The organism is Clostridiisalibacter paucivorans DSM 22131, assembly GCF_000620125.1.
Lineage (GTDB): Bacteria > Bacillota > Clostridia > Tissierellales > Clostridiisalibacteraceae > Clostridiisalibacter > Clostridiisalibacter paucivorans.
The window spans coordinates 1-115,343 of sequence record NZ_JHVL01000004.1; the positions used below are offsets into that span (position 1 = coordinate 1).

The following is a 115,343-nucleotide window of genomic DNA, read 5'->3' on the forward strand; positions in this document are numbered from 1 at the left end:
CTTTTTACTTTCTTTAGGCTCTTTACTTTACCACTAAGCGATTCACTCCAAATCATAATAAAGATTTGGGTTCTCTGCTTATTCCATCAACTACTAACCACTAACTAATATCTACTAACTTCCTTTTTACTTTCTTTAGACTCTTTACTTTACCAACATTCATCTATATTATAAGATAAGTCTTCCATTTCATGGGTCTTGTCTCGTAACATAAGGTTTATAACCGATTGTTTAACATCCTTATTTTCATAAAGCACCCCAAATATTTCTTCGGTTATAGGCATTTTTACTTTGTATTTTTTTGAGAGCATATATGCTGATTTAGTAGTCTTTATGCCTTCCACTACCATGCCGATATCATTTATGGCCTCATTCATACTCATTCCTTGGCCAATTTTTATACCTGCCCTTCTATTTCTACTATGCATACTTGTACAAGTAACAATCAAATCACCTATACCTGAAAGTCCACCAAATGTTCTTATATTTGCTCCCATCTTTATACCCAATCGAGAAATTTCATGAATCCCTCTATTCATCAAAGCTGCTTTAGTATTATCTCCATATCCTAATCCATCAGATATACCTGCCCCTAAAGCAATTACATTTTTTAGTGAACCACCTAATTCTACCCCTATAACATCAGGGTTAGTATATACTCTAAATTTAGGAGTCATAAATATATCTTGAACATATTCAGCTACTTCTTTTTTTTCAGAAGCTACTACTATAGTAGTAGGCATATCTCTAGCCACTTCCTCAGCGTGAGACGGTCCTGATAATACAGCATATTTTGCATCTGGAACAATTTCTTTTGCTATTTGAGATACCGTATCTAAAGTATCATTTTCTATACCTTTTGCTACATTAACCAAAACTTGGTCTTTATTAATATTTTCTTTTATCGTATCTAAAATTGACCTTACTCCATGGCTTGGTACAGCTAAAACTATTACGGACTTATTAGTTGTAGCTTCTAATAAATCATCTGTTATTCCTACATTTTCAGGTATAACTACTCCCGGTAGATAATTTACATTTTCCCTAGTTTTTATTATATTTTCACACTTCTTTTTATCTCTCAACCACATATCAACTGAATATCCTTTTTTAGCCAAAGAAATAGCTAGAGCCGTTCCCCAACTACCTCCGCCTAATATACCGATTTCTTCTTTCATCTCTAATCACGCCCCCAATTATTTGATGTTATTTGGCCTTCTGTCCAAGTTTTGACTCCTTACCATGGGTTAATCTATATATATTAGTTCTATGTCTAAAAATAGCTAAAACAGACACTATTATAGAAAATATCAAAAAATTAATATCAAAGGGTCTCATAGTCAATAGACCAACAAAGGGAAGTATTCCTACTCCTGTCACAGATCCTAGAGATACATACTTGGTTTTTATAACTAATGCTAATCCTACTAAGATACAAATTAAAGCAGTTATAGGACTAATAACCATTACTGAACCTATACTAGTAGCTATGCCCTTTCCACCCTTAAATTTTAACACCACAGGCCAATCATGACCTATTATAACAAAAACTGCTGCAATAAGAGCTCCATAATATCCGTATATACCTCTACCTATAGCTACAGCTAACACACCTTTCAAAGCATCAACTAAAAATGTCATCCCTGCTACCTTAGCCCCTAAAACTCTTAAAGTATTTGTTGCTCCTGCATTACCACTTCCATGCTTTCTTATATCTATTTTACCAAAAACCTTACCAAATATATAAGATGGTGATATATTACCTATAAAATAAGAAATAAGGACAACCAAAAATACTTTTTCCACGCTAGTCTCTCCTCTCTCTAAATTCGAATCGAATAGGAGTACCTTCAAAACCAAAAGAATCTCTAATTTTATTTTCTAAATACCTCTGATATGAAAAATGCATAAGTTCCTTATCATTGATAAAAATAACAAATTTGGGAGGCTTAACCCCTGCTTGAGTACCATAATATATTTTCAATCTCCTCCCTTTGTCTGAAGGTGGTTGATTTAGTAATACGGCTTCTCCAATTATATCGTTAAGTACACCAGTGGTTATTCTCATAGAGTTATTATTATTTACTGTTTTTATCAATTCTATTATCCTATTAACCCTTTTACCCGTCAATGCCGATATAAACAATACAGGTGCATAAAGCATAAAGGACAATCCATTTCTAACATCTTTTTCAAAATCTAAATAAGTTCTATTATTTTTTTTAACTAAGTCCCATTTATTTACAAGTACAATAGATGCCTTACCATTTTCATGGGCAAATCCTGCTATTTTTTTATCTTGCTCTGTAAGTCCCTTAGTAGCATCTATAACTATTAGGCATACATCTGCCCTTTCTATAGCGGTCAATGCCCTTATAACACTATATTTTTCTACATTTTCACTTACCTTACTTTTCCTTCTTATACCAGCTGTATCAATAAATACAAACCTATCTTCTCCCACATCAAAAGCCGTGTCAATGGCATCTCTTGTAGTGCCTGGTATATCACTTACTATTACTCTATCTTCACCTAAAATAGTATTTATCAATGAAGATTTACCTGCATTGGGTTTGCCAATCACAGCTACTTTTATAATATCTTCATCATAATCAGTATCCTTGTCTTCTGGAAAATATTTTATTACTATATCGAGTAAATCTCCTATACCATATCCATGACTAGCAGATATATTTACTGGCTCTCCCAATCCCAATTCGTAAAAATCATAATAAGAATCTGGTATTTTATTGGAATCCAATTTATTACATACCAATATAACATTTTTCCCAGATTTTCTCAACATGTTTCCTACCTCTATATCTGTTGAAGTAAGCCCTTCTAGCCCATCAACTAAGAACAATATAACATCTGATGTTTCTATGGCCATTTCCGCCTGTCTTTTCATCTGAGAAAGTATAATGTCGTCATTATCTGGCTCAATACCCCCTGTATCTATTAGTGTATAATAATTATTTAACCATTCTCCCTCTGCATAAATCCTATCTCTAGTAACCCCAGGTTTATCCTCTACTATTGCTATTCTTTTACCTGCTAATCTATTAAATAATGTTGACTTACCTACATTTGGTCTTCCAACTATAGCAACTACAGGTCTGCTCATACCATCACCTCTTTCATTTAAATAACACCATCTTAATATTTACTTAATCAAATCTTTTACAAATAGATCTACAAATTTTTCACCATTGACCTCTGCAATTATTACATTAGTTTGTAACTTTTCTTCTAACTCTTTAACAGTAATATCATCTAAAAATATATCTTCTCCACTCTTTAACATTGAACGAGGAATAATTATGCCATCCTTAAGATCATAATCCTTAACTTGCATAAAAATATCCTTTCCCGTGACAAGGCCGGATACAGTTACAGAATGTCCAAAAAAATCGTTTTTTATAGCTTTAACATCTAAAGAAAGACCTGAAAAGCTATTTTCCATCTTTACAGCAATTTTTTTAATAAATTCAAATGCAGATACTCCAGTAATCAATAGATAACTTTTAGCTTTGTTCAAATTAATCTTTTCATCCTTTAATACCTTTTTAATTTCCATATCAAAATTTCTAATAAGACCTACTCCATTTTCTATCTGAGGAAACCCTTCATATTGTTCTACTTTAGGTAATTCTACTCCTGCCAGTATATAAAACTCATCCGAAGCGTATATAAACCTTGTACCTTTTTTAGTAAAAAAATATCTTTGGTATTCATGTATTTCATCTAATAATTTACTTGCTAATTGCTTATTATATCCATCTATGGGATATAATCCTTCCCTATATTTAGTAAGTCCCACAGGGACAACTGCCACCGAATGTATAGATGGATATAAATGGGATAAATCTTCCACTGTTTTTTTCAAGCTCTCTCCATCGTTTATCCCTGGACATAATACGATTTGACAGTTCATTTCTATATTTGCAGCACTAAAACGCTTCAGTATATCGTATAAATTTCCAGCATTTTTATTGTTCAACATAAATGTTCTAAGTTTAGGATCTGTAGTATGAACAGATATATTTATAGGACTTATCCTATATTCTATAATCCTTTTAATATCATCTTCTGATATATTAGTTAATGTAATAAAATTACCTTGAAGGAATGAAAGTCTAGAGTCATCATCCTTAAAATAAAGGGTTTTTCTCATACCCTTAGGCAATTGGTCAATAAAACAAAATATACATTTGTTATTACAGCTTTTGGCTTTATCTATAAGTGGATTAGAAAAAGCTATCCCTACATCCTCATCATATTCCTTCTCAATCTCCAACTCCCAAATTTGGCCATATTCTTTCTTTATAACCATAACTATATAATCATCAGATATATGATATTTATAGTCTATTATATCTTTTATTTCATGTCCATTTATAGATATAAGTAGATCTCCCTCTTCCACTCCTAGTTCTTCTGCTATACTTCCCTTAGTAACTGTCTCTATAATATTTTCATGTTTATCATAATTTTTAAGTTCCATAGTAATCCCTTTCTAATAATTAGTACCTAGTATTAATATTATATCATAATTTTTTCATTATTTATATTACATTTAATCATAATACCATTATAATCCTTTTAAATCAATGTTTTTATAATTAAATGTATATCATGATAATGACAAGAATATAGAAATAGTCACTAATCTTGTAAAGACAGTTAGTAGCTTATGGTGGAAATCCTATGGATTTCATCATTAAACTACTAACTATTTACTACTAACTACTATTTTATACTTTGTCGTTTGTTAACAATCTCATTATATCAATTATTATTATGTATTAAAACTAATAGCTTTAATGTCTTACTATAATATATGCTCCATTTTCCAAGTCATGAACCATCCCTAATGTTATTTTGGCAATTAAAAGAGCAATTTTTTCTCTCTCTTCTTCATTTTTAGCATAAAAAACAGGTACACTTCCTCCACTTACACATTCTTTATTCACTGTTATTATTGCAAGTATGCTTTCTTTAATACCTATATCCATCAAAACTCCTCCTAATCAGCAGCTTTCCTTCCAATTCTAGATGCTAAAGGCTTTCTTTTGGAACTTTCTAAAACTATAGTATCTTTTACAGCTTTCACTAGAGCATCTACATCTGGCTCCATGGCTACTATGGCCATTACTACATTTCCATTTTCTAGATTTCGTCGAGCTATGGGAGTAAAGTCAGGCTCATCAAGATCCTTCCTTATCCCTAATAATGTAGCTGCATTATGTTGTATAGCTTGGCGTTGCCCCGCACTAGAAAGTATTGCAATACTATTTTCATTTTTAGGTATTATTTCTACTGCAATCCCCTTTTCCATATATATCTTTTGTGATGCTTTAAGTCCCACATTCATAATTATTACATCATTAACTTTAAGCAATGGACCTTCAAAAGATATCTTAGCTGGTTTAACATCTGCTATTTCATATATCTTTTGCCTTGCTATAACTTTATTTAAATATATTACAATTATCGTTCCAAGCACTGCACCTATTACAACTGAAACCCTATTATCAAATACCTGATTTACAATAGTTATTATTGTACTGACTAATAATGAAGTCAACATAGCTACATAATTTCTGGCCTCAAATGCTTTAGCAATATCCTCTATGTAAGCTGTACCTCGAGAAACCATTTCTGTAGGTTCTATATTATCTAAACTCTGTCTTTCCAAATTTCTTACATCTCTAAATTGTTGAGCAGCCAACGCTAAAAAAGTTACAGCACTATATTCCATCTCAAATATAGCTGGAATAGCTAAACTTCCCAAGCTAGAAGCTATCAAGCCCAAAGCTAAATGAGAAAAAAAACCTTGAGGATAACTGGGGTACTGTCTATAATCTATTCGCAATAATGATATCCTAGATGCCAACCCCAATATTATAGATGTAATTATTATATGACCATATTTAAACAATTAACCACCTTCTAACCTTACTTTACTATATAAGATTATTATTTCTATATTGTGGCTTTTAATTCATAGAAAAAACAAAACAATTTATTATTAAATATAATAAAAAAGCTATCAGCCAGTTTAAACTAGCTGATAGCTTTTTTATTCATATAAAGGATATTTTTTACAGAGCTTTGATACCATGTCTTTTATATTATCCCTATCATTATTTTCATCTAGTGTTAATGCTATAATCTCAGCTATAACTTTCATATCTTCTTCGTTCATACCTCTCGTAGTCACAGCTGGAGTACCTATTCTGATTCCACTAGTTACAAATGGGCTTTCAGTATCAAAAGGCACAGTATTTTTATTAGTAGTTACTCCAATATCATCTAAAAGTTTTTCAGCCTTTTTGCCTGTAATGCCCTTACTTCTTAAGTTTATTAAAATTAGATGGTTATCTGTACCACCAGATACTAAATTAAATCCATAAGATATCAACCCTTCAGCTAATGCCTTACTATTTTTTAATACCTGTTGTTGATAGATCTTAAATTCGTCAGTTAAGGCCTCTTTAAAACTAACTGCCTTTGAAGCAATAACATGCATTAATGGACCACCTTGTATGCCTGGAAATATGGCTTTATCAATCTTTTTAGCATATTTTTCTTTACAAAGAATAACTCCTCCTCTAGGTCCTCTCAATGTCTTATGAGTTGTAGTAGTAACAAAATCCGCATAAGGTACTGGGCTAGGGTGTAATCCTGTTGCAACTAGTCCAGCTATATGAGCCATATCTACCATTAGATATGCACCTACTTCATCTGCTATATCTTTAAATCTTTTAAAATCTATAATTCTAGGATAAGCACTTGCTCCTGCCACTATCATTTTTGGTTTCTCCTGTAGTGCTATCTCCCTTACCTTATCATAGTCAATAGTTTCAGTATCTTTATCTACACCATAGGATACAAATTTAAAGTATGTACCAGAAATATTCACAGGGCTTCCATGGGTTAAATGTCCTCCATGTGAAAGGTTCATACCCATTACTTTGTCTCCAGGCTCTAATACTGCAAAATAGACTCCTAAATTAGCATTGGCACCTGAATGCGGCTGTACATTAGCATGATCTGCCCCAAACAACTCCTTTAACCTATCTCTAGCCAAATCTTCTGCTATATCTACATACTCACATCCTCCATAATATCTTTTATGAGGATATCCTTCAGCATATTTATTAGTCATATAGCTACCCATAGCTTCCATAACAGCTTTAGAAACAAAGTTTTCAGAGGCTATAAGTTCTATCTTATCTTTCTGTCTACCAAGTTCTAAATCTATTGCCTTCATTATCTCCAAATCTACTTCTTTCAAATTATCAAAATTCATCCTTCAACCTCCTTGTTTTTTTATAAATACATTTTCTATATATAGTTTACTATATTTTTACTATTTTCCCTTGAATATTTTTTTTGCTAATATATAATATAGCCATGTCAATATCTTATTTTCTATGCAACGAGTATATTATAACATTTTTTTAATATTTCATACAATAATTTTTCGTTATTTGCTATCTGGAGGTGTTAACATGAATAAAAAAGATATCAAAAATTTACTAATCTTGTCTATATTAGCAGGAAAAATTATGCTAAAAAGTGGTGCGGAAACCTATAGGGTAGAAGACACTATTTCTAGAATATGTAGGTCTAGAAAGATTAAATTTGTTCAATCCTTCGTAACTCCAACAGGTATATTTTTATCCGTTGAGCACGAAGATGAAATATTCTCTTATATTAAAAGAGTAAAATCTATTGAAATAGATTTAGAAAAAATTACTCTGGTGAATAACTTTTCTAGAGACTTTGTAAATTCAAATATGTCAGTATCTGAAGGTATGAAGATACTGGATAAAATAAATGAAAAACAACCTATATCCAATAAAATAAAATATTTTTCTGGAGGATTAGTTGGTGCTTTTTCCTCTGCGCTATTTGGAGGTAATTTATTTGACTTTATTGCTGCATTCTTTACTAGTTTTATAGTAGTATTTGTAGTTAAATATATGTCAAAATTAAATATAACTTATTTCTTATCAAATGTTATAGGAAGTATAGTAGCAACCCTATTTGCAATTGTTTTTTCACATATACATTACTCCACAAACATTGATATGATAATTATTGGATCAATAATGCCGCTAGTACCTGGAGTTGCCATTACTAACGCAATAAGAGATTCCATCTCCTCTGAGTTTTTATCTGGAGTTTCAAGAACCATGGAGGCCATAATAACAGCTTTAGCCATCGCCTTTGGAGTAGGTATTACGTTAAATATATATTTGAATTTTTTTGGAGGGATATAATATGATCTATAATTTTATAAAACATTTTATCTTAGCTTTTTTCTCTTCTGCAGGCTTTTCAGTAATATTTAACGCCCCCAGAAATTGTATAATTAAATCAGGATTGAGCGGTGCCTTTGGTTGGCTAGTTTATAAAATAATAAATAGTTTATTCTTTTCTTCTGTAGCTGGATCTTTTCTTGGTGCTATAACTGTAGGATTTTTAGGAGAAGTATTTGCTAGATTTTTCAAAAAACCTGCCACTGTATTTATAATACCAGGTATAGTTCCATTAGTTCCTGGAGCAGGTATGTATTATACTATGTTAGCTATTATAGAAAAAAGATTTATAGATGCAGCCAATAAAGGAAGTGAAGTCCTATTTATTGCAGCGGCTATAGCTAGTGGTATCATAATCTCTTCTTCCATTAGTCAAATATTATCTACAAAAAAGAAAAAAAGAAAGAAAATATAAAAATAGCTATTGACCATTAACTAATAACTATTTTTATATTTCTAAATCCCATATTTATTTTGTATATTTCAATATAGTGTCGATTAACTTATCTAGTTCCTGATCGTTATCCTCTAATTCTACACTATTCTTTATACAATCCTTCATATGATTTTCTAATATTATGCCTCCAACTTTGTTTAGTGCAGCTCTGGCTGCAGCAACTTGTACTAATATATCAGGACAACATTTATTTTGTGAAACCATACGTTGAATACCTTTTATTTGTCCCTCTATACGCCTCAATCTTTTAATGACATTATCCGTTTTATTTATATTTTCCATACTGCTAATCCTCCTGCACTATTTTATTATCTTTACCATTTCTAATTTTAAACTCTGATTCTTTTGTATGCTTTTATCTATAAATCTTAAAATAGTAAAAGAAACAGCTAAGGATAAAATTCCTATACCAAATCCCATTACTTCATAGTTATCGTATCCCATCCCTTGAAATATACTATTTCCAATTACAATTCCCAACACTAATAAGAGTAGAGGTATCCCATATAATATCATTGAACCCTTAAGTATTGTCTTCGCCTCCATCTCGATCTCTACATAATCTCCTATACTGGCATTTAATTTGTTCTCTATATTTACCCTTATAGAAGGTACTGAACATCCTCCACCACAATGGGCACAATTTTCTCCACATGAACTAGTTCTTCTCACATCTACTTCTGCAAATCTACCATCTACAGATATTACATGACCTATTTGGTCCATTATAATCACTCCTCTTCTAATCTAATTAAATCCTTTACTACTTCTGATGCAATAATAAGTCCCACAACTGAAGGAACAAATGCAATACTACCAGGTACTCTTTTTCTTTGATTATTTTCAGCATCAAAAATATTAATAGGCTTTTCCTTAGAATAAACTACCTTTAAACTATCTATATTTCTCTTCTTTAACTCCCTTCTCATAACTCTAGCTAAGGGACAAATAGATGTTTCATAGATATCTGATACCTCAAACATTGTAGGATTCAATTTATTACCCGCCCCCATACTACTTATGATAGGCACATCTTTTTCTTTACACTGTTCTACCAATAATAGCTTAGAGGAAACCATGTCTATGGCATCTACAACATAATCACATTTGCTAATTACTATATTATCCTTACTTTCATTATTATATAACTCTTTATATATATCTACTTTAATTTCAGGGTTTATCTGTAATATTCTATCTCTCATTACTTCAACCTTAGACATACCTACAGTCTGCCTATTAGCATGTATTTGTCTATTTATATTTGATATAGATATATCATCAAAATCTATAATTGCTATTCTTCCTATACCGGTTCTTGCCAACGCCTCTACCACAAAACTTCCCACTCCACCTATACCAAATACAGCTATATAAGCCTTTTCAAGCCTTTCTAGACCTTCTTTACCAATTAACATTTCAGTTCTCGAAAATTCATACTCCATATATTTTATCCCACCTATCTATTTACCCCTGGGTAGTATCTCTTTATATAATAGCACAATTCCTCACCTTTCTTCAATAAAAATAAGGTATAAAAAAAGTTAGTAGTTAATAGTTAAATGATGAGAACCATAGGCTCTCTACCATCAACTACTAACCACTAGCTACGAATTACTAACTCTTTTAAAAAATAAATGCCCTATATATTTAATCCAAATCCACATCTATATGCAATTCTTTAAGTTGATCTTCACTTACATCTGAAGGTGCCTTTGTAAATAGACATGTTGCATTTTGCGTCTTAGGAAATGCTATCACATCACGAATATTCTCGGTATCTGTAAGTAACATTACAAGTCTATCAAACCCATATGCTATACCACCATGAGGAGGTGCACCATATTTAAATGCTTCCAATAAGAATCCAAATTTGTCCAATGCATCTTCATCACTTATGCCCAATGCTTTAAACATCTTTTTTTGGAGTTCAGAGTTACTTATTCTTATGCTTCCTCCTCCAATTTCATCTCCATTTATTACTATATCATACGCTTTTGCCCTAACTCTTTGAGGTTCTGTCTCAAGATATTCTATATCTTCTTCTACAGGATGAGTAAAGGGATGATGTTTTGCTACATATCTGTCTTCCTCTTCATCATATTCTAAAAGTGGGAACTCTGTAATCCATACTGCTGCTATTTTATCTTTATCAATTATGTCTAAAGTCTTAGCCACTTCTATCCTCAAATGTCCTAATGCATCAAATACTACTGAAGGCTTATCTGCAACAATTAATAATAAATCTCCCTTTTCACCACCCATTTTTTCAATAATCCCTTTAAGTTCTTCTTCAGATAAGAATTTAGCTATAGGAGAATTTATACCTTCTTCTGTAATCTTAACCCATGCTAAACCTTTAGCACCATAAGTTTTTACATATTTCTCTAATTTAGATATGCCTTTTCTACTAAATTTACCCTCATATCCTTTAACATTTATACCTCTTACTTCTCCTCCATTCTTTACCGTGCCACTAAATACCTTAAAATCACTATCTGAAACAATATCAGTTATATTTACAAGCTCAAATCCAAACCTCAAGTCTGGCTTATCCGAACCAAATCTCTTCATTGCTTCATCATAGCTCATCCTGTTAATTGGTAAATTTAATTCTATCCCCTTTATCTCTTTAAATATTTTATAAATCAACTTTTCATTTAACGAAATTATATCATCTATATCTACAAAAGACATCTCCATATCTATCTGTGTAAATTCAGGCTGTCTATTTGCCCTTAAATCCTCATCTCTAAAGCACTTTACAATCTGATAATACCTATCCATTCCCGATACCATCAAAAGTTGCTTCATCAATTGAGGAGACTGAGGTAACGCATAAAATTTACCAGGATTCACTCTACTAGGTACTAAATAGTCCCTAGCACCTTCTGGAGTAGGCTTATTTAACATTGGTGTCTCAATCTCAAAAAATCCTTCTTCATCAAGAAAATCCCTAACTATTTTTGCAGCTTTATGTCTAATTTTTAAATTTCTCTGCATATAAGGCTTTCTCAAGTCTAAGAATCTATATTTTAATCTCATAGCTTCAGAAACATCATCATCATCCTTTATATATATGGGAGGTGTTTCTGATTTATCTAATATTCTCAATTCTTCTGCAAATATCTCTATATCACCCGTTGGCAATTCACTATTTTTCGATTGTCTCTCGTATACCTTTCCTCTAACTGCTATAACATATTCACCTCTTATGGCATCAGCCTTTTCAAAAGATTCTTTAGAAATATCCTCATCAAAAACTATCTGTGATATCCCTGTAGTATCCCTCAAATCTACAAAGATAAGTCCTCCTAGATTTCTTCTTTTTTGAACCCATCCCATAAGTACAACTTCTTCATTTATATTTTCTTTTCTCAAAACTCCACACATATGAGTCCTTTTCAAATCTCCCATAGTTTCTATCATCGATTTTTACCTCCCTAATTCTTGTTTTAACTCTTTTGTAAGACTGCTCAGTTTAATCTCCCTCTGATCACCTGTTTTCATATTCTTTAGTGTTATTACATCTCTATCTAATTCGTCATCTCCTATTACTATGGTAAAATTAGCATCTATTTTATTAGCATATTTGAATTGTGCCCTAATACTCCTATTTAAATGATCTTTATCGGCTGATATTCCCAATTTCCTCAACTTATATAATATACTAAAAGACTCTATATCCGCCCTTTCACCTATTGTTACTATAAATATATCTATACCCCTTGGCTCTGGAAAAGGAATGTTTAAACTCTCAAGGGTCAAAAGTAGTCGTTCTACACCCATACCAAAACCTATTCCTGCTGTCTCTGGACCTCCTATCTCTTTTACAAGACCATTATATCTGCCTCCGCCACAGACAGTTCCTTGAGCTCCTATATCTTTAGATATAAACTCAAATGCTGTTTTAGTATAATAATCTAATCCTCTAACTATTTTGGGATTTATTATATAATCTATTTCAATCGCATCTAAATATTCTTTGACTTTATCAAAATGTTCTCTACAATCATCACATAGATGGTCTATCATAAGAGGAGCATCCTTTAGTTCTTCTTGACATGATGGATTCTTGCAATCTAATATTCTCAGTGGATTCTTTTCATATCTAGAGTTACAAGTATTGCAAAGTTTATCTAATTTTGGAGCAATATATTCCTTTAATATATGATTATATTCTGCCCTACATTTTGGACAACCTACACTATTAATATTTAATTCTATATTGTTTAGTCCTAATCTCTCAAATACTGTATATGCTATACTCATTACTTCTACATCTACCGAGGGACTATCACTGCCAAAAACTTCAACTCCAAATTGATGAAATGCCCTTAATCTTCCAGCCTGAGGTCTCTCATATCTAAAACAAGGAGTATTGTAAAAAACCTTGGTTGGTTGAACTCCACCGTATAATTTATTTTCTACAAAAGACCTTACTATGGAAGAAGTACCTTCAGGCTTTAATGTTATACTCCTGCCCCCTTTATCTTTAAATGTATACATTTCTTTTTGTACAACATCTGTCGTTTCTCCTACACCCCTTTCAAAAAGGTTTGTATGTTCAAATACAGGTGTTCTAATCTCTTTATATCCAAAATTTTCACATACTTCCTTATATATGCTTTCTATATAATGCCATTTATATGATTCTTCAGGTATTACGTCCTTTGTACCCTTTGCCCCTTTAGTTAACATATTCTACCTCCTCCTTATATAAAACAAAAAACTCCCATCCTCGTCAATAGCATATATCGACAGGGACGAGAGTATATCCCGCGGTACCACCCTTATTTGGAAAAATCCCACTTTTACTATATGTAACGGTATAGCCCCGTATGACTTTACTATATATTCAAGTCATATGCTCAAAGACGTCTTCATTAAGCCACTACATCGGATCCCACCATTACCGACTCTCTATTGTTAGCGGTTATTAATTACTATTTCTTATCATCGCAGATATCGCCAATATTGTCTAATATTATAATTCAATGATTTAACTGTGTCAATATTTCTGTAACGCATTTTTCTTTCTATCTATCATTTCCTCTATTCTAGATATATATTCAATTATATCCTTTACATTGGGAACTCTATGCAACCTATCTTTATTTCCATCATATACCTTCGATACAGCTCCAGCACCTAATGCCATTATTGTCTGTCGTTCTTCCATTATCGCCATATTATAAATACATTCTTTACCTTTCTGGGTATATCCTATATTCTCTAAATTTCCCAATATATTCTTCTGTCTATATAAATAGTAAGGATATAAACCCATCAACTTAGTATATTTTTTACTTATTTGTAGCATCATACTTGTTTGATTTTCGCTATCAAAAGCATACTCCTTCTCTTTACCTTTTAATTTTGATGCCCTTTTAATTGCTAAGGTATGAACAGTAAGATTTTCTGGTCGCAACTTTTCTATACATTTAAGTGTATATTCTACTTCCTTTAATCCCTCTCCAGGTAGTCCCAATATCATGTCCATATTTATAAAATCAAATCCCACTTTTCTAGCCATTTCAAAGGATTTAATTATGTCTTCACTATTATGTCTTCTTCCTATAATCTTTAATGTTTCATCACACATAGTTTGAGGATTTATACTAATTCTTCCCACATTTTTCTCTTTTAAGCTCAAAAGCATGTCCTCAGATATAGTATCTGGTCTTCCCGCCTCTACTGTAAATTCTCTTATACTATCACCATCAAATGAATCATATATAGCATCTATTATATTTATAAGTTTTTCCTTAGGTATGGATGTAGGTGTACCTCCACCAATATAAACTGTCTGTATATCATAATCTTTAAGTACTTTTCCCATTGATTTTATTTCATAAATAATACTATCTATATATTTATTTACTAAATGCCCCCTCTTTCTTATATCATTAGAGGGAAATGAACAATATACACATCTTCCAGGACAAAATGGTATACTCAAATACAAACTAAATTTTTTATTGTTTAAGGGATATAAAAATCTTCTTTCCCTTTTTGCTATATCCAATATGAGATATGCCTTGTCCTTTGATATCATATACTCATCTGTCAATGTTTCATATATATATCTTTCATCTATAGATAGATCCATTAATTTATGTACTATCTTCACAGGCCGAATCCCTGTTAAAATTCCCCATGGAGCTTTTTTATTATTTATTTTGCACATGGTTTTATATAAGCTTTTCTTAATAGCAACCCTAATAATCTTATTAAAATCATCTTCATGTATTGTTATATTATCTACATCATCAATAAAGTCTTTTGCTATTATGGTATTATTTTCATATATTTTAGTATAGACACTATATGTACCATTATTATTCAGTAGTTTACTTTCTATGTAAAGGCCTTGGTCATAAACCAAAGCCCTTTCATCAACTATCTCTATTTTTTTATTCTTATAAAAAACCTTTATCAATTCTCGTAATTCATGTGCTAATTCATGTCCATCTAAAAATAAATAAATCATAATGTTTCCCCTCATCAATTAATAACTAATTCTTTCAATATATTTTGTATAGTATTTCTATCACAGCCTATTTCCTTAAGTACATCATCATATGCTAATCCCATATAATTAAATTCTTTTAAGTCATCATAGTCAATATCTATGTCTTTGGAAAACTTAGATTTTTTATATTTCATCCCCATACCTCCCAAAATTTTTTGCTTCATCATATACTATTATCTCTATAAACTTTGGAATTTATAAGGCTATTTCTTTTTTCCATTAATTGATAAACGGATTAGACACTCTTTCAGCTCCTATTGTACTATGAGGACCATGTCCTGGATATACCCTAATATTATCATCAAATTTTAATAATTTTGTCTTAATAGATTTTATTATCTCTTCAAAAGACCCACCAGGAAAATCTGTTCTGCCGATAGAACCTGCAAATAATGTATCTCCCGTCAATAAAATATCTTCTATACTTAAACAAATACCTCCTTTAGTATGCCCTGGGGTATGTATTACTTCTGCTTTCATATTGCCAAATTCTATTATATCTCCATCTTTCAAAGTTTTATGGGGAGTCATTTCAACTTTTTTATTATTCATAACCCCTGTAAAGTTTTCAGATGAATTTTTAAGCATATACTCATCTTCACCATGGATCAATATTGGTACATCTAATTCATTATGTACATCTTCTAAAGCGCCTATATGATCACCATGCCCATGAGTTAATACTATATATTTTATATCTAGACCCAATGCGTTAATCTCTGCAAGAATAGTCTTTGCATCGGCTCCAGGATCAACTATTATACCTTCTTTAGTATTTTCACAACCTATTATGTAACAATTAGCAGCATACAAGCCAACAGGAATTCTTTTAAATATCATTACAACATTCCTCCTTATTAAAATTGTTTTTTACTATCTACTAATATTGTAACAGGTCCATCATTTGTTAAGGATACATCCATATCCGCCCCAAATATACCTGTTTCAACTTTTATCCCATAATCTTTACACTTCTGAACAAAATCCAAATACATCTTTTCTGCTTTATCTGGAGATGCAGCCATCATAAAATTAGGTCTCCTGCCCTTTTTGCAATCTCCATAAAGAGTAAACTGTGAAACTACTAACAACTCTCCTTTTATATCTAATAAAGACAGATTCATTTTTTCACTTTCATCTTCAAATATTCTTAAATTAAGCAACTTTTCACATAAATAATTATTATCATTATTATCGTCTTCTTGACCTACTCCCAATAAGACTAAAAGTCCTTTTTTAATACTACCTGTTTTTTCACCTTCCACTAATACTGAGGCCTCTTTCACTCTTTGTACTACTGCTCGCATAAAACCATCCTCTCTAAGTTATTACTCTATATACATCTAAAACACCTTTAACTATCCTCAATTTCTTCATAAGATCATTTAATTGATTTACATCTTTTATTTCTAAAATCATATTGACTATAGCTATTCTCTCTTTGCTAGTTCTAGCATTTAAAGATGATACTAGCATATTTGCATCAGACAAAAGCTTAGTCACCTCTGTCAATAGTCCAGGTCTGTCTGTTGCCTTTAATTGTATTTCTGCTTGATATGAAACTTTTTTCTGTGTATTCCATTCCACATCTATTAACCTTGCTTCATTTCCCATTTCTCCTAGATTGGGACAGTCACTTCTATGAACAGACACACCCCGTCCTCTGGTAATATATCCAATAATATCGTCCCCTGGAACAGGATTACAACATTTAGCAAATCTAACCTTTATATTCTCAACACCCTTTATCTTTATTCCTTGGGTGGGTTCTCTATTTTTTTTCCCTTTATTTTTTAAATTTAAAGATTCCTCTTCAATTTTTTTGTCTTTATAATACTCACTATAATATTCTTTAAGTTTTGTTATTATTTGAGATAATGTAACACTTCCATAACCTAGAGCTGCGTATAAATCATTTATTTCATTAAAGCTTAGTTTTTCTGCTACCTTTTTCAGCCATTCCTCTTTTAATATTTCTGTAAGCTTAAATCCTTGTTTCTTGACTTCCTTCTCCAGTCTATCTTTCCCTTTATTTATATTCTGAGTTTTTTCTTCCTTCTTAAACCACTGTTTTATTTTGCTTTTTGCCTGGCTACTTTTAACCACCTTTAGCCAGTCTCTACTAGGACCACTGCTATTAGCTGAAGTCAAAACACTTACAATATTTCCATTTTTTAATTTATAATCTAAAGGAACTATCCTTCCATCTACTTTAGCTCCTACACAATTATTGCCTACTGCAGTATGTACCCTGTAAGCAAAGTCAATAGGCGTTGAGCCTGTAGGCAAATTTATAACATCTCCTTTAGGAGTAAAAACAAATACCTCATTTGTAAATAAATCAATCTTTAGTGATTCCATAAACTCTTTTGGATCTTTAGTTTCTTTTTGCCATTCCAACATCTGCCTAAGCCATGCAAGTTTTTTATCAAAATCATCACTTTTTGTAACGCCCTCTTTATATTTCCAATGAGCAGCGATACCATATTCAGCTGTTCTGTGCATATCATAGGTCCTTATTTGTATTTCAAATATTTCCCCTTCTGGGCCTATTACTGTAGTGTGTAAAGATTGATACATATTAGGCTTGGGCATAGCTATATAATCTTTAAATCTACCAGGAATGGGTTTCCATAAGGTATGTACTATACCTAACACCCCATAACATTCTTTAACTGTATTTACTATAACCCTAATTGCAGTTAAATCAAATATCTGTTCAAATGTTTTATTTTGATAGACCATTTTTTTATATATACTATAGAAGTGCTTAGGTCGCCCATTTATTTCATGTTCTATATCCATCTCTTGTAACTTTTCCTCAAGTTTATCTACAACTAGACGAATATAAGCCTCTCTTTCCTTCCTCTTTTTAGATACCTTTTCCACAAGATCATAATACCCTTCAGGATCTATATATCTTAATGCTAAATCTTCAAGTTCCCACTTTATTTTAAAAATCCCTAATCTATTCGCTATTGGTGCATAAATTTCTAAAGTCTCTAATGCCTTTTCCTTCTTTTTCTCTTCAGACATATATTCTAATGTCCTCATATTATGAAGTCTATCAGCAAGTTTAATTATAATGACCCTTATATCTTTAGACATGGCAATAACCATTTTTCTTAAATTCTCTGCTTTTCTTTCTTCCTTCGTTCTATATTTTATCTTCTTTAGTTTTGTTACGCCATCTACTAAATTTGCTATTTCTTCATTAAAATATTTTTTTATTTTCTCTAAGGAAACATCGGTATCTTCCACAACATCATGCAATAATCCTGCAACTATAGTTGCTATATCCATATTTATATCCGCTAGTATCATAGCCACATCATAGGGATGGACAAAAAATCTATCACCAGAATTTCTCGCCTGTCCTTCATGGGCACGTTCTGCAAAATTATATGCTTTTATAATTAACTGAATATCTCCTTGTGGATTATATTGCTCTATTTTAGCTATGAGATTTTCTAGTAACAATAGACTCACCCTTCTCTTGACCGTTTCAATATATGATAAAAAGAGCCTTGGCCCATTTTATATGATTATAGTATACCATATAGATTAACAACTACAAAGATAAATATACATATATTTAAAAAATGCACATATGTGCATTTTTAAATGTCTATTTATCTAATATTTAATCAATGCGTCAATATCATATCCTTTTAACATATCTCGTCCCTTTAAAAACTCTAACTCGATAAGAAATCTTACAGCTACAACCTCTCCTCCTAATTCTTCTACCATCTTTATAGTAGAATATACAGTACCTCCTGTAGCCAGTAAATCGTCTAAAATTACTACTTTTTGTCCTGGTTCTATAGCATCTTTATGCATCTCTAATTTATCTGTTCCATATTCCAACTCATATTCGTGACTTATGGTATCATAAGGTAACTTTCCTGGTTTTCTAACAGGCACAAACCCAGTGTTAGTTTCATATGCAAGAGGAGCACCCACTAAAAAACCCCTTGCTTCTGGTCCAACTACCAAATCAAACTCTATATCATTTAATGTCTTTGCTAATTCCTTTATAGAATATCTAAAACCCTCTTTATCTCTAAGTAAAGGTGTTATATCCTTAAAATTAATGCCTTCTGTAGGAAACCCCTCAATATTTCTTATTAAATCTTTAATTTCCATTATGTTACCTCCTATATTTATAAAATTATTTAATACATATCATCTAATATTCAATTTTTATATTATTCATATTAATAATTGCATTCTTTAAACCCTTATAAGTAGGCATTTCTTTAATATTTACCTTATTTCTATTTCTCAAGTTCTTTATATACACATATCCATCTATTTCTTTGAAGTCAAATATTTCACTTTCTTTAAATATTTCAAGGGCCAGTGTGAATTTCTCATCATTTAAATTCATATTCAAATCTCTCATACCCATGATATATTTTTCCTTGTCTATCTTATATGCTTTATATTCATTTATTAATGTCTTATACATATATCTTAGTTCATCTAATGTAGGGGCCACTTTATCTAAAAATGCCTTATTATACTGTAAATCATTGGAATCAACTAGATCATAAATATCTTTCTCATGCGGATTATTTATGAACCGATTTATAATATCTAGATTGAAACATATATCTAAAAATATAATGCTCTGAAAGTCTTCATATTTTGATGGTAACTCCATTATAGGATTTATTATTATATTGTTCTCAAAATTTTTATCTATATAATTATATGATATCTTGGTTTTTCTTACAACATCCCTTCCTGAAAACTCCAACTCCCGTAGCAACTTCAAAACATTTGTTTTATTATTCACAAACACTAGGGTTTTATTATTATCCTTGATTTTATCTATAGCAAATCTAAATTTATTTTTTATATCTTTCCATTTATTTTTTTCATTTTCATTAACACTTGCATCACTTTTATCAAGATTTAATATGCTATTTCGAAAAGACCTGTAATATTCCCCATCATCCATAAAAATGCTTCTATTTTGATTTTTTATATCTTTTACAAGCAATTGTATTCTCTCTTCTCCTAGATATTTATTTATATCTAATGCCGCTACAATATCTACCCTATTTCCAGTTTCTAAATCGTCATATATTTCACCTTGATTAAAAGCTATGCCATCTATATTTATTTCATTTTTAGACAGTAATAACTTTAAATGATCGCTTTCCTTACCAACCAATCGTTTTGACTTCAATAATAAGTTCCTGCAAAAAAACACAGGACTGGGATTCCCCATTCCAAAGGGCTCTAACTTTTTTATTTCTTTGATAGTTTTTATAGATACATCTTCTAATTCTATCAGACTTTCCACTTTTATTTCTGGAATTAAATCAGATTCAGTTAATGCCTGCTTAGTGATAGTATTAATTTTTTCCTTGAATTTTTCTATATTATCTCTATTTATAGATAATCCTGCCGCTTGCTTATGTCCTCCAAACTTATCAAATAACTCTTCACATGCCTTTAAACTTTCAAAAATATCAAAAGTTGGGATGCTTCTAGCAGAACCCCTGCCCTCTTCACCATCTATAGATATCAATATAGATGGTCTATAATACTTTTCAGTGATTTTAGAGCTCACTATCCCTATAACACCATGGTGCCAATGTTCTGAACTAAGAACAATAAATTTATCATTCTCTAAATCTATATTATTCTCTATATATTCCTCAGCTTCTTTTAAAATCTTGCTCTGTATCTCCTGTCTCTTTTTATTTTCTTCATCTAATAGTTTAGCTATTTTAATAGCCTCTTCCATCTTTTCACTTGTCAAAAGTTCAACACCATAATCTGCTGAACCTATTCTTCCAGCAGCATTAAGTCTAGGACCAATTACAAATCCAATATGTCCACTCGTTATTTTTTTGTCACGTAATCCAGTTATCTCCATCAATGCTTTTATGCCTTTATTATTTGTGCTAGTTATATATTCAAGTCCTAATTTAGATATAATTCTATTTTCGCCTACTAATGGAACAATATCAGCTATAGTCCCTATAGCTACTATTGGCAGATATTCTTTATAATCTAATGGGACATCTAATTTCTCTGTCAATCCTTGTATTATCTTAAATACTACTCCCGCACCACAAAGACTTTTAAAGGGGTATTCATCATCTAATCTGTTTGGATTTATAACTGCAAAGGCATCTGGTATATCCCCTTGACATTGATGGTGGTCAGTTATTATTATATCTATCTCTCTTCCATTACAATACTCAACCACATCATTAGATGTAATACCACAATCTACCGTTATTATAAGTTGTCCCCCTCTATCAACTATGTAATCAATAGCTTTATGATTTAATCCATATCCTTCTTCAGCCCTATCTGGAATATAATACTCCACATCTATATCAAGAGTTTTAAAAAAGATTTTAAATAGAGATATACTAGTTACTCCATCCACATCATAATCTCCATATATCCATACATTTTCTTTTTCATTTATAGCCTTAATTATTCTATCTATTGCCTTCTCAACATCCTTAAGTAGAAATGGATCATACATATCTTCTATTTTAGGATTTAAAAAAAGATTCATTTCATCCACATCATTTATTCCTCTATTTATCATAGATTTAATTAATAGGGGACTTACATCTAATTTTTTAGATATTGATGTGACTTTAGAATAATCACCTTGTGCTAATTTAACTATTTTGTCTTTTATTTTCACATTTATCACCTATTGATTGTTTTCTTTAATCTCTGTATTTTTTTCTTCTCCATTAGTTTTTATTGCATCGCCTTTAAGTGTAGCTTCTTTTTCTATAATATCTTTATTATATTGTTCAACTTCTAATTTTAGCTTATCTTTTTCAGTCTCTAATTCTTCAACTTTAAATTCTAGATCACCCTTTTCAGTCTCCAAATTATTTACTTTTTTATTTAATTCCTTAACCTTCATAGAAAGTTTGAATTGTCTAATCATCCCTAAAAAGGTTACAATTATTGCCCCTATAGCAGCCGATATAAATATAACCAAAGCTTGAGAGACTTTGACCTTTGTAAATAAAAAGTTAATCATAACACTATCGGCATTTTGAACTGCAAAAATAGTTACCCCAATAGCTAGAATAAGAGAAAATATAAATCCTATTTGCATAAAAACACCCCCAAATCTATTTTCTATATCTTAAAATATCCATTAATATAGATATTGTAAGAATCATACCTAATATTCCCGCAAAAGAAAATCCAATGAACCCCATAGCATTCATGCCTAATAATGTTGGACCAGTCTTAGACTGTATAACTATAGATGATCCCACTACTAAAGCCGACACCATTAGACTCAATGATACCTTATTTGTCATAATATTTATTTCTCTTTTTAACTCATTAAATCCTTCAATCTTTAATGTGATTTTTAATTTATTTTTTTCTATCCTATGGAATGCTTGCTTTAAAAGCCTAGGCAAATCTTTCAAATCTTTCAAAGTGTCCAGTGACATCTCCGCTCCCTCGGATAGTATTCTGTTAAAATTAAATTTCTGTTTTTTTAATTCTATTAATAATTCATCTGATAACTGTATTAAACTAAAATCAGGATTTAGCTTTTTAGAAACTCCTTCAATAGTTACTACCGATTTTATTAATAAAACTAATTGAGATGGTATCTTTATATTATGTCTATATGAGATTCTTAATAGATCATTTAATGCATCGCTAAAGTTTAATTTATCAAATGGTACATTGTAGTAATAATTTAATAAGACATTTAATTCTCTTTTTAAATTCATTTCATCAGTCTCAACAGGTATAGCATTCATCTTTTCTAATGCTTCCACTATTTTAGTAGCATCTTTTTTCGAACCAGCTTTCAACATAGTCACTATAAAGCTAAGGGTCTCTTTATCTAAATATCCCACTATACCAAAATCTACAAACCCTATTTTATTATTATTTATTACGAATATATTGCCAGGATGAGGGTCACCATGAAAGAAACCATGTATGAATATCTGTTCCATAAAAATTTGAGCCCCTAAATGAGCAATTTTACTTTTATCTATAGCCATATCTTCTAGTTTTTTAAAATCACTCAATTTGACCCCATGAATCATCTCAGTTACAAGTATCTTTTTTGTTGTATATTCCCAATAGACCTTGGGAATAAAGATTCTATCATCGTCTTTAAACTTTTCTCTGAAATTTTCACAGTTTTGAGCCTCATATGTATAATCCAATTCTTTCTTTAATAGATAAGAGAATTCTTCTACCACATCTACATATTTCACAGGATTTTTTTTATTAAAATGTTCATCTACCAGCTTTGCTATAGAAAATAATATATTTAGATCCTTAAAAATTATTTTTCGAATATTAGGCCTTTGAATCTTTATTACTACATTTCTTCCATCCTTAAGTCTTCCTTTATATACTTGACCAATAGAGGCTGCAGCAATAGGTGTTTCGTTAAAATTACTAAAGACTTCATCTATATCTTTGTTTAATTCCTTTTTAAATATTTTCTTTGCTTTTTCTACAGGGTATTCATTCACATTATCTTGTAATCGAGATAATTCATCTACTATATCCTCAGGTAAAATATCATACCTGGTACTTAATATCTGCCCCAATTTTATAAATGTAGGTCCTAATTCCTCCAATGCCATCCTAATTCTCTGGGCTCTATTATACTTGTTACTTATGTCATTAGATTTTTTTAAGAAATGAGTCTTTATAAAACTTTTATTATGCAACTTATCAGCCATTATGCTAAACCCATATTTAGCTAAGACTTGAGATATTTCCTTATATCTTTTTATATTTTTATATTTGTTATTTAAAATAAAATCTATCACAGTGCACCCCTCATCATTTATATATTTTGTAATAGATTACAATATGTGTTAATTTTTTTGATTATTAGTTACAATACTATATTACCCATATTTTATCTAATAACAACTGTTTTCTTAAAAAGAAAAGCCCTCCATAATTATATAGAGGGCAAATATCTTAAACTCTTTTAGGTTTGTAATTTTTCCCTGAAGATCTTTTTTTCAATAAATACCATACAGGACTGGCTATAAATATAGAGGAATAAGTTCCCACAAGCACGCCTACTATTAATGGCAATGCAAAGTCTTTTATAGCTTCAACTCCAAATATATATAGACAGGCTATAGCCAATAGAGTAGTAAATGAAGTATTTATAGATCTTACAATAGTCTGTGAAATACTAGTATTTACAAGTTCTGCATATTTACCTCTTTTAATTAACTTAGTATTCTCCCTAATTCTATCAAATACAACTATGGTATCATTTATAGAATATCCCACTATGGTAAGAATAGCAGCTACAAAAGAACTATTAACTGGTACTCTCAATAGTGCATATACAGCCAATGCAACCAATACATCATGCATTAATGCCACAACAGCAGCTACTCCAAATTTAAACTCAAATCTAAAAGTTATATATATAAGCATACCTATAGTAGCAATCAAAATAGACAATATAGCCTTGTTTTGAATTTCGTCACCTATCGCAGGCTGAAAAGTCTGAGATTGCTCAGGAGTTTCTTGTTTAAGACCATACTTTTCCTTGAATTCATTAAATAAATCCATTCTTTCATTATTATCTAAATCAAGTTTTGTCTTTATCATAATTTCATTTTTCTGATCTCCTACATGTATTATATCTGCATCTTTATCTATCTTATCTACTATTTCTCTTATTTCATTTACAGAAACTTCTTTTCCTAAATCTATCTGTAACATTGTACCACCAGTAAAATCTATACCATAATTTAACCCCCTTGAAACCATTGTAAATAAACCTATAACAATGACTACAAAAGATAATATGAAAAATTTATTTTTATGTTTAATAATATCCATTGTAACTCTCCCTTCTTTAAGCACCGTACATCTTTATATTTTTAGTTATATTCATTCCGATAACTAACCTTAACAAGTATTTAGTTATGAATACTGCTGTTACCATAGATGCAACTATACCTATAATCAGTGTTACAGCAAACCCTTTTATTGGACCCGTTCCAAAATTAAATAATACAATACCAGCTATAAGAGTAGTTACATTAGCGTCTAAAACTGTAGATAATGCCCTTTTAAATCCTGAATCAACTGCAGATCTCAAAGTCTTACCTACCCTCAACTCTTCCTTTACTCTTTCAAAAATAACTACATTTGCATCTACTGCCATACCTACTGAAAGTATTAAACCGGCTATACCTGGTAATGTAAGAGTGGCATTAATACCTATCATAGTAACCATAACTAAAAGGATATATATAGTCAATGCTATATCTGCAACAAGTCCAGGAATTCTATAAAATATAATCATAAATACAAAAATCAATAGTAGCCCTATCATACCTGCATATACACTTTTATCTAAAGATTTAAGTCCTAAAGTAGGGCCTATTACCGATGACTGTACTTCCTTCATCTCTACTGGTAATGCTCCAGCCTGTATTAATGTAGCTAGGTCACTAGCCTCTTCTATAGTAAAACTACCACTAATAGATGCATTCCCATCGGTTATAGCGCTTGATACTGATGGAGCTGATATAATATCACCATCTAGTACTATATAAATGATTTTATCTTCAATATTAGGTTTAGATACTAATTCTTTAGTAGCTTTTGCAAATTTTTCTGCTCCAACACTATCAAGTTCCAAAGATACTGCAGGTCTTTTACCTCCTGTTACAGGATCTGTTTCATACATTGGCTGCGATTTTTTTACATTTTCGCCAGTCAAAACCACATTCCCTAAAGGATCCATAAATTGTAATTCTGCTGTTTTACCAATCATATCCAATGCCTCTTGGGTATTTTTAAGTCCTGGTAATTCGACCCTAATTCTGTCTTCTCCTTCTATTACAATTGTAGGCTCCGTTACTCCAAGTCCATTTACCCTTTGATCTATTATAGACTTGGCTTCTTTCATCTTTTGAGCAAGTTCTTCCCCTGTTGCACCAGTCTGCGCTTCTAATACTACGAACACTCCACCTTCTAAATCAAGACCTAAGTTCATTTCTTCTCTAGCTGAATTTAATCTGTATTTTCCTAAATCTAGTCCAGTTATAGAACTATATCCTAAAAAAGCCACCACAGCAACTATTAATAGGAAAATAACTGTGTTTTTGAATTTCATTTATTATTCCTCCTCCACATTTCCATAATGAATATTATATCACAAAAATTATTTGCTTAAAGTGTAAAAAATATCTAAAGTTTGTGTTTTTCTGTATAATTTACATAATTTAATGCAGACTTTTTCAATTCTTTTATTTCCTCTTCTGTTAACTTTCTCACTATTTTACCAGGAGAACCTAAAACTAAAGAGCCAGAAGGTATCCTAGTTTCAGAAGTTATTAAAGTACCAGCTCCCACAATAACATTATCTTCTATAATGGCTCCATCAAGAATTATTGAACCCATACCTATTAAAACATTATTCCCAATATTGCAGGCATGTATAATAGCATTATGCCCTATTGTTACATAATCTCCAATAATAGTCTTATATTTCTTGCTTATATGAACAGCAGTACCATCTTGTATGCTTGTACACTCTCCAACTATTATTTCATTTCCATCTCCTCTAAGAACTGCATTATACCATATGCTGGATTTTCTTCCTATATGGACTTTTCCTATTACATCGGCACTTTCTGCTATAAAACAGCTTTCATGGACATTAGGAGATATGCCTTCATATGCTTTAATCATAAAAAACCTCCTATTAATCTAAATTAGCTACGACAGATATAGCACATTCTATCCTTTTTTTCTCCATTTCACAAGCTATATTATCGGGTTTTAATATATTGCCATTAGAATTATATGCATTAGCATGACATCCACCACTGCAATAAAATCTAGCCCAACATCCTTTACATTCTTCTTTAGTATATATATTGGCTCTTTTGAACTCTTCTCTTACCTCATCATTAATTACTCCTTTAAATACATCTCCCATCTTAAATTCTTCATGGTCTACAAATTGATGACATGGATATAGATCTCCCTTTGGAGTTACTGCCATATAGTAAGAACCTGCTCCACAACCAGATACTCTTCTTAATATACATGAACCTTGAGTTAGATCTATAACAAAATGATAAAAACTAAAATTCTCACCTTTTTTCTTTATATCTATATATTCTTTAGACAATTTTTCATACTCTTTGAAAATCGTATCTAAATGCTCTTCCTTTATACTATAACTATATTTGGGATCAGCTACAACTGGTTCCATACTAGTAACTTCAAACCCCAAATCCCTATAATGGAGTACATCTTTGGAAAACTCTAAATTTTCACTAGTAAAAGTTCCCCTAACAAAATAATCCTTGTCTCCCCTTTTTTTAATAAACTTCTTAAATTTAGGCACTATTATATCGTAACTTCCCTTATTATCTAATGTTTTTCTCATATTATCATTTACTTCTTTTCTACCATCCAAACTCAAAACTACATTATGCATATGTTCATTTATAAAATCCATCTTGTCATCATCCAATAATACACCATTAGTAGTTAAAGTAAATCTAAAATTTTTATCATATTTCTTTTCTAATTCCCTTCCATATTTCACTAACTTTTTAACTACATCAAAATTCATCAATGGCTCTCCACCAAAAAAGTCTACTTCAAGATTTCTTCTAGAACCAGAATTCTCTATCAAAAACTCTAAAGATCTCTTTCCCACCTCAAAGGACATTAATTCACTCTTCCCTTTATAATTCCCTTGAGAAGCAAAGCAATACTTGCACTGTAAATTACAATCATGAGCTATATGTAAACACAATGCTTTAACAATATTTTGTGCATTTGGATCCACATACTTTTCATATATATCCTCAGTATACAATAATCCGTTATTAGCCAAATCTTTTATTTCTTCATATGCATCCTTTAAATCCTCTGTAGAATATCTTCCCGTTAATGTATCTACTATATCTTCCAATGTCATATTTTTATAAAGATCTACCATGTCCCAGATTATGTCATCCACCACATGCACTGCTCCACTGTTTACATCTAAAATAATATTTTTATCATTTAGTTGAAATTTGTGTATATTATTCATATCATAGCCTCCCATATTTAATGCCATGTATTATTCTATAGCAAAATATTAACTTATTCAACAAAAATTCAAAAAAGTAGTGGATATCCACTACTTTTTAATGTTATTACTGTTTTCGCAACTCTGATTTCCTACTGTACAGGAAGTCTTACAAGCTGACTGACATGATGTTTGACACTCTCCACATCCACCATTGGCTATAGTATTTGCAAAACTTTTACCACTGATTGTCTTAATATGTTTCATAATATATACCTCCTAATTATGCCATTTTCTTCTCCTAGATTATATCATATCTCTTACTTTTAGATAAAGTATTATTTTATGTTTACTCCTATCATACCACCAACGGCACCACTAATCAATCCAATTCCTAGTTTGGAAAACATATATATGTTGGGATTAAATGATTTGAATATTATACTCCCACATATAACGAAAATAAATACATATAGAAGTCCAAGGATTGCTCCATTTAACCAACCTTTATTCATAATATTAGATGAGATTACTATTCCTCCAACTGCAATAGATACTACCATAATGATAGAATTTACTATAGGTATATATCCTTCAGACAGATCAGTATAAGTCAATAGCAGTGCAAAAATAATAAAGAAAATCATAGTCAATAAAAAACTGAATAAAAGCCCCTTTATTAGAGACATTACTACCCCATTTTTCCTAACTCCTATATTTCTACTCATATAACCCCCCCTTTAGTCCATAATTATGCTGAAAAATAATTAATATTCCAATCACAAATAAAAAAACTTCCTAGACTTGACTTAGGAAGTTTTTCTTCTTATGTAACATTATTTTTCTTCTCTGTTACCAATATTACCAATTGCCCATCTTGCAACAGTTAGTTTAGTCTTGTCTGCACCAACTTCGATGGTAAGGGCTTCATCTTTTAAGTTTATTATCTTACCCTTAATGCCTCCAATAGTTACTATCTCATCTCCTACCTTTAGATTACTCCTCATCTCTCTTATCTTCTTATCTTTCTTCTGCTGAGGTCTAATCAATAAAAAATAAAATAGTACCAAAAAGGCTAGTGGGAAAATAAATCTAGTGTATTCCATATATTGCTCCTCCCTTCTAATATAATTTTATTCAACAAACAATCATTAAATCCTTCAATTTTTTAATGTTTTTTATTCACATACTATTCTTGACTCACTTTATATATCCATATTTTTTGTAAAATTCTTCTCTATATTGCAATAAATTATCTTCTCTTATTGCATTTCTTATGTTTTCCATCAGTTTAATTAGAAAATATAGATTGTGAATAGTTGTAAGTCGTGCACCTAAAATCTCCTTTGCTTTAAATAGATGTCTTATATATGCCCTTGAATAATTTCTACAAGTATAGCAGTCACATTCTGGATCTAGTTTTCCAAAATCCCTAGCATATTGGGCATTTTTTATTATTACTCTTCCCTGACTAGTAAATACCGTACCATTTCTAGCCATCCTTGTAGGCAAAACACAATCTGCCATATCTATTCCTCTAATAACTGATTCAAAGAGATAATCTGGACTCCCCACTCCCATAAGATATCTAGGTTTGTTTTTAGGCAATAGAGGTGTAGTAAAATCCAATACATCGTACATTATATTAGCAGGCTCTCCTACACTCAGCCCTCCAACGGCATATCCAGGAAAATCTATATCAATTATCTCTTTAGCACTTTGCTCCCTTAAATCTTTATACATTCCTCCTTGAACTATTCCAAATATACCCTGCTTAACTGGTTTTTTATGGGCATCTTTACACCTCTTTGCCCATCTCGTTGTCCTTTCTAAAGAATTTTTTACATAATCTTTATCGGCAGGGTAAGGAGCACATTCATCAAAGGCCATAGCTATATCCGATTCAAGGGCATTTTGTATTTCAATAGATTTTTCAGGGCTTATAAAATGTTTTGAGCCATCTATATGGGATCTAAATTCCACTCCTTTTTCTTCAATATTTCTCAAATCCCCTAAACTAAATACTTGAAAACCACCACTATCTGTCAAAATAGGCTTATCCCAATTCATAAACTTGTGTAATCCTCCAGCTTCATCTATTAAATCATGGCCCGGTCTTAAATAAAGATGGTAAGTATTACTTAATATTATTTGAGCTCCCATATCCTTTAATTCTTCAGGTGTCATCGTTTTAACTGTAGCTTGAGTCCCCACAGGCATAAAAATAGGAGTCTCTATCACTCCATGAGGTGTATATAATTTTCCCAATCTGGCATTGGAATCACTGGCTTCTTTTATTAATTCATATTTTATAACCATATCCTTCCTCCTGTTATATATTGCTTAATTTTTATTTAATAAACATTGCATCCCCAAAACTAAAAAATCTATATTTTTCATCAACAGCACACTTATAAGCATTTAACACATTTTCCCTAGTAGAAAGGGTACTTACCAGCATTATCAAAGTAGATTCTGGCAAATGAAAATTAGTTATTAACTTATCTACTATTTTAAACTTATAACCAGGGTATATAAATATATCTGTCCATCCAGATTTACTTTTCACCACACCATTATCATCAGTAACCGTCTCTAAAGTTCTTGTAGATGTAGTCCCTACTGATATAATACTTCCACCATTTTTCTTTGCATTATTTATTTTATCTGCAGCCTCCTTAGATACATCAAAAAATTCCGAATGCATATCATGGTTTTCTACGTCATCTACCTTTACAGGTCTAAATGTGCCCAATCCCACATGGAGAGTAATAAATGCTATATTAACTCCCTTATTCTTAATATCATCCAACAATTCTTTTGTAAAGTGAAGACCCGCAGTAGGTGCAGCAGCAGACCCTTCATTTTTAGAATATACAGTCTGATATCTATCTTTATCACCTAACTTTTCTGTTATATAAGGAGGAAGGGGCATCTCTCCCAATTTATCTAATATTTCATTAAATATCCCATTATATTTAAATTCTATTAACCGTGTTCCCCCTTCTCTTATATCTAAAACAGTAGCCTCTAAAAGTCCCTCTCCAAACACTATATTATCTCCTATTCTGGCTTTTTTACCAGGCTTAACCAAAGTCTCCCATTGATCTCCCTTTACCCTTTTCAATAGCAAAAACTCAACCTTGCCGCCAGTGTTCTTCCTCTCTCCAAACAATCTAGCAGGTATGACCTTTGTATCATTTAACACTAAACAATCTCCAGGGTTTAAATACTCTATTATATCTTTAAATATCTTATGTTCAATTTTCCCTGTTTCTTTATCTAATATCATCAGTCTAGATAGCTTTCTATCCTCTAATGGGTGTTGTGCTATAAGTTTTTCTGGCAAATAAAAATTAAAATCCTCCGTCTTCAAATTCATCATCCTTTACTCAATTTCTACATCATTATAATAATATTCTATTATTTGTTCATAGCTATAGCCTAGTTCAGCCATCTTTTTAGCTCCCCACTGACTCATTCCCAATCCATGTCCCCAACCTTTTCCATTAAAAACTATACCTTCACTAGATGATTGGTTTATAGTTTTATGATTTTCTCCATCAGTTAAATTATACCTAATATTTTTTCTATTGGTACCTCTATTTGCTATATTGTTACTATGTCCTGACAATATAAAGGCTGAATCTACAGACATCCTTTGTATTCCATTTCCCAGACCATCTATTACATACGTCTCTATGCCAGAAGATCCAATATCAAACCATGTACTCTTTACAATATTATACCCAAATATTTTTCTTATCTCTTCTTTTTCAAATACCTTGCTGCCATATTTCCCTTCGAATTCAATCTCTAATATCCTACCATTTTCAGACTTAGATAATACATCTATAGACAGTATCTCCCCAATGTCTATACCATTTCTAGAAAAGACCTCTCTTACTTTGTCATTAGTAAGTACTAATTGCCAATTAGTGTTAGGGGAGCCTACAGAAAACTTGTCCTCTACAGACTTTAAATACGGTACTGGATTACTCCATACATTTTCACTGTTTTCTGTTTTACCACCACTGTTGGAATGATAATAAGCATATATAGGTTCTCCATCATATGTAATTAATTCATTTCTCGTATCATCAATGGCATCATTAGTCTTGGAATCTTCCCATTTATATCCACCATAAACTTGACAATGATTATTGTCACACAGATCAAACCCCTCTGCATTATGCCTATCTATATTTACAATAGTAAAATTTCTAGCTGCAATAGCCTGAGCCTTCAACGCCTCCTCATGCCAACTTGGAGATATCTCTCTAGGAACTACACCATATAAATAATGGTCTACAGTAACACGATTTATTGGGATTATCTTTTTATTTCTTACAGTAAATCCTATATAATCCCTATAGGCATTATTGTCTAATTCTACAACAGACTCCTTGTCCCAATTATCCGCTGAAATAAAATATGTGCTATCTTCACTATTATATAAAAAAAGCATACCTTCATAATCATCATATACAGCTATTGCATCGTCATCAGTAGTTATTATTTTTAGATCTCCATTTATATCATCTTCCATACTACGATAATCAGATTCTGCTTCTCTTTCACTTGTATAAGGTCCAAATGCTATGTAATATCCTCCATTACATGCATATATAAAGGCCAATAGATCTTCATCATCCTTTAATTCATCAATTTCATCTGTTATATCACTAATATCATCAAATTCCTTGTCCATTACAATAATATATGGACTAATATTTTGAGCATATCCCACTGTAATTTCGTCCTCTTTTATCCTTAAAATAGTCTCAAAATCTCTTTCTACTTCACCTACATTAAATCCATCAGTACTTTGAACAGTATAAGTATTGCTTCCATTCATGATGCTCTTAAGCCCTATGTCTACATAATCGGGTATATCATAACTAGCATAACTATAGCTACGGGTTGACATGACTAAAATAATTGCAAACAATATATATATAATATTTTTTCTCCCCAATGCTATCTCCCCCTCTTCATTATTTCTTTACATCCTATTTATTAAATAAAATATCAAACTTAATACTATGCTTATAATTATAGATGTCATTACAGGAAAAATAAAGGTGAAATTGCCTTTTTTAATAAAAATATCTCCAGGCAATCTTCCTAATCCCATTTTTTGAAAGACAATTAACGCTCCTCCCAGTACTATTAATAAAACACCAATAGTTATTATCATCTTTCCTATAGATTGCATTTATTCCACTCTCCTATGAAATAATCACTACACAAAATTCTAAAATATAAGTTCCGCCTTTAATTCTCGAGTTTTATATTAAAATGTTTCAAACACCTCTGAGTCACTACTCTACCCCTTGGAGTTCTATTTATAAATCCTATCTGCAATAAATAAGGCTCATACACATCTTCTATAGTATTTCTCTCTTCACCAATAGATGCAGCCAATGTATCTAGGCCTACAGGACCACCTCCAAATTTTTCTATGATAGTCATTATAAGCTTTTTATCTACATTATCTAGACCTAAATCATCCACTTCCAACAATTCCAATGCCTTCTTAGCAACTTCTTTATTTACAAATCCATCTTCAACTACTTGGGCATAATCCCTTACTCTTTTTAATAGTCTATTTGCTATCCTTGGTGTTCCCCTGGACCGCTTAGCTATCTCCAATGCCCCTTCTTCATCAATATCCACCTGTAATATTTCTGCTGACCTTCTAACTATGATTTTTAAATCATCAATCTCATAATAGTCTAATTTGCAGATAACTCCAAATCTATCTCTTAATGGAGATGTCAAAAGACCGGCCCTTGTAGTTGCCCCTATAAGAGTAAATCTAGATAAATCTAATCTTATAGACCTTGCACTGGGTCCCTTTCCTATAATTATGTCCAATGCAAAATCCTCCATGGCAGGATATAATATTTCCTCTACTGTTCTATTTAACCTATGAATTTCATCTATAAATAATACATCATTTTCCCCTAAATTAGTTAATATAGCAGCTAAATCCCCTGGTCTTTCAATAGCAGGACCAGAAGTAATTCTAATATTTACCCCCATTTCATTAGCTATTATACTTGCAAGGGTTGTTTTTCCTAAACCAGGTGGTCCATATAATAGTACATGGTCTAAGGATTCTTGTCTGTCTTTTGCTGCTTTGATAAAAATCTCTAATTTTTTCTTTATCTTATCCTGTCCTGTATATTCCGTTAAGGTTTTAGGTCTCAATGAAAATTCCATCTCATAATCTTCTTCCCTTATATTCCTTGTTATAATCCTATTTTCCATTTCCTCCATTCCCTATTACCTCCACTATTTTTTTGACAATTCCAATAAAGCCTTCTTTATAGTTTCTTCAGTAGTTAAGTTCTCCATATCTATTTTACCAATAACCTTATTTATTTCTATTCTAGTATAGCCCAATGCCATTAATGCAGTTATAGTCTCGTCTATATTTCCATGAGTTGATATATCTACACTTGTTAAATCTTCTGATATATCATATTCAATTTTGTCCTTAAGCTCCAATATTATTCTTCTAGCAGTTTTTTTTCCTACACCTGGTGCCTTAGACAAATTATCTACATCTTCAGATGTTATAGAAAGCTTAATATCATTTGGAGACATAGTAGACAACATGCCTAGACCTACTTTGGGTCCTATTTTGCTAACAGATAACAACAATTTAAATATTTTAAGTTCCTCATTAGATGTAAATCCATAAATACTAATGTCGTCTTCTCTTACATTTAATAATGTATATATTTTACAATTTTTCTTGCCATCATCTTCATTAATAGATAATATAGAATTTCTAGAAGTAAATACCTTGTACCCTATTCCTCCATTCTCTATAACTATATAATCTTCTCCAATAAAATCTATAATGCCCTTTATATATTCGAACATAGAAAAACCTCCATTATCTTATTCTAAATAGACTGTCAAAATTCATTGAATGGGCATGACATATAGCTACCGCCAAAGCATCGGCTACATCATCAGGTTTAGGTATTTCAGAAAGATTTAAAAGTATTTTTACCATTTCTTGTACTTGTCTTTTTTTAGCCCGTCCATATCCAACTACTCCTTGTTTTACCTGTAAAGGAGTATATTCAAAAATATCTATCTCTTTATTTATTGCTGTCAATAATTCTACACCTCTGGCCTGTCCCACATCTATAGCTGTTTTTACATTTTTATTAAAAAATAACTCCTCTATAGCAAAGACATCGGGATTATATTTAACTAAAATTTCAGTAAGCTCATCATATATAATTTTAAGTCTTTCTGGAAAAGAATATTTAGGCTCTGTAGTTATTGCACCATAATCTATCACTTTAAAATTATTTCCTTTATATCTTATAATACCATATCCTACAATTGCAATTCCTGGATCAATTCCTATTATTATCACTGAATCATCTCCCTATAAAAATTACATACTATACAAACATATATTCGATATTTTTCTCCAAATTCCTTTATTATTTTCAAATATAAAAAATAAGACATTATGTCTTATTTTTTATATTTAACTTATAAAATTTTCTAAAGTATTTATAAGTTCTTCCTGACTATCAACAATTATGCCCTTCCTTAATTTTTCTTGATCTACCTCTCTCAATAAGCTTACAGGATGGCTTATTATTTCTTTTAAATCCATCTCTCCCTGTTCATTTATCTTATATACAGCTATCCTACCATCTTTTTCTTTTAATACATAATGATTTGGACAAATCTGTTCCTTGTTTACTTTAATAATAACCTTATTATTATTAAAATACACTACTTTCCAGTCTAGCTCTCTAGATAATATATATTCATCTAAGTCTTTTTCACTCATATTTATCATATTTTCATCAGGTTTTTTAGATTCTCTTATAGTGTGATCACATTGTGTATAGTATATTATATATTCAATATCTGTATTTGGTCTTATTTTTTCTTCTTCTCTAGCTATCTCAACATTGTTCTGTTCTTCCATAGAAATATCTTGAGGTTCATCAACCTTCTCTTGAGGCTTTTTATTCACTATTTTATCTCCTGCAAATACTCCTAAATAAAAACCACTAACTATAGAAGCAGTTAGAATCAGGGCAAAAATCCACCCTTTTAAAAATTTCATAAAATATCCCTCCTAAGTCTCTCTAGAGGGATATTTTTTCCAACTTCTATGTATTTTATTCATTTATACTAAATTTAAACATATCTTTTTAATACTTTATCATTCAATGCATACCAACAGGCATCTTTATAAATATTTTTAAGATTTCTAGTCAATACCTGTACTATAGCTGAATACACTTTATTTATATGAGTCTCATCAAGTTTGTAACACTCTTCTTTAATATTAAAATTCTGGTTATAAATATTGAAATCCAACTTCAATTGCTTGTCAACATATTTATCTAAATTTATAATTTTTTTCTTTATAACTTTTTCACAAAAATCATTAACCATTTTGTGTATATCTTTGTCCCTATTTTCTTTCATATCTATTTCTTTTCTTATACTATTCCGTATACCCTTTGCCTTTTTATCTTTAATATTGAAATGAAACAAATAATTTTGTTCATATATTTTTTCGATATTAAATACTTCTAAAGCTCTTTTTTCGATAATATTTACCCAATTATTATTGAAAAATCCATATTTATAACCTTCTAAATAAAAACATAACTCTATTCTATTGATATCATCATGTATTATCCTAGTTATACTTTGGGCTATTATATCTTTATTTTCATTATTATTTAATACAGTTTTAATTCTATGTCTGATATTTTTAGAACAAATATATTTAGGATATATATTGCTTATGTTCTCTTCCAAATCATATAGAGATAACAATATATGTATAGAATTAATATCATTATCGAATAAAAACTGATTTTTTAATCCATCATACAATTCCCACAATTTTATCGCAGATGTGGACATAAAAATCCCTCCCTTAGCAATTATTACCAACTTCAAAGAGGGCTATAACAAAACCTATCAAAAAAATATACATTTAGTAGAAAATCTTTTTCATTTTTATGCATGTCCGACTACTTAAAATGTATATAATCTAAATCTTTACCTAAATACCTTAATTGACTCTTTGATGCTGTAAAAGATTTTCTGTTATAAACCCTGAGACCAAATTAAACTAACATTCTATGGGATACTTCATATTCTATTATTTTTCGATATATTTTTCAAATTAAAGATGACTTAGAATATTATATAATTTAATTGACCATCTGACAATAGCTACTGGGAATCTTTTTTGTAACTATGTTAAAATAAATTAAAATATTATTATAAAAGGAGGTACCAATGAATCTCTTATTAATTCTTTTTACTGGTCTAATATCAGGGTTTTTAAATACTGTAGCTGGAGGTGGATCATTATTCACAATTCCCATATTAATATTTCTAGGACTTCCTTCAGCTATAGCAAATGGAACTAATAGAATTGCTTTAATGGTTCAAAATATTGTAGCCATATGTAATTTTAAAAGCAAAGGTTTTTTTGATTATAGATTAGGACTTACATTGGCTATTCCTGCCACTATAGGTGCAATAATAGGAGCTAAAATTGCAATATCACTGTCTGATGAACTTTTTAATAAAATATTAGCCACTATTATGATAGGAATTTTGATACTGATTATATGGCAGCCTCAAAAAAAGTCTTCAGAAATTCACTCATTAAAAGGTGCTAAAAAATTTGTTGCTATAATTGTATTTTTATTTATAGGTATCTATGGAGGATTAATCCAAGCTGGAGTAGGATTTATTATCATTGCATCTTTGACTCTTATCACTGGATTCTCTTTAACAAAAATAAATAGTATTAAAGTTTTAGTTGTAGCTTTATATATGCTATCTTCACTGATTGTATTTATAGTAAATAATAAAATAGATTGGACATTTGGTATTATTTTAGCAATAGGCAATAGTATCGGTGCTTATTTAGGAAGCAACTTTGCTGTAAACAAAGGAGATAAATGGATTAGAATTGTTGTCATTGTATCAGTAATACTAATGTCTCTAAAACTCTTTGGTGTTATAGATATTTAGGTATTTATAATACTAAATCCCCTCAAATTGTAGACAAAGCTATAAGATAAGTTAGTAGGTAACAGTTAGTAGTAAGTAGTTTAATGATGAAATCTGTAGGATTTCTGCCATCAACTACTACCTACTAGCTAATACCTACTAACTTCTTTTTTGCTTTTTTTACACTCTTCACTTTACCACTAAGCGATTCACTCCAAATCATAATAAAGATTTGGGTTCTCTGCTTATACCATCAACTACTAACTCATTTAATTAGTCAAAATTGATTTATAAAAAAATACCCTTTCTAAAATATCTATTTGAGTCTTTTCAAGTATTTCATCTACATAGTCATATTCATCTTTTTTTATGGTCCTTATATAGTAATACTCAATAAATTTATATCCTGCCCCCAAGGTATTGTCTATAAATTTATTACCCTTTTTATTTATAAAATGAACAAAATATTTTTTATTTTCATCAGCAATAATACATAATATAACATTATCTGCCTCACCTTTTTTTACTTTTTCCACAGAGTTCTTCTGACATTTACTATTTTCACGCAAATCTCCTTTTATAAATTTATTTTTATCTAACTTGATTAGATGTCTATTACAATATTTTTGTATATTTTTATTAAAAAAACCTTTAATGAAATCTATCTCCCTCCCTTCATATTGTAGATATAGGTATAAAATGAGTTAGTAGTTAATGGTTAATAGGTAGTAGTTTAATGATAAAATCCATAAAATTTCTTCCGACAACTACTAGCTAATACCTACTAACTCATTTTTGTTTATCAATTATGATGATATTTTTTATGATATCTTTTGTATTATCTATTTCATTTTACAAAGAGTATCTACTAAAGAATATATAATTGATGCCGCTAAATTTGATGTCATATTATCTATATCCAATTTAGGTGAAATCTCTGCTATATCAAAACTTATTACTTTTTTAGATTTTAATATATATTTAAGATATTTTAACAGTATTTGTGGAGTTATTCCTAAGGGTTGTGGAGCACTTACTCCAGGTGCATATGCAGCAGCCAATACATCTGAACATATTGTTATATATATATATTCTTGTTGGGATATAAAATTTCTAAGTTTATTTAATAAATCAATCTCTTCTTTTTTTTCCATGTGCTCTGCCAATATATATTTAGTATTTAGCTCATTTGCTGTCTTAAACAAGCTCAATGTATTGCTATGTTTCTGTATACCTATACAAAAATAAGAAAAATCTATATTTTCTTGTATGCATATATCTGATATCTGTCGAAACATAGTACCTGAACTAGATTCTTTATCATATGGTCTTAAATCAAAATGGGCATCAAAATTTATTATGCCTATATTTGGTTTTTTTGTATGTTTTTTTAAATAATTTAACACACCATTATAATGCCCAAAGGCAATCTCATGTCCCCCACCTAAAAGAATTGGGAAAAGATTTGAATCTAATATCTTTTCTACTGAAATAGCAAGTAAATCCTGGCTCTCCTGTAATGTACAATTTCTATTGATTATATCTCCAGCATCAAAAAGTTTTACATCTTTACTAAAACAACAGGGTAAATTAGCCATTTTTTTTCTTATAGCCTTTGGTCCATCAAAAGCACCTACCCTGCCATTATTTATTTTTATACCCTCATCAGAACAAAACCCTATAAATCCAATCCCCAATTTATCTTCATATGGTGTTAATTTTTCATCTGTTAAATCTATTCTTTCAATCCATTGATGCCATCTATATGCATAAAAATCATCTAAACTATCAATTCTTCCATTCCAAAAACTTTCATCTGTAGTTTTATAGTTTTTTGTAAACATTTAAATCCTCCCGATTTTATATATATTAAAAATTGTTTAATGACAAACCAATAATCATTGTAACTTTCTTCTGGAATTTTATCAATGTTTAAAATAAAAAATACACCTCTCCATGCTATATATTAGTTATACATAACATAAAAAGATGTATTCAATATTAATTGTTCATATACTGATAATATTTTATATCTCCAAATCCTCTGGCATTTCCCAATTATGATACACATCTTGAACGTCGTCATTATCTTCTAATGCATCAATTAGTTTAGTCATATTTTTAATGTCTTCTTTGCTATCTAGCTTTGTTTGATTTTGAGGAATAAACGATACCTCTGCTGTAGAAAATTCATATCCAATACCCTTTAATGCATCTTTAACTGCACTAAAATCTTCTGGTGTAGTTGTTATTTCAAAATATTCATCATCTGCTTCAAAGTCTTCTGCTCCCGCTTCTAATGCCTGCATCATCATTTCATCTTCATCCATATTCTCTTTTCTATCTATGATTAGTATACCCTTTCTATCGAACATAAAAGATACACATCCAGTTGCCCCTAGATTTCCACCATGTTTAGAAAAATAATGTCTTACATCTGCTGCTGTTCTATTCTTATTGTCAGTTAAACATTTCACCATTACTGCTACACCGTTAGGACCATATCCTTCATAACTTATCTCTTCAAAACTTGCACCATCTAAATCCCCTGAACCCTTTTTTATAGCCCTATCAATGTTATCATTGGGCATATTCTCTGCTTTAGCCTTATCTACAGCAGCAGCTAATGCTGCATTGTATTCGGGATCATCTCCACCTTCTTTAACAGCAACAGTAATAGCCCTAGCCAATTTAGTAAATATCTTGGCCCTCTTTGCATCCTGTCTTCCTTTTCTATGTTTTATATTAGCCCATTTTGAATGTCCAGCCATTTTGTAAATACCTCCTTCTATTACCTAATAAAAACTCACTCGATATTATATTTTATCATAAAAATTCATCTAAAAAAATACTTTGTTTATTTGTATAATATCAAAAATAAAAAGAAAGAAAATACAATCACAATGCCTCTAACTACTAAGACATTACAATATTAACTATTTTCTCTCTTTCTTCGTCTCTTTTTAAAATTTATGCATACTATTCAAATATCCCAGTACTCAAATATCGTTCTCCACTATCAGGCGCTATCACAACTACCTTTTTTCCTTTTCCTGCTTTTTTTGCTAATTGCAATGCCACATATATAGCAGCACCTGAAGAAATACCCACCAATATTCCTTCTTCTTGAGCTAATTTTTTCATTGTATCTACTGCATCTTCATATTCTACCTTTTCTATCATATCAACAACCTGTAGATCCATTGTTTTAGGAATAAATCCAGCACCAATCCCTTGAATCTTGTGGGGACCAGGTTCTTCTCCTGATAATACTGGAGAATCCTTAGGTTCTACTGCCACAGTTTTAACAGAGGGTAATTTTTCTTTAAGCACCCTAGAAACACCAGTTACAGTTCCTCCTGTGCCTACTCCTGCAATGAAATAATCTAATTTTCCTTCCATTTGTTCTATTATTTCATTGGCCGTGGTATTTACATGTGCATCGGGGTTATAAGGGTTTTCAAATTGTTGTAACATGTAGTAATTGCTATTTTCCTCAGTAAGCTCCTTTGCCTTATCTATAGCCCCTTTCATTCCTTTACTTCCTGGAGTAAGAATTAATTGAGCCCCATAAGCTTTAAGAAGATTTCTTCTTTCAATGCTCATAGTATCTGGCATAACAATTACAACTTTATATCCCTTGGAAGTACCAACCATAGCTATTCCTATACCTGTATTGCCACTGGTAGGCTCTACTATTACTGAACCTTTCTTCAGCTTTCCTTCTTTTTCTGCACCTTCAATCATATTTAATGCTATCCTATCTTTAATACTACTACCTGGATTAAAAGATTCTAATTTAACATAAACATCTCCACTATCCTGGGTTAATATTTTATTTAATCTAATCATAGGGGTGTATCCTATAAGTTCATATATATTATTTACAATTTTCACCTTATCATCTCCTTTTAACCATAATCCCAAGTAATTCAATCGGTTTTATCGGTATTATATAAAATATGTATTGTAAAGTCAATAGTATAAGTTTATGTATATAGCAAAAAATAATACCAATACTATATCTTAGTAAATATAATTGGAGTGAATTGTATGTCTACAAAAAAGAAGAAATATCCCATATTCTTAGGAATTTTAGTGGGTATTATAAATGGTGTATTTGGATCTGGAGGCGGTATTATCCTAGTATTATCATTAATATATATATTACATCTCGAAGAGCATAAATCCCACTCAACAGCTATATTTATAATACTGCCTTTAAGTGTTCTAAGTACAGTATTATACTTTAAAAATAATGTGATTCATCTTGATAATGACCTTTTAATAATATGTAGTGGTAGTGTAATTGGAGGTCTTATTGGGGCTAAATTACTAAACTATATACCAACTAATGCATTGAAAAAAATCTTTGGCATTATTATGATTATAGCCTCTGTGAGGATGGTGATAAAATAGTGATTATTTTTTTTATAGGATTATTTAGTGGTATTATGGGAGGCATGGGTATAGGTGGTGGCACTTTATTAATACCTGCTTTAACTTTTTTTACTGACTTATCCCAAAAACAAAGCCAAGGTATCAATCTAACAATCTTTATACCTACTGCTACTATATCTTTATTATTTCATTTTAAAAATAATAATATAGAAACTAAAATAGCTATCCCAATTATTATTTCTGGACTATTAGGGGCATTTATTGGCTCCACTTTAGCTATTAATCTTTCAAACCAAAACATAAAAACAGCATTTGCATTGTTTTTATTTATTATGGGTATATTCCATATTTTCTATAAAAAATAAGAGCTTATCAAAATAAGCTCAGATTATTGACAACCATATATTTGTGACAAAAATATAAAGTAATAGTTTAGTAGGTCTATTTCAATTCCGCTAAAACACATTCTAAATATACAAATTTAGTATCTATTTTTTCTGCTTTATCTAAAACCTTCTCATCTGCTGTTCCTGGCTGAAACCAGAGATTTTCAATCCCTAATTCCTTGGCTTCATCTATAACCTTAATAGACAAAGCTGGTGGTACTACGAAGTCAACTACTTCTGGTATTTTAGGAAGTTCTTTCAAAGAAGAATAGCATTTATCTCCATCTATTTCTTCATATCTAGGATTAATAGCATATACTTCATATCCATTATCTTTAAGTATTTTCCAAATTTTATAACCAAACTTTCTAGTTGTTGGTGTCGCCCCCACTACTGCCCATACCTTTTTATCCAACATCTCCTGCTTTAATTTTTCCATATTTTCCATTCTAAACTCCTCCCTTATTTTATAATTTGCCCATTATCTATTGAAAAAAACTCTTTCCCTAACATATCAAATTTAACCTTAGCACTGGTCATATCTATAATTTTATTTTTCAGCTCATCAGTTCCTGACGTTTCACATAGTACTATCAAATTCACTGCATCATCATATATTACATCTTCAATTATATATCCCATAGCTAAAAGATCGTTTTCTACTTTCCCATATAGAGTATAATCTACACGTATCTTTATTCTATTATATAATACCTTATGTACTATATTAGCTGCATCTAATGCTATTTTAGCCCCTTTGGTATATGCCCTAACTAATCCACCTGCTCCTAATTTTTTACCTCCAAAATACCTAGTTACAACAATTACTACATTTCTTAGATCTTCTTTTTTTATAACCTCTAATACTGGTATCCCTGCTGTACCACTAGGTTCACCATCATCACTATATCTCTGTATATTACTGTTTTCTCCAAAAACATATGCTAGTACATTGTGGGTTGCATCCCTATGTTTTGACTTTATCTCTTCTATAAAATCTATTGCATCTTGCTGACTATCTATGGGTTTAGCATAACCTATAAATCTAGACTTATTTATTATAATCTCATCGACACCTATACTATGAATAGTCTTGTATCTATCCTTCATACTTAACTCTCCTTTAATGCTAAAAATAATTTCATAATCTATTTTATATTATATTACAAAAAAAACAAAGGGCAGATTTTCTGCCCTATACAACTAACTCTTCTTTTTTCAAATCTAAATACTTTTTATAGGCGAGACTAACTAAGGATTTATCTTGACTGTAGGTTATCATATCAACAGCCTTATCGATATGATAAAAACCTCCTTCTTTAAATCCTTCACTTTTCTTGACGCTGTATTGGTCTGTATCAGACTCCATGATATACCATATTATCTGATTACATACTGGTCTTTGTCTAGATAAAGAATAAAATTCGTAACTTGTTTCCCCGACAGATGACACAATATCAGCATCAACACCAGTCTCTTCTTTTACACGACTTACTGCCGTTTCAGAAGCTAGGAAACAGTCACGAATTTTTCCTTTAGGTAAAACCCATTCGTCTTTTTCATTTTTCAGTATAAATACTTCATCTTTATAAAAAACCACTCCACCAGCACAACTTCTAAAAAGCATATTTAAACGCCTCCTCCCTATTCTTATCTTTATAATATAATAAACTCCCAATTATTTCAAGAGTTTTCAGAACCTTTGAACTTTTTTTAGATATATTTTTGTATTTCCATAATAGTTTCCTTTGCTGCTCTTTTTACATATTCCTTTTCATTTCTACTCATAAGAACATTTTTTAACTTTTTTATAGATTCTATATCCCCTATACCAGTTAACGCTTTTATTGCATATTGTCGCACTTGAGGGTTTGAATCCTCAAGTACCTTCTCTATCCATGGCTTAGCAGTCTTATCCATTATTTTCCCTAGAGCTGAACATGCCAATCTTCTATAATTGACATTTTTACTCCTCAACTCCATTCTCAGAAATGGTAAAAATTTAGAATCCTTAATTTCACCCATCATCCATATTAATATCATTCTATCATCGGGATTTTTAAACTTGGTATATCTATTACAAATTTCAGATATTAAAAATTTCCTTTTTTGTTCTTTTAAACCCGTTATTATATCTAACCTAGTGTTTTTATCTTTTGACATAATCTCTATTAATACATCTTTGCTATTTCTTTTTTTACTTAACTCTATCTTTGCCTTTATTATATGCTTTTCCACCTGTTTTTTATCCATATTTCTTATAATAGATAATACAGATATACTCTTACCTTCCCTATAAAGCATATATGTTATTTGATAATCTTCAAAATTGCATATATTTTCCCATCTGACATTTTTATCAGTCAAGACTTATCACCCTTTAGTCTAAAATATACTTTTTAAGTCTATTATATTCAATATGATTTAATACAGCTTTGATTTTGATCCCTTCTTCTATATATTCATACTCTTCGACTTTGCTTTCACTAAACACTTTTGAAGAAATGTCTCCTTCGCTATATGGTATTAAAAGCTTTACATCATAAAATTTTTGTGGTAAATTTTCTTCAATCTCTTTCATTAATTTATCTACACCAATACCCTCTTTTGCCGAAATGTATACTTTAGGACCTTCTATATTGTAATTCACATCTTTATAATCTATCTTATCTGTTTTATTAAACACCGTTATGATAGGTTTATCTATTGCCTGTAAATCCTTAATAATTTTCATAGTCGTATTCATCTGTATATCCAGATCTTCATTGGTTATGTCCACTACATGCAATAATAAATCCGCATATTTTACCTCTTCTAAAGTACCTTTAAATGCCTCAATAAGATGTGTAGGTAGCTTACTTACAAATCCTACTGTATCCGTTACAAGGAACCTCTGTCCATTTGGCAACAAGCTTTTTCTAAGTTTTGTCTCTAAACTAGCAAAAAGCATATCCTTTACATATACATCCTTTTTATCCGTATAATCATCAGATCTTTTTATAATATTATTAAACAAAGTAGATTTACCTGCATTGGTATATCCAACTAAAGCAACAACAGGTAAATTAGATTCACTTCGTTTATTTCTCTTTATATCTCTGTTCTTTTCTATATCTTTAAGCTGTTTTTTTATATCTGTTATCCTAGATAATATATGTCTTCTATCTATTTCCAACTTCATTTCCCCAGGCCCTCTAGTACCTATACCTCCTCCAGTCCTTGATAATTGGGTACCTAGACCTATGAGTCTTGGGAGTCTATATTTAAGTTGTGCCAATTCAACCTGTAATTTACCTTCCTTAGTTAATGCTCTACTGGCAAAAATATCTAATATTAAATTAGTCCTATCAACTATTTTTCTATTCACTACCTTTTCTACATTTCTCATTTGTGCTCCTGATAATTCATCATTAAAAATAACAGTATCAATATCTAGCTCTTCACAATAAATCGATATTTCTTCCACTTTACCCTTTCCGATATAAAAAGATGAATCTACCCTATCTCTTTTCTGAATAATACTGGATACCACCTCTCCTCCAGCAGCTTCAGCTAATTCCTTTAATTCCTTAACAGAGCTATCTATTGTGATGCCATCATTACTGTTTGTATCCAATCCAACTAAAAGTACTTTTTCCATACTACACCTCTCTAAATTATTTTATAATAAATTTTAATAGTTTCTTTAATTAACTTTGTTTTAAATAATATTTTATATTAAAACAATTATATTTTCTATAGTTACTATTGTTCACTTGGGATAACGTTCATATATTCATCTTTAGGAACTCTAATATAGTTATTAGGTACATCTCCCACTATAATAGTCTCTGCTATGGGCACTCTAGTACTTACTTGGGCAGTATCTGCTCCTAATGGTACTATTATCTTGACATCAGCCCTTATTGTCAAAAAAACTCTATGAATAGTCTGGTTTATACCTGATTCCTCAAATTCAGTTTCAAAGTCTACACTTACAGTGCCCTTAGGCACTATATTAATATTAAATTTAGGTCCTACTTGAGACAATATCTGACTGTTTAGTGCATTTCCCAATGGTATCCTTATGCTTTTAGCAGATATTTCTCCCATCTTCCGTTGCACCTCTAAAGCTACATCAGAGGCTATACTATTCATAAGGGCTGTATTTGCTTGCATAGTTGTTACTCTTCCATCTTTATCATAAGATATGTATATTAAATCTTTATACTTTATATCATTCTTTATTTTAACCTTTACTGCATCATTTATTGCTTGAGTTGCTATCATCCTTCCCTTCACTTCACTTATTGCCAATACTGTTGGCTTTATATTTTTTTCTACAAATACAAAACCATAAATGATAAAGACTGTTATTAATACTATAGCAAAAAAAATCTTTTTCTTTCTCTTTTTATACTTATTCACATAAACACACCCCTCTACAGTATATGCTTATGATTAATAAAAGTATAAAGTCATTATAATTTATCTTTAGCTAAAATATTTCTTTTCATATTTAAACCAACTATATAATCTAAAATATATCTGTACCGAGGCCACTAGTAAAAATATTATTCCCATTACATAATTCAAAAATAAGAAAATTATACTAATTAAAATATATAATATAATTAATACAGTGTTTTTAAATGTATTTATTGGACCTCCTAGCAGATCTCCCCTTAACTTTTTTATGTTTTTTACATAACACCTATCATGATAAGTAATAGGCTTTGGATTTAGTAATTCTGATACTACTACCAAATCATTTAGATATTTTATTTCTCCACCACAATGATGACAAACAGGTTTAAAATCTTTCATTTTTTCATCCCCTCTAAATTATGAATACCCATATTTTGTTAAATCAATTATACCATATGTTTTTTCAAATACTAAATGAAAATATGAGAAAATTCTTTAAACTATGCTATAATATTTTTATAGTTTATTTAATACTTTAAAAATAAGGTGATATTATGTCTAGCTTTAAAAAATTAATCTATTTAATCTCTGGAAAACCTTTTTTGCCAAAGGATATAATCAATGGAAATGGAAAGCTTCTACTCCATATTTCAGATACCCCTGAGTCTTTTTATTCTACTTTAAAATCTATAATTAATCAATTAAAACCTAATTATATTGTTCACACTGGAGATTTGGTTGATAATATAAAATTAGAAATTCGTCCTTATAAAATTAATTACTATAAAAAAAGGGTATCAGATATAATAGATATCATGGAAAATTCATCAGCTGACAAAGTATTTATTGCATTGGGAAACCATGATGACAAATCAGCAGTAATGAACTATGTAAACCGTTCAAAAATTATTGATCTAAGTGATAACACATATATACAGAACATAAATGTTATGATGAGTCATTATCCCAATGAAATACTTAAATCTCCAGGAGACTTAAATCTATTTGGCCACAATATATCTCTATATACCAATACAAAAAATAAGAAAATATATCTAAATGGAATAATGAATATAAATATAATAAATCTAGATACCCTAGATCTATTTACATTACCCTATCCCTTTGGCACAGATGAAAAAAGGTTATGTAAAAAGAAAATAGGTCTTTAAGTATTTAAATATGTAGGAGGTGTATACTATGTTATCTTTATTCAGAAGAGCTCCAAAAATACTGTTATTTGAAAGTAATAATATGTTTTTATTTGAAAAAGTACTACTAGAAGATCTAAATGGCATTAAATGTACTTTTAATGAAGCCTTTGATATTTCTGATGACAAATCTACCATAGTATTGTTGGTAAAAAAACTGACAGAGGTAGTCAAAGACCCTGATGTAGACAGTGTTATATTAGTTAAAATGCAATCGGATATATTATTGAGCAAGATAATAAATCATAAAAAATCCAATTTAATTAGTAAAATGCGTATAGCTCCAATAATGCTGATAATGAGGTCCTTTGGTAATATAGACAAAGTTATAAATGAAATAAGAAAAAAACACCAACAAGCCGTTATTGGAAATTCCTATGATTTATGGCAAAAATATAATTTTGGTACAATAGTATCTTTTACACAAAAGCCTCTTCACAGAGTACTTTCTTTGTCACAGCTGCATAAAAACTCTCTATATATAAAAGAAGACTATGTTAAAGTTATCTATGAATTTAGTATAAATAGTCTTAAATATTTAAATGCTGGTATTGACAATAAAGATTGGTATGAAATTGAAATTAAGATATATGATAAATTTAGCAGATATGACATTCATTATAAAAGACTTGTTGATATTATTCAAAACTTAGAATTAGGATTAATATTAGGTGAATCCTGGGGAAAAGATAACGCCTTATTTTTACTTCATGTCGATATATATAGGATAAGACTTTTCACTTTATATAATCCAGAATACATAAAAAAAATATTAGTAGGTTTAGAACATCTTGATAATGGTAATAGAATAGTAGATTATGATTTATTTTATAAGCGAAAAAAAATCCATTGGACAGATATATTGGAAAATAGAAAAACAGATCGTGGAGAATTTGGCAAGAAAATACGAAAAGAGATAATAGAACAATTAAGTAAAAAAGAAGCCCATTTGTTATTTGATCAAGAAGCAAAAATTATTGAATCTCAAAATAAATAGAATTATACTGTTGTTTATAAATCTATTTATATTATATTTTAAATAGTTTGATGCCAATAGTTCTTTCTACAGCTTAGTTAATAGTTCGTAGTCCGTAGTTAATGGTATAAATCCTATGGATTTGTTCCTTATACTACTAACTATTAGCTATGAACTACTCCTATCTATTTCATCATATTGTTTATTTTATTTAATTTTTCATATGCATTTTGTAAAAAATCAATTGGAGATATGCCTTTATTTCTACAGGTTACCTCTAAAGTTAAGTTCCCTTTATAATTAATCTCCTTCAACTTTTTAGATATATTATCCCAGTTTATCTCTCCATATCCTGGTAATAAATGCATGTCCTTATATCCATCATTATCTGACAAATGAGTACAAAACAGTCTATTGCCCAACCTATCCAATATATCTATTGGTTTTTTACTATATATATTGTCATGGGAACTATCATAACAAATGCCCAAATTAGATAACGGAATTTCTTCTAAAAGTCTATAAAGTGTACTTACCCCTTTAGTATTTTCTAATGCTATCTTTATTCCAGCCTCATTGGCCATTTGAGATATTCTTTTTATGCTATCCAGTCCGTATTTATTAAATTCTGGTACATATTCTTCCTCATTTATATGCATTACCATCATAGGTATATTATATTTTGCACAGTCTTCAACCCATGAAAAATATTTTTTCAAAATATTTTCTCTCTTATAAGCCACTTCACTCCATAGTAAATTGCTTTTACTATATGGTACATGAATATTTTCTAAATTTAGTCCCATATCTCTAACCATATATGGCATATATTCTTTTTTTATAGTTTTAGGAAATGTCTCATCTTCCCACCAGATTATAGTAGAATCAAATCCTGCTCTTTTTATGATATCAAGTCTTTCTGGTAATGGCTGTACATATCCAAACCAAGAAAATATGCCAAAATTATAACTTTTTTTCTTCAAAATTACACCTCCAATATCCATAAGTCCTCTTAATTATATCAAATCACTTAAAATAAAGGTATTATAACTGCTAAATTTAGATATAATTACTTAATAAAGATAGCCCTTATTTTGTAATTATTATTTAATTTAACAACAATACTGCAATATGATATAATTATTTTGATATTTTTATAAAATTTTCTGCCTTCACCTTAAAAAGGAGGTATACAATTGGCTGAAGAGAATAAACGAACAAACAGAAAAAAGGTAAAAAAGAAAAGAAAAAAGATTAGTTTTCTTAGACTCTTTATTGTTTTATTTTTATTAACTGCTTTTGTAGGAGGAGGAATAGTTGGAGGATATATATTTGCCACTATAAAAAATGCTCCTGAGATTGACCCTACACAAGCTATAAATTTACTTAATCTTAGTTCTGAAATTCTAGATAAAGATGGGAAGCTTATAGAAAAAATACAGACTCAAGAATTTAGAACTATAGTAGATTTGGATGAAATATCTGATTATGTTAAGGATGCTTTTATAGCTATAGAAGATGAAAGATTCATAGATCATTTTGGTATAGATCCAAAGGGAATTGTCAGAGCATTTATGGTAAATTTAAAGGCCGGTGCCAATGTAGAAGGTGCCAGTACCATAACTCAACAATTGGCCAAAAATCTTTATCTTACTAACGATAAGACCTATTCAAGAAAAATTAAAGAGGCTTATATAGCCATCCAAATGGAAAAAGAATTATCTAAAGACCAGATATTGAAGGCATATTTAAATACTATAAATTTAGGTCAAGGAGCATACGGAGTCCAAGAAGCAGCTGAAACATATTTTTCAAAGGATGCTAAAGATTTGACTATTGCTGAAAGTGCAATGATTGCAGGTATTACCAAAAGTCCATCTAAATATCCCCCATATAAAAGATTCGATCCTGATAATGTAGATGAGGAAAAAGATGTAGTTGTAGGATATGTAGATGTATTGGGTAAAAGATATGCAGCTGTATTAAATCCTGATTCAATAGCAAGACAAAGAATAATATTAAAAAAGATGTTTGACTTAGGTATAATAACTGAACAAGAGTACAATGAAGCTATTAACACTGATATGTCTGAAGTAGTAAAGCCTGGAACTAAAAGAAATAAAGAAATAAACACTTCATTTTTTAATGATTATGTTAAGACTAAAGTAATAGAAGATTTAATAACTAAAAAGGGTTGGACAGAAGATGAAGCAATACATGCAATATCTAAAGGCGGATTAAAAATATACTCTACTATGGATATTAATTTACAAAGCAGAATAGAAGATGTATATGATAATTTTATGAAAATACTAGCAGGAGATACTACAAATGTCAAAGGTGCTGCACTAGTTATAAGAAAACTCAACAATGGTAATATAATTGATAGTAGAGGAAAAATTATGTACTATCAAAAGTCTAATATATTAGATAATGAAAATAACTTAATTCTAGATAAAAATGACTATAAAATAAATAACAATGGTGACTTAGTAATTAAAAGCAATAAAGTATATTATAGAAATCTTGATATAACTGGATATTATGATATAGATAATACTAAGACCCTTATTACCTATGGTGGTAGCTATATCCCAATGTCAAAGGAAAACTATATCGTTGATAAAGATAATAGACAAGTCATTATAAAAAATAAGTTTATAGAAAAAAACGATGATTTCTATACTATAGATAATAATGGAAATTTAAAAATAAATAGAAAATACCTATATATAGATAGTCATGGTGTAGTTCAACCACAATCTGCTATAGTTATCCTAGATTATAATACAGGAGAAATCAAAGGACTAATAGGTGGAAGAAATATTAAAAATAGAATGGTTTTAAATAGAGCAACTGATTCTCCAAGACAACCAGGTTCTGCTATTAAGCCTATTGCAGTATATCTTCCTGCCCTTGATAATGGCTTTACAGCAGCAAGTGTTATAGATGACATCCCTCATTATGATAGAAGTGGTAAACTATGGCCGCGAAACTGGTATAGAAGCTATAGAGGGTTGTCTACATTACGAAATGCAGTAGAACAATCTATAAATGTAATTTCAGTAAAAGTATTGGAACAAATTGGAGTAAATACTTCAGTTAATTACTTAACCAGTTTAGGTATAATTGATGCGGAACACCCTGAAAATGATAGCTTTGTTTCTAAAAGTGAAAGTAGTAACTCCGATGAAGACTTAGCTCCACTGGCATTAGGTGGTATGAACTATGGTATCACTCCACTTCGAATGACAGCAGCATTTGGTGCCGTGGCCAACAAAGGTATCTATTCTGAACCTATAGCTTACACTAAAGTACTAGATAAAAATGGAGAAGTGCTTTTAGAAAATAAATCTGAACATCATACTGTAGTTAGTCCTCAAGTTGCCTATTTGATGACTGATATTCTAAAATCAACAGTTACCAGTGGCCTTGCAAATAGGGCTAAAATATACCCTGGCAACGGAAAAATTCCAGTTGCAGGTAAAACTGGAACTACACAAGATAAATCTGATGCATGGTTCGCTGGATATACACCTTATTACTCAGCAGCTCTATGGATAGGAAATGATAACCCTGCTATCAAACTTTCCCAAGGAAGTAGAATGGCTGCTATCCTTTGGAGTGAAGTTATGAAGGCTGCACATGAAGGATTACCTGATAAAAACTTTATAAAGCCTCAAGGACTTGTCACTCGAAAAATTTGTATAGATTCTGGTAAACTTGCAACTGAACTATGTAGTAAAGATCCTAGAGGAAACAGAGTAAGAAATGAAATATTTATAAAAGGTACTGAGCCTACAGAACAGTGTGAAACCCATGTTCAAGTGGCAATAGATACTAGCACTAAAAAACTTGTAAATGACTATTGTCCTGCTGAATTCAGAGAATTTAAGGTGTTTATAAAAAGAAATCCTCCTTATAACCCTGAAGACCACAATAATATTGTTCCTTCTGATTATCAATATGAAGCACCTACTGAAACTTGTGATGTTCATAAAAAAACAGAAGAGCCTAATAATGATGACTGGTTCAATAATTGGATAATAGACGATGACGAAGAAGAAGAAAATAAAGATGATGATAAGCAATATGACGAAAATAATATAGAAGATAATACAATTGAATATCAGCCAGATCCTGACGATATAGAAGATGGATACAATTGGTAAAAAATATAAAAGGACTAAAAGCTTAGCTTTTAGTCCTTTTATATTCTAAACAAAATATGATTATATTTAACTTTTAGTCTTTGGTGTAAATAAAAGAGCCATTATATATCCAAATACTATAGCAGCTGCAACTCCTCCAGCTGTAGCCTGTATTCCTCCAGTAAATACTCCTATAATACCGTCTTCCTTTACTGCTTTTTCAACTCCATTGGCCAATGAATATCCGAATCCTGGTAAAGGCACAGTGGCACCTGAACCACCATAATTAACTATGGGTTCATAGATACCTATGGCTGTCAATATCACACCCGATGTAACAAATATCACTAATATATGTCCAGGAGTAAGTTTCGTTCTATCCATTAGTATTTGTCCTACTACACAGATAATTCCACCTACTATAAATGCTTTTATATAATCCATATTACACACCACCTCCCCACATCATATATCTCTACTTATAGTAACAGCATGTGCTATTCCAGGTATAGATTCTCCTTGTAATGCACTGGTAGAAGAATGTAATGCTCCTGTAGATACTAGTAAAATTTTATTGAATTTCCCATTTATTAATTCATTATATAAGTAGCCTCCAAAAACTACTGCAGAACATCCACATCCACTGGCTCCTGCATGAACATCTTGCTTTTCCTGATAAAATATTTCGATACCACAATCCGAGTAGATATTTTCTATGTCCAATCCTTCCTTTTTAAGTAAGTCTAAAGCTATTTCTTTTCCCACATAGCCCAAATCTCCAGTAATTATTAAATCATAATTATCTATAGAAAATCCTGTATCTTGAAAATGAGTTGCTATTGTATCCACTGCAGCTGGTGCCATTGCTGCTCCCATATTACTAGTATCAACTATTCCTGGATCAGATATTTTCCCAGTAGTCACATGTGTTATAAATGGTCCCACCCCTGTAGATGATAATATAGCTGCTCCTGAGGCAGTTGCCGTCCATTGGGCAGTCAGATTTCTCTGATTTCCCAATTCTAGAGGAAATCTAAATTGCCTTTCTGCAGTACTGAAATGGCTAGAAGTAACACATACTAATTTATCTGCATAACCTCCATCTATGGTCATTGCTCCTAAACTCAATGATTCTGTCATTGTGGAACATGCCCCATAAAGACCAAAAAAAGGAATGCCCATCTGTCTTGCTGCAAACCCTGAGGATATGATCTGATTCAAAAGATCTCCCCCAAACATGTATTCTATATCTTTTTGATTTAAATTTCCTTTATTAATAGCTATTTTTATGGCCTCTTGTTGCATTTTACTTTCACATTTTTCCCAAGTCTCTTCTCCCCATAAATCATCTTCCAATATCATATCAAAATAAGCTCTAAGAGGCCCTTCCCCTTCTTTAGGACCTACTACTGTTCCTGTAGATATTATAGATGGTGGGTTTTGAAATCTAACGGTCTGGGCACCTATTTTTTTTATTGCCATATTTTCCATCCTCCTTATACCTTAAATAGTAGATAAAACATGCCCAATATAACAGAGCTTCCAAATCCATAAACCAAAACAGGACCAGCTACCGAAAACATTTTTGCTGCAATCCCAAAGACATAACCCTCTCTTTTGTATTCCATTGCAGGAGAAACTATGGAATTTGCAAATCCTGTTATTGGTACTACAGAACCAGCACCTGCAAATTTTCCTATCTTATCATACACCCCTAATCCCGTTAAAAAAGCACCACTGAATATTAAAATTATAGATGTAGCAGTAGCAACTTGAGTCTTGTTTAATCCTAATCCTTCAAGATAATTAGATATAAACTGTCCTATTGTACATATGATCCCTCCTACTATAAATGCCCTTATACAATTTCTCATATATGTAGGCTTAGGAGATATATTTTCTACATATTCTTTGTATTCTTTTTTATTGATATTTTTCATTTAATCAATCCTTTCTTATTTCATAAAAATCCAATAGAAAAGTGAACCAAAAGTTTTTCCTAAGGCTATAGCTATAATTGTATATTTTAAATATACACTTAATTTTAATCTTCTTTTAAGTATAGGTAAGACATTTACTACTTCTGCCAATGCGGCAGCAATTAATCCTATGAATACACCTGATAATAATCCTATGGGTACAATAACTAATTTACTAATATTTATATTTAACCCTAAAAAACTTAAAATGGTAGTCACAACCACACCCATAGTAATTATCTTTTCATAAAAAGATATATATTGATAAGAATTAGTAAGTTGTGACAGTCTAGGTACTATATCCAATAATGTAATAAAAGAAGCCACTGCTGTACCTGTAGCCAAACCTCCAGCTAATCCTGTAACGATTATTAATCCCTTATACAATACTTTCATCCTCCATTAACTGCTATTATTTTGTTTTGCATTTTCCAAAACATAATCATCTATATTCTTTTTATACATAAATGTCTCTATCTCAAGAGGACTAGGTTCTTTTTTATATCTCTTTTTCATTATATGATTAAAAAAACTAAGCATACCTATACTCAATCCTATAGAATACGGGATTTCCATCAATAAATTTTCTCCCTTTACTTTTTCACCTGTAACTATTAAATATATTTGGTCAAAAGCCCCTTCCATATTTACATCTTCATGGAAATTTATTATTGCTATAGCAGCACCTATAAAAAGTAAAAAGCTCACTGCCACAACTTTTATATATTCAGCTGTTGGATTCTTATAATTATTTTCTTTTATATTTACTAATATCTCTGGACTACCAAAGACTACAATATCTAAATTTTTCGAGGTTTTATCTATACACTTTATAACCTCAATAACAGATATCACTTGATTCTTTTGATCTTTTACAGTTGTTATCTGAATATTTAATAATTCTTCCATTAATTTTTCATCTATACAATATATATTTGCTATATCTTTTAATTTTATAATTCCATAGGGTTTTTTAGATATTTTATTTTCCAATTGTACAAATACTCGAATATTTTCTATTGTATATCCCTCCCTATGTTATTATTCATGACTAAAATTGCCTTTTTAGGCACTTCTTTAGAGGAATTATTACTAATAAAAAAAGCATATGCTATACTAACACTTATAAATATGATAAAAACAAATAATATTAATTTTCTTCTAAAATTCATATCTATATCACCCCATAAATATTTCTAATTTTATTATTTACTATTATATATTTTTAATACTTAATAAAATTAGAAATGAAAATTGACTGTCTTAAGACAGTCAATTTTCATTAAGTATTTTTTTCATATTATTAAGTACTTTCTTTTCTATTCTAGAAACCTGTACTTGGGATATGCCCAATTTTTTAGCTATTGCTGTCTGGGTCTTGTCCTCAAAATATCTCATAATAATTATTTGCCTTTCTCTAGGTTTAAGCCTTCCTATCAATTCCTTTACTGTTATCCTATCAAGGATTTTAGAATCTTCATTTTCTACGCCCTCTATTCTATCTATCAAATGTATAGGTGAGCCATCTTTATGATGTATCACATCATACAAATATTCGGGATTAGCATTTGATTCTAAAGCCATGATTATATCTTCTTTGTCTATATCTAACTCATTTGATATTTCTTGAATACTAGGCTCTCTTCCTAAAGTTTTAAACATTCTTTCCCTAGTTGCTTTAGCCTTATTTGCAGTTTGTTTTAACGACCTACTAACCTTTATTATACCATCATCTCGTAGAAACCTCTTTATTTCTCCCATTATCATTGGAACCGCATATGTAGAAAATTTTACATTATAGGTAGTATCAAATTTATCTATAGCTTTGATAAGTCCTATGGATCCCAGTTGAAATAAGTCTTCCCCTTCATGTCCTCTATTACTAAATCTTTTTACTATACTTCTTATCAATCCTATATTATTTTCAAGCAATATAGTTTGTGCTGACTTATCTCCTTTTTGAGCCCTTGCTATCAATCTCATGGTCTCATCATGAGTCAGCAATCCATTTTCTTCTCTTTCTAAGAAATCTCCTCCCATATTATATCTACTCCTCTATAGAGACAGTATTAAGTTCCTTAGTCATTATTATTTTAGTACCTTTACCTTCTTCCGAAAATACTTTAAGATTATCCATAAATGTTTCCATAACAGTAAAACCCATGCCTGATCTTTCCAACTCTGGTTTAGATGTATATAAGGGTTCCATTGCTCTTTCAACATCTTTTATCCCTTTTCCATGATCCTGTACAATTATTTTTATTTTATTATCTTCAATAGAACACTCTATTATTACTATCCCTTTAGCATTTTCATACCCATGTATAATAGCATTAGTTACAGCCTCTGATACTGCGGTTTTTATATCTGCTAATTCTTCTATAGTAGGATCTAATTGGGAAGCAAAGGAAGCTACTACCACTCTAGCAAAGGCTTCATTTTGAGATTTGCTGGGCATTTCCAGTCTCATATTATTTTCAATCATAATTTATAACACTCCTTTAAATATTATCAATAATTTCATGGGGATCGCTATAAATATCTATTATCTTTAAAATCCCTGAAATCTGTAAAATCTTTCTTACCCTCTCCCCTACATTTACTAAATATAATCTGCCTCCATTTTCACTTACCATCTTGTACCTACCCATAATCAGACCTATTCCAGAACTATCCATAAAATTAATATTGGATAAATCAATAATCATATTTTTTAGTCTTTTAATAGAATAATAGCTATCAATCTTTTCCCTAGCAGTTTCAGCAGTATGATGATCTATCTCTCCACTAAAGGTTATTAAGAGATAATCTTCTTCTACTTTAAATCGTATCCTCATATCACTTTCCCTCCTTCATCTATATATACATCTATTCTCTATATCTAATTTCTTTCCCTTCAATGAAATTTGACTTGTTTTGTAATTATTAGTTATATATTGTCATCTTTTTTATTATAGACCATTCTTTTAATTTTTCTTTTTCTGGTTTAGTATTTGCAGGACTAGTAGAAGGTAAAGTATGATAACTTTCTATCCCTGCAATATCAAATCCTACATGCTTTTTAAACATATCTCTTGCCTTTGTTCCATTAAAGAATATATGTTTTATATTTGTATATTTATTTAAAAACTCAATAATTTCATTGGGACTTTCATTTTTTATATTGGAATCAAGGCTTCCTTCCCTTTCACAATATTTTAATACGTCCCATAAAGCAATCTTATGTTCTATAAGAAATTTAACTTTATTTTCATATTGTTCATCAGGCTCTCTATCAAATAATTTATATACTATTTTCCAAAATTGATTCCTTTTAAAAGCATAATACTGACCTCTTCTTAAAGATTCTCTACCTGGCATTGATCCAAAAATAAGCATTTTACAATCTCTATGTACTATTGGAGAAAATGATTCTAACACAATCCACCACATCCTTTTCGTAAATAATATGTTAAATATAAATTTTCATGAAATTACCTATTGACATTATCCCACTATATCATTATAATATAACATAATTATTAATTAAATTTAATATATAAAATGACTATGATGAGACGAGTAGATACAGAGTGTAGTTATAAGCGAGTCGGTGATGGTGAAAGACCGATACGAATCCTGTATTGAAGAACAGCTCTGAGTTGCTAGCTGAAATCTTTAGATAGTAGGTTTAGACGGAATCCAGACCGTTATTTGCTGGAGCAATATCGAGTATATCTTTACTCCGTATTGTATTTGTAAGAGGACCTTTTTTATATTGGTCAATTAGGGTGGTACCGCGTAAGCAAAGTCTTTCGTCCCTTTATAGGGGATGAAGGGCTTTTTTTATTTACAAAAAATAAGGAGGTATAACAAATGATTGAAAAATTGATAATTCCAAGAGATTACTGTCCCACACTAGACATAAGAGAAACTGAAGTCGCAATTAAAAAACTAAAGGATTTTTTTGAAAGAAATTTATCAGAAAAATTAAATTTAACAAGAGTGTCAGCTCCCTTATTTGTAAAATCTGACACTGGTTTAAATGATAACTTAAATGGAGTGGAAAAACCCATCGGCTTCCAAATAAAAAATGATAATTATTCAAGGGCTGAAATAGTACATTCTCTAGCTAAGTGGAAACGTATGGGCCTTTATAGATATGGTTTCAAGAGTAATGAAGGACTTTATACCGATATGAATGCCATTAGAACGGAGGAAGAATTTGATAACCTTCATTCCATATATGTAGACCAATGGGATTGGGAAAAAGTAATAAAAAAAGAAGAAAGAACTGAAAGTAAATTAAAAGATATTGTTCAAGACATATATTCCGTCTTCAAAGAAACAGAAGATTATATATCTAAAATTTATCCTCAATTTACAAAAATATTGCCCGAAGATATCTATTTTATTACAACTCAAGAACTTGAAGATAAATATCCTAAACTCTCTCCAAAGGAAAGAGAACATGCCATTGCTCGAGAGAAAAAAGCCGTTTTCATAATGAAAATTGGTGACACATTAAAATCAGGTATTAAACATGATGGCCGTTCTCCTGATTATGACGATTGGAAACTAAATGGTGACATTATATTTTACTATCCAGTCTTAGATATGGCCTTCGAACTTTCATCTATGGGAATAAGAGTAGATGCTGAAGCCTTAAAAAAACAATTAGAAAAATCCCATTGTGAAAACAGATTAAAATTTGATTTCCATCAAATGGTTATAGATGAAAAACTCCCATTCACTGTTGGAGGGGGCATAGGACAATCGAGGATATGTATGTTTTTCTTGAGAAAGGCCCATATAGGAGAAGTACAGTCTTCCATTTGGCCTAATGAAATGATAGAAAAATGTGCAGAACATAAGATCGCATTGTTATAAAGTCACAATTAAGACTTAGACTGATGACAAAGCATAGAAACAATCATTAATCTTAGGTGAAGTAGTTAGTAGTTAACTATGAACTACTAACTACTTTCCTATATTTTATAAATTTCAATCTCAATATTTTAAAATGCTTCCCACAGATAATTCACACACATTAGCAACACTAGATAATTCAATTTTGGATTTTAAATCCGTACAATGACAGGGATGTATCTTTTCTATACTTTTAGATTTAATATAGTCTAATGTTTTATTAATAATATCACTTTCAGGATTTATCAGATGCAATCCCCCTATTAAATCTACTATATTATTTCCTTGGGAATAATATAGTGCATTTTCTATTATATTACATATGCCTGAATGGGAACAGCCCGTTATTATTATAATTTCATGATTCTTTTCATATACTAATGCAGTATCATCTATCATATAGTCATCATAGTATTTGCCATCTTTATAATATTTACCTAAAATATTTTGTCCTTCGAAATTATTTATTCTTTTTATTTCCCCTAGATATGTAATATTTTCCGTTAACTTTAAAGGTATTTTGGTGAATTTTGTATTGAAATGTCTTTTAATTTCTTCTACACCTATTAATGACCCATTTTCTTTATCTGTAACATTATATTTAGGATAAAATGCTAATGGATGTGCTACAAATATAGGTCTATCATCCTTTTCTATCCCCTGTTCCATATACCTTCTTATAAGATGAGGTAATCCCCATGTATGGTCAAAATGTCCATGGGAAAAAACTATATAGTCTAAGTCCATTAAATCTATACCTAGTTCATCTGCATTCTTTATAAATAAGTCCGATGTCCCTACATCAAAAAGTATTTTTTTCCCTTCATCTTCAATATAGTAGGATAGTCCCCACTCTCCCTTTAATTTTACTGATGCATTGTTATCTACTAAAACTTTAATTTTCATAAGAATCCCTCCAGTAAAATATAACTTATAATAAGTATATCATGAAAAGTACTGCATACCATTTATTGCTACAGTTTTTATTTTTAAAATTTATTAAGCTATAAATTTTATGTAAAAATATTAAATTAATGCTATTTTTATGATAGAATACTAAGAAAACAGATAAAAGGAGGATTTAATGAGATATCAAGGAGCAGTATATCGACCACCAAGTGAGGCATATAGTCTTATAATACAAGTTACTTTGGGATGTTCCCATAATAAATGTACTTTTTGTAAAATGTTTAAAGATAAAAAATTTAAAATCAGAAAATATGAGGATATTATAGAAGATTTAATCTCTGCACGAAAATATTATAAAAGAGTAGATAGGATATTTCTAGCTGATGGTGATGCGTTGATTTTAAAAACAGAGGATTTAGAAAAAATCCTTTTAAAAATAAAAGAATTGTTTCCAGAATGTAGACGTGTTGGAATTTACGGTACACCTGGAGATATCATGAGAAAATCTATAGATGAACTCAAGAGATTAAAAGAGCTAGGATTAAAAATATTATATCTTGGTGTAGAATCAGGTAGTGATAATATTCTTAAAAAGATCAATAAAGGGGCTACATCTGATGAAATGATATTAGCAGGAAAAAAAGTTATGGAATCTGGCATCAAACTGTCCATAACGATTATTTCTGGACTTGGCGGTATATCTATGTGGGAAGAACATGCCAAAGAAACTGGTAGAGTTATAAGTGCCATAAATCCTGATTATTTAGGTTTACTTACTTTATTGGTAGAACCCAATACAGAATTATATGATGAAGTTCAAAGAGGACAATTCAAACTTCTTTCTCCTAAAGAAATAGTTGCAGAGACAAAACTATTATTAGAACATTTAAATGTATCTAATTGTATATTTAGAAGTAATCATGCATCAAATTATATACCTCTAGCAGGTACATTACCACAAGACAAAGAAAATTTAATATCTCTTCTAAATGAAGCTCTCAATAGTGAATTTGACTATAGAGATGAACACTTTAGAAGACTTTAAAAAATAACAATATCTTTTACTAAGAATGTCTCATATTATTAACAATCATGTATTTATAATAAAAGAAAAGTTAGTAGGTATTAGTTAGTAGTTTAATGATAAAATCCATAGGGCTTCCACTATAAACTACTAACTACGTACTACCAACTACTAACTATATTCACAATCAATCCCTGTTTTTCCCATTATTCTAAATTTATCATATCTTCTTTTCATTAATTCTTCAACACGCAATTTTTTCAAATCTACTATCTCTTTTATTAAGTATTTTTTTACTTCGTAAGATATAAAGTCTATATCTTTATGGGCCCCACCTAATGGCTCCTTTATGACCTTATCTATTACTCCCAATTTCATAATATCTCGGGCAGTTAATTTCATAACCTCTGAAGCCTTTTTAGAAAGCTTGGCATCTTTCCAGAGTATACTTGCCAATCCCTCTGGAGATATAACTGAGTATATGGAGTTTTCCAGCATTGCTATACTATCAGCTATAGCTAGTCCCAATGCACCACCACTTCCTCCTTCTCCTATTACTACTGATACAATCGGCACCTTCAATGTACTCATTTCCATAAGATTTACAGCTATTGCCTGCCCTTGTCCCCTTTCTTCTGCACCTAAACCACAATATGCACCTGGAGTGTCAATTAAGGTTATAATGGGTCTATTAAATTTTTCTGCCTGTTTCATAAGTCTTAATGCCTTCCTATATCCTTCAGGATGAGACATACCAAACTTCCTAGTGATATTTTCTTTGGTATCCTTACCCTTTTGATGTCCTATAATAGTAACAGCAATATCATCAATATACCCTATTCCTCCTATTACAGCACTGTCATCACCATATGCCCTATCTCCATGAAATTCAATAAAATCTGTGCATATATTATTAATATAATCTAAAGTTGTAGGTCTATCAATCCTTCTAGCCAATTGAACCCTTTGCCATGATGAAAGATTATTATATGTATTTTCCTTCATCTCAATTAGTTTTTCCCTCATTTTTTTTATTTCCATAGATAAGTCCATATCATTTTGACTAGATATACTTTCCAGCTCTTTTATTTTCTCCTCTAATGCTATAAGGGGTTTTTCAAAATCCATTGCATTATTCATTGTATGCACCCCCATATCCATGTATTTTCAATATCTTAAATAATATATCTTTTAGATCTTTTCTGTGAACAACTTTGTCCACAAATCCCTTTTCCTTAAGAAATTCAGCCCTTTGAAATCCCTCAGGAAGTTTTTTCTTTATTGTTTGCTCAATAACTCTAGGACCTGCAAATCCTATTAATGCACCCGGCTCAGATAATATTATATCTCCTAACATGGCAAAACTAGCAGTAACCCCTCCAGTAGTAGGATCAGTAAAAACAGACACATACAATAATCCTTTATCAGATAATCGCTTTAATGCTGCAGATGTCTTGGCCATTTGCATAAGAGATAGTATCCCTTCTTGCATTCTAGCTCCTCCCGAAGCCGAACATATAATTATGGGTAATTCTTCTTTCATAGCCCTTTCTATGGCCATGGTAATCTTTTCTCCCACTACTATTCCCATACTACCCATTATAAAATCAGATTCCATAATACATATAACAGTATCTATTCCATTTATTTGTCCAATACCACTAATAACCCCTTCATCGAGTCCAGTTTTATTTTTAGCATTAGTTATTTTTTCTTCATAACCTGGAAAATCTAATGGATTATCATCATTTAAATTTTCTTCAAAACATATAAAAGAATCCTCATCTATTAGTATATTTATTCTATCCATTGCACTTACTTTATAATGGAATCCACAATTATCACATGTATTCAAATGAGTTTTTAGTATATCTGTATTTAATTTTTTTCCACATTTTTTACATAATATTTCACCTTTGGATAGAGGAGCTTGTTTATTGGTGCTTAAAGGTTTAGTTTTAATTTCTGTATTCTGCTTAGTTTGGGCTATATCCATAGTAGCATATTTTTTCTTTTTAAATAAGTCTTTTATCATATGATACCTCCTCCTTCCAATAATTTGTCATTAATAAAGGAAGTATTTATTTCATTTTTTATATAATATTCATTAGACATAATTATCTTATGGAATCTGAGATTAGTTTTTACTCCTTCAATAACAGTTTCGTCTAATACCCTCTTCATTCTTGATATAGCTTCTTCTCTATTGTTTCCCCAAACAATAAGCTTACCAATCATAGAGTCATAATAGGGTGGTATCTTATATCCACTATATATATGGGTATCTACCCTTACACCCATGCCCCCAGGAGAATAAAATATATCTATAGTTCCTGGTACTGGCCTAAAATTCTTTTCTATATCCTCTGCATTTATCCTACACTCTATGGCATGACCTGTAAGTTTAATATCTTTTTGCTTATAAGAAATTTTTTCTCCATTTGCTATTCTAATCTGCTCTTTTACTATATCTATATTACTAACTAATTCTGTAACTGGATGTTCCACTTGTATTCTAGTATTCATCTCTATAAAATAAAAATCATGATTTTTATCTAATAAAAACTCTACAGTGCCTACACTTATATAATCAACTGCTTTTGCTGCTTTTATTGCTGCTTTACCCATATCTCTTCTCAATTCATGGTTTATGACTAAAGAAGGTGCTTCTTCAATTACTTTTTGATTTCTTCTCTGCAATGAACAATCTCTGTCTCCTAAATGCACTACATTGCCATATCTATCTGCCAATATTTGAAATTCTATATGCCTAGGGTCTTCTATATACTTTTCTATATACATCCCATCATCACCAAAAGCTGCTAAAGATTCAGATTTAGCCATAGCAAAAAATTTATCGAACTCTTCTGCATCTTTTGCTATTCTCATACCTCTACCGCCACCACCACTGGCTGCTTTTATCATAACAGGAAACCCTATATCCTTTGCAGTTTCTAGTGCCTTACTTTTATCATTAGTTGAACTTTCAGAACCTGGGATAACTGGAACACCATTTTTCATCATTATTTCTCTAGCCACTGATTTATTTCCCATCATGCTTATGTGTTCCCCTTTAGGTCCTATAAATACAATATTATTGTCTTCACACATCTTTGCAAATTTAGGGTTTTCAGATAAAAACCCATAACCAGGGTGTATTGCATCACAGTTCTTAGCTAAAGCCGCACTTATTATATTTTCCATTTTTAAATAACTTTTAGTAGATGAAGGAGGGCCTATACATATAGATTCATCTGCCATATGTACATGTAATGAATCCATATCCGCCTGAGAATATATAGCAACTGTAGCTATACCCATTTCTTTACAAGCTCTTATTATTCTTACAGCAATTTCTCCTCTATTTGCTATTAGAATTTTATTTAACATAAAATATTTACCCCCTAATTTTCATAAGTGGTTGGCCATATTCTACCACATCTTCATTTTCTACTAATACTTCAACTATTTCTCCATTTATTTCACTTTGTATTTCATTCATCATTTTCATAGCTTCAATTATACACAACGTATCTCCTTTGCTAACCTGATGGCCAATCTTCACAAACGGATCATCTTCAGGACTTGACGCTGCATAAAATGTGCCCACTATTGGAGATTTTACTATGTATAAATCCTCCATTTCTTTTTCATTTATTTCTTTATCTGTTTTTTCTTTTACTGTTTTTGTTTCTGATTCTACATTTTCCTTATTTTTGTAGTCTTCTTTTTCTTTAAAAATATTTATTTTTATATCATCCATTTCTATATTCACTTGTTTTATACTGGTTTTATCCACTGTTAAAATCAATTCTCTCAAATCTTTGAAATCCACAATAACTCCTCCTATTAACGGTAAGTTTTATTATCTGGTACTAATATTTGATACTATTATAACATAAGATGGTATTTTTGCAAATAAAAAAGCTTCGATTAAGATCGAAGCCCTTGATTAGTAAAAGGTGTATTCCATTTATTAACGAATACATAGTCATTCACATTTTTTTTAGGATTATGTCCTTTAATCTCTGTACCTTCTCCTATTGGCGTCATTGCTACTACTCTATAGTCATTAGGTATTGATAATATCTCTCTTATTTTGTCCTCATCTATAGATGCTATCCAGCATGTTCCATAGCCTTCGTTTGTAGCAGCCAACACAAAATGTTCCATAGCTATTGCACTATCTACTAAATAATACTGTCTATCTGCAACAACTCCTGAACTTGCAGGGTCTGCTACTACTACTGCAACCATAGGCGCTTCCGCTATAGCATTAGATGCCTCTGTAGTATCATTTATTACTGTCTTTGATAATTCTTCTTTTTTCAATTGATCGTCTACAAGTAAAAATTTATAAGATGACTTATCCTTCCACGATGGAGACATCATAGCAGCATTAATCATTCTAGCAAGTTTATCTTGTTTCAATGGAATATTCTTATATTTTTTTACACTAACCCTATTCTCAACCACATCATAAAATTGCATATTGTAGCACTTCCTTTCTAAGTATTTAACTCATATCTTATTTTTTACATAAACAAATAATTTATTCTGATTGGCATATGTTTTTTGTTTCCTTTATTAGATTTTTAAATAACTGTAATGCTTTAAAACCCATATATATTGTTATATAATAATGTGATAGAATTTTAATAACAAAATTTTCTATTAAAATATATTTTTGTACTAATTTCAATAAATAACATTTTACATAAAAACATTTTAGAGGAGGCTGTATATTTTGAATATCGCAATAGTAGGTGCAGGAAAGGGTGGAAAAGCCTTACTGCAATCATTGACAAAAATAGAGGATATATCAGTATCTATAATAATAGACACAAATATTAATGCACTAGGTATATCATTAGCTAAAAAGTTAGGAGTCAAATATTCCAACGATTTAAACGATATGGAATGTATTAATTTAGATATGATAATTGAAGCTACTGGAAATTCTGATCTAGTAAAAAAACTTAATAATGAATTCAGTAACAAATGTAAAATAATTGATTCCCATGGAGCATATCTAATAATGACTCTAGTTGAAAAAAATAATCAAACCTTAGATAATTTGAATAGACATTTAGACTTAATTAATGATGCATCCTCTCATATTGAAACACAATTGATCAATATAAACACTTCTGTAGAACGTATTTATAATGTTAGTGAAAATCTGATTAATACCGCTGAAATTTCCAGTAAATACATAGAAAAAAGTGATAAAATTATTCAATATGTCAATAAAATAGCTAAGCAAACAAAAATATTAGGATTAAACGCCAATATAGAAGCTACTAGAGCTGGAGAACATGGAAAAGGTTTTTCTGTAGTTGCCAATGAAATACAAAAGATGGCATCAAGTAGCGAAGAATTTGCTAGTGAAATAAATGACATTTTGATGCATCTCTCAGAAGAAATTAAAAATATTAATAAAGAAACTGATAGCTTAAATACTTTATCTCAAAATCAGCTTAATTCTTCAGAACAAGTAAGTGCTCAAATCAAGAGGTTAAACAGTCAAAAAGAAAATTTATCCATGTTTTAAAAAACATCTTTAGGGTAAAAATAAATAAATGCTCATTGGAGGAGGAATTTTATTGTCAAAGTCATTTGATGGAAAAAAACTCATTAAAACTATTATTTTAACAGAAAAAAAAATTTCTGATCTTTATGAATCGCTATCTGAAAAGACCAAAGACAAAAAGGCTGCAAATTTATTTAAAACCCTAGCCAAAGATGAAAAAAGACATCAAAAAATATATCAGTCTTTACTTAACAAACTTCCTAATCAAGGTATTATAGAACTAGATGACAATGATGCAGACTATATAGACTTACTTATAGAAACTAATATATTTAAAAATGAAGAGCTAAAAAAAAGCTATTCAAAATTAGATGCTTTAGAAATTGCTGAAAAAGTAGAAAGAGACGGTATACTATTTATAAATGAATTAAAGAATCTATATCCCGATTTGGCAAAGGATCAAATTAAAATTATTTTAACAGAAGAAAAAAAACATTTAAAACTAGTACTAGATAAAAAATTATACTCCACATCTTCATCTCTAATGTTATAGTCATAAAAACACTGATTTTAAAATCAGTGTTTTTATTTTCCTTTATATATTCCAGGAAGTATTACTTTAAAATAGTTTTTCTTTGCAGAACTAATAAACTTAACTTTTCCCCATCCTTCAAAGGCATTTTTAATTCTGTTAAGACCTGTTCCTGTCTTTATAAATCTTCCCTTATCATCTAAAACTAAGATTCTCTGATATAGCCAATTATTTCTTCTAAATGGATTTCTCTCTGAAATCATGTTATTAATTCTATCATTATAAGATACACTACCTGGGTTGCTGATCTCTACAGCACTTCTAGATATATTAACTACTATTTCCCTTTTGTAGTCAAAATAATCTCTATGTATTAGAGCATTAGATAAACATTCATTTAATCCACCCATGGGATAATTATATTTATCTAAAAGTGTAGTTAAAAATTCTGTACTATTATCTAAAATTTCTAGAATATTACCATTAAATTTTTCAGCAATTTCCTCATCCTCTTTTTCATATATAAGTTTTAATCCCGTATGTGGCAAATAAATTTGAGGGTTTTTACAGAATAACAATAATCCACCAACGGTAGGACAGTAATTGTTACTATCTTCATCCATATGTATTATACCTAAATTACTTAATATAAGCTCATCATATTCATGATTAGAAGTTATTTTCTCTATATATTTTTCTATGGTAGTTTTATCTAGTACATCTATACCTACATTATATACAGGTATTAACTCATTATTTATAACCCCTGATTTTTGAAACATATTTGCAATCTCATCTCTTCTGGCCACATCTGTAGTTGACCCTCGCCTTATATAAAATGCCCCTGTTTGAAGCATCTGATGAGGTTTTTTTCTACTTCTAAAGATAGTAATAACAGAAACCGTCTTTTCTTCTATATTAAAAAATTCTACTCTTATATTTACAGGTGGATCACATCTAGAGCCTATTATTTGCTGTATTCTTTCCTCATTTATATTATTGGAATCTATCCCTACTATATCTTTAGTTTTGTCCTTTACTCCTATTATAAGATGTCCCCTCCCCCCTTGGCTATTAGCTATGGCAATTACATCCTTTACCAACTCTTTTTTATCCGATTCTGTTTCTAAGTCTAGCATCTCTTTATAATCCAATTTAGGTCCTTCCCCTTTGTTCAATAAAAGCTCTAATTTGCTTAAATCCAAATTAAATCCCCCTCATATCCATATGTTTTTTATCAAATCCTACTAACATAGCTAATACTAGTTTCTTTATCTGGCTTTATGAAAACATTTTATATAATTATACACCTTTTATTTCTTTTATATGCCCTTTATAATTATTACATTTCATTTACCTATATTATACCCTCTATTTATTAAAGAAATTATATAAAAAAGACCTCGAACAAAGTCAAGGCCTTTTTTTATCACTTTCTAATTATAATTTCATCACAATATTCTCCCATACTTCTTTTAACTTCGTTTATTATATTATCTTTAAATGGAGTTAAAACTCCCTTTCCTATTATAACAGAATCCCCATCTCTAAAATTTTGTATGGCATATCTCTTAGAACCACTTAACATCTTACCTATATCTATTAAATCCTGCTGAGTCAATAATTCATTACAAACAGTAGTCCTAAATTCATAATCTATATCACTATTTTTTATTATATCAATGCTTTTATATATGGGTTTTATATCTAAATCTACATTAACTACATCTTTATATTTATCTAACGGTGCCTTTATATCCATCGCTATATAATCTAAAAGCTCTTCATCTAAAAGTGTATTTAATAGTTCATAGTTGGTACCATTGGTATCTAATTTTACTAAAAAGCCCTTTTCTTTAATCTTTTTTATAAAACTATAAAGCCCTTGATGTAGTGTAGGTTCTCCTCCAGAAATACATAGAGCATTTATATATTTGTTTCTTTTTTCTAGATACGATATTATAAACTTTTCTGATATTTCTTCACCAGTATTGTATACTAAATGGGAATTATGACAATATGAACACCTAAAATTACATCCTGCTGTAAATACTACCGTAGAAATCTTATCTGGATAATCTATAAATGATGACTTCTGCATCCCTTTAAATATCAAATATCTCAACTCCCTATTACAAAGCTTTACTTATTTCAAATTCTAATCTATCTTTATATTCTTCTCTCTTTCCTTTATTCCAAGACTGTACAGGCCTGTGAAATCCTACAACTCTAGTCCACACTTCAGTTTCATTTCCACATTTAGGACATGTAAAATGCTCTCCTTTTATATATCCATGTTCACTACAAATACTATAAGTAGGAGTAACTGTAAAATATGGAATCCTACTATTTTCAAAAGCTTTTTTTATCAAATTTTTAGTAGCCTCAATACTGTGTATCTCTTCTCCAATAAATCCATGGAATACTGTTCCCCCTGTATATAATGTTTGTAATCTCTCTTGTAATTCTAATGCCTCAAAAACATCTTTAGTATGGTCCACTGGTAATTGGGTAGAATTAGTATAATATGGCTCATCATCTCCTTGCGTGACTATATTCGGATACATTCTTTTATCCATCCTAGCAAATCTATATGCAGCACCTTCAGCAGGTGATGCCTCTAAATTCCAAAGACTACCAGTCTCTTCTTGAAATATTTGTATTACTCTATTCATAAATTCCATTATATCTATAGCAAATTCTTGTCCTTCTTCACTAGTTATATCTTTGCTTAAAAAATTTAAGCAAGCTTCATTCATTCCATTTAATCCTATGGTACTAAAATGATTTTTAAAGTACTCACCATGGGCATCCTTTATCCCTTGAAGATAGTATTTAGAATATGGATACAACCCAACTTCCATATACCTTTCTAATACTTTTCTTTTGGATTCGCATATAGTCTTTGCCTTTTCCATAAGCATCTTTACTTTTCTTTTAAATTCTTCTTTAGTATTAGATAAATACCCTATTCTAGCCATATTTAATGTCACCACATTTATAGACCCTGTAAGAGGATTTGCTCCAAATAAGCCACCACCTCTTTTTCTCAATTCTCTATTATCTAATCTAAGTCTACAACACATGCTTCTAACATCTTCAGGCGAAAGATCACTATTTATAAAATTAGCAAAATATGGTGTCCCATATTTTCTAGTCATCTCCATTATTATATTTGATATTTCAGAATCCCAAGGAAAATCTCTAGTTATATTTATAGTGGGTATTGGAAAACTAAAGCATCTTCCAGCACCATCTCCCTCTATCATAACTTCACAGTATGCCCTATTGAACATATCCATCTCTTCTTGAAATTCCCCATATGTTTCCTCTTTTCTTTTTCCACCTATAATTACAGGTACATTTTTAAGCATTGGATGGGGAGCAATATCTAATGTTATATTTGTAAAAGGTGTTTGAAATCCTACTCTAGTAGGTATATTAAGATTAAATATAAATCCTTGAACCGCATCCTTAACCTCATTATATGAAAGCCCATCATATCTAATAAATGGAGCTACATATGTATCCAAAGAACTTATGGCCTGTGCTCCAGCCGCCTCTCCTTGAAGTGTATATAACCAATTCACTATTTGTCCCAACAATGACCTAAAGTGTTTAGCTGGTTTTGATTCTATCTTTCCATTAGCTCCTTTAAACCCATTTATTAAAAGTCCTTCTAAATCCCATCCACAACAATATGGAGCCAATAGGCCTAAATCATGTATATGTAGATCTCCATTTGTATGGGCATCCCTAAGTTTTTTTGTATATATCTTTTGCAACCAATACTTTTTTGTCACAGCTTCAACTATATGATTATTAAGTCCCTGTAAACTAAAACCCATATTGGCATTTTCTTTTATTCTCCAATCATCTAAAGAGACATAATCATCTACCATCCTTTCTCCATCCATCAAAAGATTTTCAACTTCTCTGATTTCTTCATGTCTATTCCTATAGAGTATATATGCTTTAGCTGTCCTCGCATGTCCCTCTTCTATAAGTACCTTTTCTACTATATCTTGAATATCTTCAACAGTAGGTACTCCAGCTCCAAAGGCTTCTTCAGATATTTGTACTACCATATTAGCCAAATCTCTAGCCTTTTTTCTATCACTACCTCCAACAGATTTAGCTGCTTTAAAAATAGCATTTTCTATTTTCAATGGATCAAAATCTACTATACTACCATCCCTTTTTTGTACTTTTTTAGCCATAAAATCTCCTCCAAATTATATAAAATAAAAAAAACCGGCAGAGTTCCGCCGGAATGTACCATTAAAATGGCCATAACAATCCCATATTAAATTAGCCTTCCCTCCGAAGAATCTTATCTCTTTTTTAGGCAGGTCTCCTGACTTAAGCATCATCCTACACTTTAACCTTCCCATGATAATACATAGTGGTATATAAAAGTTTCGTCAGCAATTACAGTAGCGGGGGCTGTAGAGGTTTTTCACCTCTTTCCCTTTTAATTTTTACTATTGTAAATCAAAACCTAAAAAAGCTTGTTATCTTTTTCTATAATTATAGCAAAAAAAATCTACAATAACAACATACTTAAATAACAATATTATAAAAATAGTGTTATTTACATTAACCCTGGAACAAGCATAGGAATATAAAGCAATAGTAGTAAAACCACTACTAATCCTATAAGATAAGGTATGATTGCCTTTGTTATTTCTTCTAGTGAAAGATTTGTTATTGATGAAGCTACATAAAGATTAATTGCTACTGGTGGAGTTATCATGCCTATTGCTAATCCAACAACCATAACTAATCCAAAGTGTACTAAACTTATATCTAGCTGATTTATTAATGGCAAAAATACAGGTGTTAATATTATAAGGGCTGATGCTGTCTCCATAAATACTCCAGTTATTAATATTATCATAGTTATTAGTAGCATTATAATATATCTATTGGTAGACAATGATAATACGCCATTAGCTATAATAGTAGGAATATTCCAATTAGCCAATATCCAACTCAATATAGATGAAGTAGCTATTATAAACATTATCACAGCCATAGTCATAGCTGATTTACAAATAATTCCATATAAATCCTTCAATTTCATATCTTTATATATAAATAAAGATACTATTAACGCGTAGTTCACTGCAATAACCGCTGCCTCCGATGGGGTGAAGAATCCTGAAAAAATACCTCCTAAAATTATCACAGGTGTCATAATTCCCCATATAGCATCTTTGAAAGTTCTAAATATATTTCTCGGTGAAAACTTAGCTCCTTTAGGATAATTTCTTTTATATGCTTGCACTATAGCAATTCCTATTAGCATTATTCCCATCATAACTCCAGGTATAAACCCATTTAAAAACAATTTAGCTACTGATTGATCGGATATTACTGCATATAATATCATAGGCACAGAAGGTGGTATCACTACTCCAATAGTTCCACTAGCTGCTATTAAAGCCGCTGAAGAAGCCTCATCATAACCCTTTTTCTTTAATTCGGGAACTAATGTTGTACCTACTGCAGCAGTAGTAGCAGCTCCTGAACCTGATATAGCAGCAAAAAACATACCTGCTAATACTGCCACTATAGAAAGTCCACCTTTTAAAAAACCAAATATTGCATCTGAAAATTCTACTAATTTTTCAGAAACTTTACCTTTTGCCAATAAATCACCTGCCAATATAAAAAAAGGTACAGCAATTAATGGAAAGCTATCAGTTCCAGCAAACATCCTCTGAGTAATTATTACCAAAGGCATACCTTGGTCTATCAATACTACCATAGAAGATAATGCTATAGCAATTGCAACTGGGATACCCAATAAAATTAATACAAAAAAAGATAAAAATAATATAATAGCCATTATCTAGCCACCTCCTCTAACCCAAATACTTCTTCTAATATAGCAGTAATACCATGTATGATCATTATTATAAATCCTATTGGTATAACTAAATATACCCATCTCATAGAAACTCTTAAAGCTGCTGAGACTTGATGCGCTTGCATGTTCATGTATCTAAATCCGAATAATACTGACACTATAAAAAATATAATAGAAAACAATATACTACATACAACAATAATTTTTCTGATGTTTTTAGGAAAACTATTAACTAAAAAGGTAACAGATATATGCATACCTCTCTTGTATGCCAATGTAGTTCCTAAAAATGTAGCCCATACAAGGAGATACCTGGCCAATTCTTCAGTCCATGTCAATGCATCAAAAAATACCCTGAAAATTATTTGAAGAGATATGGATATTATCATACCTATTATAATTAAAAATACTATCTTATTTACCAATCTATCCATCCCATTGCTTAATCTTTTAAAAAACAATAATAAATCCATAAACACACTCTCCTCACTTTTAATTAGAGCCCTGATCATCCAAGTCAGGGCTCTCCATTTATTGATTTAATTCTGATTGAATTCTTTCTATATATTGTCCATATTTTTCTCCATACTGTTGATAGACTGGCTTAACAGCCTCTTTAAATGCATCGATATCAGGATGAACTACCTTCATACCTTTTTCCTTTAATTCTTTTATCTGAGTTTCTTCATTTTCCTTATTAATTTTTCTTTCATATTCGGCAGCTTCTTGTGCTGATTCAGAAATAATATCTTGAACTTCCTTTGGTAGTTCCTCAAATTTATTTAAACTCATTATTATAGTCGCAGGTGCATAGGTATGTCTAGTCATCGATAGATATTGTTGAGTTTCATATAGTTTAAATGAATAAATTACATTTACAGGATTTTCTTGTCCATCTATAGTACCTTGTTGTAAAGCAGTTAAAGCCTCAGTCCATGCCATTGGTACTGCATTTGTCCCTAGATTTTTAAAAGTATCTATATATACTGGATTTTCCATAACTCTTATCTTTAATCCTTCCATATCCGATGGTGTGTTTACAGGATTTTTTGAATTAGTCAAATTTCTAAATCCTCTTTCTGCATATGCTAAACCCTTTAAATTAACCTCCTCTAATTTATCAAGTAACTCTTTTCCCACTGGTCCATCTAAGATTTTATATGCTTCTTCAGGGCTTCCAAATAAAAATGGCAATTCAAATACAGCTATATCTTCAACAAAGTTGGCTACTGGGCCATTGGTTATAACTCCCATATCTACAGTTCCCATTTGCATTCCCTCTAATAATGTTCTCTCGTCTCCCAATGTAGCATTTGGATATATCTCTATATTAACCTTACCTTCAGTTTTTGTTTCAACAAGCTCTTTAAATTTGCTAGCAGCTATATGAAATCCATCTTTTTCATTAACCACATGGGCTAGCTTAAGTGTTATAGGTTCTGTAATCTCACCTGTTGAATTATCTTCACTTGCATCTTTACTAGCTTTATCACTGCCACATCCTGATACTAATGTCAATACTATTACCATACTCAATATTAATGCTAATATTTTTTTCATGCTAAATTCCCCCCTTATTATCTTAAAACTGCACCTGTACTAGCCGATGTAACTAATTTACTATATCTATATAAATAACTGCCCTCCTCTGCTTTAGGTTTAGGCTGAGTCCAATTCTTTAATCTATCTTTTATCTCTTGGTCTGAAAGTTCTACCTTCAGTACTCTATTAGGTATATCTATCTCTATAATATCTCCTTCTTGTATTATGGCTATAATACCACCTTCACTGGCTTCAGGAGAAACGTGGCCTATACAAGGACCTCTAGTACCTCCTGAAAATCTTCCATCAGTAATCAATGCCACTGATTTTTCTAATCCCATACCTGCAATGGCAGCGGTAGGACTTAACATTTCTCTCATTCCTGGTCCACCCTTTGGTCCTTCATATCTTATTACTACCACATCTCCTGACCTAATATCTTTTCTCATTATGGCTTCATATGCCTCTTCTTCTGATTCAAACACCCTAGCTGGTCCCCTATGAGTCATCATTTCAGATTCCACTGCGGACTGTTTAATTACTGCACCATCTGGCGCTAAGTTTCCTTTGAGTATGGCTATTCCTCCTTCTTCTTTATAGGCATTATCTAATCCCCTTATAACTCTTTCATCTAATATATTGTCATTTGCAAAATTCTGTTGGATTGTCTTTCCAGTTACAGTAATTTCATCAGTAGATATTAATCCAGCCTTGCTTAGCTCATTTAATACAGCAGAAACACCCCCAGCATTATCAAGATCTTGCATACTATGCACACCAGCTGGGCTAATTTTAGTTATATTAGGTACATCTCTACTTATAACATCAAAATCTTCCAATGTTAAGTCTACTCTTGCTTCCTTAGCTATAGCTAATAAATGTAAGCAGGTATTTGTAGATCCACCTATGGCCATGTCCAATGTTATAGCGTTTTTAAATGCTCCTAACGTCATTATATCTCTAGGTTTAATATTATCTTTAACTAATTCTACAGCCCTCATACCTGCCTTTTTAGCTAATTGTTTTCTCCTTCCAAATGGAGCTGGTATAGTGCCATTTCCTGGCAATGCAATCCCCAATGCTTCAGCCAAAGAATTCATAGTATTTGCAGTAAATAATCCGGCGCAACTCCCACATGTTGGACAAGAGTGAGCTTCAATTTCATTAAGTTCATCAATGGAAATATCTCCATTGGCATAACCCCCTACTGCTTCAAATGACCCCCTTATTAAATCAACAGTCTTTCCCCTATGTTGACCAGTCAGCATTGGACCTCCACTTATATATATAGATGGTATATTCAATCTAGCAGCTCCCATAAGCATACCTGGTACTATCTTGTCACAATTGCCCACCAATACTAATCCATCAAATTTATGACCCATGGCCATAGCTTCTATAGAATCTGCTATAAGTTCCCTTGTAGAAAGGGGATACTTCATTCCACTGTGATTCATAGCTATACCATCACAAATACCTATAACAGGGAATTCTACAGGAGTCCCTCCTCCAGCAGAAATACCCAGTTTAACCGCTTGAGCAATTTCATTTAAATGAAAATGTCCTGGTATTATTTCATTGTGAGCATTCACTACTCCTATCAAAGGTTTATTTAAATCTTCTGGCAAATAGCCCATTGCATACATCAATGATCTATGGGGTGCACGGGCTACCCCCTTAGTAATTTCACTACTTCTCATTGTCAAACCTCCCACTCTAATTTATTCAAATTTTAAACACTTATATTTTTTACCACATATATTAGGTTATAGTTTAACAATAATATGGAAGGCTAACAATTAAATCTATTACTGAATTTTCTTAAAAATTTGCTCCTTATCTTTTTGATTTTTTTGTCATATATTATGATTTTTTTGTTTTCTTTCCATTATCTTTTTTCTATATCTACTGGGCATACAATTTTTATATTTTTTAAACATAACACTAAAATAGCTAAAATCTTCAAATCCTACCTTTTCTGATATTTCCTTTAATGTAAGCTGATAATTTTCCATATATTCAACCGCCTTATTAATTCTTGTTATATTTAGATATTCTGATAAATTTATCCCCTCAATTTTTTTAAACAATTTCGAAAAGTAATAAGGACTAAACCCTACATAGTCAGATATGTCTTTTAAATAAATTTTTTTATCTATGTTTTTATCTATATATCTTTTACTTATATAGATTTGTCTTTCATTGGGAGTCATCTTGTATTCTTTTAATACATCTAGTATGTCTTTAACAAACTTTATTAAAATATTTTTAATAGAAACCATATTATCTTCTTTTAATATTTCTTTTTGCGACGAATCTTTTACTAAAATAGCTTTCTTCATAGTCATCTCATCAAAGAATAATGATCTTATTATTACGCCTAATATCTCAATTAAATAATTTTTAACTTGAACTATGTCTGTAATGGAAAGTAAATAATTGTCAAACATTTCTTCAACTGCATTTAATGCCCCTTCTTTATCTTCTACCTTAATATACTCCACAAATTTTGATTCAAAACTAATCATGTCCGTTGTTGACCTTGTTGATTGTTTCCTTTCATCTGATTTTTTTAAATTATTATTTATTGTCTCTAATAATGTATTAGGTGCTATAGGTTTTAATAAATAGTCATCCGCACCTAGCTTTATAGCCCTTTGGGCATATTTAAACTCATCATAGGCAGTGAGTATTATTATTTTGACCCAAGGCCAATCTTTTTTTATCTCTTCTGTTGCTTTAAGTCCATCCATTTCAGACATCTTTATATCCATAAATATTAAGTCAGGCTTAAATAGCCTGACTTTTTCGATTGCAGTTAAGCCATCATGGGCTTCATCAATATTTACTTTAATGTTTTCCCTTCTTAATACATATTTAAAATACTCTCTAGATATCTTTTCATCATCTACAATTAATAATCTATTCACTTAAAACACTCCTTTTCTTATTATAGGAATAGTGATAAATACATCCGTACCTACGCCATAAACACTACTTATATCAATCTTAAAATTGTCCTTATAATAATATTTCAGCCTTTTTTTTAAATTCATAAGTCCTAATCCAGTACTTGTATCTGATATGTTATTTTCACAATTTTTTATCTTTATTAATTTTTCATCTTTTATTCCCATTCCATTATCACTTACAGCTAAAAATATTTTTTCACATTTTTTCTTTATAGATATTTTTATTATCCCATTTCTATCTAAATTACTAAATCCATGAGCAATAGCATTTTCCACCAAAGGTTGTATTGTCATAAAAGGAATACTTTCATTCATTATAGTATTATCAATATCCAGTATAATCTTTATACCTTCATCAAATCTCTTGTTTTGAATCAATATATAATCTTTTATATAGTTTATTTCCTCTTCCACAGTTATCAAATCTTGGGACTTAGATAAACTTGTTCTTAATAAATTAGAAAGAGCAAAAGTAGTATCTGCTGCTTCTTCTGCCCCCTTCATATATGCCAATTGTCCTATTACACTAAGGGTGTTAAATAAAAAATGTGGACTTATCTGTGCTTGTATTAATTTCATTTTTGTATCTAACAATGCCTTTTCCATTTGATTTTGTATATTATTTTGATTCAATAATTCTAGAGTTTTTTTGTGCATTTCTTCATGTATAAAACTTTTAATTCCCAGCTCTACTATAGATTTATTTATAACCTTCAAAAAATCCATTATTGCATATATCCGTCCCATTGTGACCTTTTTAATGCTTAAATATGCATTCCTAATAGTATCGAAGTCTTTTTTATCTATATTTTTACCTATCTTATCTATAATTTCATGAGAATGCTCATTTAATATTACTGGACCACATAATATACTCCCAATATACTTGTCATTAAAATATATAGGAGATTCTATTTTTACAAGATCATAACAACAGGGTACTATAATTGCTTCCTTACCTTCTGCCTTGATATCATTGTTTATCAGTTTACACTGATTATTATATTTTTTTATAAAACTACAAAATTCCAGTGTATTACTAGGCTTAGTTAGCATTTTTCCATCTTCATCTCTTATAACAATACATAAATTCAGTGCATTTGCCAAACCATCTTGAGTATGCTGGAGCATATCTATATCTAATTTATCCATAACATTGTCTATAGCATAATCAGACAAGAGGTCTATATCCGGAATAAAATTGTCCATTTTAAGGTTGTTAGCATTATATACTATAATCATCTCTAAAGGAGTATTTCCTAGATTCCTAATGTCATGTTCAATATAAGGTGGCATATGATATACAGTGCCAGGTATTAGGGGATAATACTTTTCATTTACCCAATGTTCTCCTCTTCCTGATATAGTATATAAGATTTGTTCATCAGCAGTATGGAGGTGCTTTCCTTGACGCTTATTAGGTAAAAAAGTAACATGACCTACGGTCATTTTTCCAGTATTAAGGTTTTCTCTTTCATTTAACCATTTTACATTTCCCCAATCAAAATACTGTTTAACTGCCCTAAGACCATTAAAATATGAATTATTATTTTCCAAAACAATACCTCCATTTTCAAATATTATATTTTGACATTTAGATAATAATTGTCCATAGTTTTTACTGATTATTCTGCTATATCAATAGCATATGTATTTTTTATATTTCATATAAATAGAACATCATTAATTATAAGTATATAATAATTTAGATATTTCTTTAAATACTTCTTTTTACTCCTGCAAAAATTCTTCAGCAGAGTATAATGCTATTCCTTTTTTTATAATAGTTATAATTTTACCGCATCTCCAATATATTATTTGAGAAAAATATGAATTTTCCAAAAAAAATGTTAGAATATATTTATAAACATTCTATTAATGGAGGGATATTATGTCAAGTTCTTTCCACTCAGTAATATTAAAAGATGATTTATGTATTGGTTGTACAAATTGTATAAAGGGATGTCCTACTGAGGCAATAAGAGTTCGTAATGAAAAGGCTAAAATAATTGAGAGTAAATGCATAGACTGTGGTGAGTGTATTAGAAGATGCCCTGAACATGCAAAAGACAGCGTATCTGATTCTATAGATGAATTAGACTCCTTTAAATATAAAATAGCACTTCCAGCCCCTAGCCTATATTCTCAATTTGGCAAAAATACAGATATAGGAAAAATACTGTATTCTTTAAAACTAGTAGGATTTGACCACATATTTGAAGTCTCAAGAGCTGCAGATATTGTATCTGATTATACACAAAAAATAGTAGCTACATCTAGTATATCTCCCTTAATTTCTTCATCATGTCCAGTTGTCGTGAGACTAATACAAGTTAGATTCCCAAGCTTGATTAAACATATATTACCACTGGAATCCCCTATGGAAATAGCAGGAAATATAGCTCGAAAAGAAGCCTGTCAAAGGATGAATCTTAAACCTTCTGATATTGGTATATTTTTTATCAGCCCTTGCCCAGCTAAGGTAACCAGTGTAAAAAATCCCATTGGATCTAATCATTCTTCTGTAGATAGAGTTATTTCTTTTAAAGATATATATCCATATATCCTTAAAAACTTGAAATCTTGCAAAGATACACTTCCATTCTATCTATCGGGAAAAGCCATAGGATGGGCACGTTCTGGAGGTGAAACCTATTCTTTGGGTATCAATGATTATATATGTGTAGATGGTATAGAAAATGTAATAAATATTTTAGATGACATAGAAGACCATAGGTTAACAGGAGTAAGATTTGCAGAACTATTATCTTGCAGAAATGGGTGTGTTGGTGGAGTTTTATCATTAGAAAACTCTTTCATAGCTAGAAATTTGATAAGACAAATATCGGAAAGCTTCCAATATGCCAATAGTTCTCAACAATATAATCTTTCAAAAGAAGATATCTTTTTAACTAATCCTATTCTGCCAAGAAAAAGTAATATATTTGGTGATGACGTTTCCATTGCCATGGAAAAAATGTCAAAAGTTCTAGAAATAAAAGAACAGTTACCAGGACTTGACTGTGGTGCATGTGGTTCTCCATCATGTCAAGTTATGGCTGAAGACATAGTTTTAGGAGAAACCACATTGGATGACTGTATGGTATTATTTAAAAAGAAATTAGAAGATGAATATAGTATAAATAAAAACTCTGAAGCATAATGCTTCAGAGTTTTTATTTATACACTTGTAATGCATAATATATGTTTTATGTAATGTCTACTTATCTTGCTTGGTGGAATAGTATGTATTACCACCATTTTTTTTGGCTATATACATAGCTTCATCTGCTTTAAATATAATAGAATCCATATTTTCACCATCTAAAGGAAAATAGCTTATACCTATACTTAAAGATATATTTATTTTAAAATTACCTAATTCTAATGTCTTATCTTTAGAATTAATTATTTTAGAAGCTATAGATTCGCAATTGCATTGCCTTGAAGTCAATGGTAATAATATTAAGAATTCATCTCCCCCAAATCTACAGACTATATCGTTATTTCTAACATTATTTTTTAATATATCAGCTACCCTTATCAAGACATTATCTCCAGATTTATGTCCATAAGTATCATTTATATTCTTGAATTTATCAATATCTATAAACATAAGGGCTAATATCTTATTTTCTTGTTTAGCCTTTTGACATAAGTCTTCGCCAATCTTATAAAACATCATTCTATTTGCAACACCAGTTAAGCCATCATAATACGCAAGTTTATGTATAGTCCTTTCTTTTTCTTTAAGCTTTTCTGTAGTAACTTTCAATTTGTTTATGTATTTTTTCAGCTGTTCTATCCTGATATACTGATTTATAATATCTATGAACTCAATTAATATGAAATTTTCATTGTCTTTTTCTATTCTACTTATCTTTATATTAACCTTTTTATTGAATATTATATTTTTGTGCATAGCCGCCGAAAAAAACATTTTATATCCATTCTTTAAGACATTATTTATAGACTTTTTAAAATAATGTTTATTCATTCCTGATAAAACATCATATATATTCTTATTTATTACTTCTGTATAATATCTATTTGTAAGATATTCCATGGATTTATTCCATAACACTATTTCTAAATCTTTATTTAATATTGTTATGCCTTCACTAATATTATTAAGCACATCATAAAATGCCCTATTCAAATATATCATCCTCTATCGTATTTATTTTGTCTAAAATCTCGTTTATAGAAGTCAATGTAAGATTCATTATTATAGCACCTCTTATTTCCATGTCATCTATATTGAATGTTATATATAATAATAATGTATGAGTATAATTATTTATGTCAAAAGTTTTCTTAAAATCAACTTTGTCGAATATTTTCACTTCAGGTAAAGTATAGTTTATGTCTAACTCAAGATAATTTGCTAATTCTCCTATAAGAGAGTTCAATATTATATTTCCAATTTCCTTTATTACATCAAAATCTACATCGTTAAACATTATATCTTCATCGCAATTTTCTATATCATCCATATTCAAACATAAATTAATAAATGTTCTCATCTTGTCTGCTGGAAATATAAGATTGGCTTTTCCATTTAGTTTTTCCTTAAAACATATGGAAGATACCATCAATGTACCATCTAAAGTTTGATTTACATAATTATTGAATTCATCACTTTCTTTTATAACATCTAGTATCTTTACAATTGGTACATCTAACAATATTTTTTTATTTATAATATCTGACAGTACACTGGCTGACTTTCCCACACTTATATTAAACAATTCCTTCAATATGTCTTCTGTATAGATATCACTCATTATTTTTATCATCCTTTATAACTTTTATTATTTCCTTTGCCTTCTCTTCATTAAAAGGCTTATTTATGAAACTTATAATATTATACTCTTCCATTTCAATTTTCACAGACTTCTGTACATCCGCAGACAGTATAATTATCTTTGCTTCTGAATCATATTCTTTTATTGCCTTAGTAAGTTCTTTACCATTCATTCTAGGCATAAGCAGATCCACAAAAACATAATCTGGATCTATTAATCTAAACTTTTTAAACCCCTCTTCTCCGTCAGCTGCAAAATATAATTCCACATCTTTTATCTCTTTTTTTAATAAAGTCCCTGTTATCTTTTGAGAAAAAATAGAATCATCAACTATCAAAATTTTCATAAAATATCCTCCTATAATAAGATTCCCAGTTCACACTATATTTGTAATTATAACAAAAATTCTTTACATGTGATTGTTTTTATTAATACTTTTTTTATATACAGTATTTTTCATTTCATACATATCCTTATCTGCCTGTCCTATGGCATCCAATAATTCAATACTATTTCTCACCTCTTTTAAACCATAAGATACAGATATTTGAAAGTCAAATTTATCTACACCATTTAACTTTTCATTAATCCTATCCATTATTCTCCTAGCAACTAATTCATCACAGTTATATAATACTAATAGAAATTCATCTCCTCCATATCTAACAGCTATATCATTTTCTCTTATGGACCCTTTTAAAATTTTACTAATTTCTTTTAGTACATCATCTCCTATTACATGTCCGTATGTGTCATTTATATTTTTAAAACCATTTACATCTATCATTACTATGGTAAATAAGTTATTATCACAAATACCTTCTTCTTTATACATTCTTTCTATCCATTGATTAAAATATGTTCTAGAATATAAATCTGTGAGCCCATCTTTAGTTGCCTGTTTTTTATATTTTTCCTTACTCATTTTCAGGTTTGTAATTAGTTCTCCAGTAGCCTTCATAGCTATCAAATTTGTTATAAATATAAGGATTATTAATGCAATTATAAATCCTAATAAAGTAATTCTAGAGACATTTTGTATTGGTAAATACAATTTATTGTTTTCTATCTTTACAAGAAGTCTTTTATTTGTAAATGTTAAATCTTTAATATATCCTGTATACTCCTCTCCCTCTAAGATATCTATTCCATCAATCACATATATTTTTTCTCCAAAATTTACCATCTCTTTTAAATGCATAGAATCATGTATACTAAATTCAATATCTCCACTATTTATATCTTTAAATACATATGCCATATCATAGAATACCACATCATATCCTAGTAATCTATTATTATCTTTTATTGGAGAATATACAATAGTAGATATTTTATCCCCAATAATTTTTATATCTAAAAGTCTTTTTTGCATATCAGAAACATTACTTAATATATTTGTATCTACTATTCCATATTGAGTAACAATTTTTCCATCAACAACTCTACATGCACCTATTGAATTTTCTAATACATCATATCCCTCTTTATACAATTGAGCAGTATATTTAACTAAATCTTCAAACTCCACATCTCTATTTTTATATTTAATAATTTCTTTTTTTATCATACTTCTACTAGATAATCCTTGGGCTCCTTCTATGCATCTATTTAAAAACTGTTGTATATTCATTTCATTGGCCTTTGCTGTAAGTACAAAATTTTTCAATGTAGCCTTTTTCAATTCATTCTTCATTGGAATATATATGCCTATGTATGTTATAGAAGCAATTAATATCAAAAATGCAATAATATATATTTTTATATTTCTTATATATTTATACATCTAATCACATCTTTCTTTCATAGATTCTTTCCGCATTTATTAAACTCTCTATTTCTTCAGCTGGTACCGCCCTACTAAATAAATAACCTTGTCCTATATCACACCCATATTCCTTCAATATATTTAATTGTTCTTCAGTTTCTATTCCTTCTGCTACAACTTTTATATTTAATCCATGGGCCATATCTATTATTGACTTCACTATTATTTTATCCTCTTCATTATTCTCAAAATCCTTTATAAATTCTCTATCCATCTTCACTGTATCCATATTTATTTTTCTAAGATATGTTAATGAAGAATAGCCTGTACCAAAATCATCCAATGCTATATCTATACCTATGGTTTTAATTTTATTTAATAAATCAACTGCTAGATCCATATCTGATAGAATTGCCGTTTCTGTTATCTCCAATTCAAATTTTATGTCATCTATATTTTTGCAAGTAAATATATCCTCTATATCCTTTATCAATCCTACCCTATTTAGCTGTTTACCTGATAGATTAATAGCTATCTTCAAATCATTATATCCTTTTTGTATCCACCTTTTCTTTTGTTTACAAACAGTTTTAAATACCCAAATACCTATATCATATATAAGTCCAGATTCCTCTGCTACAGGTATAAAATCCATAGGAGGCACAAAACCTTTCGTTGGATGTTTCCAACGAATCAAAGCCTCAACCCCTGTAATTTTCCCCATTTTGAGGTCTATCTGTGGTTGATAATATAAAACAAATTCATTATTATCTATACCATATCTAATTTGTTTTACCATATCTATATAATTTAAAGTTTTCTCCTGTATTTTTTTAGAATAAAAGCTGAAATTGTCTTTACCATTTTCTTTTACTGAAAACATTGCTGTGTCTGCATTCTTTAAAAGAGTTATGCTATCCTTTCCATGTTCAGGATACAATGCTATGCCTATACTGTAAGATACAAAAAATTCTTGATTTTCTAGTCTCCAGTACCTTCTTAACACATTAATAAGCTTATCTAGCCTATTTATTACTTCTTTTCTATCTCTAATCTCTCTAAATACTATTATAAACTCATCCCCACTGGTTCTAGATATCAAATCTGGATATCTTACATTTTTACTCAATACATTAGAAACATAGATTAAAAATTTATCTCCTATTATATGTCCCAATACATCATTTATATGCTTAAAATCATCTATATCTACATAAACAAGTGCAAATGATTTTTCTTTCTTATCATTAATCAGTCTATCTATTTCTTTTTTTATCATTATTCTATTTGGTAATTTAGTCAAGTCATCATAATATGCTAATTTTTCTAAATTTTTTTCTAATTTTTTTATTTCTGTTATATTGACCCCTACAGAAATAATCTCACTCACTTTTCCGTCTTTCTGTTCCAAAACACTGCTATTCCATAATACATTTAAAATTTCATCTTTTTTCGATAAAATTCTACTTTCATGGTTCTTTAATATATTACCCTTTCTTATAGTATCAAAAACTTTTTTCATATAATATTTATCTTTTTTAGGTATGAATTTATCTATCCAAATTTTCCCTACTACTTCATCCTCTGTATATCCTGTTATCCTCTCTGTATAAGGATTTATCCTCTTAATTCTTCCATCGTTATCCCATATAACTACAATTACAGATACATCATTTATAACATTATTTGATAATAATTGCTCTTTTTGAAGTCTTTCTTTTAACTTCAATTGTTCAGTTATATCTGTATGGGAACCCGCTAATTTTAACGGGTTCCCAGCATTGTCCCATATACCTTTTCCTCTACTTAAAATCCATTTATACTCTCCATTTTTACATTTTAATCTATAGCTATTTTCGTACGTACATCCCATTCCACTTTTTAAATAATCATTTATTTTATTTAATGCTCCCTTTTTATCCTTAGGATGAATTAATTTTTCCAATGTCTGAAATTTGTGCTCTAAATCCCCCTGCTGATATCCCAATATGCATCTACCCTTAGGAGAAAAATAGTAATTATCATTTATAATATTCCATTCCCAGATACCATCATCGGATCCTTCAGTTATAAGATCATATCTTTGTTTACTTACCAAAAGAGCATCTCTATGCTTTTTGACCTCAGCAAATTGTCTTTTCAACTTTTCTTCCAAATAAGACAATTTATAATTATTTGTGATTAGATCTTCATATCCTTTATATATTTTATCTATCTGTTTTTTAAACAATGAAATTCTATTATATATCAACGGATAAAGTATAATCAGGCTCGCAAATACATAAATCCATAATTTATATCCGTGAATTTGTTCATAAACAGATTTATTAAATGTTAAACTATTCAAAATCGTATCTAATAAAAATAACAACAACATATACATGATAGCATATATAATTATAAATTTAATCCCTTCTCTTTTAGGGTTTATATAATCCCTCTCTTTTATTGTTTTATATAAATTATTTTTATCAGATCTATTTAATCCCTTTTTCAATTATAATACCTCTTTCTCAATGCAAATATGATAAGACATTTTGTTTTATATTATATTTTATCATATTTAATATGTATTTTTTGAATATGACTAATATTTTGTATATTAAATAAAAAAATAATGAGATTTAAAATCCCATTATTTTTTATCACCCTTTGTTATATTTATAGAGGAACTAGCACCTATTCTAGATGCTCCAGCATCTAGCATTTTCTTAGCCTTATCATAATCTCTTATTCCTCCCGATGCCTTTACTCCCATGCTATCACCTACTATTTTACGCATAAGAGCTACATCTTCAACTGTTGCACCTGCTGTACTAAAACCAGTAGATGTCTTCACATATTGAGCATTTGCCTTTTTAGCCAATTCACATGCCTTTATCTTCTCTTCTTCATTTAATAGACATGTTTCTATTATTACCTTTACCAATCCCTTTTCTTTCGCAATATCTACTACAGACTTTATATCATTAAGTACAACTTCATATGCTCTATCTTTTAATGCCCCTATATTTATAACCATGTCCAATTCTGTAGCTCCATCCTCAATAGCCTTCATAGCTTCAAAGGCCTTTACCTCTTTTAAGGTACTTCCTAATGGAAAACCTATAACACAAGCCACATTTACATCAGTACCTTTTAACAATTCCTTTGCATATTTCACATAATATGGATTTACACATACCGATGAAAACAAGTATTCCTTAGCTTCATCACATACTTTTCTGACCATTTCTTTTGTAGTTTCTGGTTTAAGGATTGTATGGTCTATATAAGAAGCAATATTATTCATCAAAAAACCTCCACTATTTGATTAATTGAACAAGATCACAATTTTTTACTGCAGCTGCATTACCTTCATCCATATCTACATGCATTTCCAATGCATATTTAGGGCTTACCCTAACTAATACATTATCAAATATAAGTCCTCTAAATCCTCCAACCTGTACTTTTACTCTATCTTTATCTGAAACTCCAAATTCTTTTGCATCTTCTGTATGCATATGGATATGTCTTGCTGCTGCTATTACTCCCTCTTCTATCTCAGCTTCTCCTTTTGGTCCTATTATTTTTGCTCCTGGACTTCCATCTAAATCTCCTGAATCTCTTACTGGAGGTACTACCCCTAAAGCAAATCCATCGGCTAAAGAAATCTCTATTTGAGTTTTTGATCTTTCTGGTCCCAATACTCTAACCCTCTTCAATGTACCCTTTGGACCAACTACATCAACAGTTTCCTCACAAGCAAATTGTCCAGGTTGAGACAAATCCTTTTTCTTTGTCAATTCATGTCCCTTTCCAAAAAGAACTTCTATATGTTCTTTACTTAAATGTATGTGTTTGTTTGATAATGCTATTGGTAATTCTTTTTTCATTGTACGGCCTCCTCGATTATTTTAGTATTTATATAATTTAAACTCTACCTTTGTCCATTAAAATTATAATTGTTTTTATTATAAAAATCAAATAAGAATATTTTTTTTATATAGAATAATGGTATTTAATCCAATATTTGATATAATTATGTTGTATATTGTTTTATTATTGAAATTAAAGGAGGTTTAAATATTGTCTAAAATATTAAATAGTTTTATAGCCGTTGCTCCCTATATTAATGACCTCACATTTAACGACATAGGTATTACTATAACTGATAGAGAAAAATATCTTCTTTTTGTAGCTGGTGGTAATATTCCTCAATTAGTAGAAACAGGACAAATGGTTCCTGAAGGTACTGTTGTTAAAGAGTGTATAAATACTGGTCAAAAGATTATAAAAAAAGTTTCAAAAGAGCTTTTTGGTTTTCCATATATAGCTTGTGGTATTCCTATAATAGAGGATAATGAAATAGTAGGATCTGTTTCCTTTGTAATATCTATTGATCAACAAGAAAAATTACAAGACTTAGCACAAGAACTTTCAGCTACATTTGAACATTTAACTAAATCGTCTCAATCTATAGATAACGATGCAGCACAGCTTTCAGATATCAGTAAAAATTTATCTAACACATCAAAAAAATCAGTTGAACAAATTAACGAAACTGATAATATACTTAAAATGATTGAAAATATATCAAATAAAACCAATTTACTGGGCTTAAATGCCTCTATCGAAGCCGCTAGAGCAGGTAAAGAAGGCCTTGGGTTTTCAGTGGTTGCCGAGGAAATAAGAAAACTATCCATAGACAGTTCTGAATCGGTACAACAAATCGAAAAAATTTTAAAAGACATTAAATCTAATTCTTCTCAACAAGAAAAAACCATAAAAAATATAACTGAAATTATCAAATCCCAATCTGATGCAATGAATAATATAAATAGTAGTCTACAAGAATTGTATTCTTCAATCAACATCTTGGTAGAAGAAGCTGAAAACCTTACAAAATAACAACTAAAAGCCATAGATTAAATTATTCAATCTATGGCTTTTAACATTTCCTTTGTCATATCTTTTAAATAACTTAATTGTTCTTGCCTTTTGCCTACCCAGATTTTATCTGTATTAGACAATAAAAAATTATACTTATAATCTGTATTTATAGCTTTAAAAAACAAATCCATTACCATTGTACTACCTAAAAACTGGTCTTTTCTATAAGGTGCCCCGCCCACAGATATAAACATTCCAATTCTACTTTTACTTCTATCAATAGACGATTCTTTTAATATATATTTACTACTCCAAAATACTTGGCACCTGTCAATCATAATTTTAGTCAAACTACTAACAGAGTTGAAGTACAAAGGAGATGCTACTATTATTACATCACTATTATTAAAATCATCATATAAAGAAATCATATCATCCTCTATTATACAGCTTCCTTTAGTTTCACAATAACCACAAGCAGTACATGGAGATATCTTTAAATCTTTAAGGTTTACCTTTTTTATATTTATGTGATTGGATTCCATGATGGATAATACATAATCCAATAAATAATCTGTATTTTTCATAGTTCTAGGGCTGCCCATTATAGCTAACACTTTTTTCATATCTTAAAGTCACCCTTTCTAATCCTTTATATACTTAAAAAACTTAGAAATAGTATAAATAATAGTAGAATGAAGTGGTATGACAATCAATCCAGCTAATATTCTACCAGGTAAAAATATCATATATCCTTTATTAAACATCATTGCTAACCAGAATGTATTAAGCCCTAAAGAAACTATTATATATGTCAATGATTGTATAAAAATTATTTTATCTAAAGGATAACCTTCTTTTGAGTAATCTAACTTATTTCTTTTACTTATAAAAAAAGGTAATATTACCATAGTCAAAACTAATAAAATTACTAGAAAAAAAAGCTTATTAGACACTATATTATCGTAAAATAATATGATGCTATTATTAAACTTAAGGATACCATTTGATAATAATATACCAAATACCATAATAATAAATGTAGATATAGTTAATCCATTTATTATAGTAAATTTAAATCTCCTAAATAGCCTATTTTCAAACATTTTAACTAATACACCTGGTATTATGCCCGTCAATGCCGCACTCAATGTGAACCCTGGAAAAAAGGCACCCTGCGGATTAATAATAACCCCTAATAAATCTGCAACTATACCTGTAAGCCCTCCTGCTATAGGTCCAAAGAGAATCCCTGATATCATTATTGGAATTGATCCAAATCCTATTCTTAATGCTGGTAATCCTACCAATGGAACTATTACTGAAAAAAATCTAGTCAATATTATACTTATTCCAGTTAATAAACTAGATCCTACCAAATATTTGGTAGATAATACTTGTTTTTTATTACTTTCACTTATCATATTAAAAACCCCTTTCATTTTAGTATGACAGCTCTGCTACCACACTAAAGAAAGAAGCTTCTTTAATGTGTCAGCGGATGCGATAAGGCATCGCGAAAAACAAAGTTTTTCTTCGTTTAAGGGCAACATCCCATCCCTTAACACTTCACGCACCTTATCTACTCTGTCGTTAAATCCAAATACTATTCTACAATATATCCTATACTTTGTAAAATACTACTCTATTATATCCCTGTAACACTTATAATTAGATATTGCCTCTGCTCCCTTTATTGCTTCTATTATAGCCCTCTCCATCACATGTGCTGATAACATCCCTACTACATTTATATCTGCTTTAACCTTTCCTGTAGCAACTGTAAATATTGTATCTCCATCAAACATAGTATGGGCTGGTCTCATTGTTCTTCCATATCCATTGTGGGCCATAGATGCAATTTTATTAGCTTGAGCTTTGTCAAATATACCATTTGTAGCTATTATCCCTATAGTGGTATTGCCATTAAATACATTTTTATTGTTATCATAATTCTTGACAAGTATTTCTTCTGTACTAAGTATACAATTCTTCTCTTTATTTAAAACTCCAGCTATAACCTCACCTGTATTGGGGTCTATTACATCTCCTAAACAATTTACAGCTACCATAGCTCCCACTTGTAAATCTCCTATCTGTAATGCATATGTACCTAAGCCACCCTTCATAGACCTTTCAGTTCCTAATATTTTTCCAACCGTAGCTCCTTTCCCAGCTCCCACATTTCCACTTAATTTCATTACATTATTGCTATTTAAGCATGCATTATATCCCATTTCTGCATTAGGCCTCACTTTAGGATTACCAATATTCAAATCGAACAGTACCGCTCCACATACTATGGGAACTCTAGTCACCTTTACATCAAAACCTATATTTCTTTCCTCTAAATATTTCATTATTCCTGTTCCCACATCTAATCCAAAAGCACTTCCTCCACTTAGAAATATGGCATGGACTTTATCTACTAAATTTGTTGAATCTAATAAGGCTATTTCCCTAGTGCCTGGTGCCCCTCCTCTAACATCAACTCCTCCAGTAGCTCCGTCATGACATAATACAACTGAGCAGCCTGTAATACCCTCTTCACTTTCAGCATGTCCTACAGCTATACCTTCTATATTATTAAACAAAATCTTGTCCACATTTTTCCCTCCCTCTAATATTAAAAGTTATTAAAGATATCAAATTCTTCCTTTTTCTTTATTATACTATATATGTATTTAATAACTCCACCTATGGCTAAAAAAAGCAAAAACAAAGACATGTAAATATAGTAATTCTTAAATACTGTAATATCCTTGAGCAAATAAAGTATAAAAGAAATAATTACATATTTTAAAATTTTATCTTTAGAACATATGTATTTAGAATGATACTTTATATTGTCTTTCTTTTCTTCTAACTCCTCAAATATCATTTCTTCTAATTCTTTTTTAGAAGGGTATTGCTTAGTATCCTTTATAATTAACATCATTTTATCTATATCTATTAAATTTATCCTAATCTCTTTATTGATTTTTTTAATAAACTCCTTACAGCTTATATCAAAGGAAGATATAGTTAAAATTATAGCTTTTTTAATACCTTTTTTTTTAATATTATAATAAATCTTTTTTATATCTCGTACATTTACTTTATATTCCTTATCACGCTGAAATATTTTTATACCAATAGACTCTCCTTTATACTGCGCAATAATATCTAATTTATTATCTTTTTCAATGTCTTCAATTTTAAATCCTTTAATAGTAAACATTTCTATTATAAAATTTGAAAAATCTTCTTCTGACTTATTTGAAAGATTTATTAATAATTTTTTTTTTGCTAAATCCTTATGCACCTTTGATGCCCTTTTTTTATCTATTTTCATTAATATAAAATAGACTATACTAATATACACAGAAAAAATAATAATAAAAATAATTAATCCAATAACAAATGTATCTATAAGAAAATATATAGATAATATCAGCATAGTAGCTATTAAAATATGCATAAACAATCTATCAAAAAATAGTGCAATAACATTTCTACTTTCTCCAGATTTCTCTATGTAATAATTTTTAATCTTTAATTTTTTAATACTATTCATCAATTTAAACTCCACCTAAATTCCCATATTAAAATTTATGCTTTTTCATAAGATAAATAGATATACTCAGCAAAATAAATAATTCACTTATATATAATATAGATATATTTTTAGCTATACTATAAAAAAAATTCAATGGATACATTTTTATTAAAATATCAGTATTTGGATTTAGCTGCCATAGATCATTGGTAAAAAGTATCTCATGAAAATATACAAAATATTTATAAAAATCAGTATTTATAAGTATGGAACATACTATCATGATTATCATAGGTAATATTGATGATATAAATAAGTACATATAAAATTTATTTTTTCTATATACTATAAAATAGAATAAAGAAATTAAGCTCAATAATAAGGTAGTATTTTTTATTGTAAACCCATTTCTATAAAGAATTTTTACATCTCTTAAATGTAATAATTCTCTTTCTTCAAATACCATCTTCTTTATACCATTTATATTCTTATATAATATAATATCCTCTCTTTCTCCTTTTAAATAATCTAATAATGCTTCAGTTACCTCTAATAAATCTTTATCTGATAAACCTGTTCTTTTAGATATATTATATTCTTCATACTTTTTTTCAAAAAAATCCATCTGAAATGAAGCTATTTCGATACTTAGCAATAATAGAAATATTGGTAATGATATCACTAATAGCAGACCAAAAAAATTTCTATTTGAAATTTTCAAATGATTTCCCCCTAGTATCTTTTTTATTCAAATAATTTTCTTTTTACTTTAATAAGAATAAAATAAATAATTATTATAACAATTACCAATACAAATAAGTATTTATTATATATTTCTATCTTTTTTAATATTATTGTCCAATTTTCGCCCAATAATTTTCCTAGTCCTATCAATATTATATGATGAAGAGCAGTTATAGATAATATAGATAAATATGCCTTTCTTTTTTTTACCTTAAATATTCCAGCGGAAATTACAGTTATAGAAAAAATACCAGGAATAAATTTACTAATGATTATTACAAAAGCACCCATTTTAGTGAAAAGTTTTCTTAATTTATCTACTTTCTTAGTATCAAAAAGATATTTTACAATTTTAGAATTCAGTATTTTATATTCTTCCTTTTTGCCTATTCTATACAATAATACTGATGAAAAAAAAGTAGCCATTATAGCATTTATATTTACTAATATATAGTTCATACCAGCTAATTCCGAAAGATATCCCTCTAAAATTAGTACCATATCTCCTGGATATGGTGGAAATAGTATCTGAAGAGATTGTGATATGAAAAAGAAAATATAAGACAATAATATATTAGATTGTACTATATCTTTTGCAAATTCGATTATTATTTTCTCCATTATACTTATGCTCCCATAAATTTATAATAATTATGTTTATATTTTATATACCCTTTCAACTATAAATTATTTTTATTAACCTATAATATATTATTATATGCATATATTATACAGAATTCAATCGTAAACACAATAAAAGAAGAGCCATACATGGCTCCTAAACTGTTAGTGAAATTATAACTTGGATGTGCATAGAATAAAGGAATATTTATAATAATTCTTTTACGCCATTGCTTTTTCTAATTTATCTAAATGTTGAATAGGATATAGCCTTAAGAGTTCTTTAAATTGTTCTACTGTAAGACCTTGTGTAGATGTATATATTCTTATTTTTTCATCTAAATTAGCTTTTTTAAAATTCTCCTTTATTTTTTGAAAATCCACATTATTATCCATATAAATCTCATCCCTCCTATATTTGTTAAGTCATAAAAAGATTGTTCAAACTATTTCCAAATAACATTGTTTCTTCTTCATCTGATTCTGGCTCAATATTTTCTTCATCATATTTAATATTTTTAATTCCATACATATATACGTCATTATAATAATCTTTATTTGTCATTGTATTTATTTTATCTTTTTCATTACTCATAAAATCCTCCTTAAAACTAATATAATATTATTTTTCTCATATATGATTTTTTTATTCTTTAAATATAAGAAGAGATGTTATCAAAAACATCTCTTCTTGTTAAAAAAACTATTATTATGACAAAAATATATAAACAGTCATAACTATTAGCTCTTTTATAAAATATGTATTATATATAATATCAACTAAAAATTATTTACTGCATTCTATATACACAAAAGTTAATTTGTCAATTTTTGCTTAATATAAATATAGCAAGTCCTAATATAGCAACAAATACTCCAATAACACTTAGTTTATTAGCTTCTTCCTTCTTAGTAAAATAAATAATACCACTACCTAGTAATATTAACATATAACCCATTAAAAGTATTATTTTTCCTGACACTAAAACACCCCATTCAGAATAATATATTTAAAATCAGTAACAGTAAATTAAAATTTTTCATACTATATAGTGTAAATAAGAATTCAGCTTTAAAGGAGGTAAGTAAGTATGAATAAAAGAATGGTTCCCATAGAAGACGAAAGTATAGAAATAGCACATGAACATGAACCTGAACTTGAATCTCAATTCATAGGATGCGGCGGAAGCAATCTATTACTTTGGATATTCTTCATTGTAATTATTTTATTCTTATGTGGAGGAAGCGGATTTTGGTGTTTAGATAGATAAAAATCCTATCCATATAACTTTATTATTACCAAACTTTACATCTATGCCGAGGTTACTACATGTTTCTATTACATTTATACCAGCCGCCTCCATAGAAGTCCTACTTTTTTCGGGATATGGGCAATGCTCATATCCTATTTTTATTTTGCAAGGAAAACATAATCTACAATTACCAGCAATATAAGCTCTAGTTATGGTATTACCAACTAAATTAGCTATCTTTTCTAACTTTAGCATGACTTTATGAAATTCAATGGCAGATTTTTTTATAAAATGTTCCTTCTTTACATCCTGTGCATATACTTCATAAAATATTAAAAGCCCTTCTTTATGAGTCAATATCTCTTTTTTCATATCCTCTACTCTTCCTACTATAGGAGGGCACATGAAATTTTGTCCATATTTTCCGCATTTATTTTCAATGCAATATTCTCTTACTTTAGTATCAAATATAAGTTCCTTTGTATAAATGGGCACTATTTTATTTATACCTTCTTTGGATCCATATTCTATTATACTTTTTATCATTATATACTTCCCCTTTATTTTATAGTTATTCTATCCAATAAAGAATCATAATCAATGGGAATAGTTACCTCATATATTCCATATTGAAACCTTTTCTGTAAGTTTCTTTCAACCACCCTATCTGTAAAATCATCTACATTTTCTATTATGCCTTTTTCATAAAGTTTTTCTATCACTTCCTTGCTATTTTCTCCTTTATCAATTTCAAATTCAATCTCCGTTATTTCTTCATTCGTATTGCTATCCTGTCTATCTACTTTTGTTTTTACACTTACTCTCTCCTCATCTCTATTTTCCCTCATCTCTTCTATCATATATTCTCTAGCTAACATTTCAAGATCTTGTTGGGAATAATCCCTATATTTTATTACTGGATTTAAAATTGCTACTATGCTAGTCAGTACAATTCCAATTCCCATACCTAATAACATATAAATTAGTCTGTTTTTATTCGGCATAACTACTCTCCTCAATTATTGTATATTTTCTCAATTAATATTTTATCATTTAGTATTGTTTTTACAATGCCTTTCCCAAAAAATTGACCTTTTTATTTTTTTGTTATAATGTATATGTATATAATTACATACGATATTTAATGAATGGAGGTAAAATTTTGACAACAAACAACCTAAATAATAGATTAGGTACTGAACCAGTAGCTCCTTTGTTACTTAAACTCTCCATACCATCTATTATATCTATGCTTATTCAAGCATTATATAATGTGGTTGATAGTATTTATATAGGTCACCTAAATAGTGATGCATTAACTGGCCTATCTATTGCTTTTCCCATACAGATGATTCTTATAGCTATAGCTGTAGGTACTGGAGTCGGTACCAGTTCTCTCATATCCAGACTATTGGGGCAAGGCAACAACCAAAGGGCATCTAATGCTGCTGAACATATTCTTATAATATCTGTAATCTATGGAATATTACTTGGAATAATTGGTTCATTATTTTCAAAGGAATTAATCAGTTTATTTTCTAAAAATCCAGTTATAATAGATTATGGAACAAGATATATAAGAATTATTTTTATCGGCTCTACAGCCCTATTTCTACCAATGATAAGTAATAATATACTTCGTGGTGAAGGAAACACCTTTATACCTATGATTACAATGCTAATAGGCTCCGTTTTAAATATTATTTTTGACCCATTACTTATATTTGGATTATGGAAATTTCCAAAATTGGGCATTGAAGGTGCTGCAATTGCCACTGTGGGGTCAAGAATTATCAGTGGATCCTTTATAATAATTATGCTTCTAAGTAACAGAAATCAAGTCAAACTTAATATGAAAGCATTTAAATTCGATTTTTCTATAATTAAAGATATATATGCTGTAGGGCTTCCTGCTATGACTATGCAATTTCTTGCTTCATTTATGATAGGTGGACTAAACATAATAGTAGGAGGTTATAATGAAGCTGCCGTTGCTGCATTAGGTATATATTTTAGACTACAATCCTTTGTTTTTATGCCTGTATTTGGACTAAATCAAGGGTATATGCCAATAATAGGTTATAATTATGGCCACAATAACCCCAATAGAATGAAAAAAACTATGAAATACGGATTTATGATAGGATTTACATTTACATTTTTAGGATTTATATTATTTCAGATTATGCCCACACAATTGGTTACTCTATTTGTAGATGAATCTACTAAAAACAATGAAGAACTTATATCAATAGGTACCAATGCTTTAAAAACCATAAGCCTAGCATTTCCAATAATTGGTCCTGCGATAATAGGCTCTACTACTTTCCAGGCAATAGGTAAAGGTGTCCCCAGTCTTATATTATCTTTTTCAAGACAAATTATATTACTATTGCCCTTTGCTTATATATTAGTAAGAATAGGTGGATTAGACTGGGTTTGGTACTCATTTCCCCTTTCTGAGGTAATATCTTTTATTCTTCTATTCTTTTGGCTGAAAAAAACTTTAAAAGATGTCTTTCTAGAAATGGAGTAGCGAACGCTACTCCATTAATTCATTCATCAATCTTTCAATCCTCTTTTTTCTTCTCTTACTTTCTTGCTTATCTATAGAAATTTTGTCCTTCTCTATTATCAATATATCTCCTTCTGTAACACTTAATGGAAGTTTTTCTATCAAAATATTTTTCATCTCTCCATTTTCCAATTCTATTACAGCATATAGGCCCTCAAATCTATCTATTACTCCCTTCATATTATATCAATCTCCTAATCTATAAATATTTCTTCTCCATTTGATTTTATCACAACAGTTCCTATTTCATCAGTTCTCAAAATCTTTGTTCCTAAATCTTCTAGCCTATTTAATACCTCTTTATGGGGATGACCATAGGAATTACCCTTTTCTGTAGATATTACAGCATATCGAGGTTTTACCTTATCCAAAAAAGCATCTGTACTAGAAGTTCTCCCACCATGATGTCCTACTTTTAATACATCAGATTTTAAATTATATCCTCTATCTATCATTTCCTTTTCTGAGTCTTGCTCTGCATCTCCAGTAAATAAATATGATGTGTTTCCATAAACCACTTTAATTACTACAGAATATTCATTAGTTTCATCATAATTATCAGAATTTGGAGCTAAAATATTTACTTTCAAATTTTCATCATTTATTATATCCATTCCACCATATGCTCTCTCTATTTTTTTCCCTTTATCATTTATAGTATTTAGTAATGTTTCAAATATTTTAGTATTAGCAGATTTCTTTGGCATATATATTTTTTCAATATTAAATTGAGAAATAACATCAGCTAATCCACCTATATGGTCTTCATGAGGGTGAGTTGCCACAACATAATCTATTTTTTCTATTTCTCTATCTTTTATATATTTTACTACATCTGGTCCATCTCCTCTGTTGCCCCCATCTATTATCATATTTTGTTCATTGGGAAGTTCAATCAATATACAATCTGCTTGTCCCACATCTAAAAAACTTACAATTAGCTCAGATTGGATTTCTTCTGAATCTATATTAGCTTCATTTAAAATAGTATCAGTGCTCTCTCGCCCAACTATTCTATCAATATCCTCTTGTGTAACTTTTTTATTAGAACATCCAGCAATTACAATAAGTATTAAAGTTATTATCATAAGTATATTTCTTTTTTTTCTTCTGCTTACCATCTTTGTCTCCCTTCTATAAATAATATCTTAATTTCTTTATACATTATACCATCATCTAATATATTGGGTTCTTCATCCTTTTAATCTCAAAATTTGTTAAGCAATCACCAACACCATTATAATTACATATCATTTTTATAAAGATAATATTAGATTTAAAAAAGACCTATAGGTATACAATACCCATAAATCTTTTCAACTTACTTAAATTCCATAAGTTCTTTTTTGGGAAAAAGCCCAAACAGTCCTCCCGTATGTATAAATAAAATATTCTTTTTGTCTGTAAATCTTCCCTTTTTAATCTCTTGTACAAGTCCATACATAGCCTTTCCTGTATATACTGGGTCCAATATTACTCCTTCAAGCTTTGCCAAACTATATATAAACTCAAGCTCTTCTGGACGGCTAATTGCATATCCTCCCCCCACATAACCATCTATAATATTTATCTCTTCCTTATTAATTATTATCTCATCATCAGTATAAGTAAAGCTTTCTTTTAAAATGTTTGATATGGCATCTTTAAAATGTTTTGCATCACCAGATACATTTACACCATATATCTCACAATCAGTATTATTAAGCTTATTGGCTAAAAACATACCTCCATATGTAGCCCCCGAACCCACTGGACACACTATCATATCAAATTTAACATTCATCTCTTTTTGTTGATCAAGTATTTCAAGTAATGCATTATAATATCCAAAATTACCTATACCATTTGATGCTCCTTCTGGTATAATATAACCTCTAAGTCCTTCTTTTTTTAAATTATCCTTTATGTCATTCATTATTTCTGTTCTTCTTTTACTATAGTCTTCAGAAGAAATAAATCTTATATCAGCTCCCAATAGCTTATCCAAAAAATAATTCCCATCTATATCTTCTTTTTCTTTATCAGTCCTTAATACTAAAACAGATTTTAACCCCAGTTTTGTAGCTATTGCAGCCGTTGCCCTAGCATGATTTGATTGAATACCACCACATGTTATCAACACATCTGAATTTTCATCCAGTGCTTCTCTTATAGAAAACTCTAATTTTCTTATTTTATTTCCAGATATCTCTGTCCCCGTTTGGTCATCTCTTTTTATAAATATATTTGGACCACCTACTAATTTTTCAGAAAGTCTTTCTAACTTCTCTATTTTAGTAGGCAAATTAGCTAAACTTAACTTCTTTGGTAATTTCATTATATTCTCCCCTTTTAAAATATCTTTTTTCTTAACTTATTTATGTATAATGTTATAATTATGCTATATACATAATCATATACAATGAATATAATTTCACCTATAATTATATTAGTTATTATAAAGATTTTAGATATATCTACCTTTAATCCTATAGCATATAATACTATCACATATATCAAAAACATCCCTAAATTAAATATAATTATCTTTATAACCCATTCTATTAAAATATTATTTAGCCTCTCTATATAATACTTTAATATACCATAATAACCAAAAAATATAATATAAGCCACCATAATAAGCTTATTTGGGACTAATATTAGTCCCAGTATAGCAGATGACCCATACAATATTATGGATAATCTAGTCCCATATTCTATCAATACAATAGATATAAATACTGTACTTAAGCAAAAGAAAAATATTCGATTTGTGGGAGTTATTGATGAAATATAAAGACCTATTATAATTAAAACAGTTATTATACCACTAAAAGCTAACCCTTTGACTTTAGTATTTGAGTTGTTTCCATAAGGATTATTATTCATAGAATTCCCCCATATTCTAAAATTAACAACAGGTCAATAAATCTCCCCCTAAACATTCACAACAGCAGTCAGAACAACATAAACATGTACACAAATCACATGTTGAAGCATTAGTATATCCCCTTGTATTCCCCATAGTTCTATATCCCCTATTTCTAGATATTATATTATTAAGAACTGATTTATATTCCGCATTATGAGGATCCATATTGACTGCATTTTGTATATAATTTAATCCTTGATTATACCATCCGCTTTTCAAAAACACTATTCCCTTAAGAAAATGCCATTCTCCTTCTCTAACCTGTATGCTTTCTAAAAGAGCATCGGCACGTCTAATATCATTTACGTCTATGCATCGTCTAATATCATTATATATATTATTATCATTTGTATTCCATTGATTTCCTCTATTGTTTGTGCTATTAGTTCTTTCCGTATTTCCTCTATTATTTATCAATTTATTATATGCTTCATTTATATCTTTTAATTTTTCTTCTGCTAAATCAGACAATGGATTATTTGCATATTGATCGGGATGATATTTTTTTACAAGTTTTTTATACGCTATTTTGATCTCTTCTTCACTAGCTCCTTCTCTCACACCCAAAACTTTATATGGATTTTCCAATGTTACACCCTCCAATTCCAAGAATTTTTTCCATCTTTTTTCTAGTACCTAAATATAATATGTTTTCCAATATACCCTTATTATAGTTTATATCTAATAATTCAAAGGATTTACCCATATTTTCCAAGGTGAATGTAAGAGAAAACAAAATATCTTCTTTCACTCTATCCTTAAATAACTCTATTTCTTCTCCTGCATATTTATACTGCAATAATATTGGATTATAATTTTTTTTATTTATATCCAATTCCATGTCATTAAAAGCATCTAGTATATATATCCACCTTCCTAGATTATATCCCAGCCATTTTAATATCCTTTTAGTACTTTCATCTGTTATATAAGGGGGATCCGCTAAAACCTCCATCAACTTCCCAAAGGTATCAGCACTTTTATCTATTATATCACAATTTAATTTCTCTAATTTTGAAAGCTCGTTAATACATCTTTTTACTTCCTTATATTTATCATTATATAAATATAACGATTTCTTAATAGATAATCTATAAGGCAACATAAATATCAGAGATTTTATACTCTTTTCATCTCTCCAATCATCTAATAATTTAAAATATGTCAATATATTTCCCATATGTGCACTATATAACATACTTTCATTGTATAATACCACAGGTTTCTTTTTTATTGGATTAATTATACATCCTTGAGATACTATTTTAGGCCTCTCTTTTTGAATAGAAGATAATAGTATCGATAAAAATGTAATATCATAATTCAATCCCATTCTAATAAATTGATTAAATTCAGAACCTATAGTCTTACACAGTCCACAATAATATCCTTTAAACATATTATATTCTCTTACTTTCAATTCATCTTTATATGGAAATACATACCCAAACAAAAAACTACCTCATTTCTTAAATAATTAGTTGTTTAACAAAGACCCACAAATATATTTTATTTTAAAATCTATCTGTAGGCAATGATTAGTTTATGATTTTTATACATTAATACACTGATATCAAAATAATACACTTAATATTTCATCAATTATTCTATCTTTAGCTACTTTAGTGAAAAAGTCATTTTTTCTTATGAACTCTGGTATATTTAATTTATTATTTCTTTTATTTTCAAATCTTGACTTTTTTATAATGTTTAAAAAATCTTTTGCATTATATATTCTAAACCTATCAACTTCTATCCTTTCTGCCATCAGCTCCCATATATTTATTACTATGTCTGAATAGCCCATGTTCTCATCAATATCTAATATACTACATAGCTTAGGTACTATATATTCCAAGAGCATTCTTTTATGAGCTATACCTTTAAACCCTAATATATTACCTAAATCTTCTATCTTTTCTTTTTCAATATTCAATAGATAATCTAAAAAGAAGTCCTCTTTCTCATTTGTTCTTACATAATACCTTCTACCTTTTAATCCTTCTATTACTTTAATGGCATCATAATATCCCAATTGAAGATTTTTCCTGGCACTGACTGTACTAAAGTCTAATACACCTCCCAAATCCTCTATAGGACTTATATAGGTTACATTTATTTGAGATTCATCTATCTTTTTATATCTACCAGGACCATAGGCCCTTATAGCTATTAACTCTTTGTATCCCTTTGATACAAGCATGCTCAGTGGAAGATTATTGTATATTCCTCCATCTACAAATAATTTTTTTCCACTTTTTTCCCTTTTAAATACTGGAAAGTTAGCACTTGCCATTAAATATTCAACTAATTTTCCCCTAGGAATGTCCTCAATAAATAGTTCTAAAGGCTTTAAATCAGAAATAGAAAAAGTCACCACTCCAAAATCTTTATTAGATTTCCTTATCTTCCTTTCATTTATATTATCTTTAAGCAATTCTCTAATTAACTTTGTATCTACACCTTTGTTATACAATACTGTTTTAGCTTTATTAATTATATAGCTTATATTATCTATATTTATGTCTAATTTTTTTATATCTTCTAATTGCTTTTCATCTATATCAAATATTTTAGATGGACAAATATTATACCACATATCATAAGCCTTTTCTAAATCTCCTTGTACTATCATTGCCCCATTCAATGCACCTATTGAAGTTCCAGTTACTCCATTGATATTATACCCTTCTTTATAGATAGCCTTAGCAGCACCAATTTCATAAGCACCTCTGGCTCCACCACCCTCAAGGACTAATCCTATCATATTACTCACTTCCTTTAGTTATATTGATTATCTATAAGAAAACTGCAAGGTTAACCTTGCAGTTAGATGTATTATATATTATATTCTCCTACTATGCAGTATTCTATATCTCCTGCTGCTTCTTTATTACAATCCAAAATATTCCATCTATTGTTAACGCCTATAGCCTTTGCCATTTCAGTAAAATAATACATTACTATTCCCATATCTGTAAAATTTTCTACATTATCAGGGTTTACTACAGCTAACACCACTTTATCATTCTTAAGTATAAATCTCCAAGGCTGGTTATTTTTATTTGATGGCGCATACCTTACATAATAGAACAAATCGTTTAACCCTCTTTGTTCTAATAGATCCATATCGATGACATTGCCCCACTCCTGATAAAATACTATATCCTTTATAGAAAGTCTTGAACTGGTTGATTTAAATATTTTGCTCTGCTCTTTAGGATATCCAATAGCCAATAGATAATCTATTTTCTTATTTTTGTCTTCAAGTAATTCTGTCTTAACTTGTTCAGAAACTTCCATTAGATTTACCCAACACGTTCCTAATTTTAATTCTTCAGCTTTTGTAGATAACTCTTCCATAGAATATGCGGCCCTCATGACAGTTTCTTTATCTCTATCATCTATCTGAAGCCCTATATAATGAGGACTTTCTATCATAACACCTGCATATCCTCCTAATCCTTTTAAACTACTATATACTTTATTACCTTCTTCAAATAATTTAAATTCTACCCTATCTTCACCATATTCTTCCTCTATCTTTTTTCCATAATACATCAATTGATCTAGTATATCTTTATCAACAACTTCTTTTTTAAACTTTCTTGTAGACCTTCTACCTTCCAAAAACTTTGTCAATAACATTATAATGACCTCCTTCATATGTAAATATATAATATATATACCACTACTTTATCTATAAAATCACAAATTATTATATTTTTATTAAAATTTATAATAATTTTTTCAACGCCTTCTTTTTTTAGCTTTCTTTTTTTTTGGCTTAATAAGTGATTTAGGACCAAATCCTATTAAATCTCTTCTTCCTGCTTTTATTAATGCCTTATACACTAAATTATAATTTTTTGGATTACTAAACTGCAATAATGCCCGTTGCATCTGCTTTTCTTCCTTTAATTTTGGTACATATACAGATTTCATAGTTCTCGGGTCTATACCAGTATAATACATAGTAGTAGATAGTGTCCCCGGAGTAGGATAAAAATCTTGTACCTGTTCTGGCTGATAATGTAAATCCCTTAAGTACTCTGCCAATTCTATAGCAGAATTTATAGTGCTTCCAGGATGACTAGACATTAGATAAGGTATATAATATTGCTCCTTGCCCAATGATTTATTAATTTTTTTATATTTACGTATAAATGCATTAAATACTTCTTTATTAGGTTTGCCCATATAATATAATACATCTTTAGATATATGCTCAGGGGCTATCTTTAATTGACCACTTATATGATGCTTACAAAGTTCCTTTAAAAAGATATCTTCTCTATCAGCCATAATGTAATCATATCTTAACCCAGACCTTATAAATACTTTTTTTATTTCCTTTAATTCCCTTAATGATCTTAATATATCTAAATATTCCCTGTGATCTACCTCCATATTTGTACATGGAGACGGATATAAACATTGTTTGTTTTTACAACTTCCCTTAGAAAGCTGTTTCTTACATGCAGGCCTTCTAAAATTAGCTGTAGGTCCTCCCACATCATGAATATATCCCTTAAAATCCTCATCCTCTACAATTTCTTCTGCCTCTCTAATGATAGATTCTTTACTTCTGCTCTGTACTATCCTACCTTGGTGAAATGTTAATGCACAAAATGAACAACTCCCAAAACATCCCCTTGAACTGGTTATGCTAAATTTCACCTCTTCTATCGCAGGAATGCCACCCTGTTTTGTATATATGGGATGATATTTTCTAATATATGGAAGTGAATAGACTATATCTAACTCTTCTCTACTTAGAGGCTTGGCTGGAGGGTTTTGAACTACATATTTATTTCCATGCCTTTGAGCCAATGTATTTCCTATTATTGGGTCTTGCTCTTCATACTGAATCTTAAATCCTTTGGCATATTCAATTTTATCTGTTGATACCTCTTCAAATCCTGGTATTTCAATATAATCATAAATTTCCTCTAAGCTATCTATTATAAAACAAGTACCAGGTATATGTCTTATATACTTAACGTCTATACCAAACTCAAGATTTTCTGCTATTTCTACTATCTGCTTTTCTCCCATACCATATACTAGTAAATCAGCACTACTATCAAAGAGTATAGATTTCCTTACTCTATCGCTCCAATAATCATAGTGGGCAAACCTCCTGAGACTGGCCTCTACTCCACCTATTATTATAGGCATATTATCAAAAACCTGTCTAATCATATTACAGTATACTATAGTAGCCCTATCAGGTCTTAATCCCCCTTTTCCTCCTGGAGAATATGAATCTTTTTTTCTTCTTTTCTTATTTACTGTATAATGATTTACCATAGAATCCATATTCCCTGCGGTAACTAAAAATGCCAGTCTAGGTCTACCAAATTTTTTAAAATCTCCAATATTAGTCCAACTAGGCTGTGCTATTATACCTACTTTGTATCCTGCATCTTCTAAAACTCTAGCTATTATAGCTGTACCAAAACTAGGATGGTCAACATAGGCATCTCCTGAAACGATTACAAAGTCCAACTGTTCCCATTGCCTCTTTCTCATATCAGATTTGTTAATAGGTAAAAAATCATTTTTCAAGTCTATCACCCTGTCTACATTAATCTAAAAATTTATATTACCGCCTCTATCGTAATGCTCATAACAATCTAAACACACCTTTTTTCCATCTTGTATTCTTATTCTGCTTTCTGCTGCTAACTCACCACATGATTCACATACTATACTTTTAAATATTTTTGCCCTCTGTGGAACATTAAATTCAGGTTTTTTGATTTCAAAAAGCTTTGTAGCTGGGGTATTAAGTATAAAATTTTGTTTTCCTTCTTTATTACCATCATATTCAATACCTTTAAATACTAATCTTATGCTATCATCATTATCTCTGTTGAAAAAGGAAAACGCCTGTTTACCTCTATCTTTAAATAAAAGATTTCCTTTACCAAAAGTACATCCTGTTATATATTGAACAGCATCTACTCCACATGCATCATTCTCAACTACACATACTATTTCTTCGTCATTGGAAAATCTTATATTCAGCTTCTCTATTGCCAATTCACATGCCTTAAATCCTATAGCAAGTCCAGGACACTTATGTCCGTGGAATCTAGCACATTCATTCCATAATTTATTATTCATACATATCTCTCCTTGAAAATATTTTCAATATATTATAGCATATATCAAAGACAAAAGCATAGGAGTAAACCACCTATGCTCAGATTGTTACCAGACATGCAATTATAATAAAGGTATAAAATAAAAGTTGAAAATTAATCTCTCCTTAAAATTTACCTACTATATCCTTAAATCCCAATCCATTTTCTAAATCCTGTGATATATCTAAATTATTGTTAACTGCATTTTTTACCTTTACCATTTTAGATATATCTCCTATAAGGGCTGCCCCGATTATTTTCTTATCTCTCAAGAATAGCTTATGGTATACAGCATTTTCGTCGTCATTAAACTCTACTACATCATCAAAATCTTTTACATCCCCTACAGAAAATAATGAGGTATCAGCTATATTTAACATTGTATATGGCTCTGGTAATTTATACTCCTTACTTCCACCTGTCATATTTATTCCCGCTATCTTTCCTTGTTCGTTTGCAGCTGTCCATAGTCCTAATGTTACACTGTTTACTTCTGCAATATCACCAGCAGCAAATACATTGTCAATATTAGTTCTCAAGTAATTATCTACTTTTATACCCCGGCCAACATCAATTTTTGTCTTTTCTGCTATCCCTATATTAGATCTTATACCTGCTGAAAATAATATGGCATCAGTTTTTATCTCAGGACCATCTTTTATTTTTAATCCCTCTACTTTTTCTTCTCCCAGTACTTCTTCAGCAGCTGCACCTAAATAGAAATCTAGTCCTTTTTTTTCTAGGATATATTTAAATTTATTAGACAATTCTTCATCCAATTGTCTAGGTAATAAATATGGAAAAAATTCTACCACGTTAACCTTTTTGCCCAATTCTTTTATCGCCCATGCAGCTTCAAGTCCTAAAAGTCCTCCACCAATAACTGTTACGCTATTACAATCTTCAAAATAATTCTTTATATATCTTAAATCTTTAAGTGTCCTAAGGGCCAATACACCCTTTTTATATTTTCCTGCAACTGGTGGTACAAAAGGTCTACTACCATTAGCTAACAACAGTTTTTCATATCTTAACTCTCTTCCATCATCTAATTTTACTACATTATTATCTGTATCTATATTTTCAACTATACTGCCCAATATTATATCTATATTTTTATCTTTATACCAACCTTCTTTTTTTACCATTAACTCGTTATTGTCAAAGTTTTTACTTATATAATGAGATAGTTTTACTCTATAATAAGTCAAATATTCTTCCGAAGAAACTATAGTAACCTTTCCCTGTTCATCCCTTTTATAAATTTCTTGTGCTGCTGAAAGTCCTGCAATCCCATTTCCAATTATTAAATATTTAGTGTCTATTCTACTGTCCATTAGTTTACCTCCTATTTATGTATATTTATATTTTTTTCTAAGTTTTATTCAATTTTAAGTACATATTACTATTACCCTGTAAACCCTATATTAATCATGTTTTTATTTTTTAAATAAAATTGCTCGTCCTTTATGGTATAATCTTTATTAGATATATTTTATAAAAGTCAAAGGAGTTGATTAAATTGAGTCATAATTATAAGTTTTTCCAAAATAAAAAATGTGAATATTTTCCATGTCATAAAGGTTTAAAGGAAGATGATTTTAATTGTTTATTCTGTTTCTGTCCATTATATGCCCTTAAAGATAAATGTGGCGGCAATTTCGACTATAAAGATGGCATTAAAGATTGTAGCAATTGTAATATCCCCCATAGTAAAAAGGGATATGACCATATAATGTCAAAAATAAAAGATGTCATAGCTCTTGGTAGTGAAAAATAAGGTCTGATATATCAGACCTTATTTTTAATCTAAAAGTTTTTTTATAGCATTATAAGTTATATTGGGAACATTCTCAAAGGTATATTTCATATCTACCCTTTCTGTAATTTTATGACCATCCTTACCAAATGTACCTATATTTACTACAGGAACATTTATTTCTAAAACATCATCAACATTATAAAAATATTTTGTCTTCCATGCAGGCATATTTTTACCAAGCTTATCTATACTTTCTATATCATCACTTAATGCCATAAAACTTGAGTCGGATATATAGGGATAAAACATACGAATCTTTATTGGGTTGTCACATTTTGACTGTACATAGTCTACTGATTTTTCAACTGCATCTAATAATGATTTCTCTTTATTTGTCTTTCCTGTCATCTCTATTCTTGCAGAAAATGTAGAAGAAAAATATACTACTATTGCAGGCGATTTATCTTTAGCCCATTTCCAGGCTTCCTCAATAACCCTTGTGCTAAATACCCTTAAATCTAACAATGGCTCATCTTTATTTAATTTTTCAGCAAAATTATAGATATAATTAGTAAATTCCTCTCCATTTTCTTCTTTAAGCATATTATAAAATTCTTCCCAGGTATATACCCTTGTTTTCCATGGCAATTTTTTATATTCTACTCCACTCATATCACAATATTTTTTGTAAGAATCATTAGTGTATTTTACTATATTATCAAATGCCTCTATTGCCTTTTTTTTGCTCACATTTATAACATCTGCTGGAGACATACTATGGGTAAAAAAATTATAATATGAATATGCAGCTAATGACGTCTGTACAGTATATTTGTCTTTAAAATCTGACTGCTTCAAAGACATGGGAGGTATAGTTACTTCGCCCTGAGCTTCATCACATAAATCAGTATTCAGCTCCATTAATCTAGTAATCTCCGCCACTATAAGATTTGGATCTAAGCCACCATATGCTTGTCCCACATGGGTTTCTTTCCCTGTAACATAAAATGATGGTAATAACTTTCCTATACTTCCAAAATAAATATATCTATTAATATCTTCTGATGTATATCCAGTAGAATAATCGGCATTTATACACGCTATATATTGAAAGTCTTCCTTTTCTTTTAATCTTTTAAACTCTTTTAATCCTGTTATGATACCATGGGAATTATCTTCTTCATCACATTCAGCATAAGCAATTATATTACCGTCTAGTTCTTCAGGGTGTTTAGAAAAATATTCTATTAAATACATATGTCCTGCTACCCCTGATTTCATATCTAAAGCTCCTCTTCCAAACATATATGCACCTGAACGAATATCTTCTTTCACTTCTTCACTTACATTTAGCTCAATCAATTTTTCAGGTAATTCTTCAGGTGAAAATGCATAGTCCTTTATAGTACCAAAGTCATCTACTCCCACAGTATCTAAATGCCCTATTAGAATTATAGTCCTATTAGAATTACCTTTGGTACCCTTTACATATGCATAGGTACTATGTCTGTCTATTTCATCATTTTCTGTTTTTACCATCTTTACTCTGTCAGGATGCTCTTTAAAATAATTCAATGACATATAGTAATCATATATCTTTTGAGCACATTTACTCTCTCCCCCTGGCTCCCTTACTATACTAGGTATTTTTACTAATTGAGTAGTCAATTTTTTTATATCTTCATAACAATCTAAGTACATATATGCTCCCCCTCATATAATAATATATTAAATTACACTTTTATATTTATTCTATAAATATAATTGCTTTCCTGCTTTTATTTCCATAAAACATATTTGATTTGATTGGCATCATTACAATAATAGCCATATAATTTTATACATTTTAACTAAAACCTTCTATATCACTTTACATATTATATAAATAGTGTAAAATAGTTATGGAAATAAAAGAATAGGAGGATTTTTATGACTGATAAAAAAAAGGGGATAATTCTTATATTGTTATCTGCTTTATTTTTTGCCATGATGGCAGCCACTGTTAAGGCTTTGGAAAATATCTCTGTAGTAGAAAAAATGTTTTTCAGAAATTTATTTGGGTTGTTTGTTGCTTCCTTTATACTATTTAGAAAAAAACAATCTCTAAAGGGAAACAATAAAAAGCTTTTATTACTCCGTAGTATTTTTGGGCTTATGGGAGTAGGACTATATTTTTATTCATTATCTTCTAAAATACCTTTGGCTAATGCTGTAATGCTGAATAAAATGTCTCCTTTTTTTGTAATAATTTTTTCATTTCTCTTCTTGAATGAAAAAATTAAAAAAACTCAGATTATTTCTCTTGTATTAGCTATCATTGGTGCTGGTTTTGTCATTAAACCACGACTGACATTGACATTAGTCCCTTCATTATCAGCACTATTTTCTGCCCTCTTTGCAGGAGTGGCATACACTATCATAAGACATTTAAGGCATACTGATACATCTGAAATAATTGTTTTTTATTTTACTCTTTTATCTACAATAATAACTGGTCCCTTTGTTTTCTATGGAAATTTTGTTATGCCTACTGGCATTGAAATTCTACTACTATTTTTATTAGGTTTATTTGCTACATTGGCTCAATTTTCAATGACCAATGCCTATAGATTTGCTCCAGCCGGTGAATTGTCCATATATACTTATAGTAATATAGTGTTTTCAACATTTATAGGCTTAACTATATGGGGTGAAATACCTGATAGCTTTAGCATATTAGGTGGAATAGCTATTATTGTAGCAGGCATCATTAACTATTATTATGGAAAACAGTAATAAATAATAATATAAATAAAATATGGAAATCTTAAGATTTCCATATTTTATTTATCGTCTTCCTTCCACAATGAAGAAGCCGTTTCTGCCCATTGTTTTGATATCTCTATACATTTATTTGTCAAATCATTTACATCTTCTTTATCTATGGGTTGAGTAGAATATGCATTTACACTATTAACTATCTTTCTCAATTCCTTAGGGTTATCCAATAATGGACAAGGTCTAAGATGATTTTTGTTAAATGGTTGATTAGACTTGTATGCTTTAAAAATAGGGGATTGTAGTCCTTCTAATAGACTTACATCCTTTATATTACAGTTTGAATAATGTATAAATGCACAAGGTTCTATATCTCCATTAGCATTTATGTGTAAATAATTTTTCCCACCTGCTATACAGCCATTTACATATTCTCCATCATTCCAAAAATCCAATACAAATATGGGTTTATTGCTTCTAAATTCTCTAACTTTGTGATACATATATTCCCGCTGTTCTGGTTGAGCTAATAAATCCAATACAGCATCTTTTCCAATAGGTATATATGTAAAATACCATCCAAACATACACCCCTTGTCTATCAAAAAGTCTATATATCTAGAAGAACCTATTTCATCAGTATTGTATTTATGGTAGCATGTAGAAAATCCAAATATTACACCCTTTTCCTTTAATAATTCCATAGCTTTTACCACATTATTAAAGGTGCCCTTTCCCCTTCGCATATCGGTTTTTTCTTCAAAACCTTCTACACTTATAGCCAATGCAAAATTCCCCACCTCTGCTAATTCATCTGCAAACTCTTCATCTACCAATGTTCCATTGGTAAACGCCATAAACATACAGTCATTATGTATTCTAGCTAACTCAAGCAAGTCTTTTTTCCTCGTCAAAGGCTCTCCTCCTGAAAATATGTACATATAAATGCCTAATTTTTTGCCTTGTTTTACAATATTATTTAATAGCTCTTTTGATAAATAATCTGTCTTTTCATATTCACTAGCCCAACACCCTGTACACTTTAAATTACAAGCACTGGTGGGATCCATCAGTATAGCCCAAGGAATATTGCATCCATACTCTTCTTGTAGCCTTTCTTTCATAGGTATTCCACTAATAACAGAGTTCAAAAAAAAGTTTGTTAAAAACTTTTTTCTAACTTTAGGGTTAATGTCATTAAAAAATCTTTCTATCAATTTATACCAGTTGCTATTTTTGTCATTACAAATGTTCTTAAATACTTTAACTGCATTTTTATGTCTTTCTAACTCTACCAATTTATCTGCCCAATTCAAAGCTTTTTCCAGATTTTCCATGGGATTTTTTTCAATATATCCTAATCCCTCTTCAATAACCATGGAACTCAACAATTTTTTTGCAGATTTCATTATAATCCCCCTTTATTAAATCCTATTAATTTTTTATTGACACCTTTGTCTAAAAAAAGTTAAAAAAATTAATTTTTCTTTAATCCATTGATTAAAGTCTTTATAGATAATATATACTTATCCAAATCAATATTACTATTCCAGAACCTTTGAAGTGCTGAAGATTCTATCATAGCATACAATATTAAAGACATGGTCTCAGCATCTACATCTTTTATTTCCCCCTCTTCTTTAGCCTTTATTAATAAAGATTTAAATATATGTCTTAGCTCTTTTATATGTACTCTTAAACTATCTTCTATTTCATTTTGCTCTCTTCTCAATATTAACCATAACTCAATAAATATTATCATAATACCGTCTCTACTTTTATCATTCACTACTGTAGATACAAGTTCACTAATTTTATCTATATAATTTAATTCTTCATTATTAAGTATATTCTCATACTCTTCTTTAAATGCTTTTATTCCCTTTTTTACAACATAATAAAATATTTCATCCTTATTTTTAAAATATTGATATAAAGTAGTTCTCCCCATACCACACCGTTTAGCTATATTAGAAAAACGTGTCTTATGGTATCCCTTATCAATAAATACATATAAAGCATTTTGAACAATTTCTTGTCTTTTTAAATTATAATCAATTATCTTGGGCATTTTTTTCTTCCTTTATATATATGTATATTTATTTCAATTTTATTTTATCACTTCCCTATCTTTTGTCAACAAACTATAATCTTCGACAAAAAATAGGGAAATATTTTTTAATTATTATGGTTTTATTTTCATTATTTTCATATTATTCAATGCATCATCTACTAATGATTCTATATCTAAACTTTTTTCTGAATCCTCTATATCTTCTAATTTAGGTCTCGTTACAGGGTGTTTAGGTAAAAATACTGTGCAACAATCCTCATAGGGTAATAT

124 protein-coding genes, 2 riboswitches and 2 other annotated features (1 of these 128 running past the window's edge) are annotated in these 115,343 nt (G+C 29.9%); of the genes, 18 read left to right on the plus strand and 106 right to left on the minus strand.

Annotated elements, in window-relative coordinates; translation table 11 throughout:
* Positions 1–149 precede the first annotated feature (149 nt).
* The 7 genes from Q326_RS0102430 to Q326_RS0102460 all read right to left on the minus strand — a co-directional run bounded on the left by Q326_RS0102430 (position 150) and on the right by Q326_RS0102460 (position 7,315).
* A complete protein-coding gene (locus tag Q326_RS0102430; RefSeq protein WP_026893942.1) occupies positions 150–1,178 on the minus strand; it encodes an NAD(P)H-dependent glycerol-3-phosphate dehydrogenase in 1,029 nt (342 codons plus the stop codon).
* Positions 1,179–1,206: 28 nt separating this feature from the next.
* A complete protein-coding gene (gene plsY, locus Q326_RS0102435) occupies positions 1,207–1,806 on the minus strand; it encodes a glycerol-3-phosphate 1-O-acyltransferase PlsY (protein ID WP_026893943.1) in 600 nt (199 codons plus the stop codon).
* 1 nt (position 1,807) lies between these two features.
* Positions 1,808–3,124: a ribosome biogenesis GTPase Der gene (der, locus tag Q326_RS0102440; RefSeq protein WP_026893944.1), complete on the minus strand. Its 1,317-nt coding sequence runs from the start codon at positions 3,122–3,124 to the stop codon at positions 1,808–1,810.
* Between the two features lie 39 nt (positions 3,125–3,163).
* Positions 3,164–4,504, minus strand: coding sequence for a DUF512 domain-containing protein (locus Q326_RS0102445; protein WP_026893945.1), 1,341 nt, complete (start codon positions 4,502–4,504; stop codon positions 3,164–3,166).
* Between the two features lie 316 nt (positions 4,505–4,820).
* Positions 4,821–5,015, minus strand: a complete 195-nt coding sequence (locus tag Q326_RS0102450; RefSeq protein ID WP_026893946.1) for a capping complex subunit for YIEGIA — start codon at positions 5,013–5,015, stop codon at positions 4,821–4,823.
* Between the two features lie 11 nt (positions 5,016–5,026).
* Positions 5,027–5,941 carry a YIEGIA family protein gene (locus Q326_RS0102455; protein WP_026893947.1) on the minus strand — a complete coding sequence of 305 codons (915 nt, stop codon included), beginning with the start codon at positions 5,939–5,941 and terminating at the stop codon, positions 5,027–5,029.
* 141 nt (positions 5,942–6,082) lie between these two features.
* Entirely contained in the window at positions 6,083–7,315 is a 1,233-nt protein-coding gene (locus tag Q326_RS0102460; RefSeq protein ID WP_026893948.1) for a serine hydroxymethyltransferase, read from the minus strand.
* A gap of 202 nt (positions 7,316–7,517) precedes the next feature.
* Between Q326_RS0102460 and Q326_RS0102465 the strand changes: the two genes are divergently transcribed.
* Complete coding sequence (locus Q326_RS0102465) at positions 7,518–8,291, plus strand: threonine/serine exporter family protein (RefSeq protein ID WP_026893949.1); 774 nt, start codon at positions 7,518–7,520, stop codon at positions 8,289–8,291.
* Position 8,292: 1 nt separating this feature from the next.
* Positions 8,293–8,745, plus strand: a complete 453-nt coding sequence (locus Q326_RS0102470; protein WP_026893950.1) for a threonine/serine exporter family protein — start codon at positions 8,293–8,295, stop codon at positions 8,743–8,745.
* A 54-nt stretch (positions 8,746–8,799) separates the two neighbouring features.
* Here the strand turns inward: Q326_RS0102470 and Q326_RS0102475 are convergent, their stop codons facing one another.
* The 30 genes from Q326_RS0102475 to Q326_RS0102620 form a co-directional block, all read right to left on the minus strand.
* Positions 8,800–9,069 carry a metal-sensitive transcriptional regulator gene (locus Q326_RS0102475; RefSeq protein WP_026893951.1) on the minus strand — a complete coding sequence of 90 codons (270 nt, stop codon included), beginning with the start codon at positions 9,067–9,069 and terminating at the stop codon, positions 8,800–8,802.
* A gap of 18 nt (positions 9,070–9,087) precedes the next feature.
* Entirely contained in the window at positions 9,088–9,513 is a 426-nt protein-coding gene (locus Q326_RS0102480; RefSeq protein ID WP_026893952.1) for a SoxR reducing system RseC family protein, read from the minus strand.
* A gap of 5 nt (positions 9,514–9,518) precedes the next feature.
* Positions 9,519–10,232 carry a tRNA threonylcarbamoyladenosine dehydratase gene (locus Q326_RS0102485; RefSeq protein WP_026893953.1) on the minus strand — a complete coding sequence of 238 codons (714 nt, stop codon included), beginning with the start codon at positions 10,230–10,232 and terminating at the stop codon, positions 9,519–9,521.
* A gap of 205 nt (positions 10,233–10,437) precedes the next feature.
* Positions 10,438–12,216 (minus strand): aspartate--tRNA ligase, encoded by a 1,779-nt coding sequence (aspS, locus tag Q326_RS0102490; RefSeq protein WP_034600905.1) that lies wholly within the window; start codon positions 12,214–12,216, stop codon positions 10,438–10,440.
* Positions 12,217–12,222: 6 nt separating this feature from the next.
* Complete coding sequence (gene hisS, locus Q326_RS0102495) at positions 12,223–13,488, minus strand: histidine--tRNA ligase (protein WP_026893955.1); 1,266 nt, start codon at positions 13,486–13,488, stop codon at positions 12,223–12,225.
* A 58-nt stretch (positions 13,489–13,546) separates the two neighbouring features.
* Positions 13,547–13,756 (minus strand) — a binding site (T-box leader).
* A 42-nt stretch (positions 13,757–13,798) separates the two neighbouring features.
* Positions 13,799–15,280 carry a coproporphyrinogen dehydrogenase HemZ gene (gene hemZ, locus Q326_RS0102500; protein WP_026893956.1) on the minus strand — a complete coding sequence of 494 codons (1,482 nt, stop codon included), beginning with the start codon at positions 15,278–15,280 and terminating at the stop codon, positions 13,799–13,801.
* 14 nt (positions 15,281–15,294) lie between these two features.
* Complete coding sequence (locus Q326_RS18420; RefSeq protein ID WP_156936226.1) at positions 15,295–15,456, minus strand: hypothetical protein; 162 nt, start codon at positions 15,454–15,456, stop codon at positions 15,295–15,297.
* A gap of 85 nt (positions 15,457–15,541) precedes the next feature.
* The gene (locus tag Q326_RS0102510) at positions 15,542–16,162 is read right to left on the minus strand and encodes an MBL fold metallo-hydrolase (RefSeq protein WP_026893957.1); all 621 of its coding nucleotides are present in this window, start codon (positions 16,160–16,162) and stop codon (positions 15,542–15,544) included.
* A gap of 17 nt (positions 16,163–16,179) precedes the next feature.
* Positions 16,180–16,629: a D-aminoacyl-tRNA deacylase gene (gene dtd, locus Q326_RS0102515; RefSeq protein WP_026893958.1), complete on the minus strand. Its 450-nt coding sequence runs from the start codon at positions 16,627–16,629 to the stop codon at positions 16,180–16,182.
* Between the two features lie 13 nt (positions 16,630–16,642).
* The gene (locus tag Q326_RS0102520) at positions 16,643–18,802 is read right to left on the minus strand and encodes a RelA/SpoT family protein (protein WP_026893959.1); all 2,160 of its coding nucleotides are present in this window, start codon (positions 18,800–18,802) and stop codon (positions 16,643–16,645) included.
* Between the two features lie 156 nt (positions 18,803–18,958).
* On the minus strand, positions 18,959–19,471 hold the full coding sequence (locus Q326_RS0102525; protein ID WP_026893960.1) for an adenine phosphoribosyltransferase: 513 nt from the start codon (positions 19,469–19,471) through the stop codon (positions 18,959–18,961).
* A 43-nt stretch (positions 19,472–19,514) separates the two neighbouring features.
* A complete protein-coding gene (gene recJ, locus Q326_RS16445; protein ID WP_051531032.1) occupies positions 19,515–22,010 on the minus strand; it encodes a single-stranded-DNA-specific exonuclease RecJ in 2,496 nt (831 codons plus the stop codon).
* A 9-nt stretch (positions 22,011–22,019) separates the two neighbouring features.
* Positions 22,020–22,439, minus strand: a complete 420-nt coding sequence (locus tag Q326_RS16450; protein WP_051531033.1) for a LapA family protein — start codon at positions 22,437–22,439, stop codon at positions 22,020–22,022.
* A gap of 16 nt (positions 22,440–22,455) precedes the next feature.
* Positions 22,456–24,141, minus strand: coding sequence for an ABC1 kinase family protein (locus tag Q326_RS0102540; protein WP_026893961.1), 1,686 nt, complete (start codon positions 24,139–24,141; stop codon positions 22,456–22,458).
* A gap of 157 nt (positions 24,142–24,298) precedes the next feature.
* On the minus strand, positions 24,299–25,183 hold the full coding sequence (gene secF, locus Q326_RS0102545; RefSeq protein WP_026893962.1) for a protein translocase subunit SecF: 885 nt from the start codon (positions 25,181–25,183) through the stop codon (positions 24,299–24,301).
* A 16-nt stretch (positions 25,184–25,199) separates the two neighbouring features.
* Complete coding sequence (gene secD, locus Q326_RS0102550) at positions 25,200–26,468, minus strand: protein translocase subunit SecD (RefSeq protein ID WP_026893963.1); 1,269 nt, start codon at positions 26,466–26,468, stop codon at positions 25,200–25,202.
* A gap of 74 nt (positions 26,469–26,542) precedes the next feature.
* Entirely contained in the window at positions 26,543–27,046 is a 504-nt protein-coding gene (locus Q326_RS0102555) for a gamma carbonic anhydrase family protein (protein WP_026893964.1), read from the minus strand.
* 13 nt (positions 27,047–27,059) lie between these two features.
* Positions 27,060–28,409 carry a thioether cross-link-forming SCIFF peptide maturase gene (gene scfB / locus Q326_RS0102560; RefSeq protein ID WP_026893965.1) on the minus strand — a complete coding sequence of 450 codons (1,350 nt, stop codon included), beginning with the start codon at positions 28,407–28,409 and terminating at the stop codon, positions 27,060–27,062.
* Positions 28,410–28,499: 90 nt separating this feature from the next.
* Entirely contained in the window at positions 28,500–28,655 is a 156-nt protein-coding gene (scfA, locus tag Q326_RS18125) for a six-cysteine ranthipeptide SCIFF (protein WP_084489502.1), read from the minus strand.
* Positions 28,656–28,726: 71 nt separating this feature from the next.
* On the minus strand, positions 28,727–29,116 hold the full coding sequence (locus Q326_RS0102570) for a TIGR04086 family membrane protein (protein ID WP_051531034.1): 390 nt from the start codon (positions 29,114–29,116) through the stop codon (positions 28,727–28,729).
* Positions 29,117–29,224: 108 nt separating this feature from the next.
* Positions 29,225–29,494: a preprotein translocase subunit YajC gene (gene yajC, locus Q326_RS0102575; protein WP_026893967.1), complete on the minus strand. Its 270-nt coding sequence runs from the start codon at positions 29,492–29,494 to the stop codon at positions 29,225–29,227.
* Positions 29,495–29,588: 94 nt separating this feature from the next.
* Positions 29,589–30,707: a tRNA guanosine(34) transglycosylase Tgt gene (gene tgt / locus Q326_RS0102580; RefSeq protein ID WP_026893968.1), complete on the minus strand. Its 1,119-nt coding sequence runs from the start codon at positions 30,705–30,707 to the stop codon at positions 29,589–29,591.
* Between the two features lie 31 nt (positions 30,708–30,738).
* Positions 30,739–31,764, minus strand: coding sequence for a tRNA preQ1(34) S-adenosylmethionine ribosyltransferase-isomerase QueA (queA, locus tag Q326_RS0102585; protein ID WP_026893969.1), 1,026 nt, complete (start codon positions 31,762–31,764; stop codon positions 30,739–30,741).
* Between the two features lie 12 nt (positions 31,765–31,776).
* Positions 31,777–33,366: a SpoIID/LytB domain-containing protein gene (locus Q326_RS0102590; protein WP_026893970.1), complete on the minus strand. Its 1,590-nt coding sequence runs from the start codon at positions 33,364–33,366 to the stop codon at positions 31,777–31,779.
* Between the two features lie 27 nt (positions 33,367–33,393).
* On the minus strand, positions 33,394–33,606 hold the full coding sequence (locus Q326_RS0102595) for a DUF2905 domain-containing protein (protein ID WP_026893971.1): 213 nt from the start codon (positions 33,604–33,606) through the stop codon (positions 33,394–33,396).
* Between the two features lie 59 nt (positions 33,607–33,665).
* Positions 33,666–34,673, minus strand: a complete 1,008-nt coding sequence (gene ruvB, locus Q326_RS0102600) for a Holliday junction branch migration DNA helicase RuvB (protein ID WP_026893972.1) — start codon at positions 34,671–34,673, stop codon at positions 33,666–33,668.
* A gap of 15 nt (positions 34,674–34,688) precedes the next feature.
* On the minus strand, positions 34,689–35,285 hold the full coding sequence (gene ruvA / locus Q326_RS0102605) for a Holliday junction branch migration protein RuvA (protein ID WP_026893973.1): 597 nt from the start codon (positions 35,283–35,285) through the stop codon (positions 34,689–34,691).
* A gap of 13 nt (positions 35,286–35,298) precedes the next feature.
* Entirely contained in the window at positions 35,299–35,793 is a 495-nt protein-coding gene (ruvC, locus tag Q326_RS0102610; RefSeq protein WP_026893974.1) for a crossover junction endodeoxyribonuclease RuvC, read from the minus strand.
* Between the two features lie 117 nt (positions 35,794–35,910).
* Positions 35,911–36,504, minus strand: coding sequence for a BofC C-terminal domain-containing protein (locus Q326_RS0102615; RefSeq protein ID WP_026893975.1), 594 nt, complete (start codon positions 36,502–36,504; stop codon positions 35,911–35,913).
* 74 nt (positions 36,505–36,578) lie between these two features.
* Positions 36,579–37,319, minus strand: a complete 741-nt coding sequence (locus tag Q326_RS0102620) for a hypothetical protein (protein WP_026893976.1) — start codon at positions 37,317–37,319, stop codon at positions 36,579–36,581.
* Between the two features lie 381 nt (positions 37,320–37,700).
* Here Q326_RS0102620 and Q326_RS0102625 point away from each other — a divergent pair, with 381 nt between their 5' ends.
* A complete protein-coding gene (locus Q326_RS0102625) occupies positions 37,701–38,447 on the plus strand; it encodes a sulfite exporter TauE/SafE family protein (protein ID WP_026893977.1) in 747 nt (248 codons plus the stop codon).
* A gap of 248 nt (positions 38,448–38,695) precedes the next feature.
* Here the strand turns inward: Q326_RS0102625 and Q326_RS0102630 are convergent, their stop codons facing one another.
* The 4 genes from Q326_RS0102630 to cysK all read right to left on the minus strand — a co-directional run bounded on the left by Q326_RS0102630 (position 38,696) and on the right by cysK (position 42,323).
* The gene (locus Q326_RS0102630) at positions 38,696–38,995 is read right to left on the minus strand and encodes a hypothetical protein (protein ID WP_156936227.1); all 300 of its coding nucleotides are present in this window, start codon (positions 38,993–38,995) and stop codon (positions 38,696–38,698) included.
* Between the two features lie 273 nt (positions 38,996–39,268).
* The gene (gene hutG / locus Q326_RS0102635; protein ID WP_026893979.1) at positions 39,269–40,270 is read right to left on the minus strand and encodes a formimidoylglutamase; all 1,002 of its coding nucleotides are present in this window, start codon (positions 40,268–40,270) and stop codon (positions 39,269–39,271) included.
* 183 nt (positions 40,271–40,453) lie between these two features.
* Positions 40,454–41,197 (minus strand): YebC/PmpR family DNA-binding transcriptional regulator, encoded by a 744-nt coding sequence (locus tag Q326_RS0102640; RefSeq protein ID WP_026893980.1) that lies wholly within the window; start codon positions 41,195–41,197, stop codon positions 40,454–40,456.
* Positions 41,198–41,405: 208 nt separating this feature from the next.
* Entirely contained in the window at positions 41,406–42,323 is a 918-nt protein-coding gene (gene cysK / locus Q326_RS0102645; RefSeq protein ID WP_026893981.1) for a cysteine synthase A, read from the minus strand.
* Between the two features lie 156 nt (positions 42,324–42,479).
* Here cysK and Q326_RS0102650 point away from each other — a divergent pair, with 156 nt between their 5' ends.
* Entirely contained in the window at positions 42,480–42,845 is a 366-nt protein-coding gene (locus Q326_RS0102650) for a sulfite exporter TauE/SafE family protein (RefSeq protein WP_026893982.1), read from the plus strand.
* Positions 42,845–43,192 (plus strand): sulfite exporter TauE/SafE family protein, encoded by a 348-nt coding sequence (locus Q326_RS0102655; protein ID WP_026893983.1) that lies wholly within the window; start codon positions 42,845–42,847, stop codon positions 43,190–43,192. Before Q326_RS0102650 ends, Q326_RS0102655 begins: the two co-directional genes overlap by 1 nt.
* Before the next feature lie 76 nt (positions 43,193–43,268).
* Here Q326_RS0102655 and Q326_RS0102660 read toward each other — a convergent pair whose 3' ends face one another.
* The 7 genes from Q326_RS0102660 to Q326_RS0102690 form a co-directional block, all read right to left on the minus strand.
* Complete coding sequence (locus tag Q326_RS0102660; protein WP_026893984.1) at positions 43,269–43,661, minus strand: CoA-binding protein; 393 nt, start codon at positions 43,659–43,661, stop codon at positions 43,269–43,271.
* Between the two features lie 14 nt (positions 43,662–43,675).
* On the minus strand, positions 43,676–44,323 hold the full coding sequence (locus Q326_RS0102665; RefSeq protein ID WP_026893985.1) for a YigZ family protein: 648 nt from the start codon (positions 44,321–44,323) through the stop codon (positions 43,676–43,678).
* Between the two features lie 85 nt (positions 44,324–44,408).
* Positions 44,409–44,840, minus strand: coding sequence for an NUDIX hydrolase (locus Q326_RS0102670; protein WP_026893986.1), 432 nt, complete (start codon positions 44,838–44,840; stop codon positions 44,409–44,411).
* 86 nt (positions 44,841–44,926) lie between these two features.
* A complete protein-coding gene (locus tag Q326_RS0102675; protein ID WP_026893987.1) occupies positions 44,927–45,580 on the minus strand; it encodes a HEAT repeat domain-containing protein in 654 nt (217 codons plus the stop codon).
* Between the two features lie 13 nt (positions 45,581–45,593).
* Positions 45,594–46,853, minus strand: coding sequence for a GTPase HflX (gene hflX, locus Q326_RS0102680; RefSeq protein ID WP_026893988.1), 1,260 nt, complete (start codon positions 46,851–46,853; stop codon positions 45,594–45,596).
* 104 nt (positions 46,854–46,957) lie between these two features.
* Positions 46,958–47,620 carry a sporulation protein YunB gene (gene yunB, locus Q326_RS0102685; RefSeq protein ID WP_026893989.1) on the minus strand — a complete coding sequence of 221 codons (663 nt, stop codon included), beginning with the start codon at positions 47,618–47,620 and terminating at the stop codon, positions 46,958–46,960.
* A 66-nt stretch (positions 47,621–47,686) separates the two neighbouring features.
* The gene (locus Q326_RS0102690; protein ID WP_026893990.1) at positions 47,687–48,019 is read right to left on the minus strand and encodes a hypothetical protein; all 333 of its coding nucleotides are present in this window, start codon (positions 48,017–48,019) and stop codon (positions 47,687–47,689) included.
* Positions 48,020–48,174: 155 nt separating this feature from the next.
* Here Q326_RS0102690 and Q326_RS0102695 point away from each other — a divergent pair, with 155 nt between their 5' ends.
* Together Q326_RS0102695 and Q326_RS0102700 are read left to right on the plus strand one after the other, a co-directional pair.
* Entirely contained in the window at positions 48,175–48,792 is a 618-nt protein-coding gene (locus Q326_RS0102695; protein WP_026893991.1) for a metallophosphoesterase, read from the plus strand.
* 28 nt (positions 48,793–48,820) lie between these two features.
* Positions 48,821–49,828, plus strand: coding sequence for a hypothetical protein (locus Q326_RS0102700; RefSeq protein WP_026893992.1), 1,008 nt, complete (start codon positions 48,821–48,823; stop codon positions 49,826–49,828).
* 164 nt (positions 49,829–49,992) lie between these two features.
* On the opposite strand, the gene Q326_RS0102705 is transcribed toward Q326_RS0102700, so the two are convergent.
* Entirely contained in the window at positions 49,993–50,790 is a 798-nt protein-coding gene (locus tag Q326_RS0102705) for a sugar phosphate isomerase/epimerase family protein (protein WP_026893993.1), read from the minus strand.
* A gap of 213 nt (positions 50,791–51,003) precedes the next feature.
* On the opposite strand from Q326_RS0102705, the gene Q326_RS16455 reads away from it, so the two are divergent.
* Complete coding sequence (locus tag Q326_RS16455; protein ID WP_051531036.1) at positions 51,004–53,979, plus strand: penicillin-binding protein 1A; 2,976 nt, start codon at positions 51,004–51,006, stop codon at positions 53,977–53,979.
* Between the two features lie 66 nt (positions 53,980–54,045).
* Here Q326_RS16455 and spoVAE read toward each other — a convergent pair whose 3' ends face one another.
* The 9 genes from spoVAE to Q326_RS0102760 all read right to left on the minus strand — a co-directional run bounded on the left by spoVAE (position 54,046) and on the right by Q326_RS0102760 (position 59,357).
* Positions 54,046–54,402 carry a stage V sporulation protein AE gene (gene spoVAE / locus Q326_RS0102715; protein ID WP_026893994.1) on the minus strand — a complete coding sequence of 119 codons (357 nt, stop codon included), beginning with the start codon at positions 54,400–54,402 and terminating at the stop codon, positions 54,046–54,048.
* A gap of 21 nt (positions 54,403–54,423) precedes the next feature.
* Positions 54,424–55,440 (minus strand): stage V sporulation protein AD, encoded by a 1,017-nt coding sequence (spoVAD, locus tag Q326_RS0102720; protein WP_026893995.1) that lies wholly within the window; start codon positions 55,438–55,440, stop codon positions 54,424–54,426.
* 14 nt (positions 55,441–55,454) lie between these two features.
* On the minus strand, positions 55,455–55,898 hold the full coding sequence (spoVAC, locus tag Q326_RS0102725; RefSeq protein WP_026893996.1) for a stage V sporulation protein AC: 444 nt from the start codon (positions 55,896–55,898) through the stop codon (positions 55,455–55,457).
* 15 nt (positions 55,899–55,913) lie between these two features.
* Entirely contained in the window at positions 55,914–56,324 is a 411-nt protein-coding gene (locus Q326_RS0102730) for a stage V sporulation protein AB (RefSeq protein WP_051531037.1), read from the minus strand.
* A gap of 15 nt (positions 56,325–56,339) precedes the next feature.
* On the minus strand, positions 56,340–56,957 hold the full coding sequence (locus Q326_RS0102735) for a stage V sporulation protein AA (RefSeq protein WP_026893998.1): 618 nt from the start codon (positions 56,955–56,957) through the stop codon (positions 56,340–56,342).
* Positions 56,958–57,209: 252 nt separating this feature from the next.
* Positions 57,210–57,977 carry an RNA polymerase sporulation sigma factor SigF gene (sigF, locus tag Q326_RS0102745; RefSeq protein ID WP_026893999.1) on the minus strand — a complete coding sequence of 256 codons (768 nt, stop codon included), beginning with the start codon at positions 57,975–57,977 and terminating at the stop codon, positions 57,210–57,212.
* Between the two features lie 7 nt (positions 57,978–57,984).
* Positions 57,985–58,422: an anti-sigma F factor gene (spoIIAB, locus tag Q326_RS0102750; protein ID WP_026894000.1), complete on the minus strand. Its 438-nt coding sequence runs from the start codon at positions 58,420–58,422 to the stop codon at positions 57,985–57,987.
* A 16-nt stretch (positions 58,423–58,438) separates the two neighbouring features.
* A complete protein-coding gene (gene spoIIAA / locus Q326_RS0102755; RefSeq protein WP_026894001.1) occupies positions 58,439–58,774 on the minus strand; it encodes an anti-sigma F factor antagonist in 336 nt (111 codons plus the stop codon).
* A gap of 88 nt (positions 58,775–58,862) precedes the next feature.
* Complete coding sequence (locus Q326_RS0102760) at positions 58,863–59,357, minus strand: DNA-deoxyinosine glycosylase (protein WP_245592047.1); 495 nt, start codon at positions 59,355–59,357, stop codon at positions 58,863–58,865.
* A gap of 120 nt (positions 59,358–59,477) precedes the next feature.
* Positions 59,478–59,742: a binding site (T-box leader), on the plus strand.
* A 50-nt stretch (positions 59,743–59,792) separates the two neighbouring features.
* On the opposite strand from Q326_RS0102760, the gene asnA reads away from it, so the two are divergent.
* On the plus strand, positions 59,793–60,806 hold the full coding sequence (asnA, locus tag Q326_RS0102765; protein WP_026894003.1) for an aspartate--ammonia ligase: 1,014 nt from the start codon (positions 59,793–59,795) through the stop codon (positions 60,804–60,806).
* Between the two features lie 120 nt (positions 60,807–60,926).
* Here the strand turns inward: asnA and Q326_RS0102770 are convergent, their stop codons facing one another.
* Complete coding sequence (locus Q326_RS0102770) at positions 60,927–61,751, minus strand: MBL fold metallo-hydrolase (RefSeq protein WP_026894004.1); 825 nt, start codon at positions 61,749–61,751, stop codon at positions 60,927–60,929.
* A gap of 178 nt (positions 61,752–61,929) precedes the next feature.
* Between Q326_RS0102770 and Q326_RS0102775 the strand changes: the two genes are divergently transcribed.
* Entirely contained in the window at positions 61,930–62,799 is an 870-nt protein-coding gene (locus tag Q326_RS0102775; RefSeq protein ID WP_026894005.1) for a radical SAM protein, read from the plus strand.
* Between the two features lie 150 nt (positions 62,800–62,949).
* Here Q326_RS0102775 and Q326_RS0102780 read toward each other — a convergent pair whose 3' ends face one another.
* From Q326_RS0102780 to Q326_RS0102800, 5 genes are all read right to left on the minus strand, one after another.
* Positions 62,950–63,918, minus strand: a complete 969-nt coding sequence (locus tag Q326_RS0102780) for an acetyl-CoA carboxylase carboxyltransferase subunit alpha (RefSeq protein ID WP_026894006.1) — start codon at positions 63,916–63,918, stop codon at positions 62,950–62,952.
* On the minus strand, positions 63,911–64,813 hold the full coding sequence (gene accD, locus Q326_RS0102785; RefSeq protein WP_026894007.1) for an acetyl-CoA carboxylase, carboxyltransferase subunit beta: 903 nt from the start codon (positions 64,811–64,813) through the stop codon (positions 63,911–63,913). The genes Q326_RS0102780 and accD overlap by 8 nt, the downstream gene beginning before the upstream one ends.
* Positions 64,810–66,168 carry an acetyl-CoA carboxylase biotin carboxylase subunit gene (locus Q326_RS0102790; protein ID WP_026894008.1) on the minus strand — a complete coding sequence of 453 codons (1,359 nt, stop codon included), beginning with the start codon at positions 66,166–66,168 and terminating at the stop codon, positions 64,810–64,812. The genes accD and Q326_RS0102790 overlap by 4 nt, the downstream gene beginning before the upstream one ends.
* Positions 66,169–66,175: 7 nt before the next feature.
* On the minus strand, positions 66,176–66,613 hold the full coding sequence (gene accB, locus Q326_RS0102795; RefSeq protein WP_026894009.1) for an acetyl-CoA carboxylase biotin carboxyl carrier protein: 438 nt from the start codon (positions 66,611–66,613) through the stop codon (positions 66,176–66,178).
* 98 nt (positions 66,614–66,711) lie between these two features.
* Positions 66,712–67,269 (minus strand): nitroreductase family protein, encoded by a 558-nt coding sequence (locus Q326_RS0102800; RefSeq protein WP_026894010.1) that lies wholly within the window; start codon positions 67,267–67,269, stop codon positions 66,712–66,714.
* Between the two features lie 256 nt (positions 67,270–67,525).
* On the opposite strand from Q326_RS0102800, the gene Q326_RS0102805 reads away from it, so the two are divergent.
* Complete coding sequence (locus Q326_RS0102805; RefSeq protein WP_026894011.1) at positions 67,526–68,332, plus strand: methyl-accepting chemotaxis protein; 807 nt, start codon at positions 67,526–67,528, stop codon at positions 68,330–68,332.
* A 52-nt stretch (positions 68,333–68,384) separates the two neighbouring features.
* On the plus strand, positions 68,385–68,864 hold the full coding sequence (locus tag Q326_RS0102810; protein ID WP_026894012.1) for a ferritin-like domain-containing protein: 480 nt from the start codon (positions 68,385–68,387) through the stop codon (positions 68,862–68,864).
* A gap of 32 nt (positions 68,865–68,896) precedes the next feature.
* Here the strand turns inward: Q326_RS0102810 and Q326_RS0102815 are convergent, their stop codons facing one another.
* From Q326_RS0102815 to Q326_RS0102855, 9 genes are all read right to left on the minus strand, one after another.
* Positions 68,897–70,048 (minus strand): RNA/DNA-binding domain-containing protein, encoded by a 1,152-nt coding sequence (locus Q326_RS0102815; protein WP_026894013.1) that lies wholly within the window; start codon positions 70,046–70,048, stop codon positions 68,897–68,899.
* Positions 70,049–70,272: 224 nt separating this feature from the next.
* Entirely contained in the window at positions 70,273–70,959 is a 687-nt protein-coding gene (locus tag Q326_RS0102820; protein WP_026894014.1) for an anaerobic ribonucleoside-triphosphate reductase activating protein, read from the minus strand.
* A 16-nt stretch (positions 70,960–70,975) separates the two neighbouring features.
* Entirely contained in the window at positions 70,976–73,063 is a 2,088-nt protein-coding gene (locus tag Q326_RS0102825) for a ribonucleoside triphosphate reductase (protein WP_026894015.1), read from the minus strand.
* A 110-nt stretch (positions 73,064–73,173) separates the two neighbouring features.
* Positions 73,174–73,363, minus strand: a riboswitch (cobalamin riboswitch).
* A gap of 74 nt (positions 73,364–73,437) precedes the next feature.
* Positions 73,438–74,697 (minus strand): TRAP transporter large permease, encoded by a 1,260-nt coding sequence (locus tag Q326_RS0102830; RefSeq protein ID WP_026894016.1) that lies wholly within the window; start codon positions 74,695–74,697, stop codon positions 73,438–73,440.
* Complete coding sequence (locus Q326_RS0102835; protein ID WP_026894017.1) at positions 74,697–75,191, minus strand: TRAP transporter small permease; 495 nt, start codon at positions 75,189–75,191, stop codon at positions 74,697–74,699. Before Q326_RS0102835 ends, Q326_RS0102830 begins: the two co-directional genes overlap by 1 nt.
* Positions 75,192–75,249: 58 nt before the next feature.
* Positions 75,250–76,278 carry a TRAP transporter substrate-binding protein gene (locus Q326_RS0102840; RefSeq protein WP_026894018.1) on the minus strand — a complete coding sequence of 343 codons (1,029 nt, stop codon included), beginning with the start codon at positions 76,276–76,278 and terminating at the stop codon, positions 75,250–75,252.
* 17 nt (positions 76,279–76,295) lie between these two features.
* Positions 76,296–77,960: a dihydroxy-acid dehydratase gene (ilvD, locus tag Q326_RS0102845; RefSeq protein WP_026894019.1), complete on the minus strand. Its 1,665-nt coding sequence runs from the start codon at positions 77,958–77,960 to the stop codon at positions 76,296–76,298.
* Between the two features lie 156 nt (positions 77,961–78,116).
* Entirely contained in the window at positions 78,117–79,190 is a 1,074-nt protein-coding gene (locus Q326_RS0102850; protein WP_026894020.1) for a response regulator, read from the minus strand.
* Positions 79,191–80,789: a PocR ligand-binding domain-containing protein gene (locus Q326_RS0102855; RefSeq protein WP_026894021.1), complete on the minus strand. Its 1,599-nt coding sequence runs from the start codon at positions 80,787–80,789 to the stop codon at positions 79,191–79,193.
* Positions 80,790–81,123: 334 nt separating this feature from the next.
* Here Q326_RS0102855 and Q326_RS0102860 point away from each other — a divergent pair, with 334 nt between their 5' ends.
* Positions 81,124–82,395: a [Fe-Fe] hydrogenase large subunit C-terminal domain-containing protein gene (locus Q326_RS0102860; RefSeq protein WP_026894022.1), complete on the plus strand. Its 1,272-nt coding sequence runs from the start codon at positions 81,124–81,126 to the stop codon at positions 82,393–82,395.
* Positions 82,396–82,452: 57 nt separating this feature from the next.
* On the opposite strand, the gene Q326_RS0102865 is transcribed toward Q326_RS0102860, so the two are convergent.
* The 7 genes from Q326_RS0102865 to pduL form a co-directional block, all read right to left on the minus strand.
* Complete coding sequence (locus Q326_RS0102865) at positions 82,453–83,391, minus strand: sensor domain-containing diguanylate cyclase (RefSeq protein WP_026894023.1); 939 nt, start codon at positions 83,389–83,391, stop codon at positions 82,453–82,455.
* Positions 83,384–84,019 carry a chemotaxis protein CheC gene (locus Q326_RS0102870; protein ID WP_026894024.1) on the minus strand — a complete coding sequence of 212 codons (636 nt, stop codon included), beginning with the start codon at positions 84,017–84,019 and terminating at the stop codon, positions 83,384–83,386. The genes Q326_RS0102865 and Q326_RS0102870 overlap by 8 nt, the downstream gene beginning before the upstream one ends.
* The gene (locus Q326_RS0102875) at positions 84,012–84,386 is read right to left on the minus strand and encodes a response regulator transcription factor (protein WP_026894025.1); all 375 of its coding nucleotides are present in this window, start codon (positions 84,384–84,386) and stop codon (positions 84,012–84,014) included. Before Q326_RS0102875 ends, Q326_RS0102870 begins: the two co-directional genes overlap by 8 nt.
* Before the next feature lie 63 nt (positions 84,387–84,449).
* Entirely contained in the window at positions 84,450–85,826 is a 1,377-nt protein-coding gene (locus Q326_RS17810; protein WP_051531039.1) for a GGDEF domain-containing protein, read from the minus strand.
* A gap of 4 nt (positions 85,827–85,830) precedes the next feature.
* Positions 85,831–88,305, minus strand: coding sequence for a sensor domain-containing protein (locus tag Q326_RS0102885; RefSeq protein ID WP_026894026.1), 2,475 nt, complete (start codon positions 88,303–88,305; stop codon positions 85,831–85,833).
* A 138-nt stretch (positions 88,306–88,443) separates the two neighbouring features.
* Positions 88,444–89,100: a deoxyribose-phosphate aldolase gene (deoC, locus tag Q326_RS0102890; RefSeq protein ID WP_026894027.1), complete on the minus strand. Its 657-nt coding sequence runs from the start codon at positions 89,098–89,100 to the stop codon at positions 88,444–88,446.
* Between the two features lie 13 nt (positions 89,101–89,113).
* Positions 89,114–89,686, minus strand: a complete 573-nt coding sequence (gene pduL / locus Q326_RS0102895; RefSeq protein WP_026894028.1) for a phosphate propanoyltransferase — start codon at positions 89,684–89,686, stop codon at positions 89,114–89,116.
* A 193-nt stretch (positions 89,687–89,879) separates the two neighbouring features.
* On the opposite strand from pduL, the gene Q326_RS0102900 reads away from it, so the two are divergent.
* On the plus strand, positions 89,880–90,701 hold the full coding sequence (locus Q326_RS0102900; protein WP_051531040.1) for a methyl-accepting chemotaxis protein: 822 nt from the start codon (positions 89,880–89,882) through the stop codon (positions 90,699–90,701).
* A 26-nt stretch (positions 90,702–90,727) separates the two neighbouring features.
* On the opposite strand, the gene Q326_RS0102905 is transcribed toward Q326_RS0102900, so the two are convergent.
* The 9 genes from Q326_RS0102905 to Q326_RS18435 form a co-directional block, all read right to left on the minus strand.
* Positions 90,728–91,309: a flavodoxin family protein gene (locus tag Q326_RS0102905; protein ID WP_026894030.1), complete on the minus strand. Its 582-nt coding sequence runs from the start codon at positions 91,307–91,309 to the stop codon at positions 90,728–90,730.
* Positions 91,310–91,327: 18 nt separating this feature from the next.
* Positions 91,328–92,107 carry a folate family ECF transporter S component gene (locus tag Q326_RS17815; protein ID WP_051531041.1) on the minus strand — a complete coding sequence of 260 codons (780 nt, stop codon included), beginning with the start codon at positions 92,105–92,107 and terminating at the stop codon, positions 91,328–91,330.
* 69 nt (positions 92,108–92,176) lie between these two features.
* Positions 92,177–92,275: riboswitch (THF riboswitch) on the minus strand.
* Between the two features lie 48 nt (positions 92,276–92,323).
* Entirely contained in the window at positions 92,324–93,289 is a 966-nt protein-coding gene (locus Q326_RS0102915) for a P1 family peptidase (RefSeq protein WP_026894031.1), read from the minus strand.
* Positions 93,290–93,309: 20 nt separating this feature from the next.
* A complete protein-coding gene (locus Q326_RS0102920) occupies positions 93,310–94,239 on the minus strand; it encodes a restriction endonuclease (RefSeq protein WP_156936229.1) in 930 nt (309 codons plus the stop codon).
* Between the two features lie 28 nt (positions 94,240–94,267).
* A complete protein-coding gene (locus tag Q326_RS0102925) occupies positions 94,268–94,942 on the minus strand; it encodes a TIGR01906 family membrane protein (RefSeq protein ID WP_026894033.1) in 675 nt (224 codons plus the stop codon).
* Between the two features lie 23 nt (positions 94,943–94,965).
* Complete coding sequence (locus Q326_RS0102930; RefSeq protein WP_026894034.1) at positions 94,966–95,586, minus strand: DedA family protein; 621 nt, start codon at positions 95,584–95,586, stop codon at positions 94,966–94,968.
* A gap of 222 nt (positions 95,587–95,808) precedes the next feature.
* Entirely contained in the window at positions 95,809–95,982 is a 174-nt protein-coding gene (locus tag Q326_RS18640; RefSeq protein WP_169733567.1) for a hypothetical protein, read from the minus strand.
* A gap of 25 nt (positions 95,983–96,007) precedes the next feature.
* Entirely contained in the window at positions 96,008–96,181 is a 174-nt protein-coding gene (locus tag Q326_RS18430; RefSeq protein WP_156936230.1) for a hypothetical protein, read from the minus strand.
* Positions 96,182–96,410: 229 nt separating this feature from the next.
* Complete coding sequence (locus Q326_RS18435; RefSeq protein WP_156936231.1) at positions 96,411–96,569, minus strand: hypothetical protein; 159 nt, start codon at positions 96,567–96,569, stop codon at positions 96,411–96,413.
* Between the two features lie 108 nt (positions 96,570–96,677).
* Between Q326_RS18435 and Q326_RS0102950 the strand changes: the two genes are divergently transcribed.
* A complete protein-coding gene (locus Q326_RS0102950; RefSeq protein ID WP_026894035.1) occupies positions 96,678–96,857 on the plus strand; it encodes a hypothetical protein in 180 nt (59 codons plus the stop codon).
* Here the strand turns inward: Q326_RS0102950 and Q326_RS17820 are convergent.
* Together Q326_RS17820 and Q326_RS0102960 are read right to left on the minus strand one after the other, a co-directional pair.
* Positions 96,846–97,385 (minus strand): DUF2284 domain-containing protein, encoded by a 540-nt coding sequence (locus Q326_RS17820; RefSeq protein ID WP_026894036.1) that lies wholly within the window; start codon positions 97,383–97,385, stop codon positions 96,846–96,848. The genes Q326_RS0102950 and Q326_RS17820 overlap by 12 nt on opposite strands.
* Positions 97,386–97,399: 14 nt before the next feature.
* On the minus strand, positions 97,400–97,843 hold the full coding sequence (locus Q326_RS0102960; protein ID WP_026894037.1) for a hypothetical protein: 444 nt from the start codon (positions 97,841–97,843) through the stop codon (positions 97,400–97,402).
* Between the two features lie 158 nt (positions 97,844–98,001).
* Between Q326_RS0102960 and Q326_RS0102965 the strand changes: the two genes are divergently transcribed.
* Positions 98,002–99,375 carry an MATE family efflux transporter gene (locus tag Q326_RS0102965; RefSeq protein WP_205687636.1) on the plus strand — a complete coding sequence of 458 codons (1,374 nt, stop codon included), beginning with the start codon at positions 98,002–98,004 and terminating at the stop codon, positions 99,373–99,375.
* 6 nt (positions 99,376–99,381) lie between these two features.
* On the opposite strand, the gene Q326_RS0102970 is transcribed toward Q326_RS0102965, so the two are convergent.
* From Q326_RS0102970 to Q326_RS0103020, 11 genes are all read right to left on the minus strand, one after another.
* Entirely contained in the window at positions 99,382–99,594 is a 213-nt protein-coding gene (locus Q326_RS0102970; RefSeq protein ID WP_026894039.1) for a DUF3006 domain-containing protein, read from the minus strand.
* A gap of 14 nt (positions 99,595–99,608) precedes the next feature.
* Positions 99,609–100,535: a ComEC/Rec2 family competence protein gene (locus tag Q326_RS16475; protein WP_034600915.1), complete on the minus strand. Its 927-nt coding sequence runs from the start codon at positions 100,533–100,535 to the stop codon at positions 99,609–99,611.
* Positions 100,536–100,735: 200 nt separating this feature from the next.
* On the minus strand, positions 100,736–101,731 hold the full coding sequence (locus Q326_RS0102980) for a D-cysteine desulfhydrase family protein (RefSeq protein WP_034600917.1): 996 nt from the start codon (positions 101,729–101,731) through the stop codon (positions 100,736–100,738).
* A gap of 14 nt (positions 101,732–101,745) precedes the next feature.
* Positions 101,746–102,285 (minus strand): hypothetical protein, encoded by a 540-nt coding sequence (locus Q326_RS0102985; protein ID WP_026894041.1) that lies wholly within the window; start codon positions 102,283–102,285, stop codon positions 101,746–101,748.
* A gap of 22 nt (positions 102,286–102,307) precedes the next feature.
* Positions 102,308–102,916 carry a J domain-containing protein gene (locus tag Q326_RS0102990; RefSeq protein WP_026894042.1) on the minus strand — a complete coding sequence of 203 codons (609 nt, stop codon included), beginning with the start codon at positions 102,914–102,916 and terminating at the stop codon, positions 102,308–102,310.
* Positions 102,900–103,781, minus strand: coding sequence for a DUF5685 family protein (locus tag Q326_RS0102995; protein WP_026894043.1), 882 nt, complete (start codon positions 103,779–103,781; stop codon positions 102,900–102,902). Before Q326_RS0102995 ends, Q326_RS0102990 begins: the two co-directional genes overlap by 17 nt.
* A 120-nt stretch (positions 103,782–103,901) precedes the next feature.
* Positions 103,902–105,095 carry a patatin-like phospholipase family protein gene (locus Q326_RS0103000; RefSeq protein ID WP_026894044.1) on the minus strand — a complete coding sequence of 398 codons (1,194 nt, stop codon included), beginning with the start codon at positions 105,093–105,095 and terminating at the stop codon, positions 103,902–103,904.
* 71 nt (positions 105,096–105,166) lie between these two features.
* The gene (locus Q326_RS0103005) at positions 105,167–105,976 is read right to left on the minus strand and encodes a nitroreductase family protein (RefSeq protein WP_026894045.1); all 810 of its coding nucleotides are present in this window, start codon (positions 105,974–105,976) and stop codon (positions 105,167–105,169) included.
* Positions 105,977–106,078: 102 nt separating this feature from the next.
* Positions 106,079–107,899 carry a YgiQ family radical SAM protein gene (locus Q326_RS16480; RefSeq protein ID WP_034600919.1) on the minus strand — a complete coding sequence of 607 codons (1,821 nt, stop codon included), beginning with the start codon at positions 107,897–107,899 and terminating at the stop codon, positions 106,079–106,081.
* Between the two features lie 24 nt (positions 107,900–107,923).
* Positions 107,924–108,460 carry an FmdE family protein gene (locus Q326_RS0103015; protein WP_026894046.1) on the minus strand — a complete coding sequence of 179 codons (537 nt, stop codon included), beginning with the start codon at positions 108,458–108,460 and terminating at the stop codon, positions 107,924–107,926.
* A 145-nt stretch (positions 108,461–108,605) separates the two neighbouring features.
* Entirely contained in the window at positions 108,606–109,817 is a 1,212-nt protein-coding gene (locus tag Q326_RS0103020) for an NAD(P)/FAD-dependent oxidoreductase (protein ID WP_026894047.1), read from the minus strand.
* A 185-nt stretch (positions 109,818–110,002) separates the two neighbouring features.
* On the opposite strand from Q326_RS0103020, the gene Q326_RS0103025 reads away from it, so the two are divergent.
* Positions 110,003–110,260, plus strand: coding sequence for a cysteine-rich small domain-containing protein (locus tag Q326_RS0103025; protein WP_026894048.1), 258 nt, complete (start codon positions 110,003–110,005; stop codon positions 110,258–110,260).
* Between the two features lie 24 nt (positions 110,261–110,284).
* Here the strand turns inward: Q326_RS0103025 and Q326_RS0103030 are convergent, their stop codons facing one another.
* Positions 110,285–111,943, minus strand: coding sequence for a M20/M25/M40 family metallo-hydrolase (locus Q326_RS0103030; RefSeq protein WP_026894049.1), 1,659 nt, complete (start codon positions 111,941–111,943; stop codon positions 110,285–110,287).
* A gap of 228 nt (positions 111,944–112,171) precedes the next feature.
* Here Q326_RS0103030 and Q326_RS0103035 point away from each other — a divergent pair, with 228 nt between their 5' ends.
* Positions 112,172–113,017 carry a DMT family transporter gene (locus tag Q326_RS0103035; protein WP_026894050.1) on the plus strand — a complete coding sequence of 282 codons (846 nt, stop codon included), beginning with the start codon at positions 112,172–112,174 and terminating at the stop codon, positions 113,015–113,017.
* A gap of 47 nt (positions 113,018–113,064) precedes the next feature.
* On the opposite strand, the gene Q326_RS0103040 is transcribed toward Q326_RS0103035, so the two are convergent.
* The 3 genes from Q326_RS0103040 to thiI all read right to left on the minus strand — a co-directional run.
* Entirely contained in the window at positions 113,065–114,408 is a 1,344-nt protein-coding gene (locus Q326_RS0103040; RefSeq protein WP_026894051.1) for a radical SAM/SPASM domain-containing protein, read from the minus strand.
* 68 nt (positions 114,409–114,476) lie between these two features.
* On the minus strand, positions 114,477–115,070 hold the full coding sequence (locus tag Q326_RS0103045) for a TetR/AcrR family transcriptional regulator (RefSeq protein ID WP_026894052.1): 594 nt from the start codon (positions 115,068–115,070) through the stop codon (positions 114,477–114,479).
* A gap of 114 nt (positions 115,071–115,184) precedes the next feature.
* Positions 115,185–115,343: the final stretch of a tRNA uracil 4-sulfurtransferase ThiI gene (gene thiI / locus Q326_RS0103050; RefSeq protein WP_026894053.1), read on the minus strand. Its footprint extends 1,011 nt past the window's final position; only the last 159 of its 1,170 coding nucleotides appear in the window; the start codon falls outside the window, past its right edge; it ends in the stop codon at positions 115,185–115,187.

Bases quoted from the DNA above. Each gene is read 5' to 3' on its own strand.
- Q326_RS0102430 (WP_026893942.1), bottom strand. From the start codon at position 1,178: ATGAAAGAAGAAATCGGTATATTAGGCGGAGGTAGTTGGGGAACGGCT.
- der (WP_026893944.1), bottom strand. From the start codon at position 3,124: ATGAGCAGACCTGTAGTTGCTATAGTTGGAAGACCAAATGTAGGTAAG.
- Q326_RS0102445 (WP_026893945.1), bottom strand. From the start codon at position 4,504: ATGGAACTTAAAAATTATGATAAACATGAAAATATTATAGAGACAGTT.
- Q326_RS0102450 (WP_026893946.1), bottom strand. From the start codon at position 5,015: ATGGATATAGGTATTAAAGAAAGCATACTTGCAATAATAACAGTGAAT.
- Q326_RS0102460 (WP_026893948.1), bottom strand. From the start codon at position 7,315: ATGAATTTTGATAATTTGAAAGAAGTAGATTTGGAGATAATGAAGGCA.
- Q326_RS0102465 (WP_026893949.1), top strand. From the start codon at position 7,518: ATGAATAAAAAAGATATCAAAAATTTACTAATCTTGTCTATATTAGCA.
- Q326_RS0102470 (WP_026893950.1), top strand. From the start codon at position 8,293: ATGATCTATAATTTTATAAAACATTTTATCTTAGCTTTTTTCTCTTCT.
- Q326_RS0102475 (WP_026893951.1), bottom strand. From the start codon at position 9,069: ATGGAAAATATAAATAAAACGGATAATGTCATTAAAAGATTGAGGCGT.
- Q326_RS0102480 (WP_026893952.1), bottom strand. From the start codon at position 9,513: ATGGACCAAATAGGTCATGTAATATCTGTAGATGGTAGATTTGCAGAA.
- Q326_RS0102485 (WP_026893953.1), bottom strand. From the start codon at position 10,232: ATGGAGTATGAATTTTCGAGAACTGAAATGTTAATTGGTAAAGAAGGT.
- aspS (WP_034600905.1), bottom strand. From the start codon at position 12,216: ATGATAGAAACTATGGGAGATTTGAAAAGGACTCATATGTGTGGAGTT.
- hisS (WP_026893955.1), bottom strand. From the start codon at position 13,488: ATGTTAACTAAAGGGGCAAAGGGTACAAAGGACGTAATACCTGAAGAA.
- hemZ (WP_026893956.1), bottom strand. From the start codon at position 15,280: ATGATTTATTTATTTTTAGATGGACATGAATTAGCACATGAATTACGA.
- Q326_RS18420 (WP_156936226.1), bottom strand. From the start codon at position 15,456: ATGAAATATAAAAAATCTAAGTTTTCCAAAGACATAGATATTGACTAT.
- Q326_RS0102510 (WP_026893957.1), bottom strand. From the start codon at position 16,162: ATGATATTTAAAAGAATTCCTGTTGGCTTGTATGCTGCTAATTGTTAC.
- dtd (WP_026893958.1), bottom strand. From the start codon at position 16,629: ATGCGAGCAGTAGTACAAAGAGTGAAAGAGGCCTCAGTATTAGTGGAA.
- Q326_RS0102525 (WP_026893960.1), bottom strand. From the start codon at position 19,471: ATGGAAATTAAAGATTTAATAAGAAATATTGAGGGGTTTCCTACAGAA.
- Q326_RS16450 (WP_051531033.1), bottom strand. From the start codon at position 22,439: ATGCAAATAGGATTTATATTTTCTCTTATTCTAGCTATTGGGGTAACT.
- secF (WP_026893962.1), bottom strand. From the start codon at position 25,183: ATGGATATTATTAAACATAAAAATAAATTTTTCATATTATCTTTTGTA.
- secD (WP_026893963.1), bottom strand. From the start codon at position 26,468: ATGAAATTCAAAAACACAGTTATTTTCCTATTAATAGTTGCTGTGGTG.
- Q326_RS0102555 (WP_026893964.1), bottom strand. From the start codon at position 27,046: ATGATTAAAGCATATGAAGGCATATCTCCTAATGTCCATGAAAGCTGT.
- scfB (WP_026893965.1), bottom strand. From the start codon at position 28,409: ATGAATAATATACACAAATTTCAACTAAATGATAAAAATATTATTTTA.
- scfA (WP_084489502.1), bottom strand. From the start codon at position 28,655: ATGAAACATATTAAGACAATCAGTGGTAAAAGTTTTGCAAATACTATA.
- Q326_RS0102570 (WP_051531034.1), bottom strand. From the start codon at position 29,116: ATGAGTAGAAATATAGGAGTTAGGAAAAATGGGGTAGTAATGTCTCTA.
- yajC (WP_026893967.1), bottom strand. From the start codon at position 29,494: ATGGAATACACTAGATTTATTTTCCCACTAGCCTTTTTGGTACTATTT.
- tgt (WP_026893968.1), bottom strand. From the start codon at position 30,707: ATGGTTATAAAATATGAATTAATAAAAGAAGCCAGTGATTCCAATGCC.
- Q326_RS0102595 (WP_026893971.1), bottom strand. From the start codon at position 33,606: ATGCAATCTATAGGAAAGATGATAATAACTATTGGTGTTTTATTAATA.
- ruvB (WP_026893972.1), bottom strand. From the start codon at position 34,673: ATGGAGGAAATGGAAAATAGGATTATAACAAGGAATATAAGGGAAGAA.
- ruvA (WP_026893973.1), bottom strand. From the start codon at position 35,285: ATGTTCGAATATATAAAGGGCATTATAGATTTTATTGGAGAAGATTAT.
- Q326_RS0102615 (WP_026893975.1), bottom strand. From the start codon at position 36,504: ATGAAATTTTTAAAAGGGTGGATTTTTGCCCTGATTCTAACTGCTTCT.
- Q326_RS0102620 (WP_026893976.1), bottom strand. From the start codon at position 37,319: ATGTCCACATCTGCGATAAAATTGTGGGAATTGTATGATGGATTAAAA.
- Q326_RS0102625 (WP_026893977.1), top strand. From the start codon at position 37,701: ATGAATCTCTTATTAATTCTTTTTACTGGTCTAATATCAGGGTTTTTA.
- hutG (WP_026893979.1), bottom strand. From the start codon at position 40,270: ATGTTTACAAAAAACTATAAAACTACAGATGAAAGTTTTTGGAATGGA.
- Q326_RS0102640 (WP_026893980.1), bottom strand. From the start codon at position 41,197: ATGGCTGGACATTCAAAATGGGCTAATATAAAACATAGAAAAGGAAGA.
- Q326_RS0102650 (WP_026893982.1), top strand. From the start codon at position 42,480: ATGTCTACAAAAAAGAAGAAATATCCCATATTCTTAGGAATTTTAGTG.
- Q326_RS0102660 (WP_026893984.1), bottom strand. From the start codon at position 43,661: ATGGAAAATATGGAAAAATTAAAGCAGGAGATGTTGGATAAAAAGGTA.
- Q326_RS0102665 (WP_026893985.1), bottom strand. From the start codon at position 44,323: ATGAAGGATAGATACAAGACTATTCATAGTATAGGTGTCGATGAGATT.
- Q326_RS0102670 (WP_026893986.1), bottom strand. From the start codon at position 44,840: ATGCTTTTTAGAAGTTGTGCTGGTGGAGTGGTTTTTTATAAAGATGAA.
- hflX (WP_026893988.1), bottom strand. From the start codon at position 46,853: ATGGAAAAAGTACTTTTAGTTGGATTGGATACAAACAGTAATGATGGC.
- Q326_RS0102690 (WP_026893990.1), bottom strand. From the start codon at position 48,019: ATGAAAGATTTTAAACCTGTTTGTCATCATTGTGGTGGAGAAATAAAA.
- Q326_RS0102695 (WP_026893991.1), top strand. From the start codon at position 48,175: ATGTCTAGCTTTAAAAAATTAATCTATTTAATCTCTGGAAAACCTTTT.
- Q326_RS0102700 (WP_026893992.1), top strand. From the start codon at position 48,821: ATGTTATCTTTATTCAGAAGAGCTCCAAAAATACTGTTATTTGAAAGT.
- spoVAE (WP_026893994.1), bottom strand. From the start codon at position 54,402: ATGGATTATATAAAAGCATTTATAGTAGGTGGAATTATCTGTGTAGTA.
- spoVAD (WP_026893995.1), bottom strand. From the start codon at position 55,440: ATGGCAATAAAAAAAATAGGTGCCCAGACCGTTAGATTTCAAAACCCA.
- spoVAC (WP_026893996.1), bottom strand. From the start codon at position 55,898: ATGAAAAATATCAATAAAAAAGAATACAAAGAATATGTAGAAAATATA.
- sigF (WP_026893999.1), bottom strand. From the start codon at position 57,977: ATGGGAGGAGATTTCTTAGAAAGAGAAGAAAATGGATTGCTGACTCAT.
- spoIIAB (WP_026894000.1), bottom strand. From the start codon at position 58,422: ATGATTGAAAATAATATGAGACTGGAAATGCCCAGCAAATCTCAAAAT.
- spoIIAA (WP_026894001.1), bottom strand. From the start codon at position 58,774: ATGAGGATACGATTTAAAGTAGAAGAAGATTATCTCTTAATAACCTTT.
- asnA (WP_026894003.1), top strand. From the start codon at position 59,793: ATGATTGAAAAATTGATAATTCCAAGAGATTACTGTCCCACACTAGAC.
- Q326_RS0102770 (WP_026894004.1), bottom strand. From the start codon at position 61,751: ATGAAAATTAAAGTTTTAGTAGATAACAATGCATCAGTAAAATTAAAG.
- Q326_RS0102775 (WP_026894005.1), top strand. From the start codon at position 61,930: ATGAGATATCAAGGAGCAGTATATCGACCACCAAGTGAGGCATATAGT.
- Q326_RS0102780 (WP_026894006.1), bottom strand. From the start codon at position 63,918: ATGAATAATGCAATGGATTTTGAAAAACCCCTTATAGCATTAGAGGAG.
- accD (WP_026894007.1), bottom strand. From the start codon at position 64,813: ATGATAAAAGACTTATTTAAAAAGAAAAAATATGCTACTATGGATATA.
- Q326_RS0102790 (WP_026894008.1), bottom strand. From the start codon at position 66,168: ATGTTAAATAAAATTCTAATAGCAAATAGAGGAGAAATTGCTGTAAGA.
- Q326_RS0102800 (WP_026894010.1), bottom strand. From the start codon at position 67,269: ATGCAATTTTATGATGTGGTTGAGAATAGGGTTAGTGTAAAAAAATAT.
- Q326_RS0102825 (WP_026894015.1), bottom strand. From the start codon at position 73,063: ATGGCTAAAAAAGTACAAAAAAGGGATGGTAGTATAGTAGATTTTGAT.
- Q326_RS0102830 (WP_026894016.1), bottom strand. From the start codon at position 74,697: ATGGCTATTATATTATTTTTATCTTTTTTTGTATTAATTTTATTGGGT.
- Q326_RS0102835 (WP_026894017.1), bottom strand. From the start codon at position 75,191: ATGGATTTATTATTGTTTTTTAAAAGATTAAGCAATGGGATGGATAGA.
- Q326_RS0102840 (WP_026894018.1), bottom strand. From the start codon at position 76,278: ATGAAAAAAATATTAGCATTAATATTGAGTATGGTAATAGTATTGACA.
- ilvD (WP_026894019.1), bottom strand. From the start codon at position 77,960: ATGAGAAGTAGTGAAATTACTAAGGGGGTAGCCCGTGCACCCCATAGA.
- Q326_RS0102860 (WP_026894022.1), top strand. From the start codon at position 81,124: ATGTCAAGTTCTTTCCACTCAGTAATATTAAAAGATGATTTATGTATT.
- Q326_RS0102870 (WP_026894024.1), bottom strand. From the start codon at position 84,019: ATGAGTGATATCTATACAGAAGACATATTGAAGGAATTGTTTAATATA.
- Q326_RS0102875 (WP_026894025.1), bottom strand. From the start codon at position 84,386: ATGAAAATTTTGATAGTTGATGATTCTATTTTTTCTCAAAAGATAACA.
- Q326_RS17810 (WP_051531039.1), bottom strand. From the start codon at position 85,826: ATGTATAAATATATAAGAAATATAAAAATATATATTATTGCATTTTTG.
- deoC (WP_026894027.1), bottom strand. From the start codon at position 89,100: ATGAATAATATTGCTTCTTATATAGACCATACAATCCTTAAACCAGAA.
- pduL (WP_026894028.1), bottom strand. From the start codon at position 89,686: ATGAAAAAAGAATTACCAATAGCATTATCAAACAAACACATACATTTA.
- Q326_RS0102905 (WP_026894030.1), bottom strand. From the start codon at position 91,309: ATGAAAAAAGTGTTAGCTATAATGGGCAGCCCTAGAACTATGAAAAAT.
- Q326_RS17815 (WP_051531041.1), bottom strand. From the start codon at position 92,107: ATGATAAGTGAAAGTAATAAAAAACAAGTATTATCTACCAAATATTTG.
- Q326_RS0102920 (WP_156936229.1), bottom strand. From the start codon at position 94,239: ATGAATAGTATTAAAAAATTAAAGATTAAAAATTATTACATAGAGAAA.
- Q326_RS0102930 (WP_026894034.1), bottom strand. From the start codon at position 95,586: ATGGAGAAAATAATAATCGAATTTGCAAAAGATATAGTACAATCTAAT.
- Q326_RS18640 (WP_169733567.1), bottom strand. From the start codon at position 95,982: ATGGATAATAATGTGGATTTTCAAAAAATAAAGGAGAATTTTAAAAAA.
- Q326_RS18430 (WP_156936230.1), bottom strand. From the start codon at position 96,181: ATGAGTAATGAAAAAGATAAAATAAATACAATGACAAATAAAGATTAT.
- Q326_RS0102950 (WP_026894035.1), top strand. From the start codon at position 96,678: ATGAATAAAAGAATGGTTCCCATAGAAGACGAAAGTATAGAAATAGCA.
- Q326_RS17820 (WP_026894036.1), bottom strand. From the start codon at position 97,385: ATGATAAAAAGTATAATAGAATATGGATCCAAAGAAGGTATAAATAAA.
- Q326_RS0102960 (WP_026894037.1), bottom strand. From the start codon at position 97,843: ATGCCGAATAAAAACAGACTAATTTATATGTTATTAGGTATGGGAATT.
- Q326_RS0102970 (WP_026894039.1), bottom strand. From the start codon at position 99,594: ATGAAGGGAGTAATAGATAGATTTGAGGGCCTATATGCTGTAATAGAA.
- Q326_RS16475 (WP_034600915.1), bottom strand. From the start codon at position 100,535: ATGGTAAGCAGAAGAAAAAAAAGAAATATACTTATGATAATAACTTTA.
- Q326_RS0102980 (WP_034600917.1), bottom strand. From the start codon at position 101,731: ATGAAATTACCAAAGAAGTTAAGTTTAGCTAATTTGCCTACTAAAATA.
- Q326_RS0102985 (WP_026894041.1), bottom strand. From the start codon at position 102,285: ATGAATAATAATCCTTATGGAAACAACTCAAATACTAAAGTCAAAGGG.
- Q326_RS0103000 (WP_026894044.1), bottom strand. From the start codon at position 105,095: ATGATAGGATTAGTCCTTGAGGGTGGTGGAGCCAGAGGTGCTTATGAA.
- Q326_RS0103005 (WP_026894045.1), bottom strand. From the start codon at position 105,976: ATGTTATTGACAAAGTTTTTGGAAGGTAGAAGGTCTACAAGAAAGTTT.
- Q326_RS0103015 (WP_026894046.1), bottom strand. From the start codon at position 108,460: ATGAATAATAAATTATGGAATGAATGTGCTAGATTCCACGGACATAAG.
- Q326_RS0103020 (WP_026894047.1), bottom strand. From the start codon at position 109,817: ATGGACAGTAGAATAGACACTAAATATTTAATAATTGGAAATGGGATT.
- Q326_RS0103030 (WP_026894049.1), bottom strand. From the start codon at position 111,943: ATGTACTTAGATTGTTATGAAGATATAAAAAAATTGACTACTCAATTA.
- Q326_RS0103035 (WP_026894050.1), top strand. From the start codon at position 112,172: ATGACTGATAAAAAAAAGGGGATAATTCTTATATTGTTATCTGCTTTA.
- Q326_RS0103040 (WP_026894051.1), bottom strand. From the start codon at position 114,408: ATGAAATCTGCAAAAAAATTGTTGAGTTCCATGGTTATTGAAGAGGGA.
- Q326_RS0103045 (WP_026894052.1), bottom strand. From the start codon at position 115,070: ATGCCCAAGATAATTGATTATAATTTAAAAAGACAAGAAATTGTTCAA.